Annotated in this window: 108 protein-coding genes, 1 tRNA gene and 3 pseudogenes; 46 read left to right on the plus strand and 66 right to left on the minus strand. The window is 70.0% G+C overall.

Annotation, left to right across the window (positions count from 1 at the left end):
* Together AC1DYG_RS00005 and AC1DYG_RS00010 are read left to right on the plus strand one after the other, a co-directional pair.
* A pseudogene (locus AC1DYG_RS00005) lies at positions 1-131 on the plus strand (IS110 family transposase); the annotation flags it as partial.
* A gap of 190 nt (positions 132-321) precedes the next feature.
* Positions 322-1167, plus strand: coding sequence for a RecB family exonuclease (locus AC1DYG_RS00010; RefSeq protein WP_477637859.1), 846 nt, complete (start codon positions 322-324; stop codon positions 1165-1167).
* A 15-nt stretch (positions 1168-1182) separates the two neighbouring features.
* On the opposite strand, the gene AC1DYG_RS00015 is transcribed toward AC1DYG_RS00010, so the two are convergent.
* Positions 1183-1908 carry an HAD family hydrolase gene (locus AC1DYG_RS00015; protein ID WP_477638210.1) on the minus strand — a complete coding sequence of 242 codons (726 nt, stop codon included), beginning with the start codon at positions 1906-1908 and terminating at the stop codon, positions 1183-1185.
* A gap of 125 nt (positions 1909-2033) precedes the next feature.
* Between AC1DYG_RS00015 and AC1DYG_RS00020 the strand changes: the two genes are divergently transcribed.
* Both AC1DYG_RS00020 and AC1DYG_RS00025 read left to right on the plus strand, forming a co-directional pair.
* Positions 2034-2885 carry a PAC2 family protein gene (locus AC1DYG_RS00020; RefSeq protein ID WP_477637860.1) on the plus strand — a complete coding sequence of 284 codons (852 nt, stop codon included), beginning with the start codon at positions 2034-2036 and terminating at the stop codon, positions 2883-2885.
* A 91-nt stretch (positions 2886-2976) separates the two neighbouring features.
* On the plus strand, positions 2977-3660 hold the full coding sequence (locus AC1DYG_RS00025; protein ID WP_477637861.1) for an alpha/beta fold hydrolase: 684 nt from the start codon (positions 2977-2979) through the stop codon (positions 3658-3660).
* A gap of 21 nt (positions 3661-3681) precedes the next feature.
* On the opposite strand, the gene mshC is transcribed toward AC1DYG_RS00025, so the two are convergent.
* Genes mshC through AC1DYG_RS00045 form a run of 4 tightly spaced genes read right to left on the minus strand, consistent with a single transcriptional unit; the run spans position 3682 to position 7008 of the window.
* Entirely contained in the window at positions 3682-4929 is a 1248-nt protein-coding gene (mshC, locus tag AC1DYG_RS00030) for a cysteine--1-D-myo-inosityl 2-amino-2-deoxy-alpha-D-glucopyranoside ligase (protein ID WP_477637862.1), read from the minus strand.
* A 22-nt stretch (positions 4930-4951) separates the two neighbouring features.
* The gene (locus tag AC1DYG_RS00035) at positions 4952-5824 is read right to left on the minus strand and encodes an SCO1664 family protein (protein WP_477638211.1); all 873 of its coding nucleotides are present in this window, start codon (positions 5822-5824) and stop codon (positions 4952-4954) included.
* Positions 5761-6300, minus strand: coding sequence for a DUF3090 domain-containing protein (locus tag AC1DYG_RS00040; protein ID WP_477637863.1), 540 nt, complete (start codon positions 6298-6300; stop codon positions 5761-5763). Before AC1DYG_RS00040 ends, AC1DYG_RS00035 begins: the two co-directional genes overlap by 64 nt.
* Before the next feature lie 9 nt (positions 6301-6309).
* Positions 6310-7008: an MSMEG_4193 family putative phosphomutase gene (locus tag AC1DYG_RS00045; RefSeq protein ID WP_477637864.1), complete on the minus strand. Its 699-nt coding sequence runs from the start codon at positions 7006-7008 to the stop codon at positions 6310-6312.
* A 78-nt stretch (positions 7009-7086) separates the two neighbouring features.
* Here AC1DYG_RS00045 and corA point away from each other — a divergent pair, with 78 nt between their 5' ends.
* Positions 7087-8067: a magnesium/cobalt transporter CorA gene (corA, locus tag AC1DYG_RS00050; protein WP_477637865.1), complete on the plus strand. Its 981-nt coding sequence runs from the start codon at positions 7087-7089 to the stop codon at positions 8065-8067.
* Between the two features lie 3 nt (positions 8068-8070).
* Here the strand turns inward: corA and AC1DYG_RS00055 are convergent, their stop codons facing one another.
* Positions 8071-8928 (minus strand): undecaprenyl-diphosphate phosphatase, encoded by an 858-nt coding sequence (locus AC1DYG_RS00055; protein ID WP_477637866.1) that lies wholly within the window; start codon positions 8926-8928, stop codon positions 8071-8073.
* A gap of 73 nt (positions 8929-9001) precedes the next feature.
* On the minus strand, positions 9002-10060 hold the full coding sequence (locus AC1DYG_RS00060; protein ID WP_477637867.1) for an LLM class F420-dependent oxidoreductase: 1059 nt from the start codon (positions 10058-10060) through the stop codon (positions 9002-9004).
* 64 nt (positions 10061-10124) lie between these two features.
* Here AC1DYG_RS00060 and AC1DYG_RS00065 point away from each other — a divergent pair, with 64 nt between their 5' ends.
* Positions 10125-11063, plus strand: coding sequence for an aldo/keto reductase (locus AC1DYG_RS00065; protein ID WP_477637868.1), 939 nt, complete (start codon positions 10125-10127; stop codon positions 11061-11063).
* A gap of 10 nt (positions 11064-11073) precedes the next feature.
* On the opposite strand, the gene AC1DYG_RS00070 is transcribed toward AC1DYG_RS00065, so the two are convergent.
* Positions 11074-11442 carry a hypothetical protein gene (locus tag AC1DYG_RS00070; RefSeq protein ID WP_477637869.1) on the minus strand — a complete coding sequence of 123 codons (369 nt, stop codon included), beginning with the start codon at positions 11440-11442 and terminating at the stop codon, positions 11074-11076.
* 39 nt (positions 11443-11481) lie between these two features.
* On the opposite strand from AC1DYG_RS00070, the gene AC1DYG_RS00075 reads away from it, so the two are divergent.
* Positions 11482-11667, plus strand: a complete 186-nt coding sequence (locus AC1DYG_RS00075) for a DUF5703 family protein (RefSeq protein WP_477637870.1) — start codon at positions 11482-11484, stop codon at positions 11665-11667.
* A 35-nt stretch (positions 11668-11702) separates the two neighbouring features.
* On the opposite strand, the gene AC1DYG_RS00080 is transcribed toward AC1DYG_RS00075, so the two are convergent.
* Together AC1DYG_RS00080 and AC1DYG_RS00085 are read right to left on the minus strand one after the other, a co-directional pair.
* Entirely contained in the window at positions 11703-12482 is a 780-nt protein-coding gene (locus tag AC1DYG_RS00080; protein WP_477637871.1) for a hypothetical protein, read from the minus strand.
* 90 nt (positions 12483-12572) lie between these two features.
* On the minus strand, positions 12573-13904 hold the full coding sequence (locus AC1DYG_RS00085; protein ID WP_477637872.1) for a M20/M25/M40 family metallo-hydrolase: 1332 nt from the start codon (positions 13902-13904) through the stop codon (positions 12573-12575).
* Between the two features lie 149 nt (positions 13905-14053).
* Here AC1DYG_RS00085 and AC1DYG_RS00090 point away from each other — a divergent pair.
* Positions 14054-14140, plus strand: a tRNA-Leu gene (locus AC1DYG_RS00090).
* 110 nt (positions 14141-14250) lie between these two features.
* Here the strand turns inward: AC1DYG_RS00090 and AC1DYG_RS00095 are convergent.
* From AC1DYG_RS00095 to AC1DYG_RS00105, 3 genes are all read right to left on the minus strand, one after another.
* The gene (locus tag AC1DYG_RS00095; RefSeq protein ID WP_477637873.1) at positions 14251-14418 is read right to left on the minus strand and encodes a hypothetical protein; all 168 of its coding nucleotides are present in this window, start codon (positions 14416-14418) and stop codon (positions 14251-14253) included.
* 41 nt (positions 14419-14459) lie between these two features.
* Positions 14460-15230 (minus strand): hypothetical protein, encoded by a 771-nt coding sequence (locus AC1DYG_RS00100; protein ID WP_477637874.1) that lies wholly within the window; start codon positions 15228-15230, stop codon positions 14460-14462.
* Positions 15231-15346: 116 nt separating this feature from the next.
* Positions 15347-15748 carry a hypothetical protein gene (locus AC1DYG_RS00105; RefSeq protein ID WP_477637875.1) on the minus strand — a complete coding sequence of 134 codons (402 nt, stop codon included), beginning with the start codon at positions 15746-15748 and terminating at the stop codon, positions 15347-15349.
* A gap of 246 nt (positions 15749-15994) precedes the next feature.
* On the opposite strand from AC1DYG_RS00105, the gene AC1DYG_RS00110 reads away from it, so the two are divergent.
* Together AC1DYG_RS00110 and AC1DYG_RS00115 are read left to right on the plus strand one after the other, a co-directional pair.
* Positions 15995-17185, plus strand: a complete 1191-nt coding sequence (locus AC1DYG_RS00110; protein ID WP_477637876.1) for a WD40/YVTN/BNR-like repeat-containing protein — start codon at positions 15995-15997, stop codon at positions 17183-17185.
* Between the two features lie 98 nt (positions 17186-17283).
* Complete coding sequence (locus AC1DYG_RS00115) at positions 17284-17466, plus strand: hypothetical protein (protein WP_477612890.1); 183 nt, start codon at positions 17284-17286, stop codon at positions 17464-17466.
* Between the two features lie 43 nt (positions 17467-17509).
* Here AC1DYG_RS00115 and AC1DYG_RS00120 read toward each other — a convergent pair whose 3' ends face one another.
* Positions 17510-18472 (minus strand): anti-sigma factor RsbA family regulatory protein, encoded by a 963-nt coding sequence (locus tag AC1DYG_RS00120; RefSeq protein ID WP_477637877.1) that lies wholly within the window; start codon positions 18470-18472, stop codon positions 17510-17512.
* A gap of 215 nt (positions 18473-18687) precedes the next feature.
* On the opposite strand from AC1DYG_RS00120, the gene ald reads away from it, so the two are divergent.
* The 4 genes from ald to AC1DYG_RS00140 all read left to right on the plus strand — a co-directional run bounded on the left by ald (position 18688) and on the right by AC1DYG_RS00140 (position 22902).
* Positions 18688-19806 carry an alanine dehydrogenase gene (gene ald, locus AC1DYG_RS00125; RefSeq protein WP_477637878.1) on the plus strand — a complete coding sequence of 373 codons (1119 nt, stop codon included), beginning with the start codon at positions 18688-18690 and terminating at the stop codon, positions 19804-19806.
* 39 nt (positions 19807-19845) lie between these two features.
* Positions 19846-21378 carry an ATP-dependent DNA ligase gene (locus tag AC1DYG_RS00130; RefSeq protein ID WP_477637879.1) on the plus strand — a complete coding sequence of 511 codons (1533 nt, stop codon included), beginning with the start codon at positions 19846-19848 and terminating at the stop codon, positions 21376-21378.
* 379 nt (positions 21379-21757) lie between these two features.
* The gene (locus tag AC1DYG_RS00135) at positions 21758-22525 is read left to right on the plus strand and encodes a HipA family kinase (RefSeq protein WP_477637880.1); all 768 of its coding nucleotides are present in this window, start codon (positions 21758-21760) and stop codon (positions 22523-22525) included.
* A complete protein-coding gene (locus AC1DYG_RS00140; protein ID WP_477637881.1) occupies positions 22522-22902 on the plus strand; it encodes a DUF3037 domain-containing protein in 381 nt (126 codons plus the stop codon). Before AC1DYG_RS00135 ends, AC1DYG_RS00140 begins: the two co-directional genes overlap by 4 nt.
* Here AC1DYG_RS00140 and AC1DYG_RS00145 read toward each other — a convergent pair.
* Positions 22884-23711 carry a TrmH family RNA methyltransferase gene (locus AC1DYG_RS00145; RefSeq protein ID WP_477637882.1) on the minus strand — a complete coding sequence of 276 codons (828 nt, stop codon included), beginning with the start codon at positions 23709-23711 and terminating at the stop codon, positions 22884-22886. The two genes, AC1DYG_RS00140 and AC1DYG_RS00145, sit on opposite strands and share 19 nt — an antisense overlap.
* A gap of 132 nt (positions 23712-23843) precedes the next feature.
* On the opposite strand from AC1DYG_RS00145, the gene AC1DYG_RS00150 reads away from it, so the two are divergent.
* Positions 23844-25610 carry an Ig-like domain-containing protein gene (locus AC1DYG_RS00150; protein WP_477637883.1) on the plus strand — a complete coding sequence of 589 codons (1767 nt, stop codon included), beginning with the start codon at positions 23844-23846 and terminating at the stop codon, positions 25608-25610.
* Positions 25611-25631: 21 nt separating this feature from the next.
* Here AC1DYG_RS00150 and AC1DYG_RS00155 read toward each other — a convergent pair whose 3' ends face one another.
* The 4 genes from AC1DYG_RS00155 to AC1DYG_RS00170 form a co-directional block, all read right to left on the minus strand.
* Complete coding sequence (locus AC1DYG_RS00155) at positions 25632-26420, minus strand: sulfite exporter TauE/SafE family protein (protein WP_477637884.1); 789 nt, start codon at positions 26418-26420, stop codon at positions 25632-25634.
* A 90-nt stretch (positions 26421-26510) separates the two neighbouring features.
* A complete protein-coding gene (locus tag AC1DYG_RS00160; RefSeq protein ID WP_477638212.1) occupies positions 26511-27677 on the minus strand; it encodes an SPFH domain-containing protein in 1167 nt (388 codons plus the stop codon).
* An 11-nt stretch (positions 27678-27688) separates the two neighbouring features.
* Entirely contained in the window at positions 27689-28156 is a 468-nt protein-coding gene (locus tag AC1DYG_RS00165; protein ID WP_477637885.1) for an NfeD family protein, read from the minus strand.
* Between the two features lie 31 nt (positions 28157-28187).
* Positions 28188-29006, minus strand: coding sequence for an ABC transporter ATP-binding protein (locus AC1DYG_RS00170; protein WP_477637886.1), 819 nt, complete (start codon positions 29004-29006; stop codon positions 28188-28190).
* 32 nt (positions 29007-29038) lie between these two features.
* On the opposite strand from AC1DYG_RS00170, the gene AC1DYG_RS00175 reads away from it, so the two are divergent.
* Both AC1DYG_RS00175 and AC1DYG_RS00180 read left to right on the plus strand, forming a co-directional pair.
* Positions 29039-29806 carry a hypothetical protein gene (locus AC1DYG_RS00175; protein ID WP_477637887.1) on the plus strand — a complete coding sequence of 256 codons (768 nt, stop codon included), beginning with the start codon at positions 29039-29041 and terminating at the stop codon, positions 29804-29806.
* A gap of 69 nt (positions 29807-29875) precedes the next feature.
* Positions 29876-31621: an NAD(P)/FAD-dependent oxidoreductase gene (locus AC1DYG_RS00180; protein ID WP_477637888.1), complete on the plus strand. Its 1746-nt coding sequence runs from the start codon at positions 29876-29878 to the stop codon at positions 31619-31621.
* 14 nt (positions 31622-31635) lie between these two features.
* Here the strand turns inward: AC1DYG_RS00180 and glgA are convergent, their stop codons facing one another.
* Entirely contained in the window at positions 31636-32850 is a 1215-nt protein-coding gene (gene glgA / locus AC1DYG_RS00185; RefSeq protein ID WP_477637889.1) for a glycogen synthase, read from the minus strand.
* 87 nt (positions 32851-32937) lie between these two features.
* Between glgA and glgC the strand changes: the two genes are divergently transcribed.
* A complete protein-coding gene (gene glgC, locus AC1DYG_RS00190; RefSeq protein ID WP_477637890.1) occupies positions 32938-34191 on the plus strand; it encodes a glucose-1-phosphate adenylyltransferase in 1254 nt (417 codons plus the stop codon).
* Complete coding sequence (locus AC1DYG_RS00195; RefSeq protein ID WP_477637891.1) at positions 34188-35003, plus strand: LLM class F420-dependent oxidoreductase; 816 nt, start codon at positions 34188-34190, stop codon at positions 35001-35003. Before glgC ends, AC1DYG_RS00195 begins: the two co-directional genes overlap by 4 nt.
* Positions 35004-35081: 78 nt before the next feature.
* Here the strand turns inward: AC1DYG_RS00195 and AC1DYG_RS00200 are convergent, their stop codons facing one another.
* Together AC1DYG_RS00200 and AC1DYG_RS00205 are read right to left on the minus strand one after the other, a co-directional pair.
* Positions 35082-35276 (minus strand): hypothetical protein, encoded by a 195-nt coding sequence (locus tag AC1DYG_RS00200; protein WP_477637892.1) that lies wholly within the window; start codon positions 35274-35276, stop codon positions 35082-35084.
* An 11-nt stretch (positions 35277-35287) separates the two neighbouring features.
* A complete protein-coding gene (locus AC1DYG_RS00205) occupies positions 35288-36085 on the minus strand; it encodes a hypothetical protein (protein WP_477637893.1) in 798 nt (265 codons plus the stop codon).
* A 199-nt stretch (positions 36086-36284) separates the two neighbouring features.
* Between AC1DYG_RS00205 and serB the strand changes: the two genes are divergently transcribed.
* From serB to cphA, 3 genes are read left to right on the plus strand one after another with little or no spacing between them, the layout of a single operon-like run.
* Positions 36285-37508, plus strand: a complete 1224-nt coding sequence (gene serB / locus AC1DYG_RS00210) for a phosphoserine phosphatase SerB (RefSeq protein WP_477637894.1) — start codon at positions 36285-36287, stop codon at positions 37506-37508.
* Between the two features lie 16 nt (positions 37509-37524).
* Positions 37525-38394 (plus strand): cyanophycinase, encoded by an 870-nt coding sequence (locus AC1DYG_RS00215; RefSeq protein ID WP_477637895.1) that lies wholly within the window; start codon positions 37525-37527, stop codon positions 38392-38394.
* A 38-nt stretch (positions 38395-38432) separates the two neighbouring features.
* A complete protein-coding gene (gene cphA, locus AC1DYG_RS00220; RefSeq protein ID WP_477637896.1) occupies positions 38433-41291 on the plus strand; it encodes a cyanophycin synthetase in 2859 nt (952 codons plus the stop codon).
* A 6-nt stretch (positions 41292-41297) separates the two neighbouring features.
* Here cphA and AC1DYG_RS00225 read toward each other — a convergent pair whose 3' ends face one another.
* The 3 genes from AC1DYG_RS00225 to fabG all read right to left on the minus strand — a co-directional run bounded on the left by AC1DYG_RS00225 (position 41298) and on the right by fabG (position 45156).
* On the minus strand, positions 41298-43568 hold the full coding sequence (locus AC1DYG_RS00225; RefSeq protein WP_477637897.1) for a tetratricopeptide repeat protein: 2271 nt from the start codon (positions 43566-43568) through the stop codon (positions 41298-41300).
* A gap of 44 nt (positions 43569-43612) precedes the next feature.
* Complete coding sequence (gene fabI / locus AC1DYG_RS00230) at positions 43613-44371, minus strand: enoyl-ACP reductase FabI (RefSeq protein ID WP_477637898.1); 759 nt, start codon at positions 44369-44371, stop codon at positions 43613-43615.
* A 74-nt stretch (positions 44372-44445) separates the two neighbouring features.
* Positions 44446-45156 carry a 3-oxoacyl-[acyl-carrier-protein] reductase gene (fabG, locus tag AC1DYG_RS00235; protein WP_477637899.1) on the minus strand — a complete coding sequence of 237 codons (711 nt, stop codon included), beginning with the start codon at positions 45154-45156 and terminating at the stop codon, positions 44446-44448.
* Between the two features lie 122 nt (positions 45157-45278).
* Between fabG and AC1DYG_RS00240 the strand changes: the two genes are divergently transcribed.
* Complete coding sequence (locus AC1DYG_RS00240; RefSeq protein ID WP_477637900.1) at positions 45279-45599, plus strand: DUF3099 domain-containing protein; 321 nt, start codon at positions 45279-45281, stop codon at positions 45597-45599.
* Entirely contained in the window at positions 45599-45808 is a 210-nt protein-coding gene (locus AC1DYG_RS00245; RefSeq protein WP_477637901.1) for a hypothetical protein, read from the plus strand. Before AC1DYG_RS00240 ends, AC1DYG_RS00245 begins: the two co-directional genes overlap by 1 nt.
* Before the next feature lie 43 nt (positions 45809-45851).
* On the opposite strand, the gene moaA is transcribed toward AC1DYG_RS00245, so the two are convergent.
* Positions 45852-46898 (minus strand): GTP 3',8-cyclase MoaA, encoded by a 1047-nt coding sequence (gene moaA / locus AC1DYG_RS00250; RefSeq protein WP_477637902.1) that lies wholly within the window; start codon positions 46896-46898, stop codon positions 45852-45854.
* 32 nt (positions 46899-46930) lie between these two features.
* On the opposite strand from moaA, the gene AC1DYG_RS00255 reads away from it, so the two are divergent.
* On the plus strand, positions 46931-47725 hold the full coding sequence (locus AC1DYG_RS00255) for an SURF1 family cytochrome oxidase biogenesis protein (protein WP_477637903.1): 795 nt from the start codon (positions 46931-46933) through the stop codon (positions 47723-47725).
* Positions 47726-47737: 12 nt separating this feature from the next.
* On the opposite strand, the gene AC1DYG_RS00260 is transcribed toward AC1DYG_RS00255, so the two are convergent.
* The 10 genes from AC1DYG_RS00260 to AC1DYG_RS00305 all read right to left on the minus strand — a co-directional run bounded on the left by AC1DYG_RS00260 (position 47738) and on the right by AC1DYG_RS00305 (position 59276).
* Positions 47738-49615, minus strand: coding sequence for an ABC transporter ATP-binding protein (locus AC1DYG_RS00260; RefSeq protein WP_477638213.1), 1878 nt, complete (start codon positions 49613-49615; stop codon positions 47738-47740).
* 166 nt (positions 49616-49781) lie between these two features.
* Positions 49782-50570 (minus strand): enoyl-CoA hydratase/isomerase family protein, encoded by a 789-nt coding sequence (locus tag AC1DYG_RS00265; protein ID WP_477637904.1) that lies wholly within the window; start codon positions 50568-50570, stop codon positions 49782-49784.
* Positions 50567-51292 (minus strand): sirohydrochlorin chelatase, encoded by a 726-nt coding sequence (locus AC1DYG_RS00270; RefSeq protein WP_477637905.1) that lies wholly within the window; start codon positions 51290-51292, stop codon positions 50567-50569. Before AC1DYG_RS00270 ends, AC1DYG_RS00265 begins: the two co-directional genes overlap by 4 nt.
* 10 nt (positions 51293-51302) lie before the next feature.
* Positions 51303-52577 carry a uroporphyrinogen-III C-methyltransferase gene (cobA, locus tag AC1DYG_RS00275; RefSeq protein WP_477637906.1) on the minus strand — a complete coding sequence of 425 codons (1275 nt, stop codon included), beginning with the start codon at positions 52575-52577 and terminating at the stop codon, positions 51303-51305.
* Entirely contained in the window at positions 52577-53929 is a 1353-nt protein-coding gene (locus AC1DYG_RS00280; protein WP_477637907.1) for a sulfate adenylyltransferase subunit 1, read from the minus strand. Before AC1DYG_RS00280 ends, cobA begins: the two co-directional genes overlap by 1 nt.
* Complete coding sequence (gene cysD, locus AC1DYG_RS00285) at positions 53929-54861, minus strand: sulfate adenylyltransferase subunit CysD (RefSeq protein WP_477637908.1); 933 nt, start codon at positions 54859-54861, stop codon at positions 53929-53931. Before cysD ends, AC1DYG_RS00280 begins: the two co-directional genes overlap by 1 nt.
* Entirely contained in the window at positions 54858-55625 is a 768-nt protein-coding gene (locus AC1DYG_RS00290) for a phosphoadenylyl-sulfate reductase (RefSeq protein ID WP_477637909.1), read from the minus strand. Before AC1DYG_RS00290 ends, cysD begins: the two co-directional genes overlap by 4 nt.
* Entirely contained in the window at positions 55622-55825 is a 204-nt protein-coding gene (locus AC1DYG_RS00295; RefSeq protein WP_477637910.1) for a hypothetical protein, read from the minus strand. Before AC1DYG_RS00295 ends, AC1DYG_RS00290 begins: the two co-directional genes overlap by 4 nt.
* Entirely contained in the window at positions 55822-57498 is a 1677-nt protein-coding gene (locus tag AC1DYG_RS00300) for a nitrite/sulfite reductase (protein WP_477637911.1), read from the minus strand. Before AC1DYG_RS00300 ends, AC1DYG_RS00295 begins: the two co-directional genes overlap by 4 nt.
* A gap of 176 nt (positions 57499-57674) precedes the next feature.
* A complete protein-coding gene (locus tag AC1DYG_RS00305; protein ID WP_477637912.1) occupies positions 57675-59276 on the minus strand; it encodes an ABC-F family ATP-binding cassette domain-containing protein in 1602 nt (533 codons plus the stop codon).
* Between the two features lie 151 nt (positions 59277-59427).
* On the opposite strand from AC1DYG_RS00305, the gene ypfJ reads away from it, so the two are divergent.
* On the plus strand, positions 59428-60354 hold the full coding sequence (gene ypfJ / locus AC1DYG_RS00310; protein ID WP_477637913.1) for a KPN_02809 family neutral zinc metallopeptidase: 927 nt from the start codon (positions 59428-59430) through the stop codon (positions 60352-60354).
* Position 60355: 1 nt separating this feature from the next.
* Here the strand turns inward: ypfJ and AC1DYG_RS00315 are convergent, their stop codons facing one another.
* The 13 genes from AC1DYG_RS00315 to AC1DYG_RS00375 all read right to left on the minus strand — a co-directional run bounded on the left by AC1DYG_RS00315 (position 60356) and on the right by AC1DYG_RS00375 (position 71812).
* On the minus strand, positions 60356-60706 hold the full coding sequence (locus AC1DYG_RS00315) for a hypothetical protein (RefSeq protein ID WP_477637914.1): 351 nt from the start codon (positions 60704-60706) through the stop codon (positions 60356-60358).
* Between the two features lie 40 nt (positions 60707-60746).
* On the minus strand, positions 60747-61358 hold the full coding sequence (locus AC1DYG_RS00320) for an acVLRF1 family peptidyl-tRNA hydrolase (RefSeq protein WP_477637915.1): 612 nt from the start codon (positions 61356-61358) through the stop codon (positions 60747-60749).
* Positions 61292-61621 carry a metal-sulfur cluster assembly factor gene (locus AC1DYG_RS00325; RefSeq protein ID WP_477616457.1) on the minus strand — a complete coding sequence of 110 codons (330 nt, stop codon included), beginning with the start codon at positions 61619-61621 and terminating at the stop codon, positions 61292-61294. The genes AC1DYG_RS00320 and AC1DYG_RS00325 overlap by 67 nt, the downstream gene beginning before the upstream one ends.
* Positions 61618-62133, minus strand: coding sequence for a Fe-S cluster assembly sulfur transfer protein SufU (gene sufU / locus AC1DYG_RS00330; protein WP_477637916.1), 516 nt, complete (start codon positions 62131-62133; stop codon positions 61618-61620). The genes AC1DYG_RS00325 and sufU overlap by 4 nt, the downstream gene beginning before the upstream one ends.
* Positions 62133-63431, minus strand: coding sequence for a SufS family cysteine desulfurase (locus AC1DYG_RS00335; RefSeq protein ID WP_477637917.1), 1299 nt, complete (start codon positions 63429-63431; stop codon positions 62133-62135). Before AC1DYG_RS00335 ends, sufU begins: the two co-directional genes overlap by 1 nt.
* Positions 63432-63460: 29 nt before the next feature.
* Positions 63461-64219: a Fe-S cluster assembly ATPase SufC gene (gene sufC / locus AC1DYG_RS00340; RefSeq protein WP_477637918.1), complete on the minus strand. Its 759-nt coding sequence runs from the start codon at positions 64217-64219 to the stop codon at positions 63461-63463.
* A 98-nt stretch (positions 64220-64317) separates the two neighbouring features.
* Positions 64318-64674 carry a non-heme iron oxygenase ferredoxin subunit gene (locus AC1DYG_RS00345; RefSeq protein ID WP_477637919.1) on the minus strand — a complete coding sequence of 119 codons (357 nt, stop codon included), beginning with the start codon at positions 64672-64674 and terminating at the stop codon, positions 64318-64320.
* Positions 64671-65873: a Fe-S cluster assembly protein SufD gene (gene sufD, locus AC1DYG_RS00350; RefSeq protein ID WP_477637920.1), complete on the minus strand. Its 1203-nt coding sequence runs from the start codon at positions 65871-65873 to the stop codon at positions 64671-64673. Before sufD ends, AC1DYG_RS00345 begins: the two co-directional genes overlap by 4 nt.
* On the minus strand, positions 65870-67291 hold the full coding sequence (gene sufB / locus AC1DYG_RS00355; RefSeq protein ID WP_477616451.1) for a Fe-S cluster assembly protein SufB: 1422 nt from the start codon (positions 67289-67291) through the stop codon (positions 65870-65872). Before sufB ends, sufD begins: the two co-directional genes overlap by 4 nt.
* Complete coding sequence (locus AC1DYG_RS00360) at positions 67288-68115, minus strand: helix-turn-helix transcriptional regulator (RefSeq protein WP_477637921.1); 828 nt, start codon at positions 68113-68115, stop codon at positions 67288-67290. Before AC1DYG_RS00360 ends, sufB begins: the two co-directional genes overlap by 4 nt.
* A gap of 151 nt (positions 68116-68266) precedes the next feature.
* Positions 68267-71317, minus strand: a complete 3051-nt coding sequence (locus AC1DYG_RS00365) for a helix-turn-helix transcriptional regulator (RefSeq protein ID WP_477637922.1) — start codon at positions 71315-71317, stop codon at positions 68267-68269.
* Between the two features lie 14 nt (positions 71318-71331).
* Positions 71332-71526, minus strand: coding sequence for a hypothetical protein (locus AC1DYG_RS00370; RefSeq protein ID WP_477637923.1), 195 nt, complete (start codon positions 71524-71526; stop codon positions 71332-71334).
* A 112-nt stretch (positions 71527-71638) separates the two neighbouring features.
* Positions 71639-71812: a hypothetical protein gene (locus AC1DYG_RS00375; RefSeq protein WP_477637924.1), complete on the minus strand. Its 174-nt coding sequence runs from the start codon at positions 71810-71812 to the stop codon at positions 71639-71641.
* 169 nt (positions 71813-71981) lie between these two features.
* Between AC1DYG_RS00375 and AC1DYG_RS00380 the strand changes: the two genes are divergently transcribed.
* The 6 genes from AC1DYG_RS00380 to AC1DYG_RS00405 all read left to right on the plus strand — a co-directional run bounded on the left by AC1DYG_RS00380 (position 71982) and on the right by AC1DYG_RS00405 (position 76842).
* A complete protein-coding gene (locus tag AC1DYG_RS00380; protein ID WP_477637925.1) occupies positions 71982-72692 on the plus strand; it encodes an ABC transporter ATP-binding protein in 711 nt (236 codons plus the stop codon).
* A complete protein-coding gene (locus AC1DYG_RS00385; protein ID WP_477637926.1) occupies positions 72689-73444 on the plus strand; it encodes an ABC transporter permease in 756 nt (251 codons plus the stop codon). The genes AC1DYG_RS00380 and AC1DYG_RS00385 overlap by 4 nt, the downstream gene beginning before the upstream one ends.
* Positions 73445-73679: 235 nt before the next feature.
* The gene (locus tag AC1DYG_RS00390) at positions 73680-74609 is read left to right on the plus strand and encodes a COX15/CtaA family protein (protein ID WP_477637927.1); all 930 of its coding nucleotides are present in this window, start codon (positions 73680-73682) and stop codon (positions 74607-74609) included.
* A gap of 53 nt (positions 74610-74662) precedes the next feature.
* Complete coding sequence (locus AC1DYG_RS00395) at positions 74663-74854, plus strand: hypothetical protein (protein ID WP_477637928.1); 192 nt, start codon at positions 74663-74665, stop codon at positions 74852-74854.
* Between the two features lie 111 nt (positions 74855-74965).
* A complete protein-coding gene (locus AC1DYG_RS00400; RefSeq protein WP_477637929.1) occupies positions 74966-75547 on the plus strand; it encodes an ArsR/SmtB family transcription factor in 582 nt (193 codons plus the stop codon).
* Positions 75544-76842 carry an MFS transporter gene (locus AC1DYG_RS00405; RefSeq protein ID WP_477637930.1) on the plus strand — a complete coding sequence of 433 codons (1299 nt, stop codon included), beginning with the start codon at positions 75544-75546 and terminating at the stop codon, positions 76840-76842. Before AC1DYG_RS00400 ends, AC1DYG_RS00405 begins: the two co-directional genes overlap by 4 nt.
* On the opposite strand, the gene AC1DYG_RS00410 is transcribed toward AC1DYG_RS00405, so the two are convergent.
* Positions 76829-77779 (minus strand): heme o synthase, encoded by a 951-nt coding sequence (locus AC1DYG_RS00410; RefSeq protein WP_477637931.1) that lies wholly within the window; start codon positions 77777-77779, stop codon positions 76829-76831. The genes AC1DYG_RS00405 and AC1DYG_RS00410 overlap by 14 nt on opposite strands.
* Before the next feature lie 163 nt (positions 77780-77942).
* Here AC1DYG_RS00410 and tkt point away from each other — a divergent pair, with 163 nt between their 5' ends.
* From tkt to pgl, 6 genes are read left to right on the plus strand one after another with little or no spacing between them, the layout of a single operon-like run.
* On the plus strand, positions 77943-80102 hold the full coding sequence (gene tkt / locus AC1DYG_RS00415; RefSeq protein ID WP_477637932.1) for a transketolase: 2160 nt from the start codon (positions 77943-77945) through the stop codon (positions 80100-80102).
* A 6-nt stretch (positions 80103-80108) separates the two neighbouring features.
* Complete coding sequence (gene tal / locus AC1DYG_RS00420; RefSeq protein ID WP_477637933.1) at positions 80109-81254, plus strand: transaldolase; 1146 nt, start codon at positions 80109-80111, stop codon at positions 81252-81254.
* Complete coding sequence (locus tag AC1DYG_RS00425) at positions 81251-82921, plus strand: glucose-6-phosphate isomerase (protein ID WP_477637934.1); 1671 nt, start codon at positions 81251-81253, stop codon at positions 82919-82921. The genes tal and AC1DYG_RS00425 overlap by 4 nt, the downstream gene beginning before the upstream one ends.
* On the plus strand, positions 82918-84462 hold the full coding sequence (gene zwf / locus AC1DYG_RS00430; RefSeq protein WP_477637935.1) for a glucose-6-phosphate dehydrogenase: 1545 nt from the start codon (positions 82918-82920) through the stop codon (positions 84460-84462). Before AC1DYG_RS00425 ends, zwf begins: the two co-directional genes overlap by 4 nt.
* Positions 84459-85667 carry a glucose-6-phosphate dehydrogenase assembly protein OpcA gene (opcA, locus tag AC1DYG_RS00435; RefSeq protein ID WP_477637936.1) on the plus strand — a complete coding sequence of 403 codons (1209 nt, stop codon included), beginning with the start codon at positions 84459-84461 and terminating at the stop codon, positions 85665-85667. The genes zwf and opcA overlap by 4 nt, the downstream gene beginning before the upstream one ends.
* Positions 85664-86395, plus strand: a complete 732-nt coding sequence (gene pgl / locus AC1DYG_RS00440) for a 6-phosphogluconolactonase (RefSeq protein WP_477637937.1) — start codon at positions 85664-85666, stop codon at positions 86393-86395. The genes opcA and pgl overlap by 4 nt, the downstream gene beginning before the upstream one ends.
* Before the next feature lie 121 nt (positions 86396-86516).
* On the opposite strand, the pseudogene AC1DYG_RS00445 reads toward pgl, so the two are convergent.
* From AC1DYG_RS00445 to AC1DYG_RS00495, 11 genes and pseudogenes are all read right to left on the minus strand, one after another.
* Positions 86517-86825, minus strand: a pseudogene (locus tag AC1DYG_RS00445) (RNA polymerase-binding protein RbpA); the annotation flags it as partial.
* A 64-nt stretch (positions 86826-86889) separates the two neighbouring features.
* Entirely contained in the window at positions 86890-87135 is a 246-nt protein-coding gene (gene secG / locus AC1DYG_RS00450; RefSeq protein ID WP_477612820.1) for a preprotein translocase subunit SecG, read from the minus strand.
* A gap of 74 nt (positions 87136-87209) precedes the next feature.
* The gene (gene tpiA / locus AC1DYG_RS00455) at positions 87210-88016 is read right to left on the minus strand and encodes a triose-phosphate isomerase (protein ID WP_477637938.1); all 807 of its coding nucleotides are present in this window, start codon (positions 88014-88016) and stop codon (positions 87210-87212) included.
* A gap of 22 nt (positions 88017-88038) precedes the next feature.
* Positions 88039-89136, minus strand: a pseudogene (locus AC1DYG_RS00460) (phosphoglycerate kinase); the annotation flags it as partial.
* A gap of 38 nt (positions 89137-89174) precedes the next feature.
* Positions 89175-90179 (minus strand): type I glyceraldehyde-3-phosphate dehydrogenase, encoded by a 1005-nt coding sequence (gene gap / locus AC1DYG_RS00465; RefSeq protein ID WP_477637939.1) that lies wholly within the window; start codon positions 90177-90179, stop codon positions 89175-89177.
* 151 nt (positions 90180-90330) lie between these two features.
* Entirely contained in the window at positions 90331-91503 is a 1173-nt protein-coding gene (locus AC1DYG_RS00470) for a nucleotide sugar dehydrogenase (RefSeq protein WP_477637940.1), read from the minus strand.
* 51 nt (positions 91504-91554) lie between these two features.
* Positions 91555-92535 carry a DNA-binding protein WhiA gene (gene whiA, locus AC1DYG_RS00475; RefSeq protein WP_179422770.1) on the minus strand — a complete coding sequence of 327 codons (981 nt, stop codon included), beginning with the start codon at positions 92533-92535 and terminating at the stop codon, positions 91555-91557.
* Positions 92536-92662: 127 nt separating this feature from the next.
* Positions 92663-93598 (minus strand): gluconeogenesis factor YvcK family protein, encoded by a 936-nt coding sequence (locus tag AC1DYG_RS00480; RefSeq protein WP_477637941.1) that lies wholly within the window; start codon positions 93596-93598, stop codon positions 92663-92665.
* Positions 93595-94545, minus strand: coding sequence for an RNase adapter RapZ (gene rapZ, locus AC1DYG_RS00485; protein ID WP_477637942.1), 951 nt, complete (start codon positions 94543-94545; stop codon positions 93595-93597). Before rapZ ends, AC1DYG_RS00480 begins: the two co-directional genes overlap by 4 nt.
* A 28-nt stretch (positions 94546-94573) precedes the next feature.
* Complete coding sequence (uvrC, locus tag AC1DYG_RS00490) at positions 94574-96511, minus strand: excinuclease ABC subunit UvrC (protein ID WP_477637943.1); 1938 nt, start codon at positions 96509-96511, stop codon at positions 94574-94576.
* Between the two features lie 123 nt (positions 96512-96634).
* Positions 96635-97090: a Rieske (2Fe-2S) protein gene (locus AC1DYG_RS00495; RefSeq protein WP_477637944.1), complete on the minus strand. Its 456-nt coding sequence runs from the start codon at positions 97088-97090 to the stop codon at positions 96635-96637.
* Positions 97091-97381: 291 nt separating this feature from the next.
* On the opposite strand from AC1DYG_RS00495, the gene AC1DYG_RS00500 reads away from it, so the two are divergent.
* The 5 genes from AC1DYG_RS00500 (at position 97382) to AC1DYG_RS00520 (ending at position 102374) form a co-directional block, all read left to right on the plus strand.
* Complete coding sequence (locus tag AC1DYG_RS00500; protein ID WP_477637945.1) at positions 97382-98509, plus strand: branched-chain amino acid ABC transporter substrate-binding protein; 1128 nt, start codon at positions 97382-97384, stop codon at positions 98507-98509.
* A 114-nt stretch (positions 98510-98623) separates the two neighbouring features.
* The gene (locus AC1DYG_RS00505; RefSeq protein ID WP_477637946.1) at positions 98624-99610 is read left to right on the plus strand and encodes a branched-chain amino acid ABC transporter permease; all 987 of its coding nucleotides are present in this window, start codon (positions 98624-98626) and stop codon (positions 99608-99610) included.
* Positions 99607-100737: a branched-chain amino acid ABC transporter permease gene (locus tag AC1DYG_RS00510; protein WP_477637947.1), complete on the plus strand. Its 1131-nt coding sequence runs from the start codon at positions 99607-99609 to the stop codon at positions 100735-100737. Before AC1DYG_RS00505 ends, AC1DYG_RS00510 begins: the two co-directional genes overlap by 4 nt.
* Positions 100730-101665, plus strand: a complete 936-nt coding sequence (locus tag AC1DYG_RS00515) for an ABC transporter ATP-binding protein (protein ID WP_477637948.1) — start codon at positions 100730-100732, stop codon at positions 101663-101665. Before AC1DYG_RS00510 ends, AC1DYG_RS00515 begins: the two co-directional genes overlap by 8 nt.
* The gene (locus tag AC1DYG_RS00520) at positions 101655-102374 is read left to right on the plus strand and encodes an ABC transporter ATP-binding protein (RefSeq protein WP_477638214.1); all 720 of its coding nucleotides are present in this window, start codon (positions 101655-101657) and stop codon (positions 102372-102374) included. Before AC1DYG_RS00515 ends, AC1DYG_RS00520 begins: the two co-directional genes overlap by 11 nt.
* A gap of 83 nt (positions 102375-102457) precedes the next feature.
* On the opposite strand, the gene uvrA is transcribed toward AC1DYG_RS00520, so the two are convergent.
* Positions 102458-105589 (minus strand): excinuclease ABC subunit UvrA, encoded by a 3132-nt coding sequence (gene uvrA / locus AC1DYG_RS00525; RefSeq protein ID WP_477638215.1) that lies wholly within the window; start codon positions 105587-105589, stop codon positions 102458-102460.
* 86 nt (positions 105590-105675) lie between these two features.
* On the opposite strand from uvrA, the gene AC1DYG_RS00530 reads away from it, so the two are divergent.
* Both AC1DYG_RS00530 and AC1DYG_RS00535 read left to right on the plus strand, forming a co-directional pair.
* Complete coding sequence (locus AC1DYG_RS00530) at positions 105676-107490, plus strand: glycoside hydrolase family 15 protein (RefSeq protein WP_477637949.1); 1815 nt, start codon at positions 105676-105678, stop codon at positions 107488-107490.
* Positions 107487-108275 (plus strand): maleylpyruvate isomerase family mycothiol-dependent enzyme, encoded by a 789-nt coding sequence (locus AC1DYG_RS00535; RefSeq protein ID WP_477637950.1) that lies wholly within the window; start codon positions 107487-107489, stop codon positions 108273-108275. Before AC1DYG_RS00530 ends, AC1DYG_RS00535 begins: the two co-directional genes overlap by 4 nt.
* Here the strand turns inward: AC1DYG_RS00535 and AC1DYG_RS00540 are convergent.
* From AC1DYG_RS00540 to AC1DYG_RS00550, 3 genes are all read right to left on the minus strand, one after another.
* Complete coding sequence (locus AC1DYG_RS00540) at positions 108272-108946, minus strand: response regulator (RefSeq protein WP_477637951.1); 675 nt, start codon at positions 108944-108946, stop codon at positions 108272-108274. The two genes, AC1DYG_RS00535 and AC1DYG_RS00540, sit on opposite strands and share 4 nt — an antisense overlap.
* A gap of 157 nt (positions 108947-109103) precedes the next feature.
* Entirely contained in the window at positions 109104-109754 is a 651-nt protein-coding gene (locus tag AC1DYG_RS00545; protein WP_477616420.1) for a response regulator, read from the minus strand.
* Positions 109751-110383, minus strand: coding sequence for a sensor histidine kinase (locus AC1DYG_RS00550; protein ID WP_477637952.1), 633 nt, complete (start codon positions 110381-110383; stop codon positions 109751-109753). The genes AC1DYG_RS00545 and AC1DYG_RS00550 overlap by 4 nt, the downstream gene beginning before the upstream one ends.
* 233 nt (positions 110384-110616) lie before the next feature.
* Between AC1DYG_RS00550 and AC1DYG_RS00555 the strand changes: the two genes are divergently transcribed.
* Positions 110617-111489, plus strand: coding sequence for an EamA family transporter (locus tag AC1DYG_RS00555; protein WP_477637953.1), 873 nt, complete (start codon positions 110617-110619; stop codon positions 111487-111489).
* On the opposite strand, the gene AC1DYG_RS00560 is transcribed toward AC1DYG_RS00555, so the two are convergent.
* On the minus strand, positions 111478-112482 hold the full coding sequence (locus AC1DYG_RS00560; protein WP_477638216.1) for a TerC/Alx family metal homeostasis membrane protein: 1005 nt from the start codon (positions 112480-112482) through the stop codon (positions 111478-111480). The two genes, AC1DYG_RS00555 and AC1DYG_RS00560, sit on opposite strands and share 12 nt — an antisense overlap.
* Between the last annotated feature and the right edge of the window lie 103 nt (positions 112483-112585).

The following is a 112585-nucleotide window of genomic DNA, read 5'->3' on the forward strand; positions in this document are numbered from 1 at the left end:
CCGCCACCCGCGACTACGTCGCTCGCCGAACCGCCGAAGGCAAGACCGGCCGCGAGATCAAACGCTGCCTGGCTCGCTACATCGCCCGCGACCTCTACCGCCTGCTTGAAAGTGGGGCCGCAGCTGCTTGACGAAGCATAGGAGCGTCGCCGACCTGTGCCCGGCCCAGCGTCCAGGCGGGCTGGGTCCTGGTGAGCCCCCGCTGACCCAAGGTGTCACGGCACCGCCGGACGAGCTCCACCCAGCTTCGGGCGGTATGCCGCGGTGCACCGACGGTGCGCCGCGGCACCGCTGTCAGCGGCGCGGCATACCGTGTGGTCCATGGTTCCAGCCCTCTCACCGAGCCGAGCATCGGACTTCAAGCAGTGTCCACTGCTCTACCGGTTCCGCACCATCGACAAGCTCCCCTCCCCGCCGAGCCCGGCCGCGGCGCGGGGCACGCTGGTGCACGCCGTCCTGGAGCGACTCTTCGACCTGCCCGCCGACGAGCGCACCCCGCAGGCCGCCCAGGCCCTGCTGGGTCCCGAGTGGGAGGCACTCGTGGAGCAGGAGCCCGAGCTGGCCGAGATGATCCTCGCCGACGACAAGCTGACCGAGGCGGGCTGGTTCGGTGACGCGCAGGCCCTGATCGAGACCTGGTTCACCCTCGAGGACCCGACTCGGCTCGAACCCGCCGAGCGCGAGCTCTACGTCGAGACCGATGTCGACGGCCTGGTGTTGCGAGGCTACGTCGACCGCCTCGACGTGGCTCCGGACGGCGCCATGCGTGTCGTGGACTACAAGACCGGCCGATCGCCGAGCGAGCTCTTCGAGGGCAAGGCGTTGTTCCAGATGAAGTTCTACGCCCTGGTGCTTTGGCGGCTGCGCGGCGAGATCCCGCGTCTGCTCCAGCTGGTCTACCTCGGCAACGGTGAGGTTGTCCGCTACGCCCCCGACGAGCACGACCTGCTCAGCCTGGAGCGCAACCTCAAGGCCGTGTGGACAGCCATCGAGCATGCTGCCACCACCGGTGACTGGCGTCCCAAGACCTCCCGGCTGTGCGACTGGTGCGACTACCGCGAGTTCTGCCCCGCCTGGGGTGGCATTCCCCCGCCGTTGCCCGAGAACGCCGCCCAGATCGCCCTGAACCCCGCCGTCTCGGGCCAGGTGACCCCGATCGACGAATGAGCCAGCTGCGCTGAGCTACTGGCGCGCCCCGTCACTGCGCGCTCCGTCAAACAGGGCCCGCAGGTCACGGGGCGCCAGCCCACGCAGGCTGGGCACCTGCACCGCACCGACGATGGACGGCACCGCGACGACGTGCGGCACGGCAAGGGTGGGCACTCCCGCGGCGACCGCCGAGCGCACCCCCGTGGGCGAGTCCTCGATGGCGACGCAGTCGCCGACTGCCACCCCGAGCGCGCGGGCCGCAGCGAGGTAGGGCTCGGGGTGCGGCTTGCCGTGCTGCACCTCGTCACCGGTGACGACCGCGGCGAAGGTCCCCTCGGGCAGCGCGGTGACGACCGCGTCGGCCAGCGACCGCCAGGACATGGTCACCAAGGCATTCGGCACCCCCGCCTTCCCCAGGCTGGTCAACAGCTCCACGGCACCGGGCCGCCACGGCACGTGCTCGGTGACCTGGGCAATGACCCGGGTGAGCAGTTCCTCGATGATCTCGACGGGATCCAGCGAGACGGGGCTGTTGTCCCGGATGAACTCTGCGGACACCATGAGGTCGTTGCCGACGAGCTGGTGGGCGTACTCGTCGTTCCAGATCCCGCCGGCCTCCTCGACGATCGCGTGTTCGGCGTTGATCCAGTAGGGCTCGGTGTCGACGAGGGTGCCGTCCATGTCCCAGAAGACCGCGGCGGGAAGTGCGGCCCCGGCACGCGACAGGCCTTCGGACGGAGCGGACTCGGGAGGCGGCATTGCGGTGGCCTTCATGATGCGGGGGTGGCGGCGCGCCCGACTATACGCAGCCGTGCAGATGGCTCCGGACCCCGGACCGTAGGCTGGACCTGAATCGTGCATCGGCAGCAGAGGAAGGAGCGGTGGTGATCGAACTCGAAGACGTCCCCGAGCTCAACAACCCCGTCGTGATTGCCGCCTTCGAGGGCTGGAACGACGCCGGAGAGGCGGCGACCGCAGCCGTCGACCACCTCGTCGACGTGTGGGACGCCGAGGCCATCGCAGCGCTCGACCCGGAGGAGTACTACGACTTCCAGGTCAACCGGCCGAGGGTGGTCCTCGAGGACGGGCGCCGACGGATCCACTGGCGCACCACCCGGATCCTCGTCGCACGCTCGGCGGGGCTGGACCGCGACGTGATCCTGATCCAGGGCATCGAGCCCTCCTTTCGCTGGCGAGCCTTCACGATCGAGCTCATGGAGTTCGCCCAGGAGGTGGGCGCGAGCACCGTGTTCACGCTCGGCGCGCTCATGGCCGATGTGGCCCACACCCGCCCGATCCCGGTGACCGCGACCTCCGACGACGACGACGTGATTCACCGGTTCGACCTCGAGCCGAGTCGCTACGAGGGGCCGACCGGCATCGTGGGGGTGCTGGCCGACGCCGCCACCCAGTCGGGGATGCAGTCGCTCTCCTGCTGGGCCGCGGTACCGCACTACGCCGGGCACTCCCCCTCGCCGAAGGCCACTCTCGCGCTCATCTCACGACTCGAGGAGCTGCTCGACGCGAGCATTCCACACGGCGACCTGGCTGACGGTGCCAAGGCGTGGGAGCGCGGCATCAACGAGCTCGCCGACACCGACGAGGAGGTCGCCGAGTACGTCCAGTCCCTGGAAGAGGCCCAGGACACGGCCGACCTGCCCGAGGCGAGCGGCGACGCGATCGCCCGCGAGTTCGAGCGCTACCTGCGTCGCCGCGGGCAGGAAGGGCCGGGCTGAGGCCCGGTCGACGGGCCGGCTCGCACGAAGGCACCGGCTGGATCGCTGAACCGGACCTAGATCGTCCGGAACTGCCCCTAACCTCCTGACCATGGACATCGTGCTCATCGCCGGCCTGTGGCTCGACGGATCCGCCTGGGACGAGGTGGTGCCAGAGCTCGACAGGCTCGGCCACCGCGCCGTGCCGCTCACCCTCCCCGGTCAAGGTGACGGCGCAGCGTCGGCCACACTGGACGACCAGGTGGCGGCGGTGCTCAGCGCCGTCGACCTCGCCCCAGACCCGCCCATGGTCGTGGGGCACTCCGCAGCCTGCACCCTCGCGTGGCTGGCGGCTGACGCCCGCCCGGACAAGGTGGCCAGGATTGCGCTCATCGGCGGCTTCCCGTCCGCCGACGGGGAGGCCTACGCCGACTTCTTCGAGACCACGCACGGCGTCATGCGGTTCCCCGGCTGGGGGCCGTTCGAGGGAGCGGACTCAGCCGACCTCGACGAGGAGTCGAGGCGCACCTTCGAGGCTGCCGCGATCCCGGTCCCCGAGGGGGTGACCAAGGGCGTGGTGCACCTGACGGACGACCGGAGGTTCGACGTACCGGTCGTGCTGGTGTGTCCCGAGTTCGACCCCGCCCAGGCTCAGGCGTGGATCGATGACGGTGAGCTGCCCGAGCTCGCCAAGGCCAGGCACCTCGACCTCGTCGACATCGACTCGGGTCACTGGCCCATGGTCACCAAGCCGAAGGCGCTGGCCCAGCTCCTCGCGGCCGCTGCGACTGCCTGACGGGCGCGGGGCCGAGCGGTCTCAGACCCGGACACCCAGGATCGCGTCGAGGGCGCGGGCGAGCACGCCTGCCGCCGAGCTGCTGGTCCCGCCGCGGGTGAGCGTCTGCCTGGCCCACGCGTCCACGGCGGCCAGGGCCCCCGGGGTGTCCAGGTCCTCGGCCACGCGCGCTCGGATCGCCTCGACGGCATCCGCGGAGTCGGGTGCGCTGTTGACCGACAGGGCGGCGCGCCAGGTCTCCAAGCGCTCCTGCGCCGCCTCCAACACGCCGTCGGTCCACGACCACTCGGTGCGGTAGTGCTGGGCGAGCAGCGCCAGGCGGATGGTCATCGGGTCGACGCCGTCGGCGCGCAGCTTGGAGACGAGCACGAGGTTGCCCTTCGACTTGCTCATCTTCTCGCCGTGGAGACCCACCATCGCCTGGTGGGAGTAGGTCCGCGCGAAGGGCCGCTGGTCGGTCAGCACCACGGCCTGCGTCGCGCTCATCTCGTGGTGCGGGAAGATCAGGTCCGTCCCGCCGCCTTGGACGTCGAAGGCCATGCCCAGGTGGTCCAGCGCGATCGCGGTGCACTCGATGTGCCAGCCGGGCCGACCATCGGGCAGGCCCTCGACCGTCCACGAAGGCTCGCCCTCGCGAGCGGCCCGCCACAGCAGCGGGTCGAGCTGGTCGCGCTTGCCTGCGCGATCGGGGTCCCCGCCGCGGTCGGCGAACACCGCGAGCATCTCCTGGCGGCTCCAGTTGGACACGGCGCCGAAGCCGGCGTCCGTCGAGATGTCGAGGTAGAGGTCGTCACCCTCGGACTCAGGCGTGTCGACCGCGTAGGCCGCACCCCGCTCGAGCAGTGCGCGCACGGCGGCCCCCACAGGTTCGATGCTCTCGACGACCCCCACGTAGTGGTCGGGAGGGATGACTGCCAGCGCGGTCATGTCCTCGCGGAAGAGCGAGATCTCTTGCGCCGCAAGGTCTTCCCACTTGATCCCGTCGCGGGTCGCCCGCTCGAGGAGCGGGTCGTCGACGTCGGTGATGTTCTGGACGTACTCGACGTCGTGCCCTGCGTCACGCAGTGCGCGGCCGAGGATGTCGAAGGTGACGTAGGTGGCGGCGTGCCCCATGTGGGTGGCGTCGTAGGGCGTGATCCCGCAGACGTACATCCGCGCCGTCGGTCCGGGGGCGATCGCACGGAGCGCCCCGGTCGCGGAGTCGAAGACCTGCACGGGGTGGCCGGTGCCGGGCACGGCGGGGAGGAAGGGCGTGGGCCAGGAGATCACAGCGGAAGCCTACGGGGGCGCTTCACAACGGCGGCCACGGGATGGCCGGCCACTCACCGGAGGGCACCGGGTATGCCGCCTGGGCGAGCAGCGCCGCGCAGCGGGCCCCGAGGGCGGTCACCTCGGCGGGGGTCAGCAGTCCTGACAGGCCGCGGTGCAGTGAGGAGGTCGCGTCCCGCAGGGCGTCTCGCACGATCGTGATCCGGGACAAGTCCGGTGAGGACAGCGGCTGACCCGCGAATCCCCACAGCACCGTCCGCAGCTTGTCTTCCTGGTGCAGGCTGACACCGTGGTCGAAACCGCGAAGGAACTCACCCTCACGGATCAGGTGCGAACCCTTGCGGTCGGAGTTGTTGATCACCGCATCGAAGGCCGCGACTCCCCGGACGTCTGCACTGTCCTCGTGGACCACCACGACCGGTCTGCCACGCTCGTCCTCGCCGCGGAGCACCGCCAGCCATCCCTCCGGAACGGCATCCGGCGCCACGACGTCGACGACGTACTCCGGTGGGGTCTGCGGGTCGCCGACCCACCGCTGCACGGATCCGGGACCGCGCGGTCCGTCGCGCAGCACCGTCTCGGGCACCACGCCCCACCCACCCACGTCGCTGATCAGGTGGGCAGCCACCTCGCGAGCCGCCAGCGACCCGTCAGGGAAGTCCCACAGGGGGCGCTCGCCCGCGATGGGCTTGTAGATGGCCAGCGGTCCAGCGTCGTCCTCGAGTCGGACGAGCAGGGCGAGGTTGGAGGCGTCGGCCAACGCCCCGAGCACCACCAGGTCTGCGCGCGCCAGGAGGTCGAGGGTGACCGACGAGCCGCCTGCTGGCTGGGTCAGCGCTTGTAGCCGTTCGCGCGGGGGCAGATGTGCCCCTCTGGCTCGAGCGGGCCACCACAGAACGGGCAGGGCGGGCGCCCGGCCGAGACGACCGACTGGGCGCGGCGCGCGAAGGCCCGAGCCCTCGATGGGGAGAGGACCACCCGCACCTGTCGAGGCTCCTCGGTCAGCACCTCCGGGTCGACAGCAGCCTCGGGGTCGTCAGGGTCTCGGTCGAGACACTCGATGACCACGACACGCCGGGCGTCGTCCCAGGCCAGGCTCAGGGCGGTGACACGGAACTCGTCCTCGATCGGCGTGTCCAGCGGTGCGTTGTCGACCACCTCGGCCACTGCATGGTCGGCACCCTCGCCCGCTGCGTAGCTGTCGAGGAGGTCGTTGATGCGGTCGGCGAGGACGGACACCTGCTGCTTCTCCAGCGAGACGCTGGTCAGTCGACGTCCCTCGCTGGCCTGAAGGAAGAAGGTGCGTTGCCCTGGCGGGCCGACGGTGCCGGCGACGAACCGGTCCGGTGGATCAAACTCGACGAGCCCCATGGCAAAACTCTAACCGGCTCCCCCACCGACCGGTGCGTCGCCCGTGGCCGGCGCCTCCGGTTTCGGCTGGAACCGGGTCAGGTCGGGGGTCAGGTCGTTGGCCGTCAGCAGGAACGTGTGCCGACCGCCGTACCGCACCGCCGACACCGAGGCGGGGTCCGCGGTGTAGCGCTGGAACCGAGCCAGACCCGAGCCGGTCGCGTCGGCGAGCACCGCCTTGAGCAGGTCACCGTGGGTCACCGCCACCCACAGCCCGGAGTCGCCCGCCAGCTCGCCGACCTCCGTGTCGTGGCGCCGCACTGCCGCCACGACCCGGTCACTCATGGCGCGAAGGCTCTCGGCGGCATACCGGTCGTCGTCGGGGAACCGGGCCGTCTCGGGAGCGTCCTGGACCGTTGCCCACAACGGCTCCTTGGCGAGCTCCGAGAGCGGGCGCCCGGTCCACGCCCCGTAGGCGCACTCCTCAAGGTCGTCGTCCACGGTGACCTCGACGCCGACTGCCGCGGCAAGCGGTGCCGCGGTCTCGAGGCAGCGTTCGAGCGGACTGCTCACCACCCGGGTGACGGGCAGGCCACGGAACCGCTCCCCGAGGGTCTCGGCCTGCTCACGCCCGCGGTCGGTGAGGTGTATGCCGGGCAGCCGGCCGGCGAGGATGCCCTCACCGTTGGCGCTGGAGTGGCCGTGACGGACCAGCAGGACGGTGGGCACCTGCGCACTCTACGGCGCGGTGTCCATCTTGACGGCGGGTTGCTCGCAGGACCGTCGCGGACGTGGTGAAGTAGGGCCGTGATCGTCGACCAAGCCATCTACCGCCAGGGCCAACGGCTGCCGTGCGGCGATCTCAGTGACGCCCTGGACGAGCTGCGCGGTGGGGACGACCCCCACGCCTTCCTCTGGATCGGGCTCAAGAACCCCACCGATGCCGAGTTCGACCTCGTCAACGACGAGCTCAAGCTGCACCCGCTGGCCGTGGAGGACGCGGTCAAGGGCAACCAGCGCCCCAAGGTGGAGCTCTACGACAACACGATCTTCGTGGTGATGAAGACGTTGCGCTACATCGAGGAGACCTCAGACGTCGAGACCGGTGAGGTGATGCTCTTCGTCGGAGACCGGTTCGTCGTCACGGTGCGCCGCGGCGAGGCGAACCCCCTTGCCGGAGTGCGGCAGGCACTCGAAGGCAATACCGAGGGCCTGCGGCATGGCGCCATCGCGGTCGTCCACGCGGTGATGGACAGCATCGTCGACAACTACGTCACCATCGACGCCGAACTGCAGAAGGACCTCGAGGACATCGAGGCGTCCGTCTTCACGGGGGCCAACAGAGTCAGCTCGGCCACCATCTACCGGCTGAAGCGGGAGGTCCTGGAGTTCCGGCGGGCAGCCGTGCCGCTGGCTGCCCCCCTGAGAATGCTCCATGACGGATCCCGCTCGCCCCTTCCGCAGAAGGAGGTGCGGATGCTCTTCCGTGACGTGGCCGACCACCTGCTGCGGGTGATCGACCACGTGGAGTCGTATGACCGCCTCCTCACCGACATCCTCAACGCCCACCTCGCCCAGATCAGCGTGCAGCAGAACAGCGACATGCGGAAGATCTCCGCGTGGGTCGCTATCGCCGCCGTGCCCACGATGATCGCCGGCGTGTACGGAATGAACTTCGACAACATGCCCGAGCTGAAGTGGCGGTACGGCTACTTCATCGTCGTGGGTGTGATGGCGGCCGCCTGTCTCGGGCTGTACCGCGCCTTCCGGAAGTCCGGCTGGCTGTAGAGGCTAGGTGGCGGTCATCCAGCCGGCGGCGAGGACGACGAGCAGCACGACTCCGAGGGCGACGCGGTACCAGACGAACGCCGTGATCTTGTTGCTGCTGACGAACTTCAGCAGCCAGGCGATCGAGGCGTAGGCGACGACGAACGAGACCACGACGCCGAGGATGATCGGGCCGATGCCGAGCAGCCGGAGGTGATCGGTCTCGCTGAGCAGCTCGAAGATGCCCGCAGCAGTCAACGCAGGAATGGCCATGAAGAACGACAACCGGGTCGCAGTCAGCCGGTCGAGCCCCCGGAACAACCCGGCGGAGATGGTCGCGCCCGACCGGGACACACCGGGCACCAGGGAAGCGCACTGCACCAGGCCGATGACCACACCGTCCACGAGGGTGACCTGCCCCTCCCCGCGTTCGACTCCCTGGTCGGTGAGCATCGTGTGGCGGGTCTCGGCGAGCCACATCACGGCACTCCAGGCGATGAGCGCCACCGCGACCACCCAGAGGCTGCGCAGGCCGCCGCTGATCAGGTCCTTGGCCGCGAAGCCGACGATGCCCACGGGGATCGACCCCACGATGACGGCCCAGGCCAGCTGGTAGTCGTGGTGGGCCCGGGCCGGTGCGCTCACCAGGCCAGAGACCCACGCCCCGAGCAGCCGGACGATGTCCTTGCCGAAGTACAGCAGCGTTGCCACGATCGCCCCGAGCTGGATCACCGCGGTGTAGGCGGTCACCCCCGGGTCGTCGACCGTCAGGCCGAGAAGCTTCTCGGTGATCGTCAGGTGTCCCGTGGAGGAGACCGGGAGGAACTCGGTCAGCCCCTCCACGATGCCGAGGATGAGGGCGTCGAGATAGCTCAGGGTCAACGGTCTGCTTTCGGTGTAGTGAGGCGGTGGAGCGAGCGGCGGTCAGGCCTCGGAAGGCGGTGCGGTGCCGTGGTCAGAGGCCAGTCTCTCCCATGAGCTCTGCCATCGATCGCACGACATGCAGCCGGTCCTCGAGCCCTCCCGCGAAGGGTGCGATCGACAGCGAGCCGACCCCGACGTCGGCGTAGCGAGCCAGCCGGTCACGGATGCGGTCGCGGGGGCCGATGAGGGCCGTGGCGTCGATGAACTCGAAGGGCACCGCGGCTGCGGCATCACGGTGCTGCTTGGCAAGGAAGAGGTCCTGCACCCGTGCCGCCGCCTCCTCGAACCCCATTCGCACGGCCAGCTGGTTGTAGAAGTTCTGCTCCCGGGACCCCATTCCGCCGATGTAGAGGGCGGCGTAGGGACGGATCGCGTCGGCCGCGGCCTCGACGTCGTCGGAGATCACCACGGGCACCGACGGAGCGATGTCGAACCCGTCGAGCGGGTTGTCGTCGGTCCCTCGGCCGGCGCGTCTGCGGCCAGCGACCACGGACTTCACCAGGTCGCCGGAGTGCTCGGGGCTGAAGAAGATCGCGTGCCACCCATCGGCCACCTCACCCGCGAGCTCGAGGTTCTTCGGTCCCACGGCCGCGAGGTAGATCGGCAGATCGGGGCGCGGCGGGTGGATCGTCAGCTTGAGGGCCTTGCCGGGGCCGTCGGCCACCGGGAGCGTGAAGTGCTTCCCGGCATACGCCAGGCTCTCGCGTCGTAGTGCCATCCGCACGATGTCGACGTACTCTCGCGTGCGTCCGAGCGGAGCCGCGAACGGGACGCCGTGCCACCCCTCGCTGACCTGTGGACCACTGACACCCAGGCCCAGGCGGAACCGGCCCTTGGACAGGGTGTCGAGGGTGGCTGCGGTCATGGCCGTCATCGCCGGGGTCCGGGCCGGGATCTGCATCACTGCCGCGCCGAGGTCGATCCGCTCGGTGAGGGCTCCGATCCACGACAGCACCGTGGGGACGTCCGAGCCGTACGCCTCGGCAGCCCACGCCACGGCATACCCGAGCCGATCGGCCTCCTGCGCGACTGCCACGTTGTCCTGGTCGACGCCCAGGCCGAAGTAGCCGAGGTTCACACCGAGTTCCATGGGAGCGAGGTTAGCGGCGAGTGCGGCACGTCAGCCGGGCGAGGGCCGACTACCGTACGGGACCATGCGCCAGCGACGAATGGGCACCTCCGGACTCTCGGTGTCCCGCCTTGCCCTCGGAACGATGACCTGGGGCCGGACCACCGACGAGGAAGGGGCACGCGAGCAGCTGCGCACCTTCCTCGACGCCGGGGGAAACCTCGTCGACACGGCACACGGCTACTCCGAGGGCGCCTCCGAGGAGATCATCGGTCGCCTCATCGATGACGACGTCCAGCGGGAGGACCTGGTCATCTGCACCAAGTCCGGCATCTCCCGCCGTTCCGGCAACCGCATCGTCGACACCTCACGGCACAGCCTGCTCAGCCAGCTGGACACCTCGCTCGAACGGCTCGGGACCGACCATGTCGACCTCTGGCTGGTCCACACGTGGTCGGACGAGGCACCCCTGACCGAGACGTTGTCGGCGCTGGAATGGGCCGTCAACACCGGCCGGGCGCGCTACGTCGGGGTGTCCAACTTCAGTGGGTGGCAGGTGGCCCGGGCGATGTCACTGCTCGAGCAGGCGCGAGTCCCGTTGGTGGCCAACGAGATCGAGTACTCCCTGGCCAACCGCAGCGCCGAGCCCGACCTTCTGGCAGCAGCGCAGGCGCTCGGGTTCGGGCTGCTCCCCTGGTCTCCGCTGGGCCGAGGAGTGCTGACCGGCAAGTACCGCAACGGGGTGCCCGCGGACTCCCGGGCGGCCTCGCGGGACTTCCCCCGGTTCACGGCCCGCTACCTCGACGACCGCAGCTCCGGGATCGTCGAGGCGCTCGCCATCGCTGCCAAGGGGCTGGAAGTCAGCCTGGCCGAGGTCGCCCTGGCCTGGGTGCGAGACCGGCCCGGCGTGGTCAGCCCCGTCGTCGGCGCCCGGACCACGGCACAGCTGCGCACCTCCCTCGCCAGCGAGTCCCTCGAGCTCCCCGACGAGCTGGTGGCCGCGTTGGACGAGATCTCAGCCTGAGCGCGAGAGGTCAGGACTCGTCGTAGTCCGCGTCGTCCAGACCTGAGTACACGCCACCGTCGCCATCCTCGTCGGGGTGGTCGTCGAGCTCTTCGTCATCCGAGTCATCCGAGTCGTCGTCGTCGTCTTCGTCGTCGTCGTCGTCGTCGTCTTCGTCGTCTTCGTCATCGTCATCGTCGCCGTCATAGATGTCGAGCGGCGTCATCTCGCCGTACGCCTGCAAGAGGGCGTCGTCGTAGGACGCGAACGCGTCGGCCAGGTCGTCGTAGGCCGCGATGACCGTCGGGTCTTCCTCTCCCCGCTTGGAGGCCGATGCCTCGAGGTGCCGCTCGAAAGCAGTCATGAGGTTGGCCAGCGCGCCACGCGGGTCTGCGGTCATGGCTCGACGGTATCGGGTTCTGCGGCAAAATGGCGCACGATGGTTGAGTACGAGTACCGCGTGGTGAGCTTCACCCGAAGAGATTCACGATCCGATATTCGCCGGACGTTGACCGAGCACGCCGAGTACGGCCACTGGGAGCTGCACCGCACCCGGATCTACCTGGGTGGTCAGCAACGGACCTGGTTGCGCCGCAAGATCATCCGGGCTCCTCGCCCCACCTGACGGGACTGTGCGAGGGTCGCCGGAGACCCTCCCGGTCAGGCGTTCAGGATGTCCAGCACCCGGTCGTCGACGAGCCCGTGTGCCTTGCGGAGAAAGGCGATCCCGAGGGCGATCAACCCGCCGGCCAGCAGCAGCGTGGGGGCGAGGTGGATGCCTGTGAAGGCGAGCAGTCCAGAGGTTCGAGCCTCACCTGCGTTGCCCGTCGGGTTCGCTGTGGTGGCGGCCGCGCTGGTCGTGCCGCCGCTGGATCCCCCGGTCGTGCCGACAGCCGCGCCGACCGGGCAGGGCACGACCAGCCGGTCGACGGGCAGCCCGACAGCCCTGAGCTGGTCGAGGAGGTTCTGGTCGAGCACGACGATCGTCGTGCGCGCCGGCACGCCCGCACTGGTGAGCCGCACGCACGCCCCCAGGAGGTCGCGCACGGTGACGTCCGCCCCCACGACGGTGTCGTCGTCCGCGTCCTGCGCCGCCCCGACGCGCGCGGCTGGGGTGTCGGCCTCCGTTGCCGACGAGCTCGTCCCCGACCCGGCGCCCGCCTCGGAACTACCACCGGATCCGGTGCCGGATCCGGTTCCCGAGGGACTCTCCAGAGCGCCGCTGACGGTGCCGACGACCTGGGTCACCGGCTGGGCCGGGTCAGAGGGTGGCGGAACGGGCACGAGGCTCGACGCGGCGTCCCCCACCGCGCCGAGGGGTGCCGGTGCCAGCTGGGTGGCCGCACCGGCGGCGCTCTGGCCGACGACTCCCACACCTGCGGTCAGGACCAGGACCGCCCCGAGCCGAGCAATGCCACTGATCCGTTGACGAGTCGCCATGACCGTCCGCCCTTCGCCTGTGTCCGCTACGGACTGCTCAACGACGGCCTGGCCTGCGGGGATACGGCTACTGAGGGGATTTGTGCGCCGTCAGCAGGTCGCGATGAAGCGCTGGAGCACCCTGGTCCCGAACTCGAGGGCCGCGACGGGCACTCGCTCGTCGATGCCGTGGAACATCGGCGCGAAGTCGAGGTCAGCGGGCAGCTGCAGCGGGGCGAACCCGTACCCGGTGATGCCGAGCGTGCTCAGCGCTTTGTTGTCGGTGCCCCCGGACAGGCAGTAGGGCAGCACCTCGGCGCCGGGGTCCTCGGCGAGCAGGGCCGCCTTCATCGCCTCGACGAGGGGCCCTTCGAAGGGGGTATCGAGCGCGATGTCGCGGTGCACGACCTCAACCTCGACGTGCTCTCCCGCGAGCTCGCGGATGGTGTCCAGCAGCTCGTCGTCGTGACCCGGCAGGAACCGGCAGTCGAGCGAGGCGCAGGCACTCTGTGGGATGACGTTGTGCTTGTACCCCGCCTCGGCCATGGTGAAGTTGGCCGTGTCCTGCAACGTCCCCCGCACGAAGCCCTGCGCTCCCCCGAGGTGGTCGAGCAGCTCGTCGAGGTCCTCGTCGGAGTAGGACGTGCCGGTCAGGGCGGACAGGCCGTCGAGCAGCTCGCGCACCGACGCGATGTACTCCCGCGGCCACTTGTGCTCGTTGATGCGGGTGATGGCCTGGGCGAGACGCACCAGCGCGTTCTCGTCGTTGGGCACCGAGCCGTGCCCCGCCCGGCCGTGCGCGGTGAGGCGCAGCCAGAGGATGCCCTTCTCAGCCGTCTGGACCAGGTAGGCCCGGGTGTCGCCCTCGGCGGTCGGCACCGTGACGCTGTAGCCGCCAACCTCCGAGACCGCTTCCGTCACGCCGTCGAAGAGCTCGGGGTGGTGGTCGACCACGTAGTGGCTTCCCTTGACGCCACCGGCCTCCTCGTCGGCGAAGAAGGCGAAGACGATGTCACGCGGGGGCTTGGCGCCGCGGCGGGCCAGGTCGCGGATGTTGGCCAGGATCATGGCGTCCATGTCCTTCATGTCGACCGCACCGCGACCCCAGATGCAGCCGTCCCTGAGCTCGGCGCCAAGGGGGTCGACCTGCCAGTCTGCGGCGTTGGCCGGGACCACGTCCAGGTGACCGTGGATGCACAGGGCAGGGCGGTCGCGGTCCTCGCCCTCGATCCGGACGACGACGCTGGTGCGTCCCGGGTCGCTCTCGATGACGGTGGGTTCGAGGCCCACCTCGCGCAGCTGGGCCACGACGTACTCGGCGGCCTCGCGCTCGCCGGGTCCGCTGCCGTCGCCATGGTTGGTGCTGTCGATCCGGATCAGGTCGCGGCACAGGCGCACGACCTCGTCGACGGGAGTGGTGGCGGACTCGGTGACCTCGCTCATGCCGTCCACACTAAGGGCCTTGGGTATGCCGTGCGGCTGACGGTTCTGCGGGATCCGATGGGGGCTGGGCCGTTTGGGAGAAGGGCTGGCCTGCGTGCTATCGTTCCGGGTCGCAGCAGGCGCTCCCCAAGGTGCCTGCTCAGCACCTTGTCCGGGTGGCGGAATGGCAGACGCGCTAGCTTGAGGTGCTAGTGCCCTTAACGGGCGTGGGGGTTCAAGTCCCCCTCCGGACACCAATGAGAAGGACCCCGACACGCTTTTCGTCGGGGTCCTTCTCATTGAATCCAGCATGCGGACTTGGGAGGAGCGAGCGAGCAACGGCTCCCCCTCCGGACCCCAGTCAACGTCACCCGATCAGCTCGGTCCGCACCTCCGTCGAGTCACTGATGATCCCCGGCACCCCCGCGTGGAGCATGCTCTGGTGCACCGACAGTCCCGCCGGCGGCACCCCGGATTCCGACTCGAGCAACCTCAGCGGCCGGGCAAGCTCACCCCTCGTGCGCGCCGACAGCACCGGAAGGACGTTGTTCTTCGTCGCGTGGGTGAGCAGGAGTGTCAGAAGTCCACACCGTAGATCGGGAGCATGAGTGGTGCGCGCTGCGTGCTCCGCCTGGCCTCTGCCAGGAGGGTCGGGACGTCGCCGTTGAACCTGTTGACGCCCAAGGCCATGCAGACCAGCATCATCTCGACCGATCTCAGCGGTTGCGTCCACTTCAGCAGGACTGCGGCGGGAAGCGTGTGACGCATGGCCTCGATCTGGGAGAAGGTCGCGCGGTCGCCTCGGAACGACCCCCCTTGGACGAGCACCGCCCCTGCCGCACCGACCAGAGCCGTGCACGCCGTCATCTCGTCCTTGGAGGCGTCCGTCGTGTCGATCAGCACCCGGACCTTGCCGGCCTGCGGCGCCACGGCCTCGATGACGGCGTCGACCTGCTCAGCGATCAGGTGCAGGCAATCGTCCTCGCGCCCGGGTGCGACGACCAACGCCACCTCCGACGCGCCGACCGACACCAGTTCCATGGCCTCCGCAGCGAGGTCGAGGGGGTCATGGAGCCGGGACGACCTGTCGTGGAAGGCCAGGGCCGTCACAGCCGCTGTGCCGGTCCCTGTGAGCCTGCGGGCGGCCGTCGCGAGGTGCTCTGGCCGACACAGGACTGCGGCAAGCCCCACCTCGGCGGCATAGTCGCATCCCCGCCTGAGTTCCCCCTGGTCGACCTCAGGGCCGTGCAGTCGGTGCTCCAGCGCCGCGGCGAGCGACTCGCGGGTCACCACCTCGCGTTCCAGCTGAACCCGCGTCCGAAGCCATGCGGTGTCTAGTGCGAGCACGCGCCACCCTTCCGTCCGGGGGTCCCAGGAACGGTCCGCCTGCCACCGTTTCAGGAGTTTTGCCCCTGAATGTACCGCTCAGACGGGTGATGATGCGCGCTGGGCGTCCAGCGGGGTCAGCTCGCCTCGTTCAGCAGGGCGGTCTGCATGAGCGCGAGGTGGGTCGCGCGTCGCTGCTGGCCGTCGCCGGTGTTCCAACCCCGCACGAGTCGGCGCCTCAGCTCGTTGACGAGCTCCTGGTTGGTCACGAACCGCAGGACGAACGTGGGCTCGCCCTCCTGGTTCTTCGGGAGTCCACACGCCACCCCGGCAGCAACAACCAGCTGTCGGTAGGGCAGGTCGAGAGCCTTCGCGAGCCGCGCCAGCGTCGACTCGTCGGGCATGGCGGACAGCTGCTCCGGGCCGACCAGGTTGACGACGACCTCTGCGCTCAGGCCGCTCTCGAGCGTGAAGCGAGAGACCGACCACCCCTTGTCGCGCAGCCGCTCTTCGATGACGATGCCGAGTTCATTTGCCATGATCGCTCCCCGCGTGGACTGAATTGGAAGGGTTTCTTCCTTCTCGATGGGAAGATGAAAGCATGATGGTTTGGCCTGCGTTCGGTAAACACGAGAACAAGTCATTAAAGGTTTGGTAAAGCCGTTTGCATTGGCTTGAAGGCGCGCGAGGCTGGGAGTGGCGCGGCCCCCACCGGGTCGGCTCTGCTGTGTCCGGCGCCCGCGCCGTGACCTGTGGACCAACGGCACCCAATCGTGGGAGTTCGCATGCACCTCCGGAACCCAGCACCTGCCGTCCTCGTCACCGCGATCGCTGCGGCGGTCATCGCCACCGCGAGCCCCGCCCAGGCGGCCAAGCCCGTGAAGCCGACCCCTGTTCCGTCGCACACGACGACCGTGGTGGGCAGAGACCCCTTCGCGGCGGCGCAGCCCACCGCTGCAGGTCACCTCATCCGCGACCTCGGCCTTGACGGCGGCAAGCTCTACGTCGCCTACGGCGACTACGACGCGAACACCGGCCCACAGCAGGTGCACACGTTCGACCCCGCGACCGGAGCGTTCTCGGGAAGCCAGCTCGAGGTGCCTACCGAGGAGATCAGCGTCTACCGCAAGCTCAACGGCAGGCTGTACGCGCCGATGACCGACCCGCGAGTTCAGTGGACCGCCGACGTCGGGTATGCGACCAACGCGACCGGCGCGTGGACCAACCAGCTGAAGGCACCGGCCGTTCACGTCTACGACGTCGCGACACTGAACGGGAACGACCTGTGGATGGTCGGCTCGGTCGGGCAGTACGACCCTGCGGTTGCGGGTGGTGGGGCGGGGGCCTACCGGTCGACGGACGGGGGCCAGACCTGGCAGCTCGTCGCCAAGGACACCTCGGCTGTCGAGAACGGCTACGAGCGCTACTACTGGGCGGCCGCGATCAACGGCACGATGTACCTGCAGGCCAACGGTGTCACAGGAGGTGCGCCGCTGCGCGCCTTCAACGGGACCACGTGGTCGACCGTCTCCCCCGCGTCGGCCGACAGGCCGTGCGGGACCGTGGCTGCCAACCGGGTCGAGGTCTTCAAGAACACGATCGTGTGCGCGGGAGGCTCGGCCTACGGCGTCACCACGTTCAACGGTGTGACTGCGGTGACCGCAGCGATCGGCGGACTCTCCGACCTGGCCGTCCCGGGCGACGGTTACATCTATGCCCTGACGACCACCGGCGTGTACCGCAGCCTCGATGGCACCTCGTGGACGCCGCTGAGCACGGCTCCCGCCGGCGCCCAGTCCGTGGCCGTGGTCAACGGCACGGTCTACCTCGGCATGAGCGACTCCACCATCGTGCGGGTCAACAACCTCACAGTCACCGCAGCAAGCGCCCAGGCCCTGCCCCGGAGCAGACCTCTGGGCTCACTCAAGCGCAGCTCTGTGAGGACGCCGACTTTGCCACGGGTTCCGAGGGGTTGACCCCTGCCTCGTCCGTTCGGCCCTTCTGGGGGGCGAACTCGGCCGATCTCCGGCGCGTCCGTGCACGGCATACCTGAGCGGCTTCTACCGTCGAAGACGTGAGCACGCACACCATCCACCGCAGCACCAGTCACCACCCGCGCGTCCTGCGCGGTGCGCGGGGCTGGATCTGGGTGTGCGAGTGCGGTGGCGCATCGTGCCGGACCCCGGCGCAGGCCCCTCTGGCCTGGCGTTCGGCCCTCATCGCCGCGTTGCTCCACTCGTCCACCGTCGCGCCCTGACCCTCGGCTCGCCTGACAGGCGGCTCCCCCGCGGGCTGAAGGGCTACAGCCAGGTGTGCACGCGCACCGTCGTCCCGCTGTCGCAGGACCGGAGCTGGACGAGGTCGCACAGCTGGTTGACCATCCACAGTCCGCGCCCGTCGGGCTCCTCGGTGCTCGGGGCGAGTCGACCGGTCAAAGGGTCGGCGACGACACCGCGGTCGGTGATCTCGCAGACCAACGCCTCGGGCGTGCGCCACAGCCGCAGGGTGCCGCCGTTGCCGTGGACCACGGAGTTGACCCCCAGTTCGTGCAGCGCGAGTCCGAGGTCTTCGGCGCGCTCCTGCGCCACTCCACAGACGCGGGCGACATGCAGGGCCAGGTCTCGCACGGAACGCAGGGTCTCGGACGTGATGGTCCGGACGATGCTGGCGGCCGGCGGTTCCGGGAGCGGAGTCGCAAAGCCCAACGCGCCCAGCTCGCCCCCGCCGTAGGACTCGTTCGCCCGCGCCGTGCCATCGTCCTTCGCCACCCAGGGGTGCGAGTGCAGGGCGACGTCGACCACCTCGGCGGGCAGCGCCCCCACCTCGTAGGGGCAGCGCAGCCACAAGGGCGCCGTCGCCGGGATGGCGTCGTTGAGCAGCGCCTCGTGCAGCTGGCACTCGCTGACCTCGACACTCGAGCGACCCGCCCAGAGGGGTTCGCCCACCCCGCGCGAGGGGCGGTCCCCGGACTCGGTCACGAACTGGACCCACGCTGCGATGATCCGGGCGGGGTTGGCGCCGAGGTGTTCCATGTCGGCGAAGTCCACGTGTCTGGCCCCGTCGCCCAGGGCCGCCCGAACCGCCTGCAGCCGAGGTGCGGGCAAGGCGACGAGGACACGTTCGTGGGCCAGCAACCCCCCGCGTACGAAGTCGACCGTGTCGTGAACGAACGCATCCTTACGTGACCAGAACATCACGTCGTGGACGTAGCCATTGCTGGAGCGCGCTTCCCCCACAGGGAGGGGGGAAGTCGTGATGCCCATGAAAGCTCCGTGCGCGCGGCCTACCCGGGACACAGTGCCCGGACTCACGCAAAGGGTACGCCTCCCTGCTCGCGATGGGAGGAAGTCCGGGAATCCTCCTGAACAGCGAAAACGTGTCATCGCCATCTCGCATCTGCGAAGGTGGGCGTTGGCAGCCTGACGTCGGCGCCACCCACGATGGACCACTGCGTGAGGGACCAAACCAGGAGGACCAGATGAAGATCGGCATTCCGCGCGAGGTCAAGAACAACGAGTACCGCGTGGCCATCACCCCATCGGGTGTTCACGAGCTCGTCGTCAACGGCCACGAGGTCTTCGTCGAGAAGGAGGCGGGTGTCGGTTCCTCCATCCTCGACGAGGACTACACCGCTGCGGGTGCGACGATTCTCGACACCGCCGACGACGTGTGGGGCACGGGCGACCTGATCCTCAAGGTCAAGGAGCCGATCGAGCCGGAGTACCACCGGATGCGCGAGGGGCAGACCCTCTTCACCTACCTCCACCTCGCCGCCGACCAGCCACTCACCGAAGAGCTCGTCAAGCGCAAGGTCACGGGCATCGCCTACGAGACCGTCGAGCTGCCCGACCGGTCGCTGCCCCTGCTCGCCCCGATGTCCGAGGTCGCCGGTCGACTCGCACCCCAGGTCGGCGCGCACACGCTGATGCGCGCCCAGGGCGGCCGTGGCGTCCTCATGGGTGGGGTCAGCGGGGTGTATGCCGCGAAGGTGGTCGTCATCGGCGCCGGCGTCTCGGGCATGAACGCTGCCGCGATCGCCCTGGGCATGCAGGCCGAGGTGCTCCTGCTCGACCGCGACATCGCCAAGCTGCGGCACGCGGACGCCATCTACCAGGGGCACTGCCAGACCGTCGCGTCGAACGCCTACGAGGTGGAGCGGGCGATCATCGACGCGGATCTGGTCATCGGCGCGGTGCTGGTGCCCGGCGCCAAGGCGCCCAAGCTCGTGACCAACGAGCAGGTCTCCCGGATGAAGCCGGGCTCCGTGCTCGTCGACATCTCGATCGACCAGGGCGGTTGTTTCGAGGACTCGCGGCCGACCACCCACGCCGACCCCACCTACGAGGTGCACAACTCGGTCTTCTACTGCGTGGCGAACATGCCGGGCGCGGTGCCCCACACCAGCACCTACGCCCTCACCAACGTCACCCTCCCGTATGCCGTGCAGCTCGCCAACCGTGGTTGGCGCGATGCGCTCCGCGCCAACCGGCCACTGGCCCTCGGCCTCAACACGCACGACGGGGCAGTCACCTACGCACCCGTTGCAGAGGCCCACGGCTTCGAGTCCGTCGACCTGCAGACCGTCCTCGCCGGCTGATCCTCTCGCGGTGTCGGAGGGCGCGACTAGCGTGGGGCCGTGCTCCTCGCCGACGTCGTCGCCGCCTCGCGTGCTGCCACCGAGACCCGGTCGCGGCTCGCCAAGACGGCTGCGGTGGCCGACGCGCTGCGTGCGGCCGGCCCGGAGGAATCCGCGACCGTCGCGGCATACCTCTCGGGGGTGCTGCCGCAACGACGTGTCGGCGTGAGCTGGCGCGGACTGTCCACCCTCCCTGCGCCTGCGACCACGGCCACTGTCACGGTGGCCGAGGTCGACGCCGCCCTCACCGCGATCGGCGCCCTCTCGGGTTCGGGGTCGGGCGCCGCCAGAGCTGCCGCGGTCAGTGCCCTCTTCGCCCGGCTGACCGCACCCGAACAGGACTACCTCCGCGCGCTGGTGACCGGACAGGTCAGGCAGGGCGCCCTCGACGGCGTGCTGCTGGCCGCGATCGCGTCGGCCGCACAGCTCCCCGAGGCCGACGTCAGGCGCGCCGTGATGCTGGCGGGGCACGCCGGTCCGGTTGCCGCGGCGGCCCTGACCGGAGGCAGTGACGCGCTGGCCGCGATCCGGCTCGAGGTCGGTCGCCCGCTGCGGCCGATGCTCGCCGCGTCGGCCCCGGACATCGACGCCGCGTGGGAGCAGGTGGGTGACACCACCGAGGGGGTCGTGGTCGACGGCAAGCTCGACGGCATCCGGCTCCAGGCCCATCGCGAGGGTGACGAGGTGCGCTTGTTCACGCGCTCGCTCGACGACATCACCGAGCGCCTGCCCGAGGTGGTCGAGGCGGTCCTCGCACTGCCTGTGGAATCCGTCGTCATCGACGGCGAGGCCATCGCCCTCGACAGGGCAGGCCGGCCGCGCCCGTTCCAGGAAACCGCGTCCCGCACGATGAGCAGCACCGGTGTCGCCGAGCTGAGGGCTCGGGTGCCGGTCACGCCCTACTTCTTCGACCTGCTCCACATCGACGGCCAGGACCTGCTCGAGCTGCCTGCCTCCGCTCGGTTCGCCCGGCTCGCCGAGCTGGTCCCGGCCCCGTCGCTGGTGCCACGGATCACCGCGACCACGTCCGCCGAGGCCGGAGAGTTCTTCGCCAGGCTGGTCGCCGAGGGTCACGAGGGCGTCGTCGTCAAGGCGCCCTCAGCCGCCTATGCCGCCGGCCGCCGCGGTGCTGGCTGGGTGAAGGTCAAGCCGCGGCACACGCTCGACCTCGTGGTGCTCGCCGTGGAGTGGGGCAGCGGCCGACGCCGGGGTTGGCTGTCCAACATCCACCTGGGCGCGCGCGACCCCGACACGGGCGGGTTCGTCATGTTGGGCAAGACGTTCAAGGGCATGACCGACGAGATGCTGGCCTGGCAGACGGAGCGCTTCACCGAGCTCGCGGTGGGCGGCACCGAGGGTTACGTCGTCACCGTGCGCCCCGAGCAGGTCGTCGAGGTCGCTTTCGACGGCATCCAGACCTCGTCGCGCTATTCGGGTGGGATGGCCCTGCGGTTTGCCAGGGTGCTGCGCTACCGCGACGACAAGCGCGCTGACGAGGCCGACACCGTGGAGACCGTGCGCGCCCTGCGTTGACCGCTCACCGGGCCGTTGCCCGGCGACACGCCGCATCGTACGTATCACCGGGCCACCCACTCCCTCTTGGAAGTCAGGACGCGCGGGGGCGCGGCCGAGGGGGCAGCACCATGCAGACGCGACACCACACCCGGGCGGACACGGCCCACCACCACCCGCACGTGCACCGAGCCGGTACCGGCACCTGGCGCTGGCAGTGCGATTGCGGCGGCGCATCCTGCCGGACGGCCGCGTCCGGGCTGAGCTGGCGCCAGGCGGTCATCGCGGCACTCAACCACGCCACCTGCCTGGCGCCCTGACGAGAGACCTCCCTCACCGTCGGCGACACCTGAGCGGCACCTGACTCGGGCGCGACGCGCAGCACCCTAGGCTGGGCGTCGTGCTCGACCAGATCACCGCCACGCGCTACGTCACCCCCCTCAAGGAGGGTGGCTCCCTCCCGGGCATCGTCGAGGCCGACGACTTCGGCACGTATGTCGTGAAGTTCCGCGGAGCGGGGCAGGGCCTCAAGGTGCTCGTCGCCGAGGTCATCGTCGGCGAGCTGGCGCGGGCTCTGGACCTCAACGTCCCCCGCATGGCGGTGGTCGACCTCCAGGCGCCGATCGCCAAGTACGAGGCGGACGAGGAGGTCCAGGACCTGCTCACGGCCAGCCTCGGCCACAACCTCGGCATCGACTTCCTGCCCGGCTCGTTCGGGTACGACGGGTCGCGACCCCCCACCCCTGACACGGCCGCCGACATCCTGTGGCTCGACGCCTTCACCGCCAACGTCGACCGCACGTGGAGCAACCCCAATCTGCTGGTCTGGCACCGCAACCCGTGGCTGATCGACCACGGCGCCGCGTTGTACTTCCATCACGGCTGGCCAGGTCGTGGCGCCGATCCGCAGCGGTTCGCCGACCAGTCCTTCGACGCGAGCACGCACGTCCTGCGCGACGTCGCGTCGAGCACCGCCGCGGCCCACGAGCGCCTGTCACCCTCCATCACGGCAGAACTCCTTGCCGGTGTCGTCGACACGGTGCCCGATGGCTGGCTGGAGCAGGCACCCGGTCTGGACACCCCGGCAGCCGTTCGCGCGGCATACGTCGAACACCTGCTGGCCCGGGTCGCGAACCCGAAGGCCTGGCTCCCCGAGGACGCGTCATGACCCTCAACGGCTACCAGTACGTCGTGCTGCGCTGCGTACCGCGGGTGGAGAGGGAGGAGTTCCTCAACGTCGGCCTCGTCCTCTACAGCCAGGGTGCCGAGTTCCTCGAAGCTGCCTACCGCGTCGATGCGGCGCGGCTGCGCGCCTTCGCACCCCAGGTCGACGTCGACGACGTCGACGGGGCGCTCGAAACCATCTGCCAGGTATGCCGTGGGGTGACAGGGGGCGGGCTGCCCACCCTGGGTGGGCTCGGGCGCAGGTTCGGCTGGCTCAGCGCGCCCCGGAGCACGGTGGTCCAGCCCGGGCCCGTGCACGGGGGCCTCACGGCCGACCCGGCGAGTGAGCTGCGCGACCTCCTTCAGCGCCTCGTCGACTGACCCTTGGGGCGCAACGCCCACGCGGCCACGGCGCCCGCGGCTGCCACGTTGAGGGAGTCCACACCGCCGGCCATCGGGATGGTCACCGTCAGGTCGGCCGCGTCGAGGGTGTGGTGGGACAGCCCGTCGCCCTCGGTGCCGAGCACGAGGGCCAGCCGCTCCGGCGGGTCGGCGGCCAGCTCGTCGAGGCTCACCGCGTCGTCGGCCAGGGCCAGGGTCGCCACCGTGAACCCGGCACGCTGGAGGTCGGCGATGCCGCCCGGCCAGGGGTCGATGCGAGTCCAAGGCACCTGGAACACGGTGCCCATCGAGACGCGAATCGACCTGCGGTACAACGGATCGGCACACCGCGGCGTGACCAGGACCGCATCCACCCCGAGGGCCGCGGCCGAGCGGAAGACGGCACCCACGTTGGTGTGGTCGACGATGTCCTCGAGGATCAGCACCCGTCGGGCGTCAGCGACGAGGTCGACCACAGCCGGCAGCACGGGCCGCTGCATGGAGGCCAGTGCTCCGCGGTGCAGGTGGAAGCCGGTCAGCCGCTCGATGACGTCGTGCTCGCCGACGAAGACCGGGACGCCCCCAGCCTCGGCCTGCTCGACCAGGTCCGCCAGGTCGGTCAGCCACCGCTGCGCCATGAGGTAGCTGCGGGGTCGGTGTCCGGCCTCCAGGGCCCGGCGGATGACCTTCTCCGACTCGGCGATGTAGAGCCCGCGCTCGGGTTCGGTCCGGCGCCGCAACGCGACGTCGGTGAGCGAGACGTAGTCGGTCAGGCGGTCGTCGTCGGCGCTGGTGATGGCGATGGGCACGGCGAGCAGGCTAGGCCACCGCGGATTTCCCCGAAACGCCTGCTGCCGGCCACGCCATCGGTCTACCGTTTCCGCAGCACGGCTGCGCCCGACGCAGGGTCGGTGACCGCGGTTGGTACGAGGGGGCTCGCGATGCGTGGACGTGGATTCTGGGCGCGACTGATGACTGGTGCGGTCGTGGTCGCACCGTTGGCCCTGATGGCCGCCACGGCACCGGCCACAGCCGCCGGCGAGAGCGAGACGTACCTGTCGTACGTCAGCGCCCCCGGCGACTACATCGGCCAGGGACGGAGCGGCACCCTTGCTGCGCCCACGCAGTTCCGGATCAGCGGCACTGCAGGCTCGGTCACGGTGTCGGCCGACACGGGGACCGAGTGGTGGGACGTCACGCTCGCTGCCCCCACGGGCCAGCAACTGACGACCGGGTCCTACGAGAACGCCACCCGCGCTCCGTTCAACAGCACCTCCGGCGGCCTCTCGGTCACCTCGACCGGGCGCGGCTGCAACCAGGTCAAGGGTCGCTTCACGATCTTCGCGATCAGCGCGGACACCGGCGGACGCATCACCTCCCTCGACGCGACGCTCACCCAGTTCTGCGACAACAGCACCGGGAGCCTGACGGCCACCGTCAAGTACGCAGCGCCGTACGTCATCACGCCGGTCCTCACATCCTCCAACCCCAGCGTCGTGGCCGACCAGCCGGTCACGTTGACCGCCAGGACCTCGCCCGGCACGGCTGGCGGCGTCGTCTTCTACGACGCGGCCACCCCCATCGGCCAGGGCTCCTTCGACACGAACGGCACCGCGCGGCTCACCACCGACCGGCTCAGCCCGGGGACGCACTCGCTCTACGCGAAGGTCGGCACCGCCACCTCGGCCCGCCTGCTCCAGGAGGTCGCCGTCCCGGACACCTCCCTGTGGTTCGGGAGCGAGGCCGGCGACTACATCGGGCAGGGTGCCCTGGCCAGCTACCTGCCGCCGACGGCGACGTTGGCCGCCCGCGGGACGGCCGACTACGCCACCATCTCGGTGGACTCGCCCGAGACCGGGCAGTGGTGGACCCTCGACGTCGCAGCCCCGCCCGGCGAGACGCTGCAGCCCGGCTTCTACACCGGCGCGGTGCGGGCACCGTTCCGTGGGACGGGCCAGCCCGGTCTGAGCTTCTCGGGCACGGGGCGAGGCTGCAACACCCTGACTGGCACCTTCACGGTGCACAGCATCGCGACCGACTCCGCGGGCGCCATCACCAGCCTGGACGTGACGTTCCGGCAGTACTGCGACAACGCCGTGGCCGGCCTGACCGGTCGCGCCCGGTTCCACACCGTAGCCCCTGACCCGCGGGTCGCCTCCACGACCACCCTGACCGGCGGCTCGACCAGTGACGCCGGGGTGGCGCTGACTGCCACGGTGAACGGCGGAACTGCGGTCCCGACCGGTCTGGTGACCTTCCGCGAGGGCCAGACCACCCTCGGCACGGCAGAGCTCGACGGCAGCGGCAGGGCCTCCCTGCTCGTGCCCGGGCTAGCTCGGGGCAGTCACACCCTGAGCGCTGACTACGCCGGGAGCACGGCTCTCCTGCCGAGCAGCGGCGCGACCACGGTCGACGTCCCCGGCATCGCCACCACGACCACGATGTCCGTCGCCAAGACCGCCAAGACCAGCAAGCCCACGTCCGTCGCGGTGACCGTGACGGCCGGCTCCGGCCCACGGCCGGGGGGCACGGTGCGGCTCTACGACGGTGTGGAGCCGGTCGGGACCACCGCCACGCTCGTCGACGGCAAGGCCACGATCGTCTGGACACCGGTCGCCAAGGGCAACCACGCCCTGACGGTGAACTACCTGGGGAGCTCCACGCACGCCGAGTCGGTGTCGCCGGTCACGGTGGTCAAGGTCACCTGAGCCACCGGGGCGGTCCTGGCCTCAGCTGAACCAGATGATCTTGATGATCCCGACGACGCCGATGACCACGATGAGGCCACGCAACGCCACCGGTGGCAGGCGGCGGCCGACGGTCGAGCCGACCACTCCACCGAGCAGTGAACCAATCGCGATGAGCAGGACGACCAGCCAGTCGATCAGCTCGTGGGCGACGACGACGAAGACCACCGCCGCGACCGTGTTGACGACCAGTGCGAGGACGTTCTTGTAGCCGTTGAGGCGTTGCAGCGGCTCGCTGCTGAGGACGCTGAGGACGCCCATGAGGATCACGCCCTGGGCGGCGCCGAAGTACCCGCCGTAGACCCCGGCCACGAACACCGCCGCCATGAGCAGGATGGTCGTGGCTCCACCGCGGTGGACCGGATGGACCTCGTCGCCACCATCGCGCCGCGCGGCMGCGCGGCGCTGGATCGCCGGACCGAGGACGACGAGCAGGACCCCGATCGCGATGAGCACCGGGACGATGGCCGTGAACGCGGAGGCCGGCAACACGCGCAGCAGGACAGCCCCCGTGATGCCACCAGCAAGGGACATCGGAAGGAGCCGGCGGATGGCCGGACCGGCGCCCACGAGCTCCTTGCGGTATCCCCACGATCCGGTCACACCTCCGCCGACGAGGCCGATGTTGTTGGACATGTTGGCCGTGAGGGGCGGATAGCCGAAGAACAGCAGCGTCGGGAACGTGATCAGGGTGCCGGACCCGACGACGGTGTTGATGGTCCCTGCCGCGAGCCCCGCGAGGAAGATCCCGAGGGCTTCGAAGACGGACACCACGTCACCCTAGCGACGCGGCTCCCCCACCCAGACACAGGTATGCCGCCCGCGCGGGTGCGCGGGCGGCATACCGAGGTGGGGTGGAGGTCAGGCCGGGGGCGGCGGCTTGGGGCCCTCGTCGGTCTCCATGGGCGGGACCGCCGGCGGGGTCGGCGGCTCGAACTCAGGCACCGCGTCTGCCGAGGGGGGCATGGGTGGCTGCACTCGCTTCACCGGTGCGGCGTGCTCGGTGGCTTCCTGGCTGGCCCTGCCGGCCATCCCTCGTGCCTCGGCGAGGGCCTGCATCGGGTCCTCGAGCTGGGTCTCGTCGAACGCATCCTTGAGGGGACCGGGATCGACCCAGCCCTCGTCGTCGTCCGCCGCGCCACTGAACGGGCCGCCACCCTCACCACGCCCGAGCATGCCGCCGATGCCCTTGAGCGCGTCGGTGAGCTCGCTCGGGATGATCCACATCTTGTTGGCGTCGCCGCGGGCGATCTGCGGGAGCACCTGGAGGTACTGGTAGGCCAGGAGCTTCTGGGTGGGCTTGCCACGGTGGATCGCGTCGAAGACCTGCTGGATGGCGCGGGCCTGGCCCTGGGCCTCGAGGATGCGGGCCTGGGCGGAACCCTCGGCGCGCAGGATCTGGCTCTGCTTCTCACCTTCGGCGGTGAGGATCGCGGACTGCTTGGTGCCCTCGGCGTACAGGATCTGGGCACGACGCTCACGCTCGGCCTTCATCTGCTTCTCCATCGACTCCTGCACCGAGTGCGGCGGGTCGATGGCCTTGAGCTCGACGCGGTTGACGCGGATGCCCCACTTGCCGGTGGCCTCGTCGAGGACGCCACGCAGCTGGGCGTTGATCTGGTCGCGGCTGGTCAGCGTCTGCTCGAGGTCGAGCGAGCCGATGACGTTGCGCAAGGTGGTGACGGTGAGCTGCTCGATGCCCTGGATGAAGTTGGCGATCTCGTACACGGCCGACTTCGCGTCGATGACCGAGTAGTAGATGACCGTGTCGATGTTGACGACCAGGTTGTCCGAGGTGATCACCGGCTGCGGTGGGAACGAGACGACCTGCTCGCGCAGGTCGACGTTCGCGCGCACCTTGTCGACGAACGGCACCAGGAAGTGGATGCCGCCTTCGAGCGTGCGGGCGTAGCGGCCGAGCCGCTCGATGATCAGGGCAGTCTGCTGGGGCACGATGCGCACCGTGCGGAAGAGCACGATCAGCGCAAAGGCGACCAGGATCAGCAGGACGATGAAGCCTGCTCCAATGCCGTCCACGTCTACTCCGTTTTCTGACCCGCCGTGATGCCGGTGACGATCACGGTGGCCCCCTCGATTGATACAACCCGGACCTCTTGGCCGGGCTGGCATGTGGCGCCGCCTTGCGGCGTGCGGGCGGACCAGGTTTCCCCGCCCACCTTGACGCGACCGTCGGTCGCGGTGACCGCCTGCAGCACGCGCCCACTGCGGCCGACGAGACCGGGCGCGCCGATTCCGTGGCTGGCCTCGGCCACCATGAACTTCCTGGTGATGATCGGGCGCACGAGCAGCAGGAGCAGCCCTGCGACGACGACGGCAACGATGACCTGACCCGGGAACCCGATCCCGATCGCCGAAGCCCCCGCTCCGACGGCTGCCCCTCCGGCCAGCATGAGGAACACGAAGTCGACGGTGGCGGCCTCGATGGCCGCCAGGATCAGTGCCAGTCCCAGCCATGCGAGCCACGGATTCTCCGCGAACCAGTCCATGACACCCCTCCCTCTCAGTGGTCAGGCAACTCTAGGACGAAGGGGACGGTTCCGACGTTCCCTCGCCGACACGCAATCGCGCCGTCCACCGTTCGCCTCGACGCTCCAGCTCCAGGGGCATACCGAAGGTGGCCGACAGGTTGGCCTCGGTGAGGGTGATCTCGACCGGACCCTGGGCGACGATGCGTCCCTCGCGCAGCAGGAGGACGTCGGTGAAGTTGGGCGGGATCTCCTCGACGTGGTGGGTGACGAGGATCAGGGCCGGGGCCTCGAGGTCGCCTGCCAGGACGCCCAGCCTGCGGACGAGGTCCTCGCGACCACCGAGGTCGAGCCCGGCGGCTGGTTCGTCGAGCAGCATCAGCTCGGGGTCGGTCATCAGGGCGCGCGCGATCTGGACCCGCTTGCGCTCCCCCTCGGACAACGTGCCGTAGGTGCGGTCCGCCAGGTGGTCGGCGCCCAGCGCGACGAGCAGTTCGGACGCCCGGGCGTGGTCGAACGTCTCGTAGCTCTCCCGCCACCGGCCGACGACGCCGTAGGACGCGGTCACGACCACGTTGTGCACGACCTCGTCGAACGGGATCCGCTCGGCCAGGGCCGCGGAGGCCAGCCCGATGCGGGGCCGCAGCTCGAAGACGTCGACCGCCCCCAGCACCTCGCCGAGCACACCGGCCACGCCCGTGGTCGGGTGCATCCGTCCAGCGGCCAGCTGGAGCAGCGTCGTCTTGCCCGCGCCGTTCGGGCCGAGGATGACCCAGCGCTGCCCTTCCTCGACCTCCCAGGAGACGTCGTCGAGCAGGGTCGCCTGACCCCGGACGACGCTCACTCCTGCGAACTCAAGGACGTCACTCATGGGACCGGACCCTATCGGCTTAGGCTGGTGGGATGCCCGAACTCCCTGCGTCCGTGCGGCTTTCGCTGTGGACGACGCACGCGTGGGCCATGGACAGTCCCCTGGAGCGGTCGCTCGCACGCGCCCTCCCCGACATCGACCACGTCGCCGGTGACCTCGACCGCCTCGGTCTGTGGCGCGACCTCGGTGAGCAGGCTCTGCTCGTCGCCCTTCCGGCCCCTGGTGACCTCGTGGGTATGCCGGGTGCCTCCCCCGACGCGCAGGGCGCGGCCGCGTCGGTCGGTGAGTGTGTGTTCGTGCCCGGTCTCGGGGGCCTCCTCGTGCCCACTATCTCGACGTACGGCGCCGGTACCGACGGAGGCCTGGACGTCGGCACCAGGGTGGACTGGACGGCATACGACGCCGCCCCCGTGCCACGCCACCGGGTGGAGGCACTCGAGCCATCGCAGCTCGAACGTCACCTGCGTGAGGAGATCCGCGCGGCCACGGAAGCGATCGATGCGATCGGCGGTCAGCCGTTCGGCGCGGGCGCGGCCCGCGAGCTGGCCGACGCGGCGCTCGGTGGTCGCTGGGGGCTGCCGCCTGGCCTTCCGGCCCGCGCCGCTCGCGTCATCGCCCTCGCCGGGACCATCGACTCGGTGGTCGACGTCGCGCTCGTCGCGGGCGACGGGGCCCTCACCGCGGCCGAGGCTTCGTCGCGGCACCGCGTCCTGATGCGCCTGCAGCGGGCCTCCGAGCGTGCCCTCGCCGACGCGACCAACGCCGCGTGTGCCGTGCTGGCGGGATGGCGACCGGTCTGACCAGTCGGGCCTGACCCGTCGGCCCGACCCCTCGGCGACCGACAGCGCCGGCAACTAGACTCGGACGGCATGGCGGACCCCGCAATCATCCTGGTGTCGGAGCACCATGGCGACACGCTGCTCGAGGAGTTCCAGAGCAGGTACCAGCGCGACTACGACCTGCGCACCGCTGGTTCCTGTGCGGAGGCCGAGTCCATCGCCCGCGAGATCCGTGACCGTGGTGACCACGTGGCGTTGTTCGTCACGGACTCGCGGCTGCCGGATGTCGAGAGCGTCCACGAGGCATTCCACCGCTGGCGCCTGGTGGTCGCCACAGCCCGCCGCGTCGTAGCCGCCCCCTGGGAGTACTTCCTCGCAGACGGGCCCGGACTCCGGGCCGGCATGGCCAAGGGCAAGTACGACGCCTATCTGCTCATGCCTCGGGGCAAGCGCGACGAGGAGTTCCACAACGCGATCACCGACCTGCTGTCCGAGTGGACCTCGACCGTCCCCCAGCCCGAAGTCGTCGTCGCCAAGGTGATCTCGCCGACCCAGGACGGTCTCACGATGGCGATCCGCGACTTCCTCGACCGGATGGGCATGCAGAACCGCGTGTGGCATCCCGACGAGCCGGCACTGCAGGACTACCTCGCGGGGATCCGCGAGCAGCTCGGCGTGGACGAGCTGCGCTGGCCGGTGGTGACGGCCGCCAACCGGACACCGATCCAGGCCACGAGCGTCCGCGACGTCGCGATCGCGATCAACGGCCGGCCGCGCAGCTTCGAGCTCGACGAGGTCGTCGACCTGGCGGTCGTGGGCGCCGGCCCCGCTGGGCTCGCCGCCGCCGTGTACGGAGCATCGGAGGGACTGTCGGTCGTCGTGCTGGAGGCCGAGGCGATCGGCGGGCAGGCCGGCACCAGCTCGATGATCCGCAACTACCTCGGCTTTCCTCGTGGCATCTCGGGCATGCGGCTGGCCCAGCGCGCCCGCAACCAGGCCCTGCGTTTCGGGACCGAGTTCCTGACCGGCTGGGAGGTCACAGCTCTCGAACCCGGGACCGACGAGGCTCCCCACCTCCTGCGCACCGGCGGGGGCGACGTCCGGGCCAGGACCGTCCTCATCTCCAGCGGTGTGGCCTATCGCCGGCTGGGCGTCCCCTCGCTCGACGCCCTGGTGGGCGCTGGCGTCAACTACGGCGCGGCTATGACTGCGGCCCGCGAGATGGAGGGCTACGACGTCGTCGTGGTCGGCGGCGGCAACTCCGCCGGTCAGGCAGCCCTCCACCTGGCTCGGTTCGCGAAGTCGGTGACGATCGTCGTGCGGCGGAGCGGGCTCGGGGAGACGATGTCGAAGTACCTCATCGATGAGATGGCCTACACCGAGCACATCACCGTGCTGCCCTGCACCCGCGTCGTGGACGGTGGTGGCGAGGGCCAGCTGGAGTGGCTGTGCCTCGAGGACACCACCACCGGGAGGACGACGACCAGGCAGGCACGGGGCCTGTTCCTGCTGCTCGGGGCCGAGCCGCGCTGCGACTGGCTGCCGCCAGAGCTGGCTCGCGACAAGCACAGCTTCGTGCTCACTGGGCGCGACGTCCCTCGCGACCGGTGGACCGATGGCGTGCCACCTCCGAACCTGGCCACCACGCTGCCCGGGATCTTCGCAGCAGGCGACATCCGCGCCGGCTCGATGAAACGGGTCGCCTCGGCGAGTGGAGAAGGGGCGTCGGTCGTTCCGCTCGTCCACGCCTACCTGTCTCCGACGACAGAGGAGGCCCCGACGACAGAGGAGGCCCGGACCATGGAGGACGACAGGACGGCAACCCCGGTGTCGTAGGCCCGGTTGCCGGCCTAGGGCTGAGCCGCCAGCACTCGCCGGCGCAGCACCTCGAGGTACACCTGGTTGGTGCGCTCCCCGATGGTCGCCCAGGAGAACGAGTCGACGGCCCGCTTGCGCCCGGCCAGTCCCATCGCGTCGGCTCGCGCCGGGTCGCTGACGGCGTTGGTCAACGCCGCGGCGAGGTCAGCCACGAACCGGTCCGCGTCGAGCGGTATGCCGCTGCCGTCCTGCTTCTGGTCGATCGGCACCAACCAGCCGGTCTCGCCGTCCACGACGACCTCGGGTATGCCGCCCGTCGCGGTGGCCACGACGGGGAGCTCGCACGCCATCGCCTCGAGGTTGACGATGCCCAGCGGCTCGTAGATCGACGGGCAGGCGAAAACCGTTGCAGCAGAGAGAAGTGCGACGACCTCTCCCCGCGGGAGCATCTCGGGGATCCAGACGACGCCTTCGCGGGTCGCCTTGAGCTCGTCCATCAGGCTCGTCACCTCAGCCATGATCTCGGGGGTGTCCGGCGCCCCGGCGCAGAGCACCAGCTGCACGTCGGGTGGCAGCTTGGCGGCCGCCTTCAGCAGGTAGGGCAGGCCCTTCTGCCGGGTGATGCGGCCGACGAAGATGACCGACTTCCCGTCAGGGTCGACCCCGTGCCGGCGCACCGTGTCGTCGTCGCGGTGGCGCTGCCACAGCTGGGAGTCGATGCCGTTGTGGACGACCTTGACCCGCTCCGGGTCGATCGAGGGATAGCTGCGCAGGACGTCCTGGCGCATGCCCTCGCTCACGGCGATCACGGCGTCGGCTGCCTCGTAGGCGGTGCGCTCCATGAACGACGACACGCGGTAGCCGCCACCGAGCTGCTCGGCCTTCCACGGACGCATCGGCTCGAGGCTGTGGGCGCTCACCACGTGGGGCATGCCCCCGAGCAGTGACGCCACGTGGCCGCCGAAGTTGGCGTACCACGTGTGCGAGTGGACCAGGTCGGCCCCGACACAGTCACCGGCCATCGCCAGGTCGACGCCCATCGTCCGGACGGCCGCGTTCGCGGCACCCAGGTCCGGCAGGTCGGCATACCCCGTCGTGCCCTCCTCGGACACCGGCTCGCCGAACGCTCGGACCCGTGCATCGATGTCGCCGCGGTCGCGCAGCGCGCGCACCAGCTCGGCCACGTGCACCCCCGCGCCACCGTAGATGTTGGGCGGGTACTCCTTGGTCAGGATGTCGACTCTCACCTTCGCGAGCGTAGCCGGGTTCGCTCTCTGAGGGACACCTGCCGGACAGGGGTCGCCGCGAGGCGCTGCAGTCCCTAGGGTCGGCACATGGCGTACAAGTCTGGTGGACCCAAGGTTCTGGCCATCGTGCTCGCGGGCGGGGAGGGCAAGCGGTTGATGCCGCTGACCGCAGACCGTGCGAAACCGGCGGTGCCGTTCGGGGGGATCTACCGGCTCATCGACTTCGCACTGAGCAATATCGTCAACAGCGGCTACCTCAAGGTCGTCGTGCTGACGCAGTACAAGTCGCACAGCCTCGACCGCCACGTCACCAAGACCTGGCGGATGTCCACGATGCTCGGCAACTACGTCGCGCCCGTGCCGGCTCAGCAGCGCATCGACAAGAACTGGTACCTCGGGTCGGCCAACGCCATCTACCAGAGCCTCAACCTGGTCCACGACGAGAAGCCCGACATCGTCGTCGTCGTCGGAGCCGACCACGTCTATCGGATGGACTTCTCCCAGATGGTGGCGCAGCACATCGAGACCGGCGCGGGCGTGACGGTGGCCGCGATCCGCCAGCCGATCGCCCTGGCCGACCAGTTCGGGGTCATCGAGGTCGACGACGACGACCGACGCAAGATCGGCGCCTTCAAGGAGAAGCCCAAGGACGCGAAGGGCCTGCCCGACTCCCCCGACGAGGTGCTGGCCTCGATGGGCAACTACGTGTTCAACACCGACGTGCTCATCGACGCCGTGACGCGGGACGACACCCGCGAGGGAAGCAAGCACGACATGGGCGGCGACATCGTGCCCGACTTCGTCGACCGGGGCGAGGGCTACGTCTACGACTTCAAGGACAACGTCATCCCGGGTGCCACCCCACGCGACCAGGCCTACTGGCGCGACGTCGGGACCATGGACTCCTACTGGGACGCCCACATGGACCTCGTCTCCATCCACCCCGTCTTCAACCTCTACAACTACGACTGGCCGATCTACACCGACTACGGCCCGCTCGCGCCGGCCAAGCTGGTGCACGGCGCCGCCGGCAAGTTCGGCGAGGCGCACAACTCGGCGGTCTCCCCCGGTGTCGTCATCTCCGGGGCGACGGTCACCAACTCGGTGCTGTCGCCGCGCTGCCACATCCACAGCGGCACCACCATCGACGACAGCGTGCTCCTGGACGGCGTCGAGGTCGGACGCGGGTGCGTCATCAAGCGCGCCATCATCGACAAGGGCGTCGTGGTACCCGAGGACACCTCGATCGGCGTCGACCACGACCACGACCGGGAGCGCGGGTTCATGGTCACCGAGTCGGGGCTGACGGTCATCGCCAAGTTCCAGGAAGTCACCGCATGACCGATGCCAACCGCCCGATCCGGATCGGGGTCCAGCTCCAGCCCCAGCACGCCGAGTACGCGTTGATCCGCCGGGCCGCGGCGGAGGCCGAGGAGATCGGCGTCGACGTCGTCTTCAACTGGGATCACTTCTACCCGCTCTACGGCGAGCGGGACGGTGCGCACTTCGAGTGCTGGACGATGCTGGGTGCCTGGGCCGAGGCGACGTCCCGCGTCGAGATCGGCGCACTGGTCACCTGCAACAGCTACCGCAACCCCCAGCTGCTCGCCGACATGGCCCGAACCGTCGACCACATCAGTGGGGGGCGGCTCATCCTCGGCATCGGCTCGGGCTGGTTCGAGAAGGACTACGACGAGTACGGCTACGACTTCGGGACGGCCGGCGGACGGTTGAACAACCTCGCCCGCGACCTGCCGCTGGTCAAGCAGCGGTGGGCCAGGCTCAACCCGGCCCCGACGCGCGACATCCCGGTCCTGATCGGGGGTGGCGGCGAACGCAAGACCCTCAAGATCGTCGCCGAGCACGCGACCATCTGGCACGGCTTCGGTGGACCCGAGACGATCGCCCACAAGCACGCCGTCCTCGACGACTGGTGCGCGAGGATCGGGCGCGACCCCGCCGAGATCGAGCGGTCGGCCGGTGTCTCCGCCAGGCCGGGTCGCCACCCGGAGCAGGTCGCCGACTACGCCGCCGGGGCCGAGGCCTTGTATGCCGTGGGCACGCGCCTTTTCACCGTCGGGATCGGTGGTCCGAAGTACGACCTCGGACCGGTGCGCGACCTCGTCGCCTGGCGAGACTCCCGCAACGCCTGACCCGGTCGGAAGTCCCCGGCATTCCCTGGGGCCGACGAGCTGGAAGGCGAGGACGGCCGGTTCGCCTTGCGGCCATGCTCATGAGTGTCTCCTGCGACGGACCACACGAGCCACTAGCACCGACGACCTGACGAGCACCCACCCGACCGCCAGCGTCAGGACCTCACTGTCCCGGGCTGGCTCGTGCCCCTGGACCAGCGGCGCCAGGACGGCAACAGTCAGGATGATCACGAGCACCAGCGCCTCAGTGCGCAGCTCCTTGCGAGTTGGCATGACGTCCCCTCTCAGGACCTACAGGTCTTGTAGTACGAATCGTATGCCGGCAGCGACGCCGCTCCACCCGTTGCCGGGATCCTGGCCTTGTAGCACTTCTTGAGTCGGATGGCGGCGTTCACGGTGCTTTTCACGTCGTCCTTGACCAGCAGGTATATCGCGCCACAGGTGATCTTGGCGGTGGCCGTGGGAATGAAGCCGCACAGCAGGCCCGGGATCTGGCTCGAGTTGGTGTCCATGAAGTTCTTGAGCTGCCACGTCTCTGACCAGGACATCTCGACGTAATAGACCGGCGTGTAGTACCACCAGCCCGCCGCGACCCACGGATCCATGACTATCGGGAACGCCGCCCCCTCGGTCTCCACGACCTGGCGCAACGAGCGGCCCTCGACGACGAAGCGCGTCTTCAGGAAATGGCCCTTTGCGTCGGCCGCCCACGGACGCTCAACCTGGCCCTGCCTGACCCCGTCTTCGTTCTTGATCTCCAGGGTGCCGTCGGTGGCCGCAGCCATCGTCCAGTCCTCGGGGATGACGTTCTCGAACACGCCGTCCGTGCGCCCCTGCGGGAGCACTGCGACCAGCCTCAGCCCGACGCCGTCGGCCTGAGCCCACGTCCGCAGGCCTCTGGCAGGCGCAATTGCCTGGCCGCCCTTGTTCAGCCCGGCGGTCGGCACGCTCTCACCGAGCTGGCCAGTCTGCGCCACGACCATGGCGGCCGCGCGGTCTGGCGCCTCCGCTCCGATGGCGGGCGCGCTCACGCCGGACCCGAGCCCGACTGACACGATGACGAGACCGATGATGCGCTTCATGCAACTCCCCCTTTGACGCCCGCCGGTCGGACGCGCTTGAGGAACATAGATGCCTATGCCGGTCTGTGACGATGACTGAGCGTGACTGACTAGATCACTACCGAACCGTTATCGATGACGTGCTCGTTGAGAGGGGTGCGGCGCGGTCGGATGGCGAGACCCCCGTTGGGCGACTGAGCTCCGTCGATAGTGTGGCGAGGTGCCCGACCTGACCGCGCAGACGCTGCTCGTGACCATCTCCGGTGAAGACCGGCCGGGCGTCACCAGCACGTTCTTCGACGCCATCGCGGACGTCGGGGCGGAGGTCCTCGACCTCGAGCAGGTGGTGGTCCGGGGACACCTGACCCTGGCGATGCTGCTGGCGGCGGGTGACGCCGAGGAGCGGCTGTGGTCGGTCCTGACGTCGGTGGGTCGCGACCTCGACCTCAAGGTCAAGATCAAGGTCGGCACCGGCGACAGCGTGCGCAGGCGCACCGGACGGGCTGCCGTCGTCGTCCTCGGGGCACCCCTGCGGGCCAGTGGCGTCGCCGCCATCACCGCGCGCATCGCCTCGCACGGCGCCAACATCGACCGGATCCGACGGCTGTCGCGCTATCCGGTCACCACGGTCGAGTTCGACGTGTCGGGCGCGGACGTCGACCGGCTGCGACGTGAGCTCGCCCTCGAGTCCAGCGTCCACGGCCTCGACATCGCCGTCGCCGCCGGTGGGCTGGCGCGCCGCGGCCGACGTCTCGTCGTCATGGACGTCGACTCGACCCTGATCCAGGACGAGGTCATCGAGCTGCTCGCCAGCCATGCCGGTCGTGAGGCCGAGGTGGCGGCAGTCACGGCCGCCGCCATGCGCGGCGAGCTCGACTTCGCCGAGAGCCTGCGCGAGCGCGTTGCCGCCCTGGAGGGCCTGCCCGTGAGCGTCCTTGACGACGTCCGCGCCGCCGTCCAGTTCACGCCCGGTGCCCGCACCCTCGTCCGGACCCTGAAACGACTCGGCTTCAGCGTGGCCATCGTGTCGGGGGGTTTCATCGAGATCGTCGAGGACCTCGCTCGTGAACTCGGCATCGACCACGCCCACGCCAACCGGCTGGAGGTGCGCGACGGCCTACTCACCGGGCGCCTGGTCGGGGAGATCGTGGATCGCGCCGGCAAGGCCGCGGCATTGCGCCGCTTCGCTGCGGAAGCGGGACTGCCGCTCTCGCGGACCGTGGCCATCGGTGACGGCGCCAACGACCTCGACATGCTGCAGGCGGCCGGCCTCGGTGTCGCGTTCAACGCCAAGCCCGTGGTGCGCGAGCAGGCCGACACGGCCGTCAACGTGCCCTACCTCGACGCGGTGCTCTACCTGCTCGGGATCACCCGTGAGGAGATCGAGGAGGCGGACGAGGCTGACGGCACGCCGACCCCCGCTCCGCCGATCCCCACCCCCTGACTCCTAGGCTGACGCAATGGCAAGCACGCAGGTCCGCAAGGTCCGCAAGGTCCCCACCCTGTTCATCATCGGCGGAGCGGAGGACCGGGTCGGCAAGGCAACGGTGCTGCGACGGTTCGTCCGGCTCGCTGGGGGCAGGAGAGCGCGGATCGTGCTGATCCCCACCGCGTCGTCGTTCGAGGAAGAGGTCGTCGCCTCCTACCGCGAGGTGTTCACCCGTCTGGGAGCCCCGGACATCGACGTCGTGAACCCCCCGAACCGTGCCTCCGCCAACGACGCCGACCTGGTCGCCCTGCTCGACCAGGCGACCGGCATCTTCATGAGCGGAGGGAGCCAGCTCAAGCTGAGCCAGCGGTTCCCGGGCACACCGCTCGGGGACGCCCTCGCCCGGGCCCACGACCGCGGCGCCGTCATCGGCGGGACCTCCGCAGGAGCCTCGATCATGAGCCAGTTCATGATCTCGATGGGCGAGGAGGGCGTGACTCCCCGCCAGCGTTACGGCCAGCTGACGGCCGGGCTCGGCCTGATCGACGGCGTCATCATCGACCAGCACTTCGCCCAGCGGTCCCGGTACGGCCGGCTCATGTCCATGGTCGCCGCATCGCCCAACCTCATTGGTGTCGGCATCGACGAGGACACCGCGATCGAGGTGCGCGACCGGCGTACCTTCACCGTCCACGGCAGTGGTGTCGCGTTCGTCCTCGACTGCCGCGCCGCAGACTCCGACGCCCCTGACGCCCGCAGGGGCGCCCCCTTGATGGTCTCGGGCGCTGTGGTGCATTCCCTCCCGGCAGGCGCTACGTTCGACCTCTCCGAGGTTCGCCTCGTCGACTTCGTCGAGAAGCACCCCGATGTCGCGGTGGCCCTCGCAACGGCCAAGGCCTGACCCACCGCCTCGCACTGCCCGACCCGCAAGGAGATCCCATGGCAGATCGCCCCACCCCCACTGGTCCCCCCGCACCCGAGCTCTCGATCGTCGAGTCCCGGGTCTACCGCGGCGGGAACATCTGGTCGTACAGCCCGGCGATCCACCTCGTCGTGGACCTGGGGGTGCTCGAGGCCTACCCGACCGACACGCTGGCCGGGTTCACCGACCGGCTCGTCGAGCTCCTGCCCAACCTCGAGAACCACACCTGCTCACGCGGTGTGAAGGGCGGCTTCATCGAGCGAATGCGCGAAGGCACCTGGCTCGGACACGTCGCCGAGCACGTCTCGCTCCAGCTCCAGCAGGAGGCCGGGCACGACCTGCGCCGCGGCAAGACGCGCGCGGTCAAGGGACAGACGGGGGTCTACAACGTCATCTACGACTACGCCGACGAGGCCGTCGGCCTGGCCGCGGGCGTGCTCGCCGTGCGGCTGGTCAACCACCTCGTGCAGGCCGAGGAGGGTTTCGACTTCTCCGAGGAGCTGGACCTCTTTCTGCGACGTGCTCAGCGGACGGCGTTCGGCCCGTCCACAGGGGCGATCCTCGAGGAGGCCATCTCGCGCGACATCCCCTACATCCGGCTCAACGCGGCGTCGTTCGTGCAGCTCGGACAGGGCGTCCACGCCCAGCGGATCCGGGCGACGATGACCTCCAAGACCGGCGCCCTGGCCGTCGACATCGCCGGCGACAAGGACATGACCACCCGACTGCTGGGTTCTGCCGGGCTCCCGGTGCCCAAGCAGGAGACCGTTCGCACGGCCGACGGCGCCGTGTCCGCCGCCAAGCGGATCGGCTACCCCGTGGTCGTCAAGCCACTGGACGGCAACCACGGTCGTGGCGTGTGCCTCGACCTGACCACCGAGGAGCAGGTCCGCGCGAGCTTCGACATCGCGGAGGGCGAGTCGCGACGTGGCTACGTCATCGTCGAGTCGCTCGTCACGGGTCGCGACTACCGGTGCCTCATCGTCGGCGGCAAGATGCAGGCCATCGCCGAGCGCGTGCCCGCCCACGTCATCGGCGACGGCAGCCACACGGTCGCCGAGCTCGTGGAGATCACCAACGCCGACCCACGCCGTGGTGTCGGCCACGAGAAGGTGCTCACCCGGATCAAGGTCGACGACGCAGCCACGGCACTCGTGCGAGACCAGGGCTTCGAGCTCGACGGCGTGCCGCCGAAGGACCAGATGGTCAAGCTGGCCCTCACGGGCAACATGTCCACCGGTGGCATCTCGGTCGACCGGACCTTCGACGCGCACCCCGACAACGTCGAGATCGCCGAAGAGGCCGCCCGCATGATCGGCCTCGACGTGGCCGGCATCGACTTCATCTGTCCGGACATCGCCTCCCCCGTCCGCGAGACCGGGGGCGCCATCTGCGAGGTCAACGCAGCCCCGGGATTCCGCATGCACACCCACCCGACCGTCGGCGAGCCACAGTTCATCGCCAAACCGGTCGTCGACCTGCTCTTCCCGCCCGGTTCCCCTTCGCGGGTGCCGATCGTGGCCGTCACGGGGACCAACGGCAAGACCACCACCTCGCGGATGATCGCCCACATCTTCAAGGGCATCGGACGCAAGGTGGGCATGACCTCGACCGACGGCATCGTCATCGACGAGCGCCTCGTCTACAAGGCAGATGCCTCCGGTCCCCGGTCGGCGCGGATGGTCCTGCAGAACCCGCGTGTCGACTTCGCCGTCATGGAGGTCGCCCGCGGAGGCATCCTGCGCGAGGGACTCGGCTATGACCGCAACGATGTCGCGGTCGTGACCAACGTCGCTCCCGACCACCTGGGCATGAAGGGCATCGACACCCTGGCCCAGCTCGCCGACGTCAAGGCCGTCGTCGTGGAAGCGGTGCCCCGCAACGGATTTGCCGTGTTGAATGCCGACGACGAGCTCGTTCGCAAGATGCGACGCAAGTGCTCCGGCGGCATCGTGTGGTTCTCGCTGCAGCCCCCAGGCAGCAAGGTCCGCGAGTTCATCGAGGATTACTGCCGCCGTGGCGGCCGCGCCGTCGTCCTCGACCACACCGACCGCGGCGACATGATCGTCATCAAGCACGGCCGTCGCTCGATGCAGCTCGCGTGGACCCACCTTTTGCCCTCCACGTTCGGCGGCACGGCGAAGTTCAACGTCGCCAACGCCATGGCCGCGGCTGGCGCGGCCTTCGCCGCCGGTGCCGGGCTCCACGAGATCCGTCAGGGACTGCGGACCTTCACCACGAGCTACTACCTCTCCCCCGGTCGGATGAACCTCGTCAACGTGCACAACGTTGACGTGTTCGTCGACTACTGCCACAACGCGCCCGGCATGCGGGTGCTCGGCGAGTTCGTGGAGAGCTATGCCGACCAGAAGGCCGGCCAGTCCGACCTCGGCAAGGTGTCGCGCATCGGCATGGTGTCGACGGCCGGTGACCGTCGCGACGACGACATGCGCGAGCTGGGCGCCCTGGCGGCTCGCCACTTCGACGTCGTGGTCGTCCGTGAGGACGAGCGCAAGCGGGGCCGCCCCGCCGGCCAGACGGCAGACCTCATCGCCGAGGGCGCGAAGGGCGAGATCGGCAAGGAGGGCGTGCGCTGCCGGCAGGTGGAGACTGTCCTCAACGAGGTCGACGCCGTGCGGCACTGCATGGCGCGAGCCAACCCCGGCGATGTCGTGGTGCTTTGCGTCGACCAGCACGCCGAGGTGCTCGGTGAGCTGGAGTCGATGACCAAGCACGCCCAGGCCGGGGCCCACAACAAGGAGGGCATCGGCGACCCCGATCTCGATCCGGTCGAGATGCAGTCCGAGGCCCAGCAGTCGGGAGACGACGCGGCCGCTGCCGAGGCCTCCGAGGTCGAGCCGGCCACCACCGGCTGAGTCTCCTCAGCGCTCGCGCAGCTCCGCGGCATACGCCGAGAGCGCACGCTGGTAGGCGAGGGCGTCGTCGTCGCCCGCGTGGTGCAGCAGCACCTCGATGAGGTCGGCGACCGACGACTCGGCGTGCCCGCTGTCGACCCCGGCCAGGGCACGGAACGCCTCGACGGCCACGCTGCCCGGCCGCTCCGCGCTCAGCTCGGTGAGCAGCGAGTAGGCCAGCTCTGGCTGCCCGGCAACGCGCAGGCTCGACGCCAGCTGGATGCGCGCCCGGTGGCGCTGCGGCTCGCGCAGGCCCGAGGCGAGGGACTCGCGGTAGAGCGGGATGGCGTCCTGCTCCTTGCCTGCCGCGTCGAGCGCGCTGGCGTGCTCGAACACCAGCCGCGGGTCGGACGGGCGCTGGCTGCGCAGGAGGGCGATGGAGTCGATGCGTGCCTGGTCGTCGGCGAGCTCCCACAACCCGGCGATCTCGCCCTCGAACTCGTGCTCCCCCCGTGCCGCGACCACCTTGCTGCGGATGTCGTCGGCCGTGTCGGGCGTGGCGCCCTGCTGGGCGAGCCAGGAGGCGACCTGCGCGCGTTCGGCGTGGCACATCAGCGCCACGACGTCGCCGTCGGCTGCGCCGGGCACCAGCGCCTGCAGGCCGGCGAGCTCGGTGTCGTACGACTCGATGTCGGACACTCCAGCCCTCGCCAGGCCAGTGCGCAGGTGCGACTCGAGCTCCTCCATGGTGCGCCCACGCAGGTAGTGCGCCTTGTGTGCCGCGACGATCCGATCTGCTCGCAGGCCCGCGACCTCACCGATCGACTCGAGCAGGTCGTCGGTGCGGTCCCCGGCGAGACCCAACCCGAGGTGCACCTGACCTCCGGGGACCTTCAGGCCATGGGCGACGTCCATGAGGGCTTCGAGTCCGGCTTCGTTGTGGGCCAGGTCGACGATGACCGTGATGGCCGTCCTGTCGCCACGCCGCAGCGTGTAGGTGTTCATCCGACCGGGGTTCAGCTTGTCGTCGGGCGCGAAGGTGCGCAGCCCTTCGACCACGGCCTCGCGCGGCAGGCCCAGTCCGAGGGCGGCGGCCGCGCCGGCGAGGGCGTTGGCGATGTTGTGCTCGGAGAGCCCGGACAGCGTTGCGGGGACATCGAGGATGCTGACCAGCCGGTCGGGGTCCTGGCCGTTCTCCAGGACTGTGATGGAGCCGTCGAGCACCGTGATCGCGCGGCCACCGCTGTCGAGCGACTCGCGGATCGCGGGAGCGTCGGACCGCAGGGTGAACACCCATGGCCGGGCCTTGATCCCGTTGCGCATCGCCCACACGCGCGGGTCCTCACCGTTGAGCACGACCCAGCCTCGGGGCTTGGTGGCCTTGGTGACGATCGCCTTGACCTCCGCCAGCTGGTCGACGGTGTCGATGCCCTGGAGGCCGAGGTGGTCGGCAGAGACGTTCGTGACGACGCTGACGTCGTTGGCGCTCACCCCCATCCCCTTGAGCAGCATGCCGCCCCGGGCCGTCTCGAGGATGCCGAGCTCGACGCCGGGGGCCGACAGGACGCCCCGTGCACCGGCGGGACCGGAGTAGTCGCCGGCCTCGACCACCTCGCCCTGCACGACGATGCCGTCGGTGGACGACCAGGCCGTGCGCAGCCCGGCGGTCATCCCGATGTGGCCCAGCAGTCGGGTGGTCGTGGTCTTGCCGTTGGTGCCGGTGATCGACGCCACCGGGATGCGCGGCTTGAGGAGTGCTGGCCGCTCCCCTGGCTCGGTCTGCCCGATGACCAGGCCCTCGTGGTCGATGACGTCGCCGCCCTCGAGCCAGGCCCGCAGGACCGGACCCACTCCCAGGCCCAGCGCGCGCGCCCGGGTGCGGCGGCGCCATACGAAGGCCATCACGACACTGGCGGGCGCGCTGCCCGGACGGACCCGCACACCCAACCGGGTCGTCCCACTCGCCGTGGCGAGCAGGCGGACAGCGCGCTCGACCAGGCGCATCACGAAGCGCTGGCGCTGCTCGGTGCCGGGGGCGCCGGGACGGGCGCTACGCATCCCGATGCGGGCAGCGAGAGCCGCGAGGGTGCTCTCGTCGGCGGCGAGGTAGCCGGGCAGCTCGAGGCTGACCTTGATCGCGGGCTTGGCGAAGTAGAGGTTGGGGCCCTCGAGCACCCGCACCTCCGTCACGGCGACAGCGGGTGCCGAAACAGGCTCGGAGGCCGACCCCGAGGCCGACCCCGAGCCGGGCTCCGAAACGGACTCGGAAGCGGGCGCAGCGGCGGGCTCAGACGTCATGCAACGAGCCTAGTAGCGGCTGGGCGGGCCGCCAGCAGCGGCGGTCACTGCCCCATCGCGTGGACGCCGCCGTCGACGTGGACGATCTCGCCCGTCGTCGCCGGGAACCAGTCCGACATCAGCGCAGCACAGGCCTGGGCCGCCGGAACGGCGTTGTTGACGTCCCACCCGAGGGGGGCCCGCGTGTTCCAGGTGTCCTCGAAGGTCTGGAATCCCGGGATGGACTTGGCGGCCGTGGTGCGGATCGGGCCAGCCGCGACGAGGTTGCAGCGGATGCCCTTGGGGCCGAGGTCGCGGGCGAGGTAGCGGTTGGTCGACTCGAAGGCGGCCTTGGCGACGCCCATCCAGTCGTAGACCGGCCAGGCGAACTTGGCGTCGAAGGTCAGGCCGACCACGCTGCCGCCGGCGCTCATCAGTGGGAGCGCAGCAACGGCAAGGGACTTCAGCGAGTAGGCCGAGGCGTGCATCGCCGTCGAGACGTCCTCGAAGGTGCCCTCCATGAAGTTGAAGGCGCCCTGGGGGGCGAACCCGATCGAGTGGAGCACCCCGTCGAGGCGGTCGACATGCTCGCCCAGGCGCCCGGCGAGGCTGTCGAGGTCCTCCGGGTTGGTCACGTCGAGCTCGATGACCGGCGGGGTCGTCGGCAACCGCTTCGCGATCGTCTGGGTGATCTTGAAGGTGCGGCCGAACGACGTGAGCACCACCTCCGCACCCTGCTCCTGCGCGATCTTGGCGACGTGGAACGCGATCGAGGAGTCCATGAGGACTCCGGTGATCAGGAGCTTCTTGCCCTCGAGCAGCATGTCTGGTGCCTTTCGCTGGGGAGTGTTTCGAGTGGTCGGGGTGCGTCGCGGGTGGGTTCCGTGGTGCGGAAACCTCAGTGGCCCATGCCCAGCCCACCGTCGACCGGGATCACCGCGCCGGTGATGTATGCCGCGTCGTCACCGGCGAGGAAGCGCACCGCTGCGGCGACCTCCTCCGGCTGGGCGAACCGGCCGGCGGGGATCGTGGCCTGGTAGGCCTTCTTGCGGTCCTCGGGCAGCTCGGCGGTCATGTCGGTCTCGATGAAACCGGGCGCGACGACGTTGGCGGTGATCCCGCGGCCGCCCAGCTCGCGCGAGATGGACCGGGCGAGGCCGACGAGCCCGGCCTTGCTCGCCGAGTAGTTGGTCTGTCCGGGCGAGCCGTAGAGCCCGACGACGCTGGAGATGAAGATGATCCGACCCTTGCGTTGCTTGATCATCCCCTTCACCGCTCGACGCGCGCAGCGGAAGGCTCCGGCGAGGTTGGTGTCGATGACCGCGTCGAAGTCCTCGTCGGTCATCCGCATCAGCAGGCCGTCGCGGGTGACCCCGGCGTTGGCCACGAGCACCTCCACGGGGCCGCCCCAGATCGCTTCCGCCTCGGTGAAGGCCTGGTCGACCGACGCGGAGTCGGTCACCTCGCAGCGCACCCCCTGAAGCCCCTCGGGCGGCTCCCCCGAGCGGTGCGTGATCACGACGTTGTCGCCCGCCTCGGCCAATGCCGTGGCGATGGACAGGCCGATCCCGCGGTTGCCTCCGGTGACCAGCACGTTGCGGCCTGCCATGGATGTCCTCCGTGTGTCTCGGGCGGTGCGTCCGGCGGGCGCGCACCCGCGCTGCGCCTCCGGTCGCGACCTTATCGACTACCCATGGGTACACCGCATCCGGTGGCGCCTATCGTGGACATGTGCCGCACGTCCACCGCCACCACCACGACGAGCCCGTCGTGCAGTCGGTGACGTCCGTGCCGGAGTCACTGGCCGAGGAGCAGGCAGGGCGGATCCGCCGCTACCTGATCACCATGGGCATCCGCACCGCGTGCTTCATCGGGGCAGCGGTGACCGCGACGCAGGGCGCTCCGTGGTGGCTGTGGGGCAGCCTGGCGGTTGCCGCGATCGTGCTGCCCTACGTGGCCGTGGTTCTCGCGAACGCCGTGGGGCCGCGCCGGCAGGGGTCGTCGGCACCGGTGACCCCACGTGGCGACGGCCCCGAGCAGATCGACCGTTGATGGACTCGCTGGTCTGCAGTGCCAAGGCGTGCCGCAACGCCGCGACGTGGGCACACCTGTGGAACAACCCCAAGCTCCACGCGGCCGACCGCCGCAAGGTCTGGCTGGCCTGCGACGACCACCGGACCTCGCTCGGTGAGTTCTTGTCGATCCGCGGTTTCCTCGTCGAAACCGTCCCCGCCGACGCGATCCCCGAGACCGCCGGCTGAGCACGCCGTCCCGCCGGTCGAGACGGGCCGTGCTGAAACCGGCCTAACCGCCGATCGCGGACATGGGGCGGTCGGGCTGGACGAAGTCCGCGGTGCCGATGCCGTGCCCGGGGGCCTTGCGCCACATCTCGCCCTGGATGAGGGCGGCCAGCTCGTCGTCGCTGGCACCGGCTCGCAGCGGCCCGAGCAGGTCGGTCTCCTTCTGTGAGAACAGGCAGTTGCGCACCTGGCCGTCGGCCGTCAGCCGGGTGCGGTCGCAGGCGGCGCAGAACGGGGCGCTGACGCTGGCGATGATGCCGACCGTGACGGGTCCCCCGTTGACGAGGAAGCGCTCGGCAGGGGCGCTGCCGCGGTCGGCCGCCGGCAGTGCAGTCAGCTCGAACCGCTCCCCGAGCCGCTCTCGGATCTCCTCCGAGCTGATCATGGTGGAGGCGTCCCAGCCGTGCTGGGCGTCGAGCGGCATCTGCTCGATGAAGCGCAGCTCGTAGCCTCGGTCGAGGCACCACTGGAGCAGGTCGGCGACCGAGTGGTCGTTGATGCCCCGCATGGCAACCGCGTTGACCTTCACTGGTACCAACCCCGCGGCAGCGGCTGCCTTGAGGCCCAGCTCGACGTCGTGGAGGCGGTCGCGCCGGGTGAGGTCGGCGAACTCCTGCGGGTCGACCGTGTCGAGGCTGACGTTGACCCGGTCCAGGCCCGCGTCGGCCAGCGGTTGGGCGAGACGGTCGAGTCCGATGCCGTTGGTGGTCATGGCGATCTTGGGCCGCGGCTCGAGGGCGGCAACCCGCCGCACGACGTCGACGAGTGACCGGCGCAGCAGCGGCTCGCCTCCGGTCAGCCGAATCTGCTGGACCCCCAGAGCGACGAACACCCCGATCACACGCACGAGCTCGTCGTCAGTGAGCATGTCGGGCTTGGCCAGCCACGGCAGTCCCTCGGCCGGCATGCAGTAGCGACATCGCAGGTTGCAGCGGTCGGTCACCGAGACGCGCAGGTCGCGAGCCACCCGGCCGAGCTGGTCCGGCAGGCCGACGGTCCCCTCGGGGGCACGGCTCTCAGCGCGCACACTGGGGAAAGGAAGGCCCGTCATGGTCTCTAGCCTAAGCCGGGTACCGTGAAGCAGTGGTCAAGGTGCTCACATCGCGTCGGTGGCTGGGTGCCTTTGGGGTCGCCCTGGCCTTTGCGGTGGCCGCGTACTTCCTCGGCCAGTGGCAGTGGCACCGCTACGAGGCCAAGGCTGCGCGGGCCGAACGCATCCACGCGCACTACGACGCCAGGCCCCGGCCAGTGACCGAGGTGCTGAGCCCCGCGCCCATGGCCCTCTCGGAGGAGTGGACTCGCGTCACCATGCAGGGCCGGTATGCCGCGGACAAGACGTTGCTGGTCCGCAACCGTCCGTTCGACGGCACCTACGGCTACGAGGTGCTGGTCCCCTTCGTCGACACCTCGGGTGCGACGGTGCTCGTCGACCGTGGCTGGGTGATGAACGCCAAGACCGCCGAGACCCTGCCGGACGTGGTTCCCTCGCCGACAGGGACGGTCACGGTGACCGGCTGGCTGCGCCGGTCGGAGCCCTCACTGGGCAAGAGCCTGCCAGCGGGCCAGGTCGCGAGCATCAACCTGGCCGAGGCGAGCCGGCAGGTGGGAGCGCAGCTGCTCGGCGCGTACGTCGTGCTCGAAGTCGAGCGGATGCCCGACGGCACCGCACCGAGGCGGCCCACCGCACTGGAACCACCGGACACGGACCTGGGACCGCACCAGGCCTATGCGTTCCAGTGGTGGTTCGCGATGGTGGCAGGGTTCGTGCTGGTCTGGTTCGGTGCCCGCCGCGAGTACCTCGAGGGAGACGACGCGCCTGAGCAAGCGTCCCGCACACGGCCCAAAAAGGTCCGCATCTGGGACGAGGAGGACGCCTGAGCGCTCCCGCCCTCAGGCGGGGACGTCGCTGCTGCGGATGTTGCGGGTTTCCTGGTCGGCGAACTGCGTGGTGTAGAGGTCGTTGTAGAGGCCACCGCGCGCGATGAGCTCGCGGTGGGTGCCGCGCTCGACGATGCGCCCCTCGTCGACGACGAGGATCTGGTCCGCGCCCCGAACCGTGGACAGCCGGTGTGCGATCACGATGGCCGTGCGGCCCTCCAGGGCGGTGTCGAGGGCCCGCTGGACGGCCGCCTCGGACTCGCTGTCGAGGTGGGCGGTGGCCTCGTCGAGGACGATCAACCCAGGCCCCTTGAGCAGCAGGCGCGCCAGGGCCAGGCGTTGCTTCTCGCCGCCGGACAACCGGTGGCCCCGGTCGCCCACGACCGTGTCCAGCCCCTCCGGGAGGGAGCCCACCAGCGACCACACCTGGGCTGCCTTGAGAGCCGCCACGAGCTCGTCGTCGGTGGCGTTCGGCGCGGCGTACGTCAGGTTGGCACGGATGGTGTCGTGGAACAGGTGGGCTTCCTGGGTGACCATCCCCACCGTCTGCGCGACCGACTCCAGGGTGGCCCCGCGCAGGTCGACGCCGTTGATCCGCACGGCTCCGGTGGAGGGGTCGTAGAGGCGGGCGATGAGGGACGTGATCGTCGACTTGCCTGCCCCACTGGGACCCACCAGGGCAACCAGCTGCCCCGGCTGCGCCTCGAAGGTGATGTCGCGAAGGACGACCCCGCCACCCTTGCGGTCACCGGCGGCAACGCTCTCCAGCGAGGCGAGTGACACCTCGTCCGCCGAGGGGTAGCGGAACGCCACGCCGTCGACCTCGACCCGGACGGGCCCGGCGGGCAGCGGTCGGGCATCCGCACGCTCGGTCACCAAGGGCTGCAGGTCGAGCACCTCGAAGACGCGCTCGAACGACACGAGCGCCGTCATCACGTCGACGCGCACGTTGGACAGCGAGGTGAGCGGTCCGTAGAGCCGAGCCAGCAGGGCGGTGAGGGCGAGCAGCGTGCCCACGGTGAGGCTGCCGCTGACGGCCATCAGGCCGCCGAAGCCGTAGACCATGGCCGTCGCCAAGGAGGCCACGAGCGTCAGCGCGACGAAGAAGATGCTGCGGTTCATCGAGATCCGCACGCCCATGTCGCGGACGCCAGCCGCCTGCGCGGCGTACTCGCGGTCCTCGCGGCGGGGTTCTCCGAACAGCTTGACCAACAAGGCGCCTGCCACGTTGAACCGCTCGGTCATCCGCGAACCGAGGTCGGCGTTGAGGCCCATCTGCGCGTGGGCGAGCCCGGCGAGGCGCCTGCCCATCAGCCGCGCGGGCAGGAGGAAGAACGGCACCAGGGCAAGCGACGCCAGGGTCAGCTGCCAGGACAGCGTGGCCATGGTCACGATGATCAGGACGAGTGACACGACGTTGCTCACCACGCTGGAAAGAACCGAGGTGAAGGCCTGCTGGGCGCCGATGACGTCGCTGTTGAGGCGACTCACCAGGGCTCCCGTCTGGGCCCGGGTGAAGAAGGCGATGGGTTGCCTCAGCACGTGCGAGAAGACCTGGACGCGCAGGGAGTAGATCAGGCCCTCGCCGATCCGGCTGGAGTACCAGCGCTCCAGGAGGGCCAGCCCGCCACTGACCACGGCGAGAGCGGCCACGACGAGGGCGAGCTCGATGACGACGCCTCGGTCACGCGGGGTGATGCCCTTGTCGATCAGCTCCTTGAGCAGGAGCGGCGTGGCGACGACGAGCGCCGAGTCGATGATCACCAGGACGAGGAAGAGACCGATCTCGCGCCTGAACGGCTGCGCGTAGGACCCGACCCGTTTGGCAGTGCCGGGTGCCAGCTTGCGGTCCTTGACGGAGTCGTCGCGGGTCAGCGAACGCATGGCCATCCAGCCCGAGTGGCTCAAGAGACGTCTCCTCTGCTCATGGCGGTGGAACACCGTGCTCGCGACGGCGCATTCCCCATCATGGCGTCAGCCACCGACATTGCGCCGAGCGCGGAACGCCGTAGACGTCGGCGTCGCACACGGCAATGCAGGTGGACGTCGGCGTGGTTCAGCGCGACAGCAGCCCGGCCAGGCCGTGCAACAACCGTCCCTGGGCCTCGCGTTCGCGACGCAGCTGGGTGTCGCGATCGGCCGACGCCGCGCTGTGCAGCAACGGTTTCAGCTCACGCAGCGCGGCTTCAGGAGCGGCCAGGAGGGCGGCCACCAGGTCGGCCGTGGTGGCCTGGAGGGCTTCTACCGGGACGGCGACGTTGGCCAGCCCGATCGCGACGGCCTCGGGCGCGCCCACGAAGCGGCCCGTGGCGCAGATCTCGAGCGCCCGCGCCACACCCACGAGCGACACCAGGGTCGTCGTGCCGGCCAGGTCCGGCACCAGGCCGAGCGAGGTCTCCCTCATGGCGAACTGCACGTCGTCGGCCACGACCCGCAGGTCCGCCGCCAGGGCCAGCTGGAACCCGGCACCGATCGCGTGCCCCTGGACGGCGGCCACGACGACCGCCGGCACCGTTGCCCAGACCGAGAACCCGCGCTGGAAGTCCTCGATGACCTCAGCGGCGGCCTCGGCACTGCCGGCCGCCATCGCGACCATGTCGACCTCGCCGGGGACTCCCCCGGGCGCGAGCATGCCCCGATCGAGTCCTGCGGAGAAGGAGGGCCCCTCGCCGCGCAGCACGACCACTCGGACGGAAGGGTCGAGGTCAGCCGCCACGGCGGCCAGGGCCGCCCACAGGCTGGGCGTCTGGGCATTGCGCCGGACCGCGTTGTCGAGGCTCACCGTGAGGACGGCGCCGTCGCGCGTGACGGTCAGGTGCGGGTGGGGCTTGGCTGCATCGCTCACGCGGGCAGGCTATCCGCCCTCTCCAGGACGCTGTCCGCCCGTTCCAGGACGAGGTGCGCCACCGCCGACGTCTGGGCCAGCGCCCCGGCCACCATCGACACCCCGGCCCGGCCGCAGTGCTGTGCCATCCGGTCACGCAGGATCCCCTCGGCGACCATGAACGACACCACCACTGTCCGGTCAACCTCGTCGGGGAGCCGTCGCAACACCTGGTCGATGCTCGACCCGCCCTCGAGCGCGGCGACGCTCCACGGACCCCACCCCTCGCGCGGGTGTTCGGCGAGGGTGCGTCCAACGGTGGCGACGGCATCGCTGTCACTGGAACCCGCGGCATACAGGAGCACGGCGGTGGTGGGGTCGGGCGAAATCCCTTGTGCCGCAAGCAGTTCTTCGGCTGCATCGAGGAGCAGCTCGTGCGGGCCGAGGGGGGAGGCGAGGGACACCCGTGAGCCGGACGCCTGCGTCAGGTCGTCGACGGCGGTGGGCACGTCGACCTTGGCATGGAACGCGGGAGTGAGCAGCACCGGCACCACGACTGCGTGCGTGCCGAGGGCGACTCCCGCCTCCTTGGGGCTGGGCGGGTGGTGGTCGAGGTATGCCGTGTGGACCGGCCGGTGCGGAACCAGCGCGCGGACGTGCGTGGCGAGGGCTTCGACGCCCTGGGCGTGCCGCGGGTCCGGCGACCCGTGCGCGAGCAGGACGATGTCGGGTTCGGTGGTCACCCGCGTGACGCTACTCCCCCGACAGGTCGCCGAGCCGGTCCCGCAGGCTGACGACCTGGCCCACCACCACGACCGCGGGGGCCTGCACCCCGGCCGCGACCGCGTCGCGGGCGGCATCGGCCAAGGTGGTCGTGGTCGTGCGCTGTTCGGGGGTCCAGCCGCGTTCCACCAGCGCCACCGGAGTGTCGGAGGGGCGGCCGGCCGCGATCAGGGCCGCGGCGGTCTCGGCAAGCCGGGTGACGCCCATGAGCAGCACGAGAGTGGCGTCGGGAGCGGCGTCGGCCGCTGCGGCCAACACGTGCTCGGCTCCTTCGTGGGCAGAGGCCACGACGAACGACGCGGCGATCCCCCGGTGCGTCACCGGGATGCCTGCGGCCGCGGGCACCGACACCGCGGAGGTCACTCCCGGCACGACTTCGACCGGGACGCCGTGCTCGATGCAGTGGAGGGCCTCCTCGCCGCCACGGCCGAGCACGAACGGGTCGCCGCCCTTGAGGCGCACCACCCGCTTGCCCAGCTGGGCGTGGTGGACCAGGAGCTCGTTGATGCGGGACTGGCTGACGGGGTGGTGGCCCGGGGTCTTGCCGACGTCGATGACCTCGACGTCTGCCCCCACGGTGCCGAGCAGCCCGCGCGGTCCCAGCCGGTCGGTCACGATCACGTCGGCAGCCGCCAGCAGGGCGCGACCACGAACCGTGATGAGGTCATCGGCCCCGGGCCCACCACCGACGAGGGCCACCCGGCCGACTGCAGCGGGCGCGCCAGCCTCCGGGCTGTCGCGCCGGACCCGGCGCACCGGGAGGGTGCCGCTGTCGAGAGCGGCCATGACGGCGTCGCGGACCGCGGTGGCGCGACGCGGGTCGCCACCGGCGCTGACCGCCACGACGAGCCCGTCACTGGCCTTGCCCGCGCCGCCCCTCGCCACAGCGGGGGTCCACGCCGAGGAGGCCTCCGCGGCGTCGGCGCGCACGCACCAGATGCGTGCCGCGTCGGCCTCACGCGCGACCTGGGCGTCGACGAGCGGGTCGCCGGTCGCGGTGTGCACGAGCCACGCGGGCTCGGGCTCGAGGAGGTCGCCGGCGACGTAGTCGCGCTGCTGCCAGGCGATCCGGCCAGCAGCGACCGAGGCCGCCAGGTCCTCGCAGACGAACGGCGCGATGAGGTCCACCGCTGCGCCGGCCTCGAGAAGTCCGGCAGCGCGGCGGGCCGCCACCGGCCCACCCCCGACGACGACCACCCGACGCCCCGTCAGATCGAGCGTGAGGGGGTAGGTGGGCGACGTCATCAGATGCCCTCTCCGACGTTCCGGTCAGGGGCGTCGGCCATGCCCGCAGCCAGCGTCGAGCCATCGGCCTCGTCGATCAGCAGGAAGGAACCGGTGCGGCGCAATGCGCGGTAGTCGTCGACGGCGATGTCGTCGGCGAGGCGGATGCGCACCCGACCGATGGCGTTGAGCGCCAGGCCGTCAGGCGCAGCCCGGTGCTCCATCGTCGCGATGTCGAGCTGGTCCACGATGTCATCGACCATGGCACGCACCGTGCGGGTGCCGACCCGCAGCAGCACGCGGTCACGCTGCCGCAGCGGGCGTTCGGACAGGACCGCGACGGTGCCTGCGAGGTTGCGAGTCGTCAAGCTGGGTTCGTCGGCAGTGGCCAGCAGGTCGCCGCGGGAGACGTCGATGTCGTCGGTGAGCCGCAGCACGACCGACTGGGGGGCGAAGGCCACCTCGAGCGACTCGAGGGATCCGTCCCCGCGGGCCCGGTCGATGCCGGCCACGGTGGTGCGGCCTCCGCCGGGCAGGACGATGATCTCGTCGCCCGGGCGGACCACACCGGAAGCCAGCCGACCGGCATACCCGCGGTAGTCGTGGTGCTCGGCGCTCTGGGGGCGGATGACGTACTGGACCGGCATGCGCAGGGGCTGCGCCGAGGGGTCGGTGCCGACCGGCACCGACTCGAGGTGCTCGAGCAGCGTAGGGCCGGTGTACCAGGCGGCGCGGTCCGAGCGGTCCACGACGTTGTCGCCGAACAGGGCGGAGACCGGCACGGCCGCGACGTCCTCGATCCCGAAACGCGTTGCATGGCGGCCGAACTCGGCGACGATGTCGTCGAACCGCTGCTGCGACCAGTCGACCAGGTCCATCTTGTTGACGGCAACCGCGACGTGACGCACACCCAGCAGTCCCGTGACCGCGAGATGACGCCGCGTCTGCTCGACGACGCCGTGCCGCGCGTCGATGAGGATGAGGGCCAGCTCGGCGGTCGAGGCTCCCGTGACCATGTTGCGGGTGTACTGAACGTGGCCGGGGGTGTCGGCGAGGACGTAGGACCGGGTCGCCGTCGAGAAGTAGCGGTAGGCCACGTCGATGGTGATGCCCTGCTCGCGCTCGGCCCGCAGGCCGTCGGTGAGCAGCGCGAGGTCTGCGGCGTCCAGGCCCCGCTCCCGACTGACCCGCTCGACCGCGTCGAGCTGGTCGGCCAGCACCGACTTGGTGTCGTAGAGCAGTCGCCCGACGAGGGTCGACTTGCCGTCGTCCACCGAGCCGGCCGTCGCCAGCCTCAGCAGGTCGTGGCGGCGCGCGGGGGCGGACGGGTCCTCGATGGTGGTCACTGGTGTCTGTGCTTGGGTCGTCGCCATCAGAAGTACCCCTGCTTCTTGCGGTCCTCCATGGCGGCCTCGGACATCCGGTCGTCGGCGCGCGTGGCACCCCGCTCGGTGAGCCGGGAGGCCGCCAGCTCGAGGATCACGCCCGCCACGTCGGCGGCGTCGGAGTCGACCGCACCGGTGCAGCTCATGTCGCCGACCGTGCGGTAGCGAACCGTCCGATTCTCGACCCGCTCGGAGCTCTTCGGTCCACCCCACTCTCCGGGGGCCAGCCACATCCCGTCGCGGGCGAAGACCTCACGCTCGTGGGCGTAGTAGAGGTCGGGCAGCGCGATGCCCTCACGCTCGATGTAGCGCCAGACGTCCAGCTCGGTCCAGTTCGACAGCGGGAAGACGCGCACGTGCTCACCCACCGCGTGCTTGCCGTTGTAGAGGTCCCACAGCTCCGGGCGCTGGCGGCGCGGGTCCCAGGCCCCGAAGGAGTCACGCAGGCTGAACACGCGCTCCTTGGCGCGGGCCTTCTCCTCGTCGCGTCGCCCGCCTCCGAAGACGGCGTCGAACTTGCCCGCCTCGATGGCGTCGAGCAGCGGGACCGTCTGCAGCGGGTTGCGGGTGCCGTCGGCGCGCTCGCGCAGCCGGCCGTCGTCGATGTAGTCCTGGACGTGGGCCACCACGAGCCGCACACCGAGCCGCTCGACCGTGCTGTCTCGGTAGTCGAGCACCTCGGGGAAGTTGTGCCCGGTGTCGACGTGCAGCAGCGCAAAGGGCAGCGCCGCCGGAGCGAAGGCCTTGAGCGCGAGGTGCACCATCACGACCGAGTCCTTGCCACCGGAGAAGAGGATCACCGGGCGCTCGAACTCCCCCGCGACCTCGCGGAAGATGTGGATCGCCTCGGACTCGAGGTGGTCGAGGTGGTCGAGGGTGAACTCAGCGGGCAGCGCCCGCGCGGCGGTCGTCGTCGTCATGTGTGCAGCCCGCATTCGGTCTTGTCCTTGCCGGCCCAGCGGCCGGCCCTGGCATCCTCGCCCTCGGCGACGGGGCGGGTGCAGGGGGCGCAGCCGATCGACGCGTAGCCCTCCTGCCGCAGCGGGTTGAGGAACACCCCGTGCTCGTCGACGTAGCGGTCGACGTCGTCGTCGCTCCACCCCGCGATCGGGTTGAGCTTGACCATCCCGCGCTTGTCGTCCCAGCCGACGATGCCGATGTCGGTGCGCGTCGGCGCGTCCACCCGACGCATGCCGGTCACCCAGGCCTGGTGCGTCGAGAGCGCCCGGTTGAGCGGCTCGACCTTGCGCATGGCGCAGCACTGGTCGGGAGCGCGGTCGTGCAGCTTCTCGCCGTACTTCGCGTCCTGCTGGGCCACGGTGAGCAGCGGGAGGATGGTGCGGATGGTGATGGGCAGCATGGCTTCGTAGGCGTCGCGCGTGCCCAGCGTCTCGGCGAAGTGGTAGCCGGTGTCGAGGAAGAACACGTCGGCGCCGGGGATCGTGGTGCCGACCAGGTGCACGAGCACCTCGTCTCCCATCGACGACGCGACCGTGAGGTGCTCACCGAACGTCTCCTGCGCCCAGCGCAGGGACTCACGGGCCAGCTCCACGCGATGCTCGTATGCCGCGTCGGCAGACCCCTCGTCGCTGCTCGCCTCGAGCGCAGCGAACCGTGCACCGCCTTCGTCGGCCAGTGCGCGCAGCGCGTCGGCCGGCCGGGTGTCTTCGGTGACGGCGGTCATGGCTTTCCTCCCTGGAGCTCGGCTTCCTCCCGGAGGCGGCCCGGGATGCGGGTGGTGTCGAGGGCGGCCAGCTGGACGGTGAACACCCGCGCGCAGGCGTTGCAACGCCAGCCGCCCCGGGGCTCTTCCACCGGACGCAGGTCCTCTTCGGCGCAGAACGGGCAGTAGTAGATGACGCTGGCGCGCGGCTCGTCACTCATCGGAGGTCGTCCTCCTCGGCGCGATGGGCCCAGTGCGCGAACGACTCGTCGCCCGCTCGCTGCGAGACGAACCGTCCTGCGAGCCGCTCGACGTACTCGGGCAGGTCCTCGGCGCGCACCTTGAGGGCACGGGTCTTCCGGGCCAGCTGCGGCTCGGTGCCGAGCCCGCCGCCCAGGTGGACCTGGAAGATCTCGACGAGGTTGCCGTCGTCGTCGGTCTGGACCATGCCCTTGAGGCCGACATCGGCGACCTGGGTGCGGGCGCAGGAGTTGGGGCAGCCGTTGATGTGGATCGAGAACGGCACGTCGAAGTCGGGCAGCCGTCGCTCCATCTCGGCGATGACCGTGTGGGCGCGGGCCTTGGTCTCCACCAGGGCCAGCTTGCAGAACTCGATGCCGGTGCAGGCCATCAGGCCACGTCGCCACTCGCTGGGGGCGGTGGGGAGGCCGAGGTCGTCCAGGCCGGCGGTCAGCGCCGCGACCTCACCCTCGGGGACGTCGAGCACGAGCAGCTTCTGGTGGGCGGTGAGCCGCACGCGACCGGAGCCGTGCCGCGAAGCCAGCTCCGCCACGGCATACAAGGTGGTGCCGCTCACGCGGCCGGCGATGGGGGCGACCCCGACCCAGAAGCTGCCGTCCTGCTGGGCGTGCACGCCGACGTGGTCGCGACGGTGCACGGAAGGCGGGGGCGGGGCAGGGCCGTCGGCGAGGGTGCGGTCGAGGTACTCGGTCTCGAGGACCTCGCGGAACTTCTCCGGTCCCCAGTCCGCCATCAGGAACTTCAGCCGGGCCCGGTTGCGCAGCCGGCGGTAGCCATGGTCGCGGAAGATCGAGACGACGCCCTTCCAGACCTCGGGCACCTCGTCGAGCGAGACCCACACGCCGAGGCGCTGGGCGAACATCGGGTTGGTGGACAGTCCCCCGCCGACCCACACGTCGAACCCGGGACCGTGCTCGGGGTGCTGGACACCGACGAACGAGATGTCGTTGACCTCGTGGGCGACGTCCAGGCTCGGGCTGCCGGAGATGGCGGTCTTGAACTTGCGCGGCAGGTTGGAGAACTCGGGGCTGCCGATGTAGCGCTCGAGGATCTCGCGCACGGCCGGGGTCCCGTCGAGCACCTCGTCGGCGGCGATGCCGGCCACCGGGGAGCCCAGGATGACGCGAGGGGTGTCGCCGCAGGCCTCGGCGGTGGTCAGGCCGACTGCCTCAAGGCGCTTCCAGATCTCGGGGACGTCCTCGACCCGTATCCAGTGCAGCTGGATGTTCTGCCGGTCGGTGATGTCGGCCGTGTCACGGGCGAACTCGGTGCTGATCTGGGCGATCGTGCGGAGCTGGTCGCCGTCGAGAGCACCGCCGTCGCTGCGGACCCGGAGCATGAAGAACTCGGCGTCGAGCTCGCTGGGGTCCAGGGTGGCGGTCTTGCCGCCGTCGATCCCGGGCCGCCGCTGGGTGTAGAGCCCCCACCAGCGCATCCGCCCCCGCAGGTCCTCTCCCGAGATGGAGGCGAATCCCTCCTTGGAGTAGACGTCCTCGATCCGGGCTCGCACGTTGAGGCCGTCATCGGCCTGCTTGAACTCCTCGTTGGCGTTCAGCGGCGTGCGGTCGCCGTCGGCCCAGGCGCCAGTGGCCTTGCCTGCCTGCCGCTGGGGGCGCGTGGGGGTCTGCGTCACCCAACCATTGTGCCAATCCTGTTATGGATTGCATAACCGTCCATTATTCGACCGCAATCCCCACCAAACCTGTGGGTATGCCGTGCGGTCACCATCCGCCCCGAAAGCTGGGATCTCGGGGCTCGGCGGACTGTTTTCGCCCGAGAGCTGGGATCTCGGGTCGGACCCGCAGGCCGTCAGGCAAGCGAGATGAGGTCGAGGTAGTCCTGGCCCCAGTGGTCCTCGACGCCGTCGGGCAGCAGCAGGATGCGCTCGGGCTCGAGCGCCTCCACCGCCCCCTCGTCGTGGGTGACGAGGACGACCGCGCCCTTGTAGGTGCGCAGCGCGCCGAGGATCTCCTCGCGCGACGCCGGGTCGAGGTTGTTGGTGGGCTCGTCGAGCAGCAGCACGTTGGCGCTCGACACGACCAGCATGGCCAGCGAGAGCCGGGTCTTCTCGCCCCCGGACAGCACGCTGGCCCGCTTGTCGACGTCGTCGCCGCTGAACAGGAACGAGCCCAGGACCTTGCGGACCTCGGTCTCGCCGAACGAGTCGGGCGCGGCCGACTTCATGTTGGAGAGCACGGTGCGGGACACGTCGAGGTTCTCGTGCTCCTGAGCGTAGTAGCCGAGCTTGAGGCCGTGACCGGGCTCGACCTGACCCGTGTCGGGGGTGTCGACGCCCGCGAGCATGCGCAGCAGGGTCGTCTTGCCGGCACCGTTGAGGCCCAGCACCACGACGCGGGACCCGCGGTCGATGGCGAGGTCGACGTCGGTGAAGACCTCCTGGCTGCCGTAGGACCGCGACAGGCCCGAGGCGCGCAGGGGCGTGCGACCGCACGGCGCAGGATCCGGGAAGCGCAGCTTGGCGACCTTGTCGCTGGTCCGCTCCCCCTCGACGCTGGCCATCAGCCGCTCGGCGCGCTTGATCATGTTCTGGGCGGCGACCGCCTTGGTGGCCTTGGCCCGCATCTTCTCGGCCTGCTCCATGAGGGCGGCAGCCTTCTTCGTGGCGTTGGCGTACTCGCGCTTGCGGGCCCGCTCGTCGGTCTCACGCTGCTGGAGATAGGGCTTCCAGCCGACGTTGTAGAGGTCGAGCTCGCCACGGTTGGCATCGAGGTGGAAGACCCGGTTGACGACGTCGTTCAACAGGTCGACGTCGTGGCTGATCACCACCAACCCGCCCTGGTAGCCCTTGAGGTAGTCGCGCAGCCAACCGATGGAGTCGGCGTCGAGGTGGTTGGTCGGTTCGTCGAGCAGCAGGGTGGCGGCGCCGGAGAACAGGATGCGCGACAGCTCCACCCGGCGGCGCTGTCCACCGGACAGGGTGGCCAGCGGCTGGCCCAGCACCCGCTCCTCGAGCGACAGCGCGCTCGCGATGGTCGCGGCCTCGGACTCCGCGGCATACCCGCCCTGGGCGGTGAACTCACCCTCGAGCCGCGAGTAGCGACGCATGGCCTTGTCGCGGGTCTCGTCGTCGGCGCTGGCCATCGCGCCCTCGGCCTCGCGCATCTGGGTGATGATCCGGTCGAGTCCGCGGGCGCTGAGGATGCGGTCGCGGGCCAGGACGTGCAGGTCACCAGTGCGCGGGTCCTGCGGGAGGTAGCCCACCTCGCCGGTCGAGGTCACCGAGCCGGCCGCAGGCTGACCCTGACCCGCCAGCACCTTGGTGAGCGTCGTCTTGCCGGCACCGTTGCGGCCCACGAGCCCGACCCGGTCACCGGCCGCGATCCGGAACGTCGCGCCGTCGAGCAGGAGCCTGGACCCAGCGCGCAGCTCGATCCCACTGGCGGCAATCACGACGGAACTCCAGACATCACAGGTGGGGTGGGCGCTCCGACGAGTTGCGGTTGCGCCGCTCAGGGGCTGAGATCACTAGTCTAACCGGCAGAGTTGTCCGACCAGTACAGCTCCACGGGGGCGGCCCTGCCCTCACGACCGCGGAGGCCCGATGAGCTTCAACGACGACGTCAAGATCGACACTTCCCAGGTCGGTTCCGGAGGCAGCGGAGGCGCTCCGGGTGGCGCCGTCGTCGGCGGCGGTATCGGCGGCATCATCCTGCTCATCATCGCTCTCATCTTCGGCATCAACCCCAGCGACCTGCCCACCAACCCCGGCGGGGGCACGTCGGACCAGGGCCAGGTCCAGCCCGGCGGCACAGAGGACGGTTCCGCGTTCGCCCAGTGCAAGACCGGCGCCGATGCCAACAAGAACGACACCTGCCGTGTCATCGCCACGGTCAACTCGGTGAATGCCTTCTGGGCGCAGGAGCTGCCCAAGTACAAGCGGGAGTACACCCCGGCCAAGACCATCCTCTACAACGGCTCGACCCAATCGGCCTGTGGCACGGCCAGCAACCAGGTCGGCCCGTTCTACTGCCCGTTGGACAAGCAGGTCTACATCGACGTCAGCTTCTTCGAGATCCTGTCGACCCAGTTCGGCTCGAGCAGCGGCGCCCTCGCCCAGGAATACGTCGTGGCCCACGAGTACGGCCACCACATCCAGGACATCCTGGGCCTGCTCGACGAGGCCCAGCAGAACCCCAAGGGCAAGAACAGCGGCAGCGTGCGCATCGAACTGATGGCTGACTGCCTCGGCGGCGTGTGGGCCAACCACGCGACCCAGACCAAGGGTGAGAGCACCAGCGGCGGCGAGGTGGCGTTCCTCAAGCCCCTCACGGACAAGGACATCAAGGACGCCCTCTCCGCGGCGTCATCGGTCGGGGACGACCGGATCCAGGAGAAGACCCAGGGCCGGGTGAACCCGGAGTCGTGGACGCACGGGTCGGCTGCGGCACGCCAACAGTGGTTCACCACCGGCTACAAGTCCGGCGACCTCAACCAGTGCGACACCCTCAGCCCGGCCACGGTCGAGTGACCTAGGCGGACACGTCGTCCAGCCGCTGGAGCAGGTCGTGGGCGGCCAGCTCGACGTCCTTGTGGCGCCATTCCGACGCTCGGTACACGCACGCGATGAGCGCGGTCCGGTGGACCCGGCGGAAGTCGCCTGCCACGAACGCATAGCGCGCCTTGGTCTCGTCATTGGCGCCCTCGGTGAGCCCGAGGTGCCAGGCGGCGTAGTCGTCCCACGAGTGCTGCTCGAGGTAGGCGTTCTGCGCCTCGGCGTCGGGCTGCACGTCACCCCAGTCGCTGTCGAGGACATACTGCTTCTTCTCGATCAGGGCACGAAGGTGGGCGACGGCATCGGGGTTCACGGCGTACGTGGCCATGCCCCCATGGTGGTTGAGCCCGGGCGGTGTCGCCACCGGGTCACGCCTCGGGGTCGTCCTGGATCGTGATGCGCACCGCACGGCCTCGGTAGAGCGCGTCCTCGAGGACGGCCCGACGAGGGTCGGGCAGGTCGTACAGCTCGCGGCGTGGCAGGGCGTCGAGATGGGCGAGCCGCGCGTCGTCCAGGACCGCGCGCACCAGCGCCTTGTCGCCGCCGACCACGAGACCAGCCGGTAGGCCGCGTGGCAGGATCCGCAGCGTGTGCTCAGCGACCGCACGGACCAGCTCGTCGGCCTGGTTGCCACGTCGCCGCGCGAAGCGCTGCTGGGACCAGCCACCCGCGGCCGTGCGTGACTGCACGTGTCTCGTGCCCACCTTGGACTCGGTGAACCCGGCCCCGTGCGCCAGCCCCACGGCATACCCGCCGCGTCGGATGAGCAGCACGCCCAACGGGTCGTGCGGGAACTCGTCGCGTCCCGTGATGCGCTGGGGTGAGGCGGCGTCCGCGTTGTTGGCGGCAAACCGCTCGAGCCAGCCGTCAAGCCGTTCGGGGGCGACGTCGACGACTCTCGGCCTGGGACCGGTCAGAGGTTGAACCCCAGCGCGCGCAGCTGCTCGCGACCGTCGTCGGTGATCTTGTCGGGGCCCCACGGCGGCATCCAGACCCAGTTGACGCGGTAGGACGCGACGAGTCCCTCGAGGGCCTGCTGCGTCTGGTCCTCGATGACGTCGGTCAGCGGGCAGGCCGCCGAGGTGAGCGTCATGTCGAGGACGGCGTGCTTCTGCGCGTCCACCGTGATGCCGTAGACCAGACCGAGGTCGACGACGTTGATCCCGAGCTCGGGGTCGACGACGTCTCGCATGGCCTCTTCGACGTCTGCGACGTTGGGGGATGCTGTGGTCGTCTCACTCATGACTTGTCCTTGCTGGTTGCCGTGTCGGTGCTGGTGTCGCTGTTCGTGGTGTCGCTCGTGTCACTGCCGTTGGTGCTGTGGCCTGCTTGGTGCAACGCGTCGGTGAAGGCCATCCATCCCAGCAGAGCACACTTCACCCGCGCTGGGTACCTGCTGACCCCCGCGAAGGCGACTCCGTCACCGATGACCTCTTCGTCGCCCGGGTCCGCACCCTTGGAGGTGAGCATCGCGCGCATCGCCTCGTGCGTGGTCATCGCCTCGGCGAGGGTGTGCCCGATGACCTCGTCGGCCAACACACTCGTGGATGCGGTGGAGATGGAGCAACCCAGCGCGTCGTAGGAGATGTCCTTGACGACGGCGTCGGCGCCGCTGCCCTCGACGTGGACGCGGAGCGTCACCTCGTCACCGCAGGTCGGGTTGACGTGGTGGACCTCGGCCTCGAAGGGCTCACGAAGCCCTGCGTGCAGAGGGCGCTTGGAGTGCTCGAGGATGAGCTCCTGGTAGAGGTCCATCAGCTGGCCACCCCGAAGATCGAGGGGACGCGGTCGAGGGCGTCGAGCATCGTGTCGACCTCGGCCGGGGTGTTGTAGGCCGCGAGGGTGGCCCGCGTCGTCGCGGTCACGCCCATCCGGCGGTGCAGCGGCCATGCGCAGTGGTGTCCGACCCGGACCGCGACGCCCTGGTCGTCGAGCACCTGCCCCACGTCGTGGGCGTGCACACCCTGCACGTCGAACGCGACGGCGCCGACCCGGTCGACCGCCTCGGCGGGACCGACGATGCGCACCCACGGCCGCTGCGCCAGACCGGCCAGGAGACGCTCGGTCAGCGCGTGCTCGTGGGCCGCGATGCGATCCAGGCCCAGCTCGTCGAGGTAGTCGATGGCGGCACCGAGCCCGACGGCCTGCGCCGAGTTGGGCGAACCCGCCTCGAACCGCTGGGGCGGCGGGGCGTAGGTGGTCGCCTCCATCCGCACGGTCTCGATCATCGAGCCGCCGGTGATGAACGGTGGCATGGCGTGCAGCAGCTCGCCGCGGCCCCACAGCACGCCGACCCCGGTGGGACCGAACATCTTGTGGCCGGAGAAGGCCGCGAAGTCGACACCGAGGTCGGCCACGTCGAGCGCGAGGTGCGGCGCCGACTGGCAGGCGTCGAGGACCGTCAGGGCCCCGACGGCCCGAGCGGCGGCAGCGAGCTCGCGCACCGGGTTGATGGTGCCGAGCACGTTGGAGACATGGGTGAACGCGAGGACCTTGGTGCGCTCGGTGAGCAGCTCGCCGAGCGCCGGACCGTGCACGCCGTCGAGGTCGAGTCGCCCCTCGTCGGTGACCCCGATCCAGCGCAGCGTCGCGCCGGTGCGGCGGGCGAGCTCCTGCCAGGGCACGAGGTTGGCGTGGTGCTCCATCTCGGTGACGAGGATCTCGTCGCCCTCGCCGAGGGCGAGCCGCGAGTCCTTGGCCTGTCCCGCAACGGAGTTCGAGAAGGCATAGGCCACCAGGTTGAGCGACTCGGTGGCGTTCTTGGTGAACACCACCTCGTCGTCCGCTCCCCCGACGAACCGCGCAGCCTTCGCGCGGGCCCCTTCGTAGGCGTCGGTGGCTTCCTCGCTGAGCTGGTGCGCACCGCGGTGCACCGCACTGTTGACCTGCTCGCTGAACGCGCGCKCGACGTCGAGCGCACCGGCATACCTCTGCGACGTGGCACCGGAGTCGAGGTAGACCAGCGCCTTCCCGTCGCGGACCGTGCGCGACAGGATCGGGAAACCGGCCCGGATGCGGGCCAGCTCCCCGTCGCTGAAGGTCGTTGCACTCATGGCGTATGCCGCGTGGCTGGGTGCGGCGCTCAGGCCTGGGGGACGAGGTAGCGGTCGTAGCCCTCGGCCTCGAGGCGGTCGGCCAGCTCGGGGCCACCCTCCTCGACGATCCGGCCGTCGACGAAGACGTGCACGAAGTCGGGCTTGATGTAGCGCAGGATCCGCGTGTAGTGCGTGATGAGCAGGACGCCGACCTCGCTGTTCTCCTTGGCCCGGTTGACCCCCTCGGAGACGACGCGCAGGGCGTCGACGTCCAGGCCGGAGTCGGTCTCGTCGAGGATCGCGATGGACGGCTTGAGCAGCTCCATCTGGAGGATCTCGTGGCGCTTCTTCTCGCCACCGGAGAAGCCTTCGTTGACGTTGCGCTCGGCGAAGGTCGGGTCCATCCGCAGCGCCTCCATGGCGCCCTTCATGTCCTTGACCCAGGTACGCAGCTTGGGAGCCTCGCCGTCGATGGCGGTCTTGGCGGTGCGCAGGAAGTTGCTCACTGTCACGCCTGGGACCTCGACGGGGTACTGCATGGCGAGGAAGAGCCCAGCGCGGGCGCGCTCGTCGACCTTCATGGCCAGCACGTCCTCACCGTCGAGGGTGACGGTGCCGCCGGTGATCGTGTACTTGGGGTGGCCGGCGATCGAGTAGGCGAGCGTGGACTTGCCCGACCCGTTGGGGCCCATGATCGCGTGCGTCTCACCGGACTTCACGGTGAGGTCGACCCCGCGCAGGATCTCCTTGGTGCCGTCCTCGACGGCGACGGTGACGGTCAGGCCACGAATCTCAAGTGTTGCCATGGTTACTCGTTCCTCAATGTCTGTTCGGAAGTTCAGCTGTTCACAATGCTCAGATGTTCGAGTGCTCAGTGGTGCGAAGCGCTGGCTCTGGTGGGAAGTCAGGCATTCAGCGGGGTGGTGCTGACAAAGACCTCGTCGTTCTCGACGCGCACGGGGTAGACGTTGATCGGCACGATCGCGGGCGGCCCGGAGGGCTCGCCGGTGCGGATGTCGAACCGGGAGCCGTGCAGCCAGCACTCGAGCGTGCAGCCGTCCAGCTCTCCCTCGGAGAGCGAGACGTTGGCGTGGCTGCAGGTGTCGTCCACGGCGTGGATCTCGCCGCTCTCGGTGCGGATGATCGCCATGACCGTGCCGTTGATGTCGGCGGCGGCTGCACCCTTTTCGGGGAGCTCGTCGACGCGGCAGACCCGCACGAACTCGGCCTCGTCGGGCACGATCTCGGAGACGGCGCTCACGCGACGGCCTCGATCGCCCCGATGCCGGGCACCGCGCCGAGCTCGGCGTCGATGACCTCCATGAGGTGGTCCGAGATCTCGGGAACCCCGATCCGGGCGACGATGCTCGCGAAGAACCCGCGCACCACCAGCCTGCGGGCGACATCCTCGGGGATGCCGCGAGCCATGAGGTAGAACAGCTGCTCGTCGTCGAAGCGGCCGGTCGCCGAGGCGTGTCCGGCCCCGACGATCTCGCCGGTCTCGATCTCGAGGTTTGGGATGGAGTCGGCGCGACCACCCTCGGTCAGCACGAGGTTGCGGTTGAGCTCGTAGGTGTCGGTGCCCTCGGCGCTCGCGCGGATGAGGACGTCACCCACCCACACGGTGTGGGCGGTGTCGCCCTGAAGGGCGCCCTTGTACTCGACGTTGGAGTGGCAGTGCGGCGCCTCGTGGTCGACGAAGAGGCGGTGCTCCTGGTGCTGCCCGGCGTCGGCGAAGTAGACGCCGAGCCCCTCGAAGGAGCCACCGGGGCCCGAGTAGCGGGCGTTCGTCGAGACCCGGACGACCTTGCCGCCGAGGGTCACGGCGATGTGGCGCAGGCGGGCGTCGCGACCGATCAGGGCGTCGTTCTGGGTGACGTGGTGGGCGTCGTCGTCCCACTCCTGCACCGTGACGAAGGTCAGGTCGGCGCCGTCGCCGACCTTGATCTCGACGTTGGCGCCGCACTCGGCCGACCCGCGGTGCGTGAGCACGACGGTGGCCTTGCTGTGGTGCCCGGCGTCGATGACCAGGTGACCGTTGACGCGGGCGAGGTCGGTTGCCGTGACGGTGATCCGCACCGGCTCGCCGAGCTCGGCCTCGGCCGGGATGCTCACCTGGGTGGCCTGCGCCTCACCGGCCCACGCGACCGCGGCGACGCGGTCAGCGGGGACCAGCACACCGGCGGACCTCGGGTCCACCAGCGAGGTGGTCACCTCGGCCGGCGCCTGGATGTCGACGCTGACCTTGTCGGCCTGGGTGGGCGCGACATGGAAGAGCGCGGACAGCCGGTCCACCGGAGTGAACCGCCACGCCTCCTCTCGGCCACCGGGGACGGCGAAGTCGTCCACGGCATACGAGGTCTTGCGCTCGGCGCGCGACTGGTCGGGGACGAAGGCGGCGGCGGAGTCCTCGTGGGACCCCGCCGGCGCTTCGGGGTTCTTCTGGGCCAGCAGGCTCAACCTACGGCTCCTTCCATCTGAAGCTCGATCAGGCGGTTGAGCTCGAGGGCGTACTCCATGGGCAGCTCACGCGCGATGGGCTCGACGAACCCGCGCACGATCATGGCCATGGCCTCTTCCTCGGTCATCCCGCGGGACATGAGGTAGAACATCTGGTCCTCGGACACCTTGGAGACGGTCGCCTCGTGGCCCATCGTCACGTCGTCCTCGCGGATGTCGACGTAGGGGTAGGTGTCGGAGCGGCTGATCGTGTCGACCAGCAAGGCGTCGCAGACCACGCTCGACCGGGAGCCGTGGGCGCCCTCGAGGATCTGCACGAGTCCGCGGTACGACGTGCGCCCGCCGCCACGAGCCACCGACTTGGAGACGATGGTGGAGGAGGTGTTGGGAGCCGCGTGCACCATCTTGGCGCCGGCGTCCTGGTGCTGGCCCTCGCCCGCGAAGGCGATGGACAGCGTCTCGCCCTTGGCGTGCTCGCCGAGGAGGAAGACGGCCGGGTACTTCATGGTGACCTTGGAGCCGATGTTGCCGTCGATCCACTCCATCGTCGCGCCCTCGGCGGCGGTCGCACGCTTGGTGACGAGGTTGTAGACGTTGTTGGACCAGTTCTGGATGGTCGTGTAGCGAACGCGGGCGTTCTTCTTCACGATGATCTCGACGACCGCGGAGTGCAGCGAGTCCGACTTGTAGATCGGCGCCGTGCAGCCCTCGACGTAGTGCACGTAGGAGCCCTCGTCGGCGATGATCAGGGTGCGCTCGAACTGGCCCATGTTCTCGGTGTTGATCCGGAAGTAGGCCTGCAGCGGGATGTCGACGTGGACGCCCGGCGGGATGTAGATGAACGAGCCACCCGACCAGACAGCCGTGTTGAGGGCGGCGAACTTGTTGTCGCCGGCGGGGATGACCGACGCGAAGTACTCGCGGAACAGGTCCTCGTGCTCGCGCAGGCCGGTGTCGGTGTCGACGAAGATGACCCCCTTCTCCTCCAGGTCCTCACGGATCTGGTGGTAGACGACCTCGGACTCGTACTGGGCCGCGACACCGGAGACGAGGCGCTGCTTCTCGGCCTCCGGGATGCCGAGCCGGTCATAGGTGTTCTTGATGTCCTCGGGGAGCTCGTCCCACGTGGTGGCCTGCTTCTCGGTGGACTTCACGAAGTACTTGATGTTCTGGAAGTCGATGCCGGTGAGGTCGGAGCCCCAGTTGGGCATCGGCTTCTTGCCGAACAGGCGCAGCGACTTCAGGCGCAGGTCGAGCATCCACTGCGGCTCGTTCTTGCGCGTGGAGATGTCGCGCACGACGTCCTCGTTGAGGCCACGCTTGGCGGTCGCGCCAGCGGAGTCGCTGTCGGACCAGCCGTACTCGTAGCGGCCCAGGTCCTTCAGACCGGGGTTGCGCTCCTCGATGTTGGTGCTCATCGCGTGGACCCTTCTGTGGTGGTGACAGGGGTGGTGACAGGGGTGGTGACAGTTGTGGTGTGGGCGGGCTTGGCGTGGTCAGCGGGGGCGTTGATCGTCGCGACATTGCTGGTGGGGATGGCAGTGCTGGTCGGAACAAAGGTCGTGCACACGTGGTCGCCGTGGGCGAGGGTCGCCAGGCGCTGCACGTGCACGCCCAGCAGACGCGAGAACGCATCTGTTTCAGCGTCACAGAACTGCGGAAATTCCCGCGCCGCGTGCTGGACGGGGCAGTGCCCCTGACACAGCTGGATGCCGGTGAACGGGCTCGCGGATCCCTGCTCCCCCACGGGGCGGGCCGAGGCAGCGAAGCCGTCGCGCGTGAGGGCGCCGACCAGGGCGTCAACGCGAGCGGCGGTGCCGGGGCCGGCGGCAGCCAGCTCCGCGGCATACCGGCCCTCGAGCTCGGCGACGCGGGACTCGGCGAACCGGCGCACCGCGCCCTCGCCGGACTCCTGCGAGATGAACCGCAGCGCCTCGGTGGCGAGGTGGTCGTAGTCGGACTCGAGTCCTTGGTGACCGGCGTCGCTCAGCACGAAAGAGCGGGCGGGGCGGCCGCGACCCCGAACACCGGGGGCCACCTCGTGCGCGGCGATGAGGCCGGCGTCCTCGAGGTTCTCGAGGTGACGACGAACCGCCGGGGCGGTGAGCCCGAGGTCGAGGGCGAGCGTCGCGGCCGTGATCGGGCCGCGTTCGCTGATCACCTGGAGGATGCGGTCGCGCGTGCGTGACTCCAGGGCCGCAGGGGCCACCTGGGTCGTCGCAACGGAGACCGGGATATTCACAACGCCGATGTTACGTAAATACCCCGCACCATGGAAAGCAAGGTGACCCTAACCTCGCCGCCCTCGACTTCTGGCCACCCGTGGCGGGTGCAACCGCCCCGAACGCGACGGCGTGCCGCACGGGTAGCCAGGAGTGCGGTGGTGGCGAGGGTCAGTCGAGCAGGCCGCGGTCGCGGGCCACCGCGACGGCCTCGCCACGGCCGGTCACCCCGAGCTTGGCGATGATGTTGGACACGTGCACGCTGGCCGTCTTGGCGCTGATGAACAGCTGCGTGCCGATCTGCCGGTTGCTGCGGCCGAGGGCGACCAGCCCGAGGATCTCGGCCTCACGGGTGGTGAGCGCCTCGCCCTGCCGCGAGGCCGGCTTCGGTGTGGACCGCACTCCCCCGCCGAGCCGGATCTCGGCCCGCAGCGGTTCGGCCCCGAGCCGCTGGGCGACCTCGAGCGCGGCCCTGAGCTCGTCCGAGCCCCGCGGGTCGCCGGTCGACTTCAGGATGGTGCCCAGGCGCGCCCGCGACCGGGCCGCCTCGTAGGGGTGTCCGTAGGTGTCGAAGGCGTCGACCGCCCCCTGCCAGGCCTCGACGAGCGGCACCGGATCGACGTCCGCGCCGCCGAGCCACTGCAGCCGCAGTGCCTCCGCCCGGGCGCGGGCCCGCCAGGCGGTGGACTCAGGCCCGTCGTTGCCCGGACGCGTCGTGGCGTGGTCCCAGACCTGCGACGCGGACCCGGCCAGCTCCGCGCCACGTGACAGCAGCGCGGCCCGATCCGAGGTCGGCACCCGCTGGATGTGGCTGCCGAGCTGGCCGAGCAGCAGGGCATCCAGACGCAGCTGACCCTGGAACAGGGGGTACCAGACGCGGGTCAGCACCTCGACCACCTCGTCGTGCACCCTGATGGCGGACGCGAGGTCGTCGGCGTGACCGTGGAGGTCGATGGCGGCACTGCCCGTCAGCAGCGGGACCAGGCCCTCCTGCTCCCACCACGGCCGGGACACCTCGTATCCCGCCACGGCCGAGAAGTCACCCCGGGCCGCCGCGACGTACATGCGTGCGCCCATGAGCATGGAACGGGCCGGCTCGGGCGGGACCTCGCTCGAGACGTCGAGGATGTCGAGGGCCTCGGACCACCGTCCCCGCTCGTAGGCAGCGATCCCGGCCAGCAACCGGCCGTCGAACGCGTAGGGGGCCCAGGGCCGCCCCGCGCCGCGGGCGCGCTCGACCCCTCGGCGGTAGACGTCGACGGCCTCGTCGAGCCGTCCGGCGCGGTGGTGCAGCCAGCCGAGGTGGTGGTAGGCCCGGACCTCGGCCGGGTCGCCGGGGGTCCTGGAGGTCGCGATGATCCGCTCGAGGGTTGTCCGTGAGGTCTCGGGATCGCCGGCGCGTTCGAGGATGCGCGCCTCGACGACGCGCACCTCGTCGGCCACGTCGTGCAACCCGGACGACTCGGCGGCAGCGACCGCCTCGTCGACGGCGGCGATCGCCTCACCGTCACGACCACGGTCGGCGAGGGCCTGCACCTTGGCAGCGAGCAGCCGGGCCCGAATCTGGGGGTGGTCCTCGTCGACACCGTCGAGCAGGCCGAGGCCCTCCTTGGTCGCCGCCAGCGTGTCGAGCGTGCTCTCGGTGATCCGCGCCGTCGTCGCCAGGGCGGCCAGCAGCTCGGCACGTCCGGCCGGGGCGGCTCGTGGGCCACGGCGGGCCAGTCGCTCCTCGAGCAGCTCGAGCGCCTTGAGGACGCGCCCGACCGCGGTGGCGGCCGCGGCCGCTCGCAAGGTGACCGCGTCACAGTCGGGGTCGTTCTCGGGCATCAGGGCCAAGGCGTTCTTGAAGTGCCGGAAGGCCTCCTCGGGCCCCGCCATGCGCAGGGCGGAGTCCCCGGCCTGGACGCTGGCCTCGCGCGCCTGCTCGCGCTGGCCAGCGGCGGTGGCGTGCCTTGCCAGCTCTGCCCACGTGCCGAGCGCGCGGTCGTGCGCCAGCGCCGCGGCATACCTCTCGTGGGCGCGCACCCGCTCGCCGGGCAACAGGTCGTCGTAGACCGTCTCGCCGAGCAGTGCGTGGCGGAAGGCGTAGCCCCCGCTGTCGGTCGGGACGAGCACGTGGTGCTCGACCGCGTCACGCAGGCCCGCGTCCAGCTCTGCCTCACCGATGCCGGCCACCGCTGCGAGCAGCCGGTGCGACACGTGCCGACCGGCCGCCGAGGCCACCCGGACCACGTGCTGACCGGCGGTGTCGAGCTGGTCGAAGCGCACCAGCAGCAACCGGGACAGGTCCTCGGCAAGCCGGGATCCCCCGAGCGCCGTCGCGGCCACGAGCTCCTCGGCGAAGAACGCGTTGCCCTCGGCCCGCTCGACCACCTGACGCACCTGGTCCTCGGGGAGCGGTTGGGTCTGCAGCCCCTGGACCAGCTCACGCACGGCGTCGTCAGCCAGAGGGGCGAGGTCGAGCCGCTCGACCTCGGCCAGCCGCGACCAGTGCGCGAGGGTGGTGCGCAACGGGTGACGTCGGTGCAGGTCGTCGCTGCGGTAGGACGCCACGATGCTCACCCGTCGAGCGAACCCTCGCGTGAACAACAGGGTCAACAGGTCGCGGGAGGACTGATCGGCCCAGTGGACGTCCTCGACCACGAGCAGGACCGGCGCGTCGGAGGCCAGGTCGTCGAGCGCCGCGTGGACCGCCTCGACGAGGTCGCCCCGGTCGATCATCGCGTCCGCGGGGTCGTCGGGGTTGACCTCGGTGCGGCGGGACGGGACCAACCGGGAGAGTCCTGGGTGGGCCTTCACGACTCGGTCCAGGAGGTCTGGGGAGGTGCTCTCGAGTCGGCCGAGGACCTCGATGAAGGGCAGGTAGGGCAGGGACTGGCCGGCCTCACCCAGGCAGTGCCCGACCAGCACGGTCCAGTCCTGGGTCCTCGCGCGAGCCGCGACCTCGGCGAGGATGCGGGTCTTGCCGATCCCGGCGTCACCGGACAACAGCACGAGGCCGGTGCCGCTCGGGCCGTCGAGGCCCAGGAGGGCGGCGAGCCTGGTCGCCTCGTCGTCACGTCCGACGAACAACCCGGCTGCCGAACGCTCGAAACCCACGACACCGATTATGTCGGAGGGGTCCGACACGGTGTCGTGGGTTTCGAGGTTGAGGGTCGTCGCTGCGTGGCTGTCGCCTCGGCCGGTGTCTCGGCTCGTGTCGACGTCGAGCGTGGTCGCCATGGGGGCGGCCGCGCTCAGGCGACGCGGGCCGAGCCGGTGCGGGCGGTGCCCTGACCGTGGCGGTGCGAGTGGACGACGCGGCCGAGGGCGGTGCGGATGGCGTGGCCGTGGTGGCGTGCCGGGACCGCGGTGGCCAGCCCGGTCGACAGCCTCTCGGTGCGCCAGGCGACCTCGGCGGCGACGAACAGCGGGTCTGCGTTGATGCTCATGCTGTGCTCCTTCTGGTGGTGGTGTTGTAAACCTGCCTGCCTAAGGCAGGCGACCACATGGGGCGAGTGCCTTATCCGTGGCCATCCGGCCCTCAGGGGGCCTCAGGGGGCCTCAGACCGGTCGTGGGGTGTGGCGAACCGTCTGGCCGAGCGGCCGGGGCAGGTGCCAGTCGCGGCGCCTGCGCGGGTGCCGCGGCTGGCGGCGGGCGAGGTTGGCGCCGGACAGGCTCTCCTGCTTCCACTGCTGCTCGGCGAGGACGATGTACGGGTGGGCGGTGAGACTCATGGCCGTTCTCCTTCGTGCCTTGGGTGTTCCTCTGGTTGATGCCTCCACAGTTCGCCTCTGAGGCCCCCTGCCACATGGGGAAGTCGCCCATCCCCGCACCGACACCGGCCCGTTCTGAGGTGCCCGGCCCGCCTCAGGGACTGGCGCGTCCCGGACCTAGACTCAGGGCGTGCCACCCGCTGTCCTCGTCTCCGGTCTCGTCAAGCGCTACGGCAGCGTGGTCGCCCTCGACGGCGCCACCTGGCAGGCCGAGCGGGGAGCGGTGACGGCAGTCCTCGGCCCCAACGGCGCGGGCAAGACGACGATGGTCGAGTGCTGCGAGGGACTGCGTCGCCCCGACGGGGGTCAGGTCCGTGTGCTGGGCACCGACCCGTGGGATGCCGGTCCGGCCCACCGGGCTCGGGTCGGCGTGATGCTCCAGGACGGCGGGCTGCCCGCATCCGCCCGTCCCCTGCGCCTCCTGCGCCACCTCTCGTCGATGTATGCCGCGCCCGCACCTCTCGACCCCCTCGTCCAACGTCTGGGGATCGACGAGTTCGCCGGCACCTCGGTGCGCCGGCTGTCGGGCGGCCAACGCCAACGCGTGGCGTTGGCGGCAGCCCTCATCGGTCGTCCCGAGGTCGCCTTCCTCGACGAGCCGAGTGCCGGCCTCGACCCGCACGCGCGCCTCGACGTGTGGGAGCTCGTGCGCTCGCTCGCCGACGAGGGCGCGGCCGTCGTGCTCACCACCCACTCCTTCGAGGAGGCGGAGCGGCTGGCCGACCACATCGTCGTCGTCGCGGCCGGAGCCGTGGTCGCCCAGGGGTCGCTCGACGCCGTCACCGGTGGGGACCGGCTCGAGGACCGCTACTTCGCCCTGACCCGGAGGTCGGTCGCATGACCGCGGTCTCCGCCCCCGCCTCGCCCGCCGCCCGGGTGCTGGCCCAGGCCCGGTTCGAGGCGGTGACCCTCCTGCGCAACGGCGAGCAGCTCCTCGTCGCGGTGCTGCTCCCCGCCGCCGTGCTCGTCGCCCTCGTCCATGCGGAGTCCCTCTCGCTCGGTGACGGTCGCCGGGTCGACCTCGCCGTCCCGGGTGTCCTCGCGCTGTGCGTGATCTCCTCGGCCTTCACCGGCCAGGCCATCTCGACCGGCTTCGACCGTCGCTACGGCGTGCTGCGACTGCTCGGTGTCACACCGCTCGGTCGCACGGGGCTCGTGCTGGCCAAGGCAGTCGCCGTGCTCTGCGTCATCGCTGTCCAGGTGGTCGTCATCGGAGGGCTCGGGCTGGCGCTCGGCTGGGAGCCGACCCTGCGCGGCATACCTGCGGCTGTGCTCTCCCTCGTCCTGGGCACCTGGGCCTTCGTGGCACTGGCCCTGCTGCTGGGAGGCACGCTGCGCGCCGAAGGCGTGCTGGCCATCGCCAACCTGCTGTGGGTCGCCCTGCTCGCCCTCGGCGGCGTCGTCATCGCCGGCACCGAGCTCCCGGACCGGTTCGCCGGCGTGGTTGCCCTCCTGCCGTCGGCCGCCCTCGGCGACAGCCTGCGCGCCGCGCTGGTCGAGGGTCGGGTGCTGCCCGGCGCCTGGCTCGTCATGACGCTCTGGGCGCTCGTGGCGACCGCACTGGCGCGCAGGTTCTTCCACTGGAGCGACTGACCGGCGGCGCCGGCCCTGGTCCAGCACACCACGGTCACCAGGGCCAGCAGACCCACGAGCCACCACGGTCGTGCGGTCGCCATCGCCACCACCAGGAGCGTCGCGTACCCCGCAGCGACCCCCGCTCGCCACGTGTTGGTCTCCATGGGTCCAGTCAGCCAGTGCGCGAGCCCGCGCACCATGAGGGGACTCCCCCAACCGCGTCAGGGTCCACCCTGAGCCGTACCCTCGTGGCGTGACCGCAGCACCAGCCTCGACCTCCGCCGTCGCCGCACCGGTGGCCTCCGCCGGACGGGTGTGGCTGCCCCGGATCCTGCTCGCCAACCTGGTCGTCGAGGTGCTCATCGTCGTCACCGGCGGACTGGTCCGGCTGACGGGCAGCGGGCTCGGCTGCCCGACCTGGCCGCAGTGCGTGCCCGGGTCGTACACCCCGGTCCCCCACCAGGCCGAGGGCTGGCACCGCTACATCGAGTTCGGCAACCGCACCCTGACCAGCGTGGTGAGCATCGCCGCGATCGCGACGGTGTATGCCGTGTGGCGCTGGGCAGCCCGGCGTCGCGACCTGCTCGTGCCGGCCTTCGCGCTCCTGGCGGGCGTGGGCGTGCAGGCGGTGCTCGGCGGGATCACGGTCCGGACGGGACTGAACCCCTTCACCGTCTCCGCCCACTTCCTGGTCTCGATGTGTCTGGTGGCCGCCGCGGCATACCTCCTGTTCCGCGCCCCGGAGAGCCCTCCTGCACGGGCCCTGACGGTCCACCCGCTCGTCGAGCGACTCGGGTGGGTCACGTGCGCGGCTGCGGCGGCCGTGCTGGTCCTCGGCACCGTGGTGACCGGCTCCGGGCCCCACTCGGGCGACGCCGACGAGCCCGCGCGGTTCGGGTTCGACCCGAGGACCATCTCGTGGCTGCACGCCGACGCCGTGATGCTCTTCGTGGGACTGGTCGTCGCCGTCTGGGTCGCCAGCCGGCTGACGTCCGACTCCCCCACCCCGGGGCGGGCCTGGGCGGTGGTCTTCACCGTGACCTTGGCTCAGGGGCTCGTGGGCTACACCCAGTACTTCACCGGGCTGCCGTGGGTCGTGGTGCTCGTGCACATGCTGCTGGCGACGTTGCTGGTCGTCGCGCTCACCCGTGCCATGGTCAGGTTGCGCGCTGCGGCGCGCTGACCCACGGACGGCTGGTCCTCGCCTTCCGGCAGGAACGCGGGCACACTCCTGCCATGGAGACCCCCCGCATCCACCTCGTGCGCCAGCTTTTCGTGCTGGCCCTGATCGTTGCGGGCGCGGCGCTGTTGTTCTGGCCGCGCTCGGTGCCGGACTGCTCGAAGAGCACCGGGAGTGGGGACGTGCACATCAGCATGCCCCGGTCCATCGACCACCTGGGCGTCGTCCTCACCTGCGCGAAGACGTAGCCCTCGCGTCCCGACCGCTAGGTCTGCGCGGCAGGAACCGGGAACGGTTACACAACCAGTATTGTGCAATTGTAGTTGTGCAATGGCGCTTGTGCATCTAGCCTGGTGCCCATGCCAGTCACACCGCGGCCGGGCGTCCGGACCGTCACCGAGGCCAAGGCCCTCTCCGCGATGGCCAACCCGTTCCGCTCACGGATGATGGACGCCCTCAAGGTCGACGGCCCGTCCACCGCCTCCGCCCTCGCCGCGCGCACCGGGCAGGCAGTCGGGAGCGCCAGCCACCACCTCAAGGTGCTGCATGAGGCCGGCCTCGTGGAGGAGGCGCCCGAGCTCGCCAAGGACCGCCGCGAACGCTGGTGGCGGCTGGTCGACCCCGGCACCCGCTGGTCGCGAGCAGACTTCGCCGACGACACCGCCGCCGTGACGGCCGCCTACGCCGCGGAGGCGCTGGCCCTGCAGCGACAGTTCGAGCGCACCCGCGACTGGAACGCCAACGCCGCCTCGGCCCCCGAGTGGGACGCGGTCTCGTTCGCGACGCAGAACTGGATGCGCCTCTCCCCCGACGAGCTGCAGCAGGTCGCCGACGAGGTGGTCGACGTGCTGATGCGCTGGTCCGGGCGCGAGGTGCCCGATGACGGCGTCGAGCGCGAGCCCGTGTTCGTCTTCGCCCGAGGGTTCCCGGCCCAGCCATGACGACCCCTACCGCACCGGTTGGCCCGCCACCCCCACTGGCCCGCAACCGGAACTTCGGCCTGCTCTGGTTCGGCGAGGGCGTCAGCGTCCTCGGCAACGCCACCACCTCGGTCCTGCTCCCCCTCCTCGCAGTCGTCGGCTTCGACGCCGGCCCGGGCTGGATGGGCGCGCTCACGGCAGCGGCGTGGGTGCCGTGGCTGGTCATCGGCCTCCCCGCGGGAGCCTGGGTCGACCGGCTTCCGGCCCGGCGCGTCATGGTGACCAGTGACCTCGCCGCTGCGGCCACCCTGGCCAGCGTCCCCCTCGCCTGGGCGCTCGACGCCCTCACGTTGCCGCACCTGGCCGCAGCGGCCTTCTGCAACGGGGTGTGCACGGTCTTCTTCCGGGCGGCCTACCCGGGGCTGGTGCGCCAGGTGGCCCCGCGCGAGCAGCAGGAGTCCGCCTTCGCCCGCCTCTTCGGCACCGAGTCCGCGATGCAGGTCGCGGGGCCCGGCGTCGGCGGCCTCGTGGCGCAGGTCGCCTCGGCCGCAGGGGGTCTGCTGGTGGACGCCCTCAGCTTCGTCGTCTCCGCCGCCTGCCTCTGGCGCCTGCGGCTGCCCGCGCCCGGTCCGTCGAGGCCGGACAAGTCGACGGCGGCACCGTTGGGCCGACGCATCCGCGAGGGCATCGACTACCTCCGACACGACAGCCTGCTGCGCTTCTTCACCGTCATGGGTGGGGTGAGCAACTTCGGGCTCACCGGCTACAGCACGCTGCTCGTGCTGTTCCTGGTGCGGGAGGTGCACCTCTCCTCAGGGGCAGTCGGACTCGTGCTGGCGGTCGGGTCGGTCGGTGGTGCCGTCGGCGCCACCATCGCCGCCTGGCTGTCGTGGCGGCTGGGGTCCGCGCGGGCCCTGCTCGCCCTGCAGGTCGTCGCCGGGCCACCCGCCCTGTTGGTGCCGCTCGGCGCGCCTGGCACAGGCCTCATCGCCATGGTGACCGGGATGCTGCTGGTCGGGATTGGCGTCGTCGCCGGCAACGTCGTGCGTGGCGCGTGGCGCAACCGCTATGTCCCCGAGCACCTGCTCGCCCGACAGGTCACCACGGCCCAGGTGGTCAACCTCGGGACGATGCCCCTGGCCGGGGTCGCCGCGGGTGTCATGGGCACGCAGCTCGGCCTTCGACCGACGATCGCGGTGATGGCGGCCATCCACGTGCTGGCCTGCCTGTCGATGTGGTGGAGTCCCCTGCGCGGACTCCGCGAGATGCCGGGGCCGGTGGCCGAGGACATCGACTCGAGCGTCAGCGCGAGATGATCGGCAGGTAGAGCAGCGGGTCGACGGCCACACCCAGGAACAGGATGCCCACGTAGGTGATCGAGAAGTGGAACAGGCGCATCGGCTTGAGCGCCTGGGGATCGGCACCCGTCTTGGCGACTCGCAGCAGGCGGTGTGCCTCGAGCAGGAACAGCACCCCCGTGACCAGCGCCGTGCCGAGGTAGATCCAGCCCATCGGGTTGACCCACACCAAGGCGAGCGAGACCGCCACCATCGCCCAGGAGTAGGCCACGATCTGGCGGGCGACGACGACGAACTTCTCGACGACCGGCAGCATCGGCACGTGGGCCGCGGCGTAGTCGTCCTTGAACTTCATCGACAGCGGCCAGTAGTGCGGAGGCGTCCAGAAGAAGATGACGAGGAACAGCATCACGGCCGACCACGACACCGAGTTCGCCACTGCCGACCAGCCGATGAGGACGGGCATGCAGCCGGCCGCCCCACCCCAGACGATGTTCTGCGCGGTGCGGCGCTTGAGGATCATCGTGTAGCCCACGGCATACATGACGATGGCGCCGAGCGAGAGGGCCGCCGAGAGCAAGTTGACGACCAGGGCGAACCACACGGTCGAGACGACGGTGAGGACCACCCCGAAGACCAGGCCCTCACGGGGGCTGATCTCGCCCGTCACCATGGGTCGGTTGCTGGTGCGGTGCATCTCCGCGTCGATGTCACGGTCGTAGACGCAGTTGAACGTGTTGGCTGCGCCGGCACTGAGAGCCCCGCCTACGAGGGTGGCGACGATGAGCCACAGCGACGGAATTCCCTTGTGCGCCAAGAACATCACCGGCACCGTCGTCACGAGCAGCAGCTCGATGATGCGGGGCTTGGTGAGCGCGAGGTATGCCGCTGCCTTGCGTCTGCGCCCCGGGGCCGGAGACGCGGAGATCCGGGCTGACGGATCGAGTGCGGTCACGGCGTCCTTCGTGGGTGGTGCAGGGGTGGCTGGCCGGGTCAGTCTATCCCCGGCCACGCGGTGTCCTGTGGACGGGACTGGATGCGACGCGGATCACCTCCGGGACTAGTCTCGGATCGTCGTCGTGCGCCGCCTGTGCAGCTCAGTGTGAGGAGAACCATTCGTGCCTACCACCACTCGTTCCGCCAAGTCCCAGCCCGCCCGGAAACGCAGCAGCTCGCTGCGTCCGCCCGTGGCGCGCAAGGCCGGCTGGACCGACCTGGACGTCCGCGCCGTCGACACCGTCAGGGTGCTTGCCGCGGACGCCGTCCAGAAGGTCGGCAACGGCCACCCGGGCACCGCAATGAGCCTCGCCCCAGCGGCATACCTGCTCTACCAGAACGTCATGCGCCACGACCCGTCCGACCCCCACTGGCTCGGCCGCGACCGGTTCGTGCTGTCGTGCGGCCACTCCAGCCTCACCCAGTACATCCAGCTCTACCTGTCCGGCTACGGTCTCGAGCTGAGCGACCTCAAGGCGCTGCGCACCTGGGGTTCGCTGACGCCCGGCCACCCGGAGGTGCACCACACCAAGGGTGTCGAGATCACCACAGGCCCCCTGGGTTCCGGCCTCGCCTCGGCCGTGGGCATGGCGATGGCGCAGCGTCGCCAGCGTGGGCTGTTCGACCCTGACGCCAAGCCGGGCACCAGCCCGTTCGACCACCACATCTGGGTGATGGCCTCCGACGGCGACATCATGGAGGGCGTCAGCCACGAGGCCTCGGCCCTGGCCGGCCACCAGGAGCTCGGCAACCTCACGGTCATCTACGACCAGAACACCATCTCCATCGAGGACAAGACCGAGATCTCCTTCTCCGAGGACGTGGGCAAGCGCTACGAGGCCTACGGCTGGAACGTCGTCACGATCGACTGGCGAGGCGACGGCACGAGCGGCGGGTACGTCGAGAACGTCGACCAGCTGCTGACCGCCCTGGAGAAGAGCCGCACGTCCAGGAAGCCCACCTTCGTGGTGCTCCGCACGATCATCGCCTGGCCCGCACCGACCAAGCAGGACACCGGCAAGTCCCACGGCTCGGCCCTCGGCGACCCTGAGATCGCGGCCACCAAGGAGCTCCTCGGTTTCGACCCCACCAAGACCTTCGAGGTCCCCCGCCCGCTCATCTCGCACACCCGCAAGGTCGGAGCCCGCGGCAAGGCCGCCCACAAGGCGTGGGACAAGGGGTATGCCGCGTGGCGCAAGGCCGAGCCGGAGCGTGCGGCCCTGCTCGACCGGCTCGTCGCCGGTGACCTGCCGGACGGGTTCGAGAAGGCCGTGCCGACGTTTGCGGCAGACCCCAAGGGCATCGCGACGCGAGCCGCCTCGGGCAAGGTCCTCGGCGCACTGGCCGACGCCGTCCCCGAGCTGTGGGGTGGGTCGGCAGACCTCGCCGAGTCCAACAACACCACCATGGAGGGAGAGCCCTCCTTCATCCCCAGGTCGAAGCAGACCCGTGAGTGGTCCGGCGGTCCCTACGGACGCACGCTGCACTTCGGCATCCGCGAGTTCGGGATGGGGCTGATCCTCAACGGCATCGCCCTCGAAGGCCTGACCCGCCCGTACGGCGGCACCTTCCTCGTCTTCTCCGACTACATGCGCCCCGCCGTGCGGCTCGCCGCGATCCAGCAGGCCCCGGTGACCTTCGTCTGGACGCACGACTCCATCGGCCTCGGCGAGGACGGTCCGACCCACCAGCCGGTCGAGCACCTCGCGGCCCTGCGTGCCATCCCCTCCTTCGACGTCGTGCGCCCGGCGGACGCCAACGAGACGGCCGCCGCCTGGGTCGCCGTGCTCAAGAACAAGCGGCCGGCCGGGTTGGCCCTCAGCCGCCAGAACCTGCCGATCGTCGACCGCACGGTGGCCGGCAAGGTCAGCGGCGTCGCCAAGGGCGCCTACATCCTGTTCGAGTCGAGCAAGGCCACCCCCGACGTCATCCTCGTGGCGACCGGCTCCGAGGTGCAGCTGGCTGTGGCCGCTCGAGAGACGCTGGAGCAGTCCGGTGTCGCGACTCGCGTCGTGTCGATGCCCTGCCGCGAGTGGTTCGACGAGCAGACCCCCGCCTACCGCGAGAAGGTCCTGCCCGCTGCGGTCAAGGCGCGCGTCTCCGTCGAGGCAGGCGTTCCGCAGGGCTGGCGCGACATCGTCGGTGACGCCGGCGAGATCATCGGGATCGACCACTTCGGCGCTTCCGCAGATGCGGCGACCCTCTTCCGCGAGTTCGGTTTCACCCCTGCCGCCGTCGTGGCGGCGGCCAAGAAGTCCCTCAAGACTGCCAAGGGAAAGTGACCAGCAATGACTGACAACGCAGCACTCAAGGCCCTCGCCGACAACGGCGTCTCCGTCTGGCTCGACGACCTCTCCCGCGAGCGGATCGAGACCGGCAACCTGCAGGAGCTGATCGACACCAAGGGGGTCGTGGGGGTCACCACGAACCCCTCGATCTTCCAGGCCGCCCTGGCCAAGGGTGAGCGTTACGACGCCGATCTGCGCAAGTACGCCGCCGAGGGCAAGACGGTCGACGAGACCGTGTTCGGGCTGACGACCGAGGACGTCCGCAACGCCTGCGACATCCTGCGCCCGCTGTACGACTCGACGAACGGCGTCGACGGACGCGTGTCGATCGAGGTCGACCCGCGCCTAGCGCACGAGACCGCCAAGACGGTCAGCCAGGCCAAGGAGCTGTATGCCGCGGTCGACCGCCCCAACGTCCTCATCAAGATCCCGGCCACCGTCGAGGGGCTGCCCGCCATCTCCCAGACGCTGGCCGAGGGCATCAGCGTCAACGTCACCCTGATCTTCTCCCTCGACCGCTACCGCGGGGTGATGAACGCCTTCCTTACCGGACTCGAGCAGGCGCGTGAAGGCGGCAAGGACCTGTCGCAGATCCACTCCGTCGCGTCCTTCTTCGTGTCGCGCGTGGACACCGAGGTGGACAAGCGGCTCGACGCCATCGGCACCGACGAGGCCAAGGGCCTCAAGGGCAAGGCCGCGGTCGCCAACGCCCGCCTCGCCTACCAGGCCTTCGAGGAGGTCTTCGGGACCCCGCGCTGGAAGAACCTCGCCGACGACGGCGCCAACGCGCAGCGTCCGCTGTGGGCCTCGACCGGGGTGAAGGACCCGGCCTACTCCGACACCCTCTACGTCACCGAGCTGGTGGCCCCCAACACCGTCAACACGATGCCCGAGAAGACCTTGGACGCGGTGGTCGACCATGGCGAGGTCACTGGTGACACGGTCACCGGCACCTACCAGGACGCCGGCGGGGTGCTGGACGCCCTGGAGGGCCTCGGCATCTCCTACGCCGACGTGACCGCCCAGCTCGAACGCGAGGGTGTCGACAAGTTCGAGGTGTCCTGGGGCGAGCTGCTCGACGAGGCCCAGTCCGACCTCGACCTTGCCCGGGCCGACGTGGAGCAGTCGGGCAAGGGCGACCAGTGAGCTCACTCGGCGTGGTGGCATCGGGCGCCGCGGCCGATGCCATCGCCACCAAGGTCGCCGACCTCGTCGAGGCCCAGTTCGCGAGCAAGCTCTTCGCCCAGGACGCCACGCTCTGGGGTCCGCAGGCGGAGTCGGAGTCGGCCATCCGCCTGTCCTGGGTCAACCTGCCCCGGTCCTCCCGGCCGTTGCTGGGTGAGATCGCCGCGCTGCGCGAGCAGCTCCGCGGCGAGGGCGTCGACCGGGTCGTCCTGTGCGGCATGGGTGGGTCGTCACTGGCCCCAGAGGTGATCTGCGCGACGGCGGGCGTCGACCTGGTCGTCCTCGACTCCTCCCAGCCGGACATGGTGAGGGACGCCATCACCGACCTGGAGCGGACGGTCGTGGTCGTCTCCAGCAAGTCCGGCTCGACGGTGGAGACGGACTCGCAACGTCGCGTCTTCCAGGCGGCGTTCGGGGAGCTGGGCATCGACCCCACGGCCCGCATCGTCATCGTCACCGACCCGGGCAGCCCGCTCGACGAGGAGTCTCGCGCGGGTGGCTACCGAGTCATCAACGCCGACCCCAACGTCGGTGGCCGCTACTCGGCACTGACCGCCTTCGGACTGGTCCCCTCGGGGCTCGCCGGTGCCGACATCGAGGCGCTGCTCGACGACGCGGAGGCCGTCGCCGACGTGCTCAGCGCGGACGACGACGCCAACCCGGGTCTGCGCCTGGCTGCTGCGATGGCGGGCACCGATCCCCTGCGCGACAAGTTCGTCATCGTCGACGACGGGTCGGGCATCGTGGGCTTCGCCGACTGGGCCGAGCAGCTGATCGCCGAGAGCACCGGCAAGCAGGGCACCGGCGTGCTGCCCGTCGTCGTGGCGGGCGACTCCGACCCCGAGGTGGCGTGGCCCGCCCCAGACGTCACCGTCGCCCGGCTCGTCGGCGACTCCGACGACGACCTCACCCTGGGCGCCGATCCCGAGGGCGAGGCCGACGCCAGCCGCTCCGAGGTCGCCGTCAGCGGACCGCTCGGAGCCCAGCTCCTCCTGTGGGAGGTCGCGACGGCTGCGGCCGGACGGTTGCTGGACATCAACCCGTTCGACCAGCCCGACGTGGAGAGCGCCAAGAAGGCAGCACGTGCGTTGCTGGACCAGGGCATCGGCAGCGCCGAGGCTCCTGCCGCCACCGACGGGGCGGTCGAGATCCGCTCCCTCGGCGGGGAGTGGCTCGGCGGCGCGAAGACCGTCACCGAGGCACTCACCGCGCTGTTCGACCAGCTCGACCCCGAGAGCGGTTACGTCGCCGTGATGGCCTACCTCGACCGGATCACCGACGCGGCCCTCGCGGACGTGCGACCGGGCCTGGCACGGCATACCGAACGTCCCACGACCTTCGGGTGGGGGCCCCGGTTCCTGCACTCCACCGGTCAGTTCCACAAGGGTGGGCCGGCCACGGGCGTGTACCTCCAGATCACGACCGCGCCGCACGAAGACCTGGCCATCCCCGGACGCGAGTTCACCCTGGGTGACTTCATCGCCTCCCAGGCCGCGGGCGACGCCCAGGTCCTCGCCGCGCACGGTCGTCCGGTGCTGCAGCTGCACCTGACCGACCACGACGCCGGTCTGGCCCAGGTCACCCGGGCGCTGACGGACCTGACCCCCTCGGAAGGCACCACCACATGAGCCCAACGCGGGTGACGCAGGACAGCAACCCACTGCGCGATCCTCGTGACAAGCGGCTCCCCCGTATCGCCGGCCCGTGCGGTCTGGTCCTCTTCGGTGTCACCGGGGACCTGGCCCGCAAGAAGCTCATGCCGGCGATCTACGACCTCGCCAACCGTGGGCTGCTTCCCCCGGGCTTCTCGCTGGTCGGGTTCGCCCGTCGCGACTGGGCGGACCAGGACTTCGGCAAGATCGTCTACGACGCGGTCAAGCAGCACGCGCGCACGCCGTTCAGGGAGAGTGTGTGGCGCAACCTGGCCGAGGGATTCCGTTTCGTGCCAGGCACTTTCGACGACCCCACGTCCTTCGACCTGCTCTCCGAGACGGTCAAGAACCTCGAGCACGAAAGGGGCACCGGCGGCAACATCGCCTTCTACCTGTCGATCCCGCCGTCGTCGTTCTCGGTCGTCTGCGAACAGCTCGAGCGATCCGGGCTGAGCAAGCCCGCGGCGGACGCGTGGCGCCGCGTGGTCATCGAGAAGCCGTTCGGCCACGACCTCACGAGCGCACGCGAGCTCAACGACATCGTCGAGGGCGTCTTCCCCCCTGACGCGGTATTCCGCATCGACCACTACCTCGGCAAGGAGACGGTCCAGAACCTGCTGGCGCTGCGTTTCGCCAACCAGATGTTCGAACCGGTCTGGAACGCCAACTACGTCGACCACGTGCAGATCACCATGGCCGAGGACATCGGCATCGGCGGTCGAGCCGGCTACTACGACGGCATCGGCGCGGCCCGCGACGTCATCCAGAACCACCTGCTCCAGCTCCTCGCCCTCACCGCGATGGAGGAGCCGGTCTCGTTCGCGGCAGAGCACCTCCGCTCCGAGAAGGAGAAGGTGCTCTCTGCGGTGCGACACCCCAAGGACCTCGGCAAGTCCACCGCCCGGGGCCAGTACGCCGCGGGGTGGCAGGGCGGCGAGCAGGTCATCGGCTACCTCGACGAAGACGGCGTCGCCAAGGGTTCGCACACCGAGACGTATGCCGCGATGAAGGTCGAGATCGACTCCCGCCGTTGGGCCGGGGTCCCGTTCTACCTGCGCACCGGCAAGCGGCTCGGCAAGCGGGTCACCGAGATCGCCGTCGTCTTCAAGAAGGCGCCGCACCTTCCCTTCAACGACACCGCGACCGAGGAGCTCGGGCAGAACGCCATCGTCATCCGCGTCCAGCCCGACGAGGGCATCACCATGCGGTTCGGCGCCAAGGTGCCGGGCGCGCAGATGGAGGTACGCGACGTGACCATGGACTTCGGCTACGGGCGCGCCTTCACCGAGTCCAGCCCGGAGGCCTATGAGCGCCTCATCCTCGACGTCCTGCTCGGGGACCCACCTCTGTTCCCGCGGCACGAGGAGGTCGAGCTGTCCTGGGAGATTCTCGACCCGGTGGAGGCCTACTGGGCCAAGCAGCGGGCCAAGGTCGAGCCCTATGTCGCTGGCGGCTGGGGTCCGGCCACCGCCGACGAGATGATGCACCGTGACGGCCGCGTGTGGAGGATGCCGTGATCGTCGACCTGCCCAGCACCAGCACCGTGGCGATCAGCAAGAAGCTGGTCGCGTTGCGCCAGGACACCGGGGCGATGGCCCTGGGTCGCGTCCTCACGCTGCTGATCGTCGTCGACGAGCAGGATGCCGAGGAGGCCATCCAGGCGGCCAACGACGCCAGCCGTCAGCACCCGTGTCGGATCATCGCCGTGGTCATCGGCAACAAGCGCGGCCAGTCGCGCATCGACGCCCAGATCCGCGTGGGCGGCGACGCGGGAGCCAGCGAGGTCGTGGTGCTCCGGCTCTACGGTGCCCTGACCGACCACGGGCGCAGCGTCGTCATCCCCCTGCTGCTGCCCGACTCCCCCGTCGTGGCCTGGTGGCCGACCGATGCTCCCACGCACCTCGCGCAGGACCCGATCGGTTCGATGGCCCAGCGTCGCATCACCGATGCCGCCGAGGCGAAGCACCCGCGCTCTGCGCTGCAGGCACGGGCCGGCACCTACACCAGGGGCGACACCGACCTCGCTTGGACGCGCGTCACCCTGTGGCGAGGGCTGCTCGCCGCTGCCATGGACCAGCCGCCGTTCGAGCCCGTGACCGAGGCAACCGTCACGGGGGGCACGGACTCGCCGTCGACCGACCTGCTCGCCGCCTGGCTCGCCCAGACGCTGCGCTGCCCGGTCCGCCGAGCTCGCTCGCGTTCGGGCACCGGCATGGTCAGTGTCCGGCTCGAGCGGCGCAGCGGCGCGATCGACCTGGTTCGCCCCGACGGCGCCATCGCCACGCTGAGCCAGCCCGGGCAACCCGTCCGTCGGATCTCGCTGGCCCGCCGGGCCACCGCCGAGTGCCTCGCCGACGAGCTGCGCCGGCTCGACCCCGACGAGATCTACGAGGAGGCGATCCGCAGCGGGCTCGCGCGGATCGGCACCAAGACGGTGACGGCCAGCGAGGCGGTCCGTGAGGGTGAGGCGCCCTCGGTCAAGGAGGCCGAGCGCGAGTCACGCAGGATCGCCAGGGCCAGCGCCAAGACGGCCAGCTCGGAGATGGTCCAGGCCCCGGCTCCCCCGGTCGCAGCCGACACCGGCCTCGTCAAGAGGGCAGCGGCCCGCAAGCTCGCCAAGGCCAAGGACGCCAAGACACCGAGCGGGGCCAAGGCCGCAGCGAAGACCAAGCCGGTCACCCCCAAGGCGCCAGCGAAGTCCCGGAAGTCGGGCACGTCGTGAGCGCCCGGCCCCCGGTCGTCGTCCACCCCGACAAGCAGGCGGTCGCCGACGCTGGCGCCGCCCGACTGGTCACCGCCCTGCTCGACGCGCAGGCCGAGGGACGGCAACCGCACGTGGTTCTCACCGGTGGCTCGCTCGGCTCGGCGATCATCGCCTCTCTGCTGGAGCTCCCCGCCCACACGGCGGTCGACTGGTCGGCCGTGTCGATCTGGTGGGGCGACGAGCGCTACCTGCCCGCAGGTGACCCCGACCGCAACGACACGCAGAACGACGAGGCAGGGCTGACCCGCCTCGGACTCGATCCGTCGCGCGTCCACCGCGTCGCAGGGCCCGACACGAGCGAGTCCGCCGAGGCGAGTGCCGAGGCGTATGCCGCTGCCGTGCGCGAGCAGGGCCAAGGCGCCTTCGACGTCGTGCTCCTCGGTGTGGGGCCTGATGCGCATGTGGCGTCGTTGTTCCCCGGCCACCCGGCCCAGCGCAGCACCGGCGTCGCGGTGGCGGTCCACGACTCCCCCAAGCCCCCGCCCGACCGGGTGTCGCTGACCTTCGAGTGCCTGAGCCGGGCCGAGCGGGTCTGGTTCCTCGTCGCGGGTGCCGACAAGGCCCACGCCGTGGCCGTCTCGGTGGCCGGCGCCGACCCGGCACAGTCCTCGGCAGCCCAGGTGCACGGCATACGCGAGACGCTGTGGCTCGTGGACGCGGACTCCGCGTCCGACCTCCCCACCTGACCCCTGGCCGCCACGTCCCCACCCAAGCCCGCACTTGTTGCCGGGAGATCGTCACCACAGCCAGCTCCGCGCGCCGCATGACGATCTCCCGGCAACAAGTCGCTGCACACGGACGAAGCGCCTCGAGGATGGCCTTGCCGTCGGCGTCGGAGCGACGCTCCTTCACGTAGGCCAGGTGGGTCTTGTAGGGCTCGACCTTCGGCGGGGCCGGCGGGTTGGCCTCGTCCTGGCCCGCGGGGAACCCGCAGCGCGGGCAGTCCCAGGTCTCGGGGACAGCCAGGCCGGGCTCCTCGGCGAACGAAGGGCGCGTCTGGTGGCCGTTGGCGCACCAGTAGGAGATGAACACCCGGGGGGCGGCCTCACCCCGCTCGGCCTCGCCCATCGGGCCGGCGCCGACTCGGCTGCCTCGGATTGCGTTGCCACCTGCCATGTGCGAAGGGTCCTATCTGGTCAGGGAAGTGAGGGTCGGGGTTTCGGTCGCCGTGCTGGCCGCGTCAGGCGGAGAACCGGTCGATGAGACCGATCCCCACGATGCACGCGAACCAGATGACTCCGACGGCCACGGTGAACCGGTCGAGGTTGCGCTCTGCCACCGAGGAGGACCCCAGCGAGGTGGACATGCCGCCACCGAACATGTCGGACAGACCGCCGCCCTTGCCCTTGTGGAGCAGGACCAGCAGCGTCAGGAACAGACCACCGATGACCAGCAGGACCTGCAGGCCAATGCGTACGGCTTCCACGGAGCACCCATCTCGAGTCGACGTCAGTTGCAGCTGCCGAAAAGGCAGCAAGGTTCAGGATACCTGCTGGCCGCTCAGGCGGTGGCCAGGTGGTCGCGGTAGCGGCAGATCGAGGCGAACTCGGCGGGGTCGATCGACGCGCCACCCACGAGCGCCCCGTCGACGTCCTCCTGGGACATGATCGCCGCGACGTTGTTCGCCTTCACCGATCCGCCGTAGAGGACCCGCACACCATCGGCGAGGTCACCGGAGTACAGCTCGGCGAGCTTGGTGCGGATCGCGGCGCAGACCTCCTGCGCGTCCTGCGGTGTGGCGACCTCACCCGTGCCGATGGCCCACACGGGCTCGTAGGCGATCACGATCGACTTGGCCTGCTCGGCCGTCACGTCGGCCAGGCCAGCCTCGAGCTGCATGAGCACATGTGCGAGGTGGGTCCCCTCCTGGCGCACCTCGAGGTGCTCACCGACGCAGAAGATGGGGGTCAGGCCGTGCCGGTAGGCCGCCTTGACCTTGGCGTTGACCACCTCCTCGGACTCCTGGTGGTACTCGCGCCGCTCGCTGTGGCCGGCCAGCACGTAGGTGCAGCCGAGCTTGGCGAGGAACGCACCGGAGATCTCGCCGGTGTAGGCCCCGGAGTCGTGCTTCGAGAGGTCCTGCGCCCCGAAGACCAGCTGGAGCCGGTCGCCGTCGATCAGGGTCTGCACGGACCGCAGGTCGGTGAACGGCGGCAGCACCGCGACCTCGACCGCCGCGAAGTCGTGCCGGCCGTCGCGCAGGGTCCAGTCGAGCTTCTGCACCAGGTGGGTGGCCTGCAGGTGGTCGAGGTTCATCTTCCAGTTGCCGGCCATGAGGGGCGTGCGTCCGGAGGTCTTCGCTGCCATCAGGTCTACGTCCTAGGGGTATGCCGGTGGGCCGGGCTGGGAGCCCGGCCCCGCCGCCACCGATGACGGTGAGCGCCCCCTTCTCGGTCGCCTCGACCAGGGCCTTGGCCACGGCAGCAGTGCCCGCGGCATACGGCTCCATCTCGAACGCACCCATCGGGCCGTTCCAGAAGACGGTCTTGCAGTCCTTGAGCTTCTCGGCGAAGAGCACCCCGGACTCGGGCCCGATGTCGAGCCCCATCCGGTCGGCGGGGATCGCGCCGGCAGGCACCACGTCGCGCTCGGCGTCGGCCGAGAATGCGCTGGCGGCGACGATGTCGACGGGCAGGACGATCTCGACGCCGCGCTCCTTGGCCTGCTCGAGGTAGCCCTTGACCTGCTCGAGCTGGTCGGCCTCGAGGAGGCTGTTGCCCACCTCGTAGTCCTGGGCGGCGAGGAAGGTGAAGACCATGCCGCCGCCGATGAGGAGCCGGTCGGCAGTCTGGAGCAGGTTGTCGATGACACCGAGCTTGTCGGAGACCTTTGCACCGCCGAGCACCACGGCATAAGGACGCTCCGGGTCCTCGGTCAGGCGCTTCAGGACGCCGACCTCGGTCTCGACGAGCCCGCCCACGGCCGAGGGCAGCAGTCGCGCGACGTCGTAGACGCTGGCCTGCTTGCGGTGCACGACGCCGAAGCCGTCGGAGACGAACAGGTCCGCCAGCCCGGCCAGCTGGCCGGCGAACCCGGCGCGCTCGTCGTCGGTCTTGGCCGTCTCGCCCGGATTGAACCGGAGGTTCTCCAGCAGCACGACGTCGCCGTCCTGCGCCGCCTCGACCGCTGACTTCGCGCTGTCGCCCACCGTGTCCGTGGCGAACGTGACGTCGCGGCCCAGGACCTCGCCGAGGCGGGCCGCCACCGGTGCCAGCGAGTACTTGTCCTCGGGCGCACCCTTGGGCCGACCGAGGTGGGCACACACGATGACGCGGGCGCCCGCCTCGGACAGGGCCTGGATGGTCGGCGCCGACGCACGGATCCGCCCGTCGTCGGTGATGGTGGTCCCGTCCAGGGGCACGTTGAGGTCGGACCGGACGAGGACGCGCTTGCCGCGCAGGTCGCCCAGCTCGGAGATCGAGTGCATTACAGGTGGCTCCGCATCGTCGGCTCGGCTGCAGTCGCTCAGAGTGACTGGCCGACGAGGGCGACGAGGTCGACGAGGCGGTTGGAGTAGCCCCACTCGTTGTCGTACCAGCCGATGACCTTGACCTGGTTGCCGATCACCTTGGTGAGGCCCGCGTCGAAGATGCACGAGGCCGGGTCGCTCTCGATGTCCTTGGAGACGATCGCGTCCTCGGTGTAGACGAGGATGCCCTTCAGGGGGCCCTCGGCAGCTGCCTTGACCGCGGCGTTGACCTCCTCGGCGGTGGTGTCTCGGCCCGCCTCGAAGGTGAGGTCCGTGGCCGAGCCGGTCGCGATCGGGACGCGCAGGGCGAACCCGTCGAGCTTGCCCTTGAGCTCGGGCAGCACCAGGCCGATGGCCTTGGCGGCCCCGGTCGAGGTCGGCACGATGTTGAGGGCGGCTGCGCGAGCGCGGCGCAGGTCCTTGTGCGGCGCGTCCTGGAGGTTCTGGTCCTGGGTGTAGGCGTGGATGGTCGTCATCAGGCCCTTGACGATGCCGAACTCGTCGTTGAGGACCTTGGCCATCGGGCCGAGGCAGTTCGTCGTGCACGACGCGTTGGAGATGATCGTGTGCTTGGCCGCGTCGTACTGGTCGTCGTTGACGCCCATCACGATCGTGATGTCCTCGTTGGAGGCCGGCGCGGAGATGATGACCTTCTTGGCACCACCGTCGATGTGCGCCGTCGCCTTGGTGGCGTCGGTAAAGAACCCGGTGGACTCGACGACGATGTCGGCGCCGACGGCTGCCCAGTCGATCTTGGCCGGGTCGCGCTCCTCGAACACCCGGAAGGTCTTGCCGCCGGCGGTGATCGACGTGTCGTCGTAGGTCACCTCGCCGGGGAAGCGGCCGAGGATCGAGTCGTACTTGAGCAGGTGGGCCAGCGTCTTGTTGTCCATCAGGTCGTTGGTGGCCACGACCTCGATGTCGGCTCCCGACGCCTCGATGGCGCGGAAGAAGTTGCGGCCGATGCGGCCGAAGCCGTTGATACCTACGCGAACAGTCACGATGCCAAGTCCTTCTCAGATGGGGACGGTATGCCGCGTGGCGCGGCGCGGAAATGCTCGGCCCCGAGCCTAGCGAGCAGGGCCGTCGGGAGTCACGGCGGTCCGGCGTACGGGCCGGTAACGTCGGGGCACGGCGGCGGACCCGAGCAGCTCAGTAGTCGCCGCCGAAGAGGTCACGCGTGTAGACCTTGTCGGCCACGGGTTCGAGCTCGGCCACCATCCGGTTGGCGACGATGACGTCGGACACCTCGGTGAACTCGGCGAGGTCACGGATCACCCGTGAGCCGAAGAAGTGGTCATCGGCCAGCGCGGGCTCGTAGACGACGACCTGGACGCCCTTGGCCTTGATCCGCTTCATGATCCCCTGGACGCTGCTCGACCGGAAGTTGTCGGAGCCCGACTTCATGATCAGGCGATGGATGCCGACGATGCGGGGACGGCGGCGCAGGATGTCGGTCGCCACGAAGTCCTTGCGGGTCGTGTTCGCCGTGACGATCGCCTCGATGAGCGACTGGGGAACGTTCTGGTAGTTGGCGAGCAGCTGCTTGGTGTCCTTGGGCAGGCAGTACCCGCCGTAGCCGAACGACGGGTTGTTGTAGCCGGGGCCGATCCTCGGGTCGAGCCCGACTCCCTCGATGATCTGGCGCGGGTCGAGCTCGTGGGTCACCGCGAAGGTGTCGAGCTCGTTGAAGAAGGCGACGCGCATGGCGAGATAGGTGTTGGCGAACAGCTTCACGGCCTCGGCCTCGGTGCTGTCGGTGAGCAGCACGGGGACGTCCGGCTCCTCGGAGCCCTCTCGCAGCAGGTCGGCGAACGCCCGCCCGCGGTCACTGCGCTCGCCCACGACGATCCGGGACGGGTGCAGGCTGTCCCACAGGGCCTTGCCCTCGCGGAGGAACTCGGGGCTGAAGAGGAGGTTCGGCGTGCCCAGTCGCCGCGAGAGCCCCTCGGTGAAACCGACCGGCACCGTGGACTTCACCACCATCACCGCGGTCGGGTTGGCGGCCACCACGTCGGCCGCGACCTTCTCCACCGAGGAGGTGTCGAAGTAGTTGGTCACCGGGTCGTAGTCGGTCGGTGTCGCGATGATGACGAACTCGGCACCGGCGTAGGCCGTCGCCGAGTCGGTGGTGAAGGTCAGCGTCAGCGCGTGGTGGGCAAGGAAGGTCTCGATCTCGCGGTCCGCGATCGGGCTGCGTCCCGAGCTCAGCAGGGCGACCCGGTCTGCATCGATGTCGAGGGCCACGACCTCGTGCCGCTGGCCGAGCAGGACCGCCATGGAGAGCCCGACGTAGCCGGTGCCGACGACCGCGATCCTCGTCATGCGCTGTCCTCGCTCCGAGTCCTGCCCTGGCGTGCGTGGGTCATGGGTCGGTCAGGCGTCCAGCATGTCGGGCGTCAGGTTGGCCTCGGTGCCCGGGATGCCGAGGTCCTGTGCCCGCTTGTCGGCCATCGCCAACAGGCGGCGGATCCGCCCCGCCACGGCGTCCTTGGTCATCGGTGGCTGGGCGAGCTGGCCGAGCTCCTCCAGCGACGCCTGCTTGTGCTCCAGCCGCAGGGCGCCGGCCTCCTTGAGGTGGTCGGGGATCTCGTCGCCGAGGATCTCCATGGCGCGGTGCACCCGGGCACCAGCCGCGACCGCGGCGCGTGCCGAGCGGCGCAGGTTGGCGTCGTCGAAGTTGGCCAGCCGGTTGGCCGTGGCACGGACCTCACGGCGCATCCGCCGCTCCTCCCACGCCATGACCGCGTCGTGCGCGCCGAGCCGGGTGAGCATCGCCCCGATGGCATCGCCGTCGCGGATGACGACCCGGTCGACGCCGCGCACCTCGCGGGCCTTGGCCTGGATGCCGAGGCGGCGAGCCGCTCCCACGAGGGCGAGGGCTGCCTCGGGTCCGGGGCAGGTGACCTCCAGGGCGGAGGACCGGCCGGGCTCGGTCAGCGAGCCGTGGGCGATGAAGGCACCGCGCCAGGCTGCCTCGGCATCGCAGGCGGAGGCACTGACCACCTTGGGCGGCAGACCTCGCACCGGACGCCCACGGGCGTCGATGAGCCCGGTCTGTCGGGCCAGGGCCTCGCCGTCCTGGACCACGCGGACGACGTAGCGGCTGCCCTTGCGCAGACCGCCGGCTGCCAGCACCAGGACCTCCGAGGGGTGGCCGTAGAGATCGCTGATGTTCTTGCGGAGCCGCCGGGCCGCGTTGGCCGTGTCGAGCTCGGCCTCGACGACGATCCGTCCCCCCACGATGTGCAGGCCGCCCGCGAATCGCAGCGTTGCGGCCACCTCCGACTTGCGGCAGCAGGGCTTCGTGACGTCGAGTCTGCTGAGCTCGTCCTTGACCCGCGCCGTCATTGCCATTGGTTCATCCTGCCATCTCGCCGTCGTGCACTGGTGGGCTCTGGTCCCATGCTCTGCTGTCTCCCCTGGTTCGTCGGCGCCCACAGGCGCCCACGTGGCCTCGCGTCAGACTCAACCATGTCCGCCCTCAGCCGAACAGGTCACGATAGGCCGCGGCCAACCTGAGCGAGTCATGGTGCCCCGGTGCGCCGCGTTGCGCCACCGGGGCAAGGACCAGCTCTGCACCGAGCCGCGCGGCGGCCGTCCGCAATCCTGCCTCATCATCGACGGCGCCGGGATCGGCCAGGACTGCGTCCAGCCTCATCCGCGGCGCGTGGTCGACCAGCGCCTCGAGCTGGCGGGCGGCCGTGAAGCCTGCCGTCTCGCCGGAGTGCTCGAGGTTGAGGGTGAGCAGCCGCCGGGCAGTCGTGTCGTGCAGCGCGTCGCGCAGGGCCGGCACCAGCAGGTGCGGCATCACCGAGGTGAACCACGACCCCGGCCCCAGGATCACCCAGTCGGCCTCGCGCACGGCCGCCACCGTCTCGGGGGCCGAGGGTGGGTCGGCCGGCTCGAGGGCGATGCTGAGCACGGTCCCCTTGGTCGTGGCGACCGCCACCTGGCCGCGCAGCGTCGAGAGGGCCAGCGGATCGCTGGGGTCCAGACCTCGCACGCGAGCGGTGATCTCGAGCGGCACCGCTGCCATGGGCAGCACCCGGCCCCTCGCATTGAGCAGTCGGCCGACCAGGTCGAGCCCGATGACCGGGTCGTGGTGCAGGTCCCACAGGGCGGTGATGAGCAGGTTGCCGAGGGCGTGGCCACCCAGCTGGCCGTCGCCCCGGAACCGGTGCTGCAGGACGTCACGCCAGGTGTGTCCCCACTCGGTGTCGTCGCAGAGCGCGGTCAGGGCCATGCGCAGGTCGCCGGGCGGCAGCACGTCGAACTCGTCGCGGAGCCGCCCGGAAGACCCCCCGTTGTCCGCCACCGTGACGACGGCGGTGATGTCGTCGCAGACCAGCTTGAGTGCCTCGAGCGACGCGGCGAGCCCGTGCCCACCCCCGAGGGCGACGACCGCGGGGCCGGTCATTCCTGACCCAGGTCGCGGTGGACCACGAACGTGGCGATGTCGTCGCTGCTGAGCCGCGTCCGCAGCGCCTCGGCCACGGCGACCGAGCGGTGCTTGCCGCCGGTGCAGCCCACCGCAACGGTGACGTAGCGCCGCCCTTCGCGGATGTAGCCCTCGGTCACCGGATCCATCAGTGCGACCACCCGGTCGACGAACTCGGGCGCTCCCTCCTGAGCCATGACGAACTCGGCCACCGGCGCGTCCTGTCCGGTGAAGTTGCGCAGCTCGGGGATCCAGAACGGGTTGGGCAGGAACCGCATGTCGAAGACGAAGTCGGCGTCGAGCGGCACGCCGTACTTGAAGCCGAACGACATGACCGCGATGCGGACCTTGTGACCGATGTCGCCGGAGAACACCGGATGGACCTTCTTGGCGAGCTGGTGGACGTTCAGGCCGGACGTGTCGATGACGACGTCGGCGCGCGCCCGCAGGTCGGCCAGCATGGCGCGCTCGCGGGTGATGCCGTCCAGCAGCCGGCCCTCGCCCTGGAGGGGGTGCGGTCGGCGCACCGACTCGAACCGGCGCACGATCGCTTCGTCCGTGGCGTCCAGGAAGACCAGGTTGGGTCGCCAGCCGCGGTCGCGCAGCTCGTCGAGGGCTGTCTGGAGGTGGTCGAAGAACCCGCGGGCCCGGACGTCCACGACGGCCGCAAGGCGCGGCAGACCGGCCCGGCGCGGCGCCTCGTTGGCGAGGTCGGCCAACGAGACCAGCAGGTGCGGCGGCAGGTTGTCGACGACGTACCAGCCGGAGTCCTCGAGGACGTTGGCGGTCGTCGACCGCCCCGCGCCGCTCATGCCGGTCACGATCACGAGCTCGGCCTGGTCGCGCCCGTCGCCGGAGTCGTCGACGTCCGGGGCTCCTGCGTCCGGCCCGTCCACCTCCGGTGCCGCGCGGTCCTCGTCGGTCATCCCTGCCCCGTCTCCTCGCTCATCGCGCTCAGTCACCGTCGAGGATCTCTCCGGTCATCAGGTTGACGGCGGGCGCGGCGGTGTCTGCGGTGGCCAACTCTGCCGCAATCGTGGCCGCCAGCGCAGGTCCGATGCCGGAAACTTCCTGCAGCTCCTCGGCCGTGGCCGCGCGGACCTTCTTCACCGAGCCGAAATGACGCAGCAGGGCCTTGCGTCGTGTCTCCCCCAGCCCCGGCACGCCGTCGAGGACGCTGGTGGTCATCGCCTTGGACCGGCGCTGGCGGTGGAAGGTGATGGCAAAGCGGTGCGCCTCGTCGCGGACTCGCTGCAGCAGGTAGAGGCCCTCGCTGGTCCGCGGGAGGATGACGGGGTAGTCCTGGCCCGGCACCCAGACCTCCTCGAGCCGTTTGGCGAGCCCCACGACGGCGACGTCGTCGATGCCCAGGGCCGTCAGGGCCGACTGGGCGGCGTTGACCTGGGGCAGGCCGCCGTCGACGACCACGAGGTTGGGCGGGTAGGCGAACTTCTTCGGCTTGCCGGTGTCGGGGCCGAGCTCGACATCGGTGGCCTGGTCGCGCTCCTCGAGGTAGCGCTGGAACCGCCGGGTCAGGACCTCGTCCATCGCCGCGGTGTCGTCCACCTGCTCACCACGGATGACGAACCGGCGGTACTCGGACTTGCGGGCCAGCCCGTCCTCGAAGACAACCATCGACCCGACCACCTGGGAGCCCTGGATGTGGCTGATGTCGTAGCACTCGACGCGCAATGGGGCATCCGCCAGGTCGAGGCTGGTCTGCAGCTCCTGCAGGGCCTGGCTGCGTGCCGTGAGGTCCCCCGCACGGGCAAGCTTGTGCCTGGCGAGCGACTGCTTCGCGTTGCGGTGCACGGTCTCGAGCAGGGTGCGCTTGTCGCCCCGCTGGGGCACCCGCAGGTCGACCGCCGAACCGCGCAGCGACCCGAGCCAGATCGCGACCGCATCGGGGTCTTCCGGCAGGACCGGCACGAGCACCTCGCGTGGCACGCTGTCGCCCGACTCCCCTCCGTAGACCTGCTGGAGGAGGTGGCCGACGATCTCGGGGACGGTCTCGTCGTCCATCTCGGCGACCCAGCCGCGCTGCCCGCGCACCCGCCCGCCACGCACGAGGAACACCTGGACGGCGATCTCCAGCCCGTCGTGCTCGAGCGCGAAGACATCGGCGTCGGTGCCGTCGCCCAGGACGATGGCGGACTTCTCCAGCGCCTTGCCGAGCGCCACCAGGTCGTCGCGCATCCGGGCTGCCTGCTCGAACTCCAGGGACTTCGACGCCGCCGCCATGTCACGCTCGAGCCGCTTGACGAACCGCGTGGTGTTGCCGGCCATGAAGTCGCAGAAGTCCTCGGCGATGGCGCGATGCTCTTCGGGACTGACCCTGCCCACGCACGGCGCCGAACACTTGTCGATGTAGCCCAGCAGGCACGGACGGCCCACCTGTCCGGCCCGCTTGAACACCCCCGAGGAGCAGGTGCGCACCGGGAACACCCGCAACAACAGGTCGAGCGTCTCGCGGATGGCCCAGGCATGGGCGTAGGGCCCGAAGTAGCGGGTGCCCTTGCGCTTGGCCCCGCGCATCACCTGCGCCCGCGGGAACTCCTCCCCGAGCGTCACCGCGAGGTAGGGATAGGACTTGTCGTCGCGGTACTTGACGTTGAACCGCGGGTCGTACTCCTTGATCCAGGAGTACTCGAGCTGCAGCGCCTCGACCTCGGTCGAGACGACGGTCCACTCGACGCTCGCGGCCGTGGTGACCATGGTGGCGGTGCGCGGGTGGAGCTGGGCGATGTCCTGGAAGTACGACGACAGCCGCGGCCGCAGTGACTTCGCCTTGCCGACGTAGATGACGCGCTTGGCGGCATCCCGGAACCGGTAGACGCCCGGGTCGACCGGGATCTCCCCCGGCGCCGGACGGTAGGTCGACGGGTCAGCCACGACTCCACTCTATGGAGGGCGACCGACGGTGGGTCCCGCGGGAGCCCCGGTCCCGGCGGGAGTCGAGGTATGCCGCGTCGTGACCACGCGGCATACCTCCCCCTGCGCTTGGGTGGGGGGAGGTCAGGTGACCGTGATCCCGTCGCCGCTCACGGCCACGGACTTCTCGGGGAGCGGCTTGGTGGCCGGGCCCTTCTTGACGGCGCCGGTCGTGATGTCGAACTCGCTCAGGTGGCAGCCGCTGCACTTGATCACCCCGTCTGCGACCTCGGCGAGGATGCACATCTGGTGGGTGCACACGGCGCTGAACGCCTTGAACTCGCCGGAGGTCGGCTGGGTCACCACGACCTTCTGGTCGGCGAAGATCTTGCCTCCCCCGACGGGGATCGTCGCCTTCGAGATCGCGTCCTTGACGGCGCTGGTCGCGGCATCCTTGGCCGAGCTGGCAGCGTCGCTCGCCGCGTCCTCTGCGGCACCGCAGCCGGCCAGCGCCGTGACGCCGACGCCAGCGAGGCCGACCGAGGCCAGCACGGTGCGGCGGGAGGGGCCGGTCGCGGAGTGGTCTTCTGGGGTGGTCATGCGCGCGCCTTTCGGTGGAGGTGCCCCCTCGCGGGGACTGACCAGGTGGCCCGAGGATGCGGGCCGGACATGGGTGGGACCTGTGTGGGACATGGGTATGACGTAGGACGCTGCCATGGCGTTCAGGTCACCCGCCACGGGGCGGTGGTAACGACACGGTCACGCATGCGGTCGATGTGCTGCCACGCAGGGGGAACAGCGGCATAGTCTGCACACACCCCAACCGGGGTGACCCGTGGGCGCCGTACGGCCCGCGAGCACCCAATGACTTCAGGAGGAGTCTTGCGTTCCGTGTTCAAGATTGGCGCGCCACTCGTGGCCGCTGCCCTCGCGCTGACTGCCTGTGGTGGAACCACCGGCGGCAGCACCGACGCCGGTTCCAAGGCGTGTGACCTCAAGATCGGCTTCTTCGGCGCCCTCACCGGCGACGCTGCCAACCTCGGCATCAACATCAAGAACGGCGCCGAGCTCGCCGTCAAGCAGTACAACGAGAAGAACGCCGACTGCAAGGTCGCGCTCACCTCGTTCGACAGCCAGGGTGACCCGTCCATTGCTCCCGGACTCGCCCAGAAGGCCGTCACCGACAAGAAGCTGGTCGGCATCGTCGGCCCCGCCTTCTCCGGTGAGTCCAAGGCCGCCGACCCGATCTTCGACAAGGCCGGCCTCAACATCATCACGGCCTCCGCCACGGCGACCAAGCTGTCCGAGAACGGCTGGAAGACCTTCCACCGCATCCTCGGCAACGACAACAGCCAGGGTCCCGCGGCCGCGAAGTACATCAAGGACGTCCTCAAGGCGCAGAAGGTCTTCGTCTCCGACGACACCTCGGAGTACGGCAAGGGCCTGGCCGACATCGTCAAGAGTGATCTCGGATCGCTCGTCACCGGCAGCGACCACACTGCAGCCGACGGCAAGCAGGATGACTTCTCCGCGACCGTGACCAAGGCCAAGGCCTCGGGAGCGACCGCGTTCTTCTACGGCGGTTACTACTCCAACGCCAGCAAGCTGGCCAAGCAGCTGAAGGACGGCGGCTTCACCGGCACCTTCGTCGCCGGCGACGGCGTCAAGGACGATGGCTTCATCAAGGGCGCCGGTGCGGCGGCCGAGGGTGCCATCGTCACCTGCCCGTGCCTCCCGCCGGACCAGGCACCCGAGTTCGCGGCCGCCTACAAGAAGGCCTACAACTCGGACCCGGCCACCTACTCGGCCGAGGCCTACGACGCAGCCAACGTGTTCCTCGCGGCCATCAAGGCCGGGAAGACCACGTCAGCCGACATCAACGCCTTCATCACGTCCTACGACCAGAAGGGCGTCACCAAGCAGGTCAAGTTCGACGCCAAGGGCGAGCCGGCGGACATCCACGTGTGGGCCTACAAGGTCACCGGCGGCAAGATCGTTCCGGACCAGGAAGTCAAGTAACACCACATGTAGCGGCCAGGGCTCTCGGCAACGGGGGTCCTGGCCGCTACCGTGTTCCCGTCCGGACCCGGACCCCGTCGAACTGACGCGGAGGTCCCCCACTACGGAGGTCTGATGGATCTTCTCCTGAACAACTTTTGGGAGTTCACAATCACCGGGTTGGCCAACGGGGCCATCTACGCGCTGATTGCCCTTGGCTACACCCTCGTCTACGGCGTGCTGCGCCTGATCAACTTCGCCCACTCCGAGGTGTTCATGTGGGGCGGCTTCGCGGCCGTCTGGGCCCTGGTGGCGCTCGGCGCCAGCAAGGCGAGTGGCCTCGGCGTCGTCGGGTTCCTCATCGCGGGCTTCGCGTCGGCCATGGTGGTCTCCGCGCTCGTGGCGCTCGGTCTCGAGTTCGTCGCCTACCGCCCGCTCCGCAAGCGCAACTCACCACCGCTGATCGCGCTGATCTCCGCGATCGGTGCGTCGTACACGCTGTCGGAAGTGATGGGCCTGCGCGACAAGCCGTTCAAGTGGTTCGGCAAGGACGACGACCTGGTCAACTACGTCGGCCGTCCCCGCGAGGCCGCGCCCTTCCCGCTCAACATCGAGACGAAGCGGCTCTTCTACATCTTCGACTACCACGTCTCCAACAAGGACCTCATCGTCCTGGGGTCGGCCATCGTCATGATGATCGTGCTCGACCAGTTCATGCAGCGGTCCCGCCTCGGCCGAGGGATCCGCGCTGTGGCCCAGGACCCCGAGTCCGCAGCCCTCATGGGCGTCAACCGCGACAGGGTCATCCGGCTGACCTTCGTCATCGGCGGGGCCATGGCAGGTGCCGCCGCGATGATGTACCTCATCCGGATCGGGCAGATCCGCTACAACTCGGGCTTCCTGCTCGGTGTGAAGGCCTTCACCGCCGCCGTGCTGGGCGGCATCGGCAACCTTCGCGGCGCCCTTCTCGGTGGCTTCATCCTCGGCGTGGCCGAGAACTATGGCCAGGCCATCTTCGGTGGAGAGTGGAAGGACGTGGTGGCCTTCACGCTCCTCGTCGTCATCCTCCTGTTCCGGCCCACCGGCCTGCTCGGTGAGTCCCTCGGAAAGGCACGCGCATGAGCGCCGTTTCGAACTTCTTCCATGGGGTCGGCGACCGTTTCCGTGCCCTGCCACGCCCGGCCAGGATCGTGCTGATGATCGTCGCCGTGGTGTTGGTCTACCTGCTGCCGATCCTCAACCCGCCGTTGATCACGACGACCGACTCCGACTTCGGTGCCGTGCTGTTCCTCTGTGCGCTGTATGCCCTGGTCGCAATCGGGCTCAACATCGTCATCGGGTATGCCGGATTGCTCGACCTCGGGTACATCGGCTTCTTCGCGATCGGCGCGTTCACGGTCGGCGTGCTCGGGTCGGCTCATGGCAAGCTCCCGCTGCTCCTGTGCATCCCGATCGCGATGGCGGTCACGCTGTTCTCGGGCATCGTCCTCGGCGCGCCCACCCTGCGCGTGCGTGGCGACTACCTCGCGATCGTGACGCTCGGCTTCGGTGAGATCGTCCGGCTGATCCTGGTGAATGCCGACGCCCTGACCGGCGGCTCCCGGGGTATCTCGAACATCCCCACGCCACCCAGCTGGGCCCTGTTCGAGATCCCCAAGCTCAAGTGGGAAGGGTTCGTCGCCTACGTCGACCAGAGCAACACCACGACGTTCCTTGAGTTCGGGGTCACCGATTCGGTGCCTTACTACTGGCTGGCGCTGACCCTCGTGGGCGTGGTGCTCTTCCTCGACTGGCGGATGCAGAACTCTCGCGTCGGCCGGGCCTGGGAGGCAACCCGTGAGGACGAGGACGCCGCTGAGCTGATGGGTGTCCCGACCTTCCGGTTCAAGCTGCTCGCCTTCGCCACCGGTGCCGCGATCGGCGGTCTGTCCGGTGCGCTGTTCGCCACCAAGCAGCAGTTCATCAACCCGGACAACTTCACCATCCTCTACTCGGTGCTCTTCGTCGCCATGGTCGTCGTCGGCGGCCAGGGCAACCGCTGGGGCGTCGTGCTCGCGGCGGCCCTGCTGACCTGGGCGCCGGAGAAGTTCCGATTCCTGTCCGACGCACGGTTCCTGCTGTTCGGTGTGGCGCTGATGGCGCTGGCGATCTTCCGACCGCAGGGTCTGCTGCCACCTCGACGATCGGTGCGGGCCAAACAGGCAGACATCGAGACAGAGGTCCTCGAGGAAGGGGCGACCCATGCCTGACAAGACGCCTGACAAGACGCCTGCCGAGACCGCCGACACCGCGGCCTCGGCACGCGGACCGCGGGTGGACGACGACGCCACCACCCGACCGGAGGTCGACACCACCCCCGACACGTCGGTCGACATCAGCGTGGAGGAGATCGCCCACCTCCCCAAGGGCAAGATGCTCGAGGTCGACGACGTGACCCTCCGGTTCGGCGGTGTCACGGCCCTCGACGGTGTCTCGTTCCACATCAACACCGGCGAGATCCTCGGCCTGATCGGGCCCAACGGTGCCGGCAAGACGACCTGCTTCAACGTGATGACCGGTGTCTACCAGCCCACCTCGGGCGGGATCCGGTTCATGGGCGAGCCACTCGGCAAGCGGCAGAAGTTCCAGATCACCAAGCTGGGCATCGCCCGCACCTTCCAGAACATCCGGCTGTTCCACAACATGACCGCGCTGGAGAACGTCCTGGTCGGCGCGGACGCGCACCACTCCACCGGTATGGCGTCGGCGCTGCTGCGGCTGGGCAAGCACCATGCCGAGGAGGCCGAGGGCATGGAGCGTGCCTTTGAGCTGCTCAGGTTCATGGGGTTGGACAAGCGGGCCGACGAGCTCGCCCGCAACCTGCCTTATGGCGACCAGCGGCGGCTCGAGATCGCGCGGGCCCTCGCCACGAACCCCAAGCTGCTCTGCCTCGACGAGCCGGCTGCCGGATTCAACCCGGCGGAGAAGGCTCGGCTGATGGAACTCATCCGATCGATCCGCGACCAGGGCTACACGGTGCTGCTCATCGAGCACGACATGAAGCTCGTCATGGGCGTCACCGACCGGATCGTGGTGCTGGAGTTCGGCAAGAAGATCGCCGAGGGCTTGCCCGCCGAGATCCAGGACAACCCTGCGGTGATTGCCGCCTATCTGGGAGTTGATGAAGATGCTTCTTGAGGTCGATGACCTCTGTGTCAACTACGGGCGCATCGAGGCGATCCGCAACATCTCGTTCAACGTCAACGAGGGCGAGGTGGTCACTCTCATCGGGGCCAACGGTGCCGGCAAGACGACCACCATGAAGACGGTCTCAGGGCTGCGCCCGGTCCGCGCCGGCTCCATCAAGTTCGAGGGCCAGGACATCACCGCGATGCCGGCTCACGAACGCCCGGTGCTGGGTATCGCGCAGTCGCCCGAGGGCCGCGGCTGCTTCGTCGGCATGACCGTGCTCGAGAACATCGACATGGGTGCCTACGCCCGCACCGACCGCAAGACGCCGAAGATCAAGGAGGACCGCGACCGGGTCTTCGGGCTCTTCCCGCGGCTGGCGGAGCGACGCAGCCAGGTCGCCGGCACCATGTCCGGCGGTGAGCAGCAGATGCTCGCGATCGGGCGGGCCCTCATGGCCAACCCCAAGCTGCTGCTGCTCGACGAGCCGTCGATGGGGTTGGCGCCCAAGCTCATCCAGCAGATCTTCGACATCATCACCGAGATCAACAAGCAGGGCACCACGGTGCTCCTCGTGGAGCAGAACGCGGCGCAGGCCCTCAAGCGGGCCCACCGCGCCTACATCCTCGAGACCGGCGAGATCGTGCGTGAGGGCACGGGCCAGGAGCTGGCCAACGATCCTGCGGTCAAGGCGTCCTACCTCGGCGGCGACGTCTAGGCGAGCTCTTCGGTAGGCCGGCCCGCCGGCACACCACGAACGGCCCCTCGGATGTCCGAGGGGCCGTTCGCACGTGACGGGCTCTACCTCTTCGAGGTCGCCTTCGCGGTCTTTGCTACGACCTTGGGGCCGGCGGACTTCGTGGCTGTCGCCTTCTTCGCTGTCGCCTTCGTCGCTGTCGCCTTTGTCGTGGTCGCCCTCTTCGTTGCTGCTTTTGCTGCCGTCTTCGTCGCTGCCGTCTTGGTGGTCGCGGTCTTCTTCGGGGCAGCCGCAGCGGCCGTGCGCTTGGCGGCAGCCGTCGGGCGCTGCGGGGTGCGGGCGCTGCGGGCCAGGATGGGCGCGAGGAACTGCCCGGTGTAGCTGTCCTCCACCGTGGCGACCTGTTCGGGGGTGCCCTCGGCGATGACCCTGCCTCCGCCGTTGCCGCCCTCGGGACCCATGTCGACGATCCAGTCGGCGTTCTTGATGACATCGAGGTTGTGCTCGATGACGATCACGGTGTTGCCCTTGTCGACCAGGCCCTGCAGGACCAGGAGCAGCTTGCGGATGTCCTCGAAGTGCAGCCCTGTGGTGGGCTCATCGAGGACGTAGATGGTCCGGCCCGTCGACCGCTTCTGCAGCTCGGCCGCCAGCTTGACGCGCTGCGCCTCACCACCGGACAGCGTGGGTGCCGGCTGACCGAGCCGGACGTAGCCCAGCCCGACCTCGTTGAGCGTCTTCATGTGGCGAGCGATCCCGGGGACCGCGGCGAAGAAGTCGGCGGCCTCCTCGATAGGCATGTCGAGGACGTCGGCGATCGTCTTGCCCTTGAAGTGGACCTCGAGCGTCTCGCGGTTGTAGCGCGCCCCGTGGCACACCTCGCACGGCACGTAGACGTCGGGAAGGAAGTTCATCTCGATCTTGATGGTGCCGTCGCCCGAGCACGCGTCACAGCGGCCGCCCTTGACGTTGAACGAGAACCGACCCGGCTGGTAGCCACGGATCTTGGCCTCGGTCGTCGTCGCGAACAGCTTGCGCACCGCGTCGAAGACCCCCGTGTAGGTCGCCGGGTTGGACCGCGGGGTCCGGCCGATCGGGCTCTGGTCGACGTGGACGACCTTGTCGAGGTTCTCCAGGCCCTTGACCGTCTTGTGGCGTCCCGGGACGTGGCGGGCGCCGTTGAGCTTGTTGGCCAGGACGTTGTAGAGGATGTCGTTGACGAGCGTCGACTTGCCCGAGCCCGAGACCCCCGTGACCGCCACGAGGTTGCCCAGCGGGAACGACACGTCGACACCATGCAGGTTGTGCTCGCGAGCCCCGACGACGGTGACCTCGCGCCCCCGCTCCTGGGGTCGGCGCAGCGCCGGCATGGGGATCTCGAGGCGCCCGGAGAGGTATTTGCCGGTGATCGAGTCCTGGTGCTCGAGCAGTCCCTGGACGGTGCCCGAGTGGACGACGAATCCGCCGTGCTCCCCCGCTCCGGGGCCGATGTCGACGACCCAGTCGGCGGTCGCGATCGTGTCCTCGTCGTGCTCGACGACGATGAGCGTGTTGCCGAGGTCGCGCAGCCGCGTCAGCGTCTCGATGAGCCGGTGGTTGTCGCGTTGGTGCAGCCCGATGCTCGGCTCGTCGAGGACGTACAGGACTCCGACCAGGCCCGAGCCGATCTGGGTCGCGAGCCGGATCCGCTGGGCCTCGCCACCGGAGAGGGTGCCCGCCGGGCGGTCGAGCGAGAGGTAGTCGAGCCCGACGTCGAGCAGGAACCCGAGCCGCGCGTCGATCTCCTTGATCACGCGCTCGGCGATCTGCCGCTCACGGGCGGTGAAGTCGACCTCTTTGAGGAACTTCGCGCAGTCGGCGATGGCCAGCGCACAGATGGCCGAGATGCTGCGACCCCCGATGTGCACCGCCAACGACTCAGGCTTGAGGCGGGCGCCACCGCACTCGGGACACGGCACCTCGCGCATGAACCCCTCGTAGCGCTCCCGGCTCCACTCTGAGTCGGTCTCGGAGTGCCGCCGCTTCACGAACGGGACGACGCCCTCGAAGCCGGTCGTGTAGGACCGCTCACGCCCGTAGCGGTTCTTGTAGCGGACGTGGACCTTGTAGTTCTGGCCGTGCAGGAGCGCCTCCTTGGCGCGATCCGGCAGGGCGTGCCACGGCGTGTCCATCGTGAACTTGAGGTCCTCGCCCAGGGCCGTCATGACCCGCTGGAAGTACTCCGCGGACCCGCTCGTCGACGCCCAGGGCGCGATCGCTCCCTCGCCGAGGGTGAGGTCCTCGTCGGGAACCAGCAGCTCGGGGTCGACCTCGAGCTCGGTCCCCAGGCCCGTGCACTTGGGACAGGCGCCGAACGGGCTGTTGAACGAGAACGACCGGGGCTCGACCTCGTCCATCGCCAGCGGGTGGTCGTTGGGGCAGGCCATCCGCTCGGAGAAGCGCCGCTCACGCTCGGGGTCCTTGGCGTCCTTGTCGACGAAGTCGACGACCAGGACTCCGCCGGCGAGCCCCAGGGCGGTCTCGACGGAGTCCGTGAGCCGTCGCTTGGCCCCGGTGTCGTTGCCCTTGGCCACCAGGCGGTCGACCACGACGTCGATGGTGTGCTTGACCTGCTTCTCCAGCTTGGGCGGCTCCGTCAAAGACACGACCTCGCCGTCGACCCGGGCCCGCGAGAAGCCCTTGCTCTGCAGCTCGCCGAAAAGGTCGACGTACTCCCCCTTGCGGGCGCGCACGACCGGGGCCAGCACCTGGAACCTGGTCTTCTCGGGCAGCTCCAGGAGCCGGTCGACGATCTGCTGCGGGCTCTGCCGGGTGATCGGCTCCCCACAGACGGGGCAGTGCGGGCGCCCCGCCCGCGCGAACAGCAGGCGGAGGTAGTCGTAGACCTCGGTGATGGTGCCGACCGTGGAGCGCGGGTTGCGGTTGGTCGACTTCTGGTCGATCGAGACCGCCGGGGACAGACCCTCGATGAAGTCGACGTCGGGCTTGTCCATCTGGCCGAGGAACTGGCGCGCGTAGGCCGACAGCGACTCGACGTAGCGACGCTGGCCCTCGGCGAAGATGGTGTCGAAGGCCAACGACGACTTGCCGGACCCGGACAGGCCGGTGAAGACGATCAGCGAGTCGCGGGGCAGCTCGACCGACACGTCCTTGAGGTTGTGCTCACGGGCACCCCGGACGATGAGCTGGTCGTGCTGGTGGCGGCGGGCGGGCACGGCTGAAGTCACGCGCACCATCGTAGGTGGCGACACCGACAACCCTGTCCCGACCACCCAGCCAGCGCCTCCCGCGCGCACCCGGGCACGCGGCATACCCTCTCGTCATGAGCACCCCCATCGAGGAGTATGCCGTCCTCGGCGACACCGAGACCGCCGCCCTCGTGAGCCGCGCGGGATCGATCGACTGGCTGTGCCTGCCGCGGTTCGACTCCACCGCCTGCTTCGCCGCGCTGCTCGGCACCCCCGACAACGGGCGCTGGCTGCTCGGTCCCAAGGGGCCCGCCCGCAGCACCCGTCGGTACATCGAGAACTCGTTCGTGCTGGAGACCGTCCACGAGACCGACACGGGCGCGGTGAAGGTCACCGACCTGATGCCCCTCGGCGACGGACGGGCCGACATCATCCGCAGTGTCGAGGGACTGCGGGGCCGGGTCACGATGCAGCACGAGTGGATCGTCCGGTTCGACTACGGCAAGGTCCGCCCATGGGTGTCGCACAGCGTGGGCCACCGCCTCGACGGCGACGTCATCACCGCGGTCGCCGGGCCGGACATGCTCGTGCTGCGGGGCAGCAGGCTCCCCCACGCCCGGGACGGGCATCACGAGGACGAGTTCGACGTCGCCGCCGGCGAGACCCACACGTTCTCGACGACGTGGTTCCCCTCGTTCGAGCAGGTCCCGCCGCCACTGGACATCGACTCGAGGATCGCCGAGACCATCCGGGTGTCCAACGAGTGGGCGGCCCGGTGCGACTACGAGGGCCCCTACCGCGAGCTCGTCGTCCGGTCGCTCCTGACGCTGCGCGGTATGACCCACTCACGCTACGGCGGCATCGTCGCGGCGCCGACGACGAGCCTGCCCGAGGACTTCGGCGGCGAGCGCAACTGGGACTACCGCTACTGCTGGCTGCGCGACGCCTCCCTCACCCTCGAGGCGCTGCTGGCATCGGGGTACGTCGACGAGGCCCGCCTCTGGCGGAACTGGCTGCTGCGTGCGGTGGCCGGCGACCCCGAGGACCTGCAGATCATGTACACCATCAACGGGTCCCGTCGGCTGCCCGAGCGCACGCTCGACCACCTCGCCGGGTATGCCGGGTCGACCCCTGTCCGGATCGGAAACGGCGCGGTCGACCAGCGTCAGTCCGACGTCCTCGGCGAGGTGATGATCGCCCTCGACGAAGCCCGCGCCCGCGGGCTGGAGGTGTCGACCCAGTCGTGGGCCATGCAGCGTGCCCTGGTCCAGAACCTCGCCCGCCACTGGCAGGAGCCGGACAACGGGTTGTGGGAGATCCGCGGCCCCCTGCGGCACTTCACCCACTCGCGCGTCATGGTGTGGGCGGCGTTCGACCGCGCGGTCCGCGGGGTCGAGAAGTGGGGCCTCGACGGCCCGGTCCAGCAGTGGCGCGAGCTGCGGGACCAGGTGCGCGACGAGATCCTCAGCAAGGGCTTCAACGCCGAGCGCAACACCTTCACGCAGCACTACGACACGACCGAGGTCGATGCCTCGTTGCTGCTCATCCCGCTCGTGGGTTTCCTCCCTCCCGAGGACCCACGGGTCCTCGGCACCGTCGCCGCCATCGAGCAGGACCTGATGCGTGAGGGCTTCCTGCTGCGCTACCGCACCGAGAGCGGCGTGGACGGCCTCGCCGGCGACGAGCACCCCTTCCTGGCCTGCTCGTGGTGGCTGGTGAGCGCGTATGCCGTGTGCGGACAGGTCGAGAAGTCCCGCGACCTGATGGACCGCCTCGTCTCGCTGTTCAACGACGTCGGCCTGATCTCCGAGGAGTACGACCCCCACGAGAAGCGGATGGTGGGAAACTTCCCGCAGGCCTTCTCCCACCTCACCTTCATCGGCGCGGCCCACGCCCTCGCCGAGGCCGAGGCGAAGGGGGCCGCCAGCCCGGGAGGACAACTGCCATGACCGACTCCACGACCGACTCCACGACTGCCGGTGCAGGCCCGGGCGCGGGCCTGGGCTCCCCTGCCGACCTGGCCGCAGACCTCGCGGCGGTCGCGCGGCATACGCAGCTGCTGGTGGACCATGCCACCCACGTCGGCGACATCCGGGCGAGGTCGCTCTGCGAGGGCTGGAGCCGCGCCCACATCCTCACCCACGTGGCCCGCAACGCCGACGCGATCCTGCGGCTCACCGAGTGGGCGCTGGACGGACAGCGCCGGGAGATGTATCCCGGAGGCAGCACTGCCCGCGACGCCGAGATCGAGGAGGGCGCCCTGCGGGCCGGGCCGGCCTCGCCCGACGACCGCCGACCTGCGGGCGCCTTCGCCGACGACCTCGCCAGCACCGCTGCCGACCTTGCACCGCGACTGGCCGAGCTCGGCGGGCCGCTCGCCGTCGACGAGGTGGAGATGCGCGGTGGCCTGAGGATCTCGCCGCTGGCGCTGCCGTTCCTGCGGTTGCGCGAGGTCGTCTACCACCACGTCGACCTCGATGACGGGTTCGGGTTCGCCGATGTCGAGCCCGAGCTGCTGGGCCGTTTCATCGACGATGCGGTGTCGAGGCTGCGGATGGGCAGCCACCCACCGGGGTTGGACCTGCGGACGCAGGAGGGCGACCGGTGGCTGGTCGGGGACCCCACGACCGAGATCCACGGCTCCCGGGCCGGGGTACTGCTCTGGCTGGCCAGGCGGATCGACACCGGGGTCGGGGCCGAGGGCGACCTGCCGGAACTCCCTCAAGGCGCCTAGGACGTCGGGATCGACGCCCCGGTGATGCCGGCCCGCCGTGCGATGGCGACGGCCGCGAGGGCGGAGTGCACCTTGAGCTTGTGCAGGATGCTCTGGACGTGGGTGCGCACCGTGTTGGGGGACACGTGCAGCAGCGTGCCGATCTCGGTGCGGCTCATTCCTTCGACCAGGCAGCCGAGCACCTCGAGCTCGCGCCCGGTCAGCTCCCGGATGCCCTGGACGTGCTCGACAGTGGTGCGCTGTCCGCGCGACAGGGCCACGAGGACGCCGGCCAGCAGGCCGGCCGGGATCCGGGTCTCCCCACGCGCGACACCGCGGATGGCGTCCACGAGCGCCTCCGCGGTCTCGGTCTTGACCACCCAGCCACGCACGCCCATCTGCACGGCCTCGACGATCTGGTCGCCGGCCGCCGCCCCCGTGGCGACGACGATGCCCATCGACGGCTTGGTCGCCAATGCCTCCCGGGCGACCGCGAGACCGTCCTCGCCCCCCAGGTCGAGGTCGAGGACGACGACGTCACACTCGACCTCCTGGAGGCGCCGCAGTGCCTGGGCGACGCTGGTCGCGGAACCCTGGACCACGATGTCCGGGTAGTCCCCCAGACAGATGGCCAGGGCGTCGACGAACACTTGGTGGTCATCCACGAGCAAGACGCGCACGGGGGCTGGCATGGCCCCACGGTGGCGTACCGGCAGAGCGGACAAAACCGGCCCGTGCCGGAGTGCGTCCTACGTCAAAAGGGTGACCGGACTAGTCCGTTCCGTCCAGACAGCTCCGTCCGTCCGGACGACTCCGTCCGTCCGTCCGGACGACGGGACGACGTGCCGCTCAGCGCAGGTGGGCCGGCCAGGACTCGTGAGAGCCGTGCGCCGACATCAGGGCTGCCGCCTGGAGCCTGGAGTGGACCCCAAGCTTGGTGAGCAGGTTCTGGACGTGGGTGCGTGCCGTGCTCCGTTGGACCCCGAGGGACGTCGCCATCTCCTCGGTGGTCTGGCCGTCCATGATGCAGCGCATGACCTGCCACTCGCGGTCGGTCAGGAACTGCAGTGCCCACAGTGGGTCGTCCGTCGACTTCGACGGACGCAGGGCCCGCTGCAGCAGGGACGGCTCGACCGCCAGCTGGCCACGGACGGCGCGGTCCAGCATCTCGACGATCTCGACGATGGGCTTCTCCTTGCCCACGTAACCCGATGCGCCCTCGGCGATCGCCCGGCCCACGATCGAGTGGTCGGCCTCGGCCGACAGCATCACGACCTTGGTCTCCGGGGAGATCTCGCGAATCACGTGGATCGCCGACACCGAGGTGCCGCCGGGGAAGTTGACGTCGAGCAGGCACACGTCGGGACGGTGCATCGCCACGGCGCTGACTGCCTCCTCGGGGGTACCCGCCAGGGCGACCACCTCGTGTCCGCGGGCGCCGAGCGCGAGGCCGAGCGCCTCGAGGAGCAGCAGGTGGTCGTCACAGACAACGATCCTCATGACGCCACCAGCCCCAGCTGGGCCTGAGCGAGGCAGATCTCGCCGACGGTGCCCCCACCGTCGGCCGCGTGGAGCGTGAAGGACCCGTGGCAGGCAGCCACCATGGCCCGGGTCGTGGTCAGGCCCAACGACGTGCGTGCGGTGACCTTGCCGAGGCCGGGGCCGTCGTCGGTGACCATGAGGTGAGCACCCTCGCGGTCTGCATAGGCGTCGACGTGCACGTGCCCGCCGTCGCCGGCGGCACGCACGGCGTTGTCGAGCACGCAGGCCAGGGCCCGGCTCAACGCGACCGGACGGGCCCACGCCTCGAGCGCTCCGCTCGAGTCGATCGTGATCTCGCAGCTCGCCGTGGCACGAGCCCGCGCCACAGCCCGGGTCGCGACGGCCACCACGTCCGTGGCCGTGACCTCGTCGGCCGCCGCCTCGCTGAGGCTCGTCTCGACGAGCTCAGCGAGCCAACGCGCCTGTCCGGCGATACCGTCCATCTTGCGACCGACGTCCCCGCCCTCGGTGCCTGCCAGGAGCAGGATCGCGGCCAACGGTTGACGCAGGTCGTGCAGCAGCGCTCTTACGGTGTCGATCTCCCCGCCAGCGACTGGGCGCTGGCGATCTTCCAGAAATGCAGCCATGTATGTCCCTCACAACCCCGCAGACCGGAGACCAGCACCCCCTGTGAGGTCTCCTTGTGGTTCCGCGACTCGTCAACGGTATGAGTTCAAAAAGACGGGCAGCAATAGTCATTAGGGACTAGGTGACCTCGCCAATACTTGCCGGTTGCGTGCTCTCGCCACGGGGTGCGTCAGGTGCCCTGCGACCGCCGAGGTGACGGTGATGGCATCGCACCTCACTAGAGTCGCCAACCATGGTGGCGACGCGGACTCCGGCACGACCGCTGCTCCTGGTCCTCGCCGCCATCGTCTCGGTGCAGTTCGGTGGCGCGCTGGCCGCCACGCTGGTCCCCGAGATCGGTGCAGGGGGCTCCGTCACCCTCCGGCTGTTGTTCGCCACGGCCATCCTGTGGGCGATCGCGCGGCCGCGTCTGCGCGGTCACGGCCGGACGGCCTGGCTGACCGTGCTGGCGTTCGGCTGCGCCCTCGGCCTGATGAACCTGGCGTTCTACTCCTCGCTCGCCCACCTGCACATCGGCGTCGCGGTGACGGTCGAGTTCCTCGGCCCGCTGGCCCTCGCGACGGCCCTGTCGCGACGGCTGCGCGACATCGCTGCGGTCGCCGCCGCCGCCGTCGGGGTGCTCCTCATCTCCGAAGCCCTCGACACACCGTTCGCGGACATGGAGTGGACCGGGCTGGGACTGGCCGCGCTCGCGGGAGCCTGCTGGGCGGCATACATCCTTGCCAGTGGTCGGGCGGGTCGCGAGTTCCCCAGGCTCGAGGGGCTTGCCCTCGCCATGGCCGTCGCGCTGGTGGTCACGCTCCCCTTCGGTGCGGCGAGCGCGGCTTCCTGGTCCACCGAGTCGGTCGCCAAGGGGCTGGGCATCGCCGTGCTGTCCTCGGTGCTGCCGTACTCGCTCGAGCTGGCTGCCCTGCGGCTCCTGAGCCCGCGGGTCTTCGGCATCCTGCTCAGCCTCGAGCCAGCTGCAGCCGCCCTTGCCGGTCTCGTCGTCCTCGGACAACGGCTCGGGCAGCTGCAGCTCGCCGGGATGGCCCTCGTCGTCGTGGCCAGCGCCCTGGTCATGGGCACCGGCCAGCGCAAGGACCCCGCCGCGTCAGGAGGCTGAGAGCCGCTCCCGCTCGTCCCTGCGGGACTTGCGCAGGCTCGCGACGGTCGTGACGCCGAGGATGACGACGATCGCGCCCAGCGAGACCGAGATCGGGATGTCGGGGGCAGCGGTCACGTGGTGGCCGCCGTTGATGAACGGCAGCTCGTTCTCGTGCAGCGCGTGCAGCACCAGCTTGACCCCGATGAAGGCCAGCAGGACGGCCAGGCCGAGGCTGAGGTAGACGAGCTTCTTGAGCAGGCCACCGATGAGGAAGTACAGCTGGCGCAGACCCATCAGGGCGAACAGGTTGGCCGTGAGGACCAGGTAGGGCTCCTTGGTCAGGCCGTAGATCGCCGGGATCGAGTCGAGTGCGAACAGCAGGTCCGTGGTGCCCAGCGCCATGATGACGATGAACATGGGGGTGGCGAGCTTCTTGCCGTCGATCCGGGTGAACAGCTTGGCGCCGGCGTACTGGTCGGTCGCGGGGAACCGGCGCTCGACGAACTTCATGAAGCGGTTCTCCTCGTACTCGTCGTCGTCGCTCTCGCCCTCCTTGGCGAGCTTGACGGCCGTGTAGATGAGGAAGGCACCGAAGATGTAGAAGACCCATGAGAACCGGTCGATCGCGGCGGCGCCGGCGGCGATGAAGATCCCGCGCAGCACGATGGCGATGATGATGCCGATGAGCAGGGCCGACTGCTGGAGCTTCTCCGGGACACCGAACCTGGCCATGATCAGCAGGAAGATGAACAGGTTGTCGACCGACAGCGAGTACTCGGTCAGCCAGCCCGCGTAGTACTCGGTCATGAACTTGGCGCCGGCCTGGTCGTGGGTGAACCACCACACGCCGAGCCCGAACAGCACGGCCGCGCCGATGTAGCCGGCCAGCGAGACGCTGACCTCCTTCGTCGACGGCACGTGCGGGCGCCGCGCGATGATGAAGACGTCGAAGAGCAGGACGGCGGCCATCAGGCCGACGGTGAGGTACCAGACCCAGGTGGGGACTTCCATCCTGGTGGCAGTGGTGGCAACGAACGCGGTCACAGTGGGAACCTTCCGGTCACGACGAGGTGGCCGGAGGTCTCTCCCGCCCCAGACAGGTGCGGACCGGCTC

This window comes from Pedococcus sp. P1_H8 (genome assembly GCF_056405175.1).

Bases quoted from the DNA above. Each gene is read 5' to 3' on its own strand.
- AC1DYG_RS00010 (WP_477637859.1), top strand. From the start codon at position 322: ATGGTTCCAGCCCTCTCACCGAGCCGAGCATCGGACTTCAAGCAGTGT.
- AC1DYG_RS00015 (WP_477638210.1), bottom strand. From the start codon at position 1,908: ATGCCGCCTCCCGAGTCCGCTCCGTCCGAAGGCCTGTCGCGTGCCGGG.
- AC1DYG_RS00025 (WP_477637861.1), top strand. From the start codon at position 2,977: ATGGACATCGTGCTCATCGCCGGCCTGTGGCTCGACGGATCCGCCTGG.
- AC1DYG_RS00040 (WP_477637863.1), bottom strand. From the start codon at position 6,300: ATGGGGCTCGTCGAGTTTGATCCACCGGACCGGTTCGTCGCCGGCACC.
- AC1DYG_RS00060 (WP_477637867.1), bottom strand. From the start codon at position 10,060: ATGGAACTCGGTGTGAACCTCGGCTACTTCGGCCTGGGCGTCGACCAG.
- AC1DYG_RS00065 (WP_477637868.1), top strand. From the start codon at position 10,125: ATGCGCCAGCGACGAATGGGCACCTCCGGACTCTCGGTGTCCCGCCTT.
- AC1DYG_RS00070 (WP_477637869.1), bottom strand. From the start codon at position 11,442: ATGACCGCAGACCCGCGTGGCGCGCTGGCCAACCTCATGACTGCTTTC.
- AC1DYG_RS00075 (WP_477637870.1), top strand. From the start codon at position 11,482: ATGGTTGAGTACGAGTACCGCGTGGTGAGCTTCACCCGAAGAGATTCA.
- AC1DYG_RS00080 (WP_477637871.1), bottom strand. From the start codon at position 12,482: ATGGCGACTCGTCAACGGATCAGTGGCATTGCTCGGCTCGGGGCGGTC.
- AC1DYG_RS00085 (WP_477637872.1), bottom strand. From the start codon at position 13,904: ATGAGCGAGGTCACCGAGTCCGCCACCACTCCCGTCGACGAGGTCGTG.
- AC1DYG_RS00105 (WP_477637875.1), bottom strand. From the start codon at position 15,748: ATGGCAAATGAACTCGGCATCGTCATCGAAGAGCGGCTGCGCGACAAG.
- AC1DYG_RS00110 (WP_477637876.1), top strand. From the start codon at position 15,995: ATGCACCTCCGGAACCCAGCACCTGCCGTCCTCGTCACCGCGATCGCT.
- AC1DYG_RS00120 (WP_477637877.1), bottom strand. From the start codon at position 18,472: ATGGGCATCACGACTTCCCCCCTCCCTGTGGGGGAAGCGCGCTCCAGC.
- ald (WP_477637878.1), top strand. From the start codon at position 18,688: ATGAAGATCGGCATTCCGCGCGAGGTCAAGAACAACGAGTACCGCGTG.
- AC1DYG_RS00140 (WP_477637881.1), top strand. From the start codon at position 22,522: ATGACCCTCAACGGCTACCAGTACGTCGTGCTGCGCTGCGTACCGCGG.
- AC1DYG_RS00150 (WP_477637883.1), top strand. From the start codon at position 23,844: ATGCGTGGACGTGGATTCTGGGCGCGACTGATGACTGGTGCGGTCGTG.
- AC1DYG_RS00165 (WP_477637885.1), bottom strand. From the start codon at position 28,156: ATGGACTGGTTCGCGGAGAATCCGTGGCTCGCATGGCTGGGACTGGCA.
- AC1DYG_RS00170 (WP_477637886.1), bottom strand. From the start codon at position 29,006: ATGAGTGACGTCCTTGAGTTCGCAGGAGTGAGCGTCGTCCGGGGTCAG.
- AC1DYG_RS00175 (WP_477637887.1), top strand. From the start codon at position 29,039: ATGCCCGAACTCCCTGCGTCCGTGCGGCTTTCGCTGTGGACGACGCAC.
- AC1DYG_RS00180 (WP_477637888.1), top strand. From the start codon at position 29,876: ATGGCGGACCCCGCAATCATCCTGGTGTCGGAGCACCATGGCGACACG.
- glgC (WP_477637890.1), top strand. From the start codon at position 32,938: ATGGCGTACAAGTCTGGTGGACCCAAGGTTCTGGCCATCGTGCTCGCG.
- AC1DYG_RS00195 (WP_477637891.1), top strand. From the start codon at position 34,188: ATGACCGATGCCAACCGCCCGATCCGGATCGGGGTCCAGCTCCAGCCC.
- AC1DYG_RS00200 (WP_477637892.1), bottom strand. From the start codon at position 35,276: ATGCCAACTCGCAAGGAGCTGCGCACTGAGGCGCTGGTGCTCGTGATC.
- AC1DYG_RS00205 (WP_477637893.1), bottom strand. From the start codon at position 36,085: ATGAAGCGCATCATCGGTCTCGTCATCGTGTCAGTCGGGCTCGGGTCC.
- AC1DYG_RS00215 (WP_477637895.1), top strand. From the start codon at position 37,525: ATGGCAAGCACGCAGGTCCGCAAGGTCCGCAAGGTCCCCACCCTGTTC.
- cphA (WP_477637896.1), top strand. From the start codon at position 38,433: ATGGCAGATCGCCCCACCCCCACTGGTCCCCCCGCACCCGAGCTCTCG.
- AC1DYG_RS00225 (WP_477637897.1), bottom strand. From the start codon at position 43,568: ATGACGTCTGAGCCCGCCGCTGCGCCCGCTTCCGAGTCCGTTTCGGAG.
- fabI (WP_477637898.1), bottom strand. From the start codon at position 44,371: ATGCTGCTCGAGGGCAAGAAGCTCCTGATCACCGGAGTCCTCATGGAC.
- fabG (WP_477637899.1), bottom strand. From the start codon at position 45,156: ATGGCAGGCCGCAACGTGCTGGTCACCGGAGGCAACCGCGGGATCGGC.
- AC1DYG_RS00245 (WP_477637901.1), top strand. From the start codon at position 45,599: ATGGACTCGCTGGTCTGCAGTGCCAAGGCGTGCCGCAACGCCGCGACG.
- moaA (WP_477637902.1), bottom strand. From the start codon at position 46,898: ATGACGGGCCTTCCTTTCCCCAGTGTGCGCGCTGAGAGCCGTGCCCCC.
- AC1DYG_RS00260 (WP_477638213.1), bottom strand. From the start codon at position 49,615: ATGGCCATGCGTTCGCTGACCCGCGACGACTCCGTCAAGGACCGCAAG.
- cobA (WP_477637906.1), bottom strand. From the start codon at position 52,577: ATGACGTCGCCCACCTACCCCCTCACGCTCGATCTGACGGGGCGTCGG.
- AC1DYG_RS00280 (WP_477637907.1), bottom strand. From the start codon at position 53,929: ATGGCGACGACCCAAGCACAGACACCAGTGACCACCATCGAGGACCCG.
- cysD (WP_477637908.1), bottom strand. From the start codon at position 54,861: ATGACGACGACGACCGCCGCGCGGGCGCTGCCCGCTGAGTTCACCCTC.
- AC1DYG_RS00290 (WP_477637909.1), bottom strand. From the start codon at position 55,625: ATGACCGCCGTCACCGAAGACACCCGGCCGGCCGACGCGCTGCGCGCA.
- AC1DYG_RS00295 (WP_477637910.1), bottom strand. From the start codon at position 55,825: ATGAGTGACGAGCCGCGCGCCAGCGTCATCTACTACTGCCCGTTCTGC.
- ypfJ (WP_477637913.1), top strand. From the start codon at position 59,428: ATGAGCTTCAACGACGACGTCAAGATCGACACTTCCCAGGTCGGTTCC.
- AC1DYG_RS00315 (WP_477637914.1), bottom strand. From the start codon at position 60,706: ATGGCCACGTACGCCGTGAACCCCGATGCCGTCGCCCACCTTCGTGCC.
- AC1DYG_RS00325 (WP_477616457.1), bottom strand. From the start codon at position 61,621: ATGAGTGAGACGACCACAGCATCCCCCAACGTCGCAGACGTCGAAGAG.
- sufU (WP_477637916.1), bottom strand. From the start codon at position 62,133: ATGGACCTCTACCAGGAGCTCATCCTCGAGCACTCCAAGCGCCCTCTG.
- sufC (WP_477637918.1), bottom strand. From the start codon at position 64,219: ATGGCAACACTTGAGATTCGTGGCCTGACCGTCACCGTCGCCGTCGAG.
- sufB (WP_477616451.1), bottom strand. From the start codon at position 67,291: ATGAGCACCAACATCGAGGAGCGCAACCCCGGTCTGAAGGACCTGGGC.
- AC1DYG_RS00365 (WP_477637922.1), bottom strand. From the start codon at position 71,317: ATGGCGACCACGCTCGACGTCGACACGAGCCGAGACACCGGCCGAGGC.
- AC1DYG_RS00370 (WP_477637923.1), bottom strand. From the start codon at position 71,526: ATGAGCATCAACGCAGACCCGCTGTTCGTCGCCGCCGAGGTCGCCTGG.
- AC1DYG_RS00375 (WP_477637924.1), bottom strand. From the start codon at position 71,812: ATGAGTCTCACCGCCCACCCGTACATCGTCCTCGCCGAGCAGCAGTGG.
- AC1DYG_RS00385 (WP_477637926.1), top strand. From the start codon at position 72,689: ATGACCGCGGTCTCCGCCCCCGCCTCGCCCGCCGCCCGGGTGCTGGCC.
- AC1DYG_RS00395 (WP_477637928.1), top strand. From the start codon at position 74,663: ATGGAGACCCCCCGCATCCACCTCGTGCGCCAGCTTTTCGTGCTGGCC.
- AC1DYG_RS00400 (WP_477637929.1), top strand. From the start codon at position 74,966: ATGCCAGTCACACCGCGGCCGGGCGTCCGGACCGTCACCGAGGCCAAG.
- AC1DYG_RS00405 (WP_477637930.1), top strand. From the start codon at position 75,544: ATGACGACCCCTACCGCACCGGTTGGCCCGCCACCCCCACTGGCCCGC.
- tal (WP_477637933.1), top strand. From the start codon at position 80,109: ATGACTGACAACGCAGCACTCAAGGCCCTCGCCGACAACGGCGTCTCC.
- zwf (WP_477637935.1), top strand. From the start codon at position 82,918: ATGAGCCCAACGCGGGTGACGCAGGACAGCAACCCACTGCGCGATCCT.
- tpiA (WP_477637938.1), bottom strand. From the start codon at position 88,016: ATGGCAGCGAAGACCTCCGGACGCACGCCCCTCATGGCCGGCAACTGG.
- AC1DYG_RS00470 (WP_477637940.1), bottom strand. From the start codon at position 91,503: ATGACGAGGATCGCGGTCGTCGGCACCGGCTACGTCGGGCTCTCCATG.
- whiA (WP_179422770.1), bottom strand. From the start codon at position 92,535: ATGGCAATGACGGCGCGGGTCAAGGACGAGCTCAGCAGACTCGACGTC.
- AC1DYG_RS00480 (WP_477637941.1), bottom strand. From the start codon at position 93,598: ATGACCGGCCCCGCGGTCGTCGCCCTCGGGGGTGGGCACGGGCTCGCC.
- rapZ (WP_477637942.1), bottom strand. From the start codon at position 94,545: ATGACCGACGAGGACCGCGCGGCACCGGAGGTGGACGGGCCGGACGCA.
- AC1DYG_RS00495 (WP_477637944.1), bottom strand. From the start codon at position 97,090: ATGACCACCCCAGAAGACCACTCCGCGACCGGCCCCTCCCGCCGCACC.
- AC1DYG_RS00505 (WP_477637946.1), top strand. From the start codon at position 98,624: ATGGATCTTCTCCTGAACAACTTTTGGGAGTTCACAATCACCGGGTTG.
- AC1DYG_RS00510 (WP_477637947.1), top strand. From the start codon at position 99,607: ATGAGCGCCGTTTCGAACTTCTTCCATGGGGTCGGCGACCGTTTCCGT.
- AC1DYG_RS00515 (WP_477637948.1), top strand. From the start codon at position 100,730: ATGCCTGACAAGACGCCTGACAAGACGCCTGCCGAGACCGCCGACACC.
- AC1DYG_RS00520 (WP_477638214.1), top strand. From the start codon at position 101,655: ATGCTTCTTGAGGTCGATGACCTCTGTGTCAACTACGGGCGCATCGAG.
- uvrA (WP_477638215.1), bottom strand. From the start codon at position 105,589: ATGGTGCGCGTGACTTCAGCCGTGCCCGCCCGCCGCCACCAGCACGAC.
- AC1DYG_RS00530 (WP_477637949.1), top strand. From the start codon at position 105,676: ATGAGCACCCCCATCGAGGAGTATGCCGTCCTCGGCGACACCGAGACC.
- AC1DYG_RS00535 (WP_477637950.1), top strand. From the start codon at position 107,487: ATGACCGACTCCACGACCGACTCCACGACTGCCGGTGCAGGCCCGGGC.
- AC1DYG_RS00540 (WP_477637951.1), bottom strand. From the start codon at position 108,946: ATGCCAGCCCCCGTGCGCGTCTTGCTCGTGGATGACCACCAAGTGTTC.
- AC1DYG_RS00545 (WP_477616420.1), bottom strand. From the start codon at position 109,754: ATGAGGATCGTTGTCTGTGACGACCACCTGCTGCTCCTCGAGGCGCTC.
- AC1DYG_RS00550 (WP_477637952.1), bottom strand. From the start codon at position 110,383: ATGGCTGCATTTCTGGAAGATCGCCAGCGCCCAGTCGCTGGCGGGGAG.
- AC1DYG_RS00555 (WP_477637953.1), top strand. From the start codon at position 110,617: ATGGTGGCGACGCGGACTCCGGCACGACCGCTGCTCCTGGTCCTCGCC.
- AC1DYG_RS00560 (WP_477638216.1), bottom strand. From the start codon at position 112,482: ATGGAAGTCCCCACCTGGGTCTGGTACCTCACCGTCGGCCTGATGGCC.